General features: G+C 72.0%; 92 protein-coding genes (2 of these 92 only partly in view). 35 read left to right on the top strand and 57 right to left on the bottom strand.

Annotated elements, in window-relative coordinates; genetic code table 11:
• Positions 1-6,833 carry the 5' portion of a beta-ketoacyl synthase N-terminal-like domain-containing protein gene (locus ACLZOT_RS32870; protein WP_416972770.1) on the bottom strand. Its footprint begins 604 nt before the window's first position, so 6,833 of the gene's 7,437 nt are visible here — the first part of the coding sequence; it begins with the start codon at positions 6,831-6,833; its stop codon lies off the left edge, out of view.
• 166 nt (positions 6,834-6,999) lie between these two features.
• On the opposite strand from ACLZOT_RS32870, the gene ACLZOT_RS32865 reads away from it, so the two are divergent.
• Positions 7,000-7,719: a thioesterase II family protein gene (locus ACLZOT_RS32865; protein ID WP_416972769.1), complete on the top strand. Its 720-nt coding sequence runs from the start codon at positions 7,000-7,002 to the stop codon at positions 7,717-7,719.
• 339 nt (positions 7,720-8,058) lie between these two features.
• On the opposite strand, the gene ACLZOT_RS32860 is transcribed toward ACLZOT_RS32865, so the two are convergent.
• Positions 8,059-8,673, bottom strand: a complete 615-nt coding sequence (locus ACLZOT_RS32860; RefSeq protein ID WP_416972768.1) for a TetR/AcrR family transcriptional regulator — start codon at positions 8,671-8,673, stop codon at positions 8,059-8,061.
• Positions 8,651-10,183, bottom strand: coding sequence for a DHA2 family efflux MFS transporter permease subunit (locus ACLZOT_RS32855; protein WP_416972767.1), 1,533 nt, complete (start codon positions 10,181-10,183; stop codon positions 8,651-8,653). Before ACLZOT_RS32855 ends, ACLZOT_RS32860 begins: the two co-directional genes overlap by 23 nt.
• A gap of 174 nt (positions 10,184-10,357) precedes the next feature.
• Here ACLZOT_RS32855 and ACLZOT_RS32850 point away from each other — a divergent pair, with 174 nt between their 5' ends.
• From ACLZOT_RS32850 to ACLZOT_RS32840, 3 genes are all read left to right on the top strand, one after another.
• A complete protein-coding gene (locus ACLZOT_RS32850) occupies positions 10,358-11,227 on the top strand; it encodes an SAM-dependent methyltransferase (RefSeq protein WP_416972766.1) in 870 nt (289 codons plus the stop codon).
• Positions 11,224-12,132: an alpha/beta fold hydrolase gene (locus tag ACLZOT_RS32845; RefSeq protein ID WP_416972765.1), complete on the top strand. Its 909-nt coding sequence runs from the start codon at positions 11,224-11,226 to the stop codon at positions 12,130-12,132. The genes ACLZOT_RS32850 and ACLZOT_RS32845 overlap by 4 nt, the downstream gene beginning before the upstream one ends.
• Before the next feature lie 78 nt (positions 12,133-12,210).
• Positions 12,211-14,352 carry a type I polyketide synthase gene (locus ACLZOT_RS32840; protein ID WP_416972764.1) on the top strand — a complete coding sequence of 714 codons (2,142 nt, stop codon included), beginning with the start codon at positions 12,211-12,213 and terminating at the stop codon, positions 14,350-14,352.
• 152 nt (positions 14,353-14,504) lie between these two features.
• Here ACLZOT_RS32840 and ACLZOT_RS32835 read toward each other — a convergent pair whose 3' ends face one another.
• The 6 genes from ACLZOT_RS32835 to ACLZOT_RS32810 form a co-directional block, all read right to left on the bottom strand.
• Entirely contained in the window at positions 14,505-15,479 is a 975-nt protein-coding gene (locus ACLZOT_RS32835) for an ArsR/SmtB family transcription factor (RefSeq protein ID WP_416972763.1), read from the bottom strand.
• 151 nt (positions 15,480-15,630) lie between these two features.
• On the bottom strand, positions 15,631-17,355 hold the full coding sequence (locus ACLZOT_RS32830; protein ID WP_416972762.1) for an MGH1-like glycoside hydrolase domain-containing protein: 1,725 nt from the start codon (positions 17,353-17,355) through the stop codon (positions 15,631-15,633).
• A gap of 47 nt (positions 17,356-17,402) precedes the next feature.
• Positions 17,403-18,212, bottom strand: coding sequence for a carbohydrate ABC transporter permease (locus ACLZOT_RS32825; protein WP_416972761.1), 810 nt, complete (start codon positions 18,210-18,212; stop codon positions 17,403-17,405).
• The gene (locus ACLZOT_RS32820) at positions 18,209-19,138 is read right to left on the bottom strand and encodes a carbohydrate ABC transporter permease (protein ID WP_416972783.1); all 930 of its coding nucleotides are present in this window, start codon (positions 19,136-19,138) and stop codon (positions 18,209-18,211) included. The genes ACLZOT_RS32825 and ACLZOT_RS32820 overlap by 4 nt, the downstream gene beginning before the upstream one ends.
• 8 nt (positions 19,139-19,146) lie before the next feature.
• On the bottom strand, positions 19,147-20,391 hold the full coding sequence (locus tag ACLZOT_RS32815; protein WP_416972760.1) for a sugar ABC transporter substrate-binding protein: 1,245 nt from the start codon (positions 20,389-20,391) through the stop codon (positions 19,147-19,149).
• 95 nt (positions 20,392-20,486) lie between these two features.
• Positions 20,487-21,536: a LacI family DNA-binding transcriptional regulator gene (locus ACLZOT_RS32810; RefSeq protein WP_416972759.1), complete on the bottom strand. Its 1,050-nt coding sequence runs from the start codon at positions 21,534-21,536 to the stop codon at positions 20,487-20,489.
• A gap of 317 nt (positions 21,537-21,853) precedes the next feature.
• Between ACLZOT_RS32810 and ACLZOT_RS32805 the strand changes: the two genes are divergently transcribed.
• A complete protein-coding gene (locus ACLZOT_RS32805) occupies positions 21,854-25,456 on the top strand; it encodes a LamG-like jellyroll fold domain-containing protein (RefSeq protein ID WP_416972758.1) in 3,603 nt (1,200 codons plus the stop codon).
• A 47-nt stretch (positions 25,457-25,503) separates the two neighbouring features.
• Here ACLZOT_RS32805 and ACLZOT_RS32800 read toward each other — a convergent pair whose 3' ends face one another.
• The 9 genes from ACLZOT_RS32800 to ACLZOT_RS32760 form a co-directional block, all read right to left on the bottom strand.
• Positions 25,504-27,462, bottom strand: coding sequence for a HelD family protein (locus tag ACLZOT_RS32800; RefSeq protein ID WP_416972782.1), 1,959 nt, complete (start codon positions 27,460-27,462; stop codon positions 25,504-25,506).
• Positions 27,463-27,668: 206 nt separating this feature from the next.
• The gene (locus ACLZOT_RS32795) at positions 27,669-28,421 is read right to left on the bottom strand and encodes a hypothetical protein (protein ID WP_416972757.1); all 753 of its coding nucleotides are present in this window, start codon (positions 28,419-28,421) and stop codon (positions 27,669-27,671) included.
• A gap of 75 nt (positions 28,422-28,496) precedes the next feature.
• Positions 28,497-29,174 (bottom strand): 4-carboxy-4-hydroxy-2-oxoadipate aldolase/oxaloacetate decarboxylase, encoded by a 678-nt coding sequence (locus ACLZOT_RS32790; RefSeq protein ID WP_416972756.1) that lies wholly within the window; start codon positions 29,172-29,174, stop codon positions 28,497-28,499.
• Positions 29,171-30,385, bottom strand: a complete 1,215-nt coding sequence (locus ACLZOT_RS32785; RefSeq protein WP_416972755.1) for an aspartate transaminase — start codon at positions 30,383-30,385, stop codon at positions 29,171-29,173. Before ACLZOT_RS32785 ends, ACLZOT_RS32790 begins: the two co-directional genes overlap by 4 nt.
• Positions 30,385-31,128, bottom strand: a complete 744-nt coding sequence (locus ACLZOT_RS32780; protein WP_416972754.1) for an SDR family oxidoreductase — start codon at positions 31,126-31,128, stop codon at positions 30,385-30,387. Before ACLZOT_RS32780 ends, ACLZOT_RS32785 begins: the two co-directional genes overlap by 1 nt.
• A gap of 31 nt (positions 31,129-31,159) precedes the next feature.
• Complete coding sequence (locus tag ACLZOT_RS32775; RefSeq protein WP_416972753.1) at positions 31,160-32,470, bottom strand: MFS transporter; 1,311 nt, start codon at positions 32,468-32,470, stop codon at positions 31,160-31,162.
• On the bottom strand, positions 32,467-33,438 hold the full coding sequence (locus tag ACLZOT_RS32770) for a biotin-dependent carboxyltransferase family protein (protein ID WP_416972752.1): 972 nt from the start codon (positions 33,436-33,438) through the stop codon (positions 32,467-32,469). Before ACLZOT_RS32770 ends, ACLZOT_RS32775 begins: the two co-directional genes overlap by 4 nt.
• Positions 33,431-34,132: a 5-oxoprolinase subunit B family protein gene (locus tag ACLZOT_RS32765; protein ID WP_416972751.1), complete on the bottom strand. Its 702-nt coding sequence runs from the start codon at positions 34,130-34,132 to the stop codon at positions 33,431-33,433. Before ACLZOT_RS32765 ends, ACLZOT_RS32770 begins: the two co-directional genes overlap by 8 nt.
• Positions 34,129-34,893 carry a LamB/YcsF family protein gene (locus ACLZOT_RS32760; protein ID WP_416972750.1) on the bottom strand — a complete coding sequence of 255 codons (765 nt, stop codon included), beginning with the start codon at positions 34,891-34,893 and terminating at the stop codon, positions 34,129-34,131. Before ACLZOT_RS32760 ends, ACLZOT_RS32765 begins: the two co-directional genes overlap by 4 nt.
• A 199-nt stretch (positions 34,894-35,092) precedes the next feature.
• Here ACLZOT_RS32760 and nac point away from each other — a divergent pair, with 199 nt between their 5' ends.
• Both nac and ACLZOT_RS32750 read left to right on the top strand, forming a co-directional pair.
• Positions 35,093-35,989 carry a nitrogen assimilation transcriptional regulator NAC gene (nac, locus tag ACLZOT_RS32755; protein ID WP_416972749.1) on the top strand — a complete coding sequence of 299 codons (897 nt, stop codon included), beginning with the start codon at positions 35,093-35,095 and terminating at the stop codon, positions 35,987-35,989.
• 56 nt (positions 35,990-36,045) lie between these two features.
• Complete coding sequence (locus ACLZOT_RS32750) at positions 36,046-36,990, top strand: 2-hydroxyacid dehydrogenase (RefSeq protein WP_416972748.1); 945 nt, start codon at positions 36,046-36,048, stop codon at positions 36,988-36,990.
• Here the strand turns inward: ACLZOT_RS32750 and ACLZOT_RS32745 are convergent.
• From ACLZOT_RS32745 to ACLZOT_RS32725, 5 genes are read right to left on the bottom strand one after another with little or no spacing between them, the layout of a single operon-like run.
• The gene (locus tag ACLZOT_RS32745) at positions 36,987-37,739 is read right to left on the bottom strand and encodes an alpha/beta fold hydrolase (RefSeq protein WP_416972747.1); all 753 of its coding nucleotides are present in this window, start codon (positions 37,737-37,739) and stop codon (positions 36,987-36,989) included. The two genes, ACLZOT_RS32750 and ACLZOT_RS32745, sit on opposite strands and share 4 nt — an antisense overlap.
• A gap of 3 nt (positions 37,740-37,742) precedes the next feature.
• Positions 37,743-40,634 carry a Tat pathway signal sequence domain protein gene (locus ACLZOT_RS32740; protein WP_416972746.1) on the bottom strand — a complete coding sequence of 964 codons (2,892 nt, stop codon included), beginning with the start codon at positions 40,632-40,634 and terminating at the stop codon, positions 37,743-37,745.
• A 10-nt stretch (positions 40,635-40,644) separates the two neighbouring features.
• On the bottom strand, positions 40,645-41,496 hold the full coding sequence (locus ACLZOT_RS32735; protein ID WP_416972745.1) for a carbohydrate ABC transporter permease: 852 nt from the start codon (positions 41,494-41,496) through the stop codon (positions 40,645-40,647).
• Positions 41,493-42,428, bottom strand: coding sequence for a carbohydrate ABC transporter permease (locus ACLZOT_RS32730; protein ID WP_416972744.1), 936 nt, complete (start codon positions 42,426-42,428; stop codon positions 41,493-41,495). The genes ACLZOT_RS32735 and ACLZOT_RS32730 overlap by 4 nt, the downstream gene beginning before the upstream one ends.
• A gap of 17 nt (positions 42,429-42,445) precedes the next feature.
• Entirely contained in the window at positions 42,446-43,774 is a 1,329-nt protein-coding gene (locus ACLZOT_RS32725; RefSeq protein WP_416972743.1) for an extracellular solute-binding protein, read from the bottom strand.
• A gap of 430 nt (positions 43,775-44,204) precedes the next feature.
• Here ACLZOT_RS32725 and ACLZOT_RS32720 point away from each other — a divergent pair, with 430 nt between their 5' ends.
• Together ACLZOT_RS32720 and ACLZOT_RS32715 are read left to right on the top strand one after the other, a co-directional pair.
• A complete protein-coding gene (locus tag ACLZOT_RS32720) occupies positions 44,205-45,311 on the top strand; it encodes a LacI family DNA-binding transcriptional regulator (protein ID WP_416972742.1) in 1,107 nt (368 codons plus the stop codon).
• A 113-nt stretch (positions 45,312-45,424) separates the two neighbouring features.
• Positions 45,425-46,054: a permease prefix domain 1-containing protein gene (locus ACLZOT_RS32715; RefSeq protein ID WP_416972741.1), complete on the top strand. Its 630-nt coding sequence runs from the start codon at positions 45,425-45,427 to the stop codon at positions 46,052-46,054.
• Between the two features lie 6 nt (positions 46,055-46,060).
• Here the strand turns inward: ACLZOT_RS32715 and ACLZOT_RS32710 are convergent, their stop codons facing one another.
• Positions 46,061-46,387, bottom strand: coding sequence for a PadR family transcriptional regulator (locus tag ACLZOT_RS32710; protein ID WP_416972740.1), 327 nt, complete (start codon positions 46,385-46,387; stop codon positions 46,061-46,063).
• 86 nt (positions 46,388-46,473) lie between these two features.
• Between ACLZOT_RS32710 and ACLZOT_RS32705 the strand changes: the two genes are divergently transcribed.
• The 3 genes from ACLZOT_RS32705 to ACLZOT_RS32695 all read left to right on the top strand — a co-directional run bounded on the left by ACLZOT_RS32705 (position 46,474) and on the right by ACLZOT_RS32695 (position 51,133).
• Positions 46,474-48,603, top strand: coding sequence for an MMPL family transporter (locus tag ACLZOT_RS32705; RefSeq protein ID WP_416972781.1), 2,130 nt, complete (start codon positions 46,474-46,476; stop codon positions 48,601-48,603).
• Positions 48,604-48,678: 75 nt separating this feature from the next.
• Positions 48,679-49,623: an arsenic resistance protein gene (locus ACLZOT_RS32700; RefSeq protein WP_416972780.1), complete on the top strand. Its 945-nt coding sequence runs from the start codon at positions 48,679-48,681 to the stop codon at positions 49,621-49,623.
• An 82-nt stretch (positions 49,624-49,705) separates the two neighbouring features.
• The gene (locus tag ACLZOT_RS32695) at positions 49,706-51,133 is read left to right on the top strand and encodes a serine hydrolase domain-containing protein (RefSeq protein WP_416972739.1); all 1,428 of its coding nucleotides are present in this window, start codon (positions 49,706-49,708) and stop codon (positions 51,131-51,133) included.
• A gap of 8 nt (positions 51,134-51,141) precedes the next feature.
• Here the strand turns inward: ACLZOT_RS32695 and ACLZOT_RS32690 are convergent, their stop codons facing one another.
• Positions 51,142-52,293, bottom strand: a complete 1,152-nt coding sequence (locus ACLZOT_RS32690; RefSeq protein ID WP_416972738.1) for an MFS transporter — start codon at positions 52,291-52,293, stop codon at positions 51,142-51,144.
• 105 nt (positions 52,294-52,398) lie between these two features.
• Here ACLZOT_RS32690 and ACLZOT_RS32685 point away from each other — a divergent pair, with 105 nt between their 5' ends.
• Positions 52,399-52,863, top strand: a complete 465-nt coding sequence (locus tag ACLZOT_RS32685) for a winged helix-turn-helix transcriptional regulator (protein ID WP_416972737.1) — start codon at positions 52,399-52,401, stop codon at positions 52,861-52,863.
• On the opposite strand, the gene ACLZOT_RS32680 is transcribed toward ACLZOT_RS32685, so the two are convergent.
• The 5 genes from ACLZOT_RS32680 to ACLZOT_RS32660 all read right to left on the bottom strand — a co-directional run bounded on the left by ACLZOT_RS32680 (position 52,860) and on the right by ACLZOT_RS32660 (position 59,836).
• Positions 52,860-53,267: a PPOX class F420-dependent oxidoreductase gene (locus tag ACLZOT_RS32680; protein WP_416972736.1), complete on the bottom strand. Its 408-nt coding sequence runs from the start codon at positions 53,265-53,267 to the stop codon at positions 52,860-52,862. The genes ACLZOT_RS32685 and ACLZOT_RS32680 overlap by 4 nt on opposite strands.
• 79 nt (positions 53,268-53,346) lie before the next feature.
• Positions 53,347-56,454: an SAV_2336 N-terminal domain-related protein gene (locus ACLZOT_RS32675; protein ID WP_416972735.1), complete on the bottom strand. Its 3,108-nt coding sequence runs from the start codon at positions 56,452-56,454 to the stop codon at positions 53,347-53,349.
• A gap of 16 nt (positions 56,455-56,470) precedes the next feature.
• Positions 56,471-57,424 (bottom strand): AAA family ATPase, encoded by a 954-nt coding sequence (locus ACLZOT_RS32670; RefSeq protein WP_416972734.1) that lies wholly within the window; start codon positions 57,422-57,424, stop codon positions 56,471-56,473.
• On the bottom strand, positions 57,421-59,520 hold the full coding sequence (locus ACLZOT_RS32665; RefSeq protein WP_416972733.1) for a trypsin-like peptidase domain-containing protein: 2,100 nt from the start codon (positions 59,518-59,520) through the stop codon (positions 57,421-57,423). The genes ACLZOT_RS32670 and ACLZOT_RS32665 overlap by 4 nt, the downstream gene beginning before the upstream one ends.
• A gap of 1 nt (position 59,521) precedes the next feature.
• The gene (locus ACLZOT_RS32660) at positions 59,522-59,836 is read right to left on the bottom strand and encodes a trypco2 family protein (RefSeq protein ID WP_416972732.1); all 315 of its coding nucleotides are present in this window, start codon (positions 59,834-59,836) and stop codon (positions 59,522-59,524) included.
• A gap of 105 nt (positions 59,837-59,941) precedes the next feature.
• Here ACLZOT_RS32660 and ACLZOT_RS32655 point away from each other — a divergent pair, with 105 nt between their 5' ends.
• Complete coding sequence (locus ACLZOT_RS32655; protein ID WP_416972731.1) at positions 59,942-61,426, top strand: N-6 DNA methylase; 1,485 nt, start codon at positions 59,942-59,944, stop codon at positions 61,424-61,426.
• Here the strand turns inward: ACLZOT_RS32655 and ACLZOT_RS32650 are convergent.
• From ACLZOT_RS32650 to ACLZOT_RS32635, 4 genes are all read right to left on the bottom strand, one after another.
• Positions 61,357-62,010: an HAD family hydrolase gene (locus ACLZOT_RS32650; protein WP_416972730.1), complete on the bottom strand. Its 654-nt coding sequence runs from the start codon at positions 62,008-62,010 to the stop codon at positions 61,357-61,359. The genes ACLZOT_RS32655 and ACLZOT_RS32650 overlap by 70 nt on opposite strands.
• 1 nt (position 62,011) lies before the next feature.
• Positions 62,012-62,932 (bottom strand): pseudouridine-5'-phosphate glycosidase, encoded by a 921-nt coding sequence (locus ACLZOT_RS32645; RefSeq protein ID WP_416972729.1) that lies wholly within the window; start codon positions 62,930-62,932, stop codon positions 62,012-62,014.
• 112 nt (positions 62,933-63,044) lie between these two features.
• Positions 63,045-63,329, bottom strand: a complete 285-nt coding sequence (locus tag ACLZOT_RS32640) for a response regulator transcription factor (protein WP_416972728.1) — start codon at positions 63,327-63,329, stop codon at positions 63,045-63,047.
• Complete coding sequence (locus tag ACLZOT_RS32635; RefSeq protein ID WP_416972727.1) at positions 63,326-64,570, bottom strand: multidrug effflux MFS transporter; 1,245 nt, start codon at positions 64,568-64,570, stop codon at positions 63,326-63,328. The genes ACLZOT_RS32640 and ACLZOT_RS32635 overlap by 4 nt, the downstream gene beginning before the upstream one ends.
• Positions 64,571-64,669: 99 nt before the next feature.
• On the opposite strand from ACLZOT_RS32635, the gene ACLZOT_RS32630 reads away from it, so the two are divergent.
• Entirely contained in the window at positions 64,670-65,155 is a 486-nt protein-coding gene (locus tag ACLZOT_RS32630) for a MarR family winged helix-turn-helix transcriptional regulator (RefSeq protein ID WP_416972726.1), read from the top strand.
• Between the two features lie 255 nt (positions 65,156-65,410).
• Here ACLZOT_RS32630 and asnB read toward each other — a convergent pair whose 3' ends face one another.
• Entirely contained in the window at positions 65,411-67,240 is a 1,830-nt protein-coding gene (gene asnB, locus ACLZOT_RS32625) for an asparagine synthase (glutamine-hydrolyzing) (RefSeq protein WP_416972725.1), read from the bottom strand.
• Positions 67,241-67,391: 151 nt separating this feature from the next.
• On the bottom strand, positions 67,392-68,588 hold the full coding sequence (locus ACLZOT_RS32620; protein WP_416972779.1) for a cytochrome P450: 1,197 nt from the start codon (positions 68,586-68,588) through the stop codon (positions 67,392-67,394).
• 297 nt (positions 68,589-68,885) lie between these two features.
• Here ACLZOT_RS32620 and ACLZOT_RS32615 point away from each other — a divergent pair, with 297 nt between their 5' ends.
• The 3 genes from ACLZOT_RS32615 to ACLZOT_RS32605 all read left to right on the top strand — a co-directional run bounded on the left by ACLZOT_RS32615 (position 68,886) and on the right by ACLZOT_RS32605 (position 76,967).
• On the top strand, positions 68,886-73,565 hold the full coding sequence (locus ACLZOT_RS32615; protein WP_416972724.1) for a DNA-binding protein: 4,680 nt from the start codon (positions 68,886-68,888) through the stop codon (positions 73,563-73,565).
• Positions 73,562-74,095 carry a hypothetical protein gene (locus ACLZOT_RS32610; protein ID WP_416972723.1) on the top strand — a complete coding sequence of 178 codons (534 nt, stop codon included), beginning with the start codon at positions 73,562-73,564 and terminating at the stop codon, positions 74,093-74,095. Before ACLZOT_RS32615 ends, ACLZOT_RS32610 begins: the two co-directional genes overlap by 4 nt.
• Before the next feature lie 127 nt (positions 74,096-74,222).
• Positions 74,223-76,967 (top strand): LuxR C-terminal-related transcriptional regulator, encoded by a 2,745-nt coding sequence (locus ACLZOT_RS32605; RefSeq protein ID WP_416972722.1) that lies wholly within the window; start codon positions 74,223-74,225, stop codon positions 76,965-76,967.
• Between the two features lie 320 nt (positions 76,968-77,287).
• Here the strand turns inward: ACLZOT_RS32605 and ACLZOT_RS32600 are convergent, their stop codons facing one another.
• Positions 77,288-78,742: an MFS transporter gene (locus ACLZOT_RS32600; RefSeq protein ID WP_416972721.1), complete on the bottom strand. Its 1,455-nt coding sequence runs from the start codon at positions 78,740-78,742 to the stop codon at positions 77,288-77,290.
• Positions 78,743-78,804: 62 nt separating this feature from the next.
• Positions 78,805-79,200 carry a MerR family transcriptional regulator gene (locus ACLZOT_RS32595; protein ID WP_416972720.1) on the bottom strand — a complete coding sequence of 132 codons (396 nt, stop codon included), beginning with the start codon at positions 79,198-79,200 and terminating at the stop codon, positions 78,805-78,807.
• 327 nt (positions 79,201-79,527) lie between these two features.
• Between ACLZOT_RS32595 and ACLZOT_RS32590 the strand changes: the two genes are divergently transcribed.
• The 8 genes from ACLZOT_RS32590 to thpD all read left to right on the top strand — a co-directional run bounded on the left by ACLZOT_RS32590 (position 79,528) and on the right by thpD (position 85,770).
• Complete coding sequence (locus ACLZOT_RS32590; protein WP_416972719.1) at positions 79,528-80,415, top strand: transporter substrate-binding domain-containing protein; 888 nt, start codon at positions 79,528-79,530, stop codon at positions 80,413-80,415.
• Between the two features lie 15 nt (positions 80,416-80,430).
• Entirely contained in the window at positions 80,431-81,126 is a 696-nt protein-coding gene (gene ehuC / locus ACLZOT_RS32585) for an ectoine/hydroxyectoine ABC transporter permease subunit EhuC (RefSeq protein ID WP_416972718.1), read from the top strand.
• Entirely contained in the window at positions 81,123-81,767 is a 645-nt protein-coding gene (ehuD, locus tag ACLZOT_RS32580; protein ID WP_416972717.1) for an ectoine/hydroxyectoine ABC transporter permease subunit EhuD, read from the top strand. The genes ehuC and ehuD overlap by 4 nt, the downstream gene beginning before the upstream one ends.
• A gap of 52 nt (positions 81,768-81,819) precedes the next feature.
• Complete coding sequence (ehuA, locus tag ACLZOT_RS32575; protein WP_416972778.1) at positions 81,820-82,578, top strand: ectoine/hydroxyectoine ABC transporter ATP-binding protein EhuA; 759 nt, start codon at positions 81,820-81,822, stop codon at positions 82,576-82,578.
• 73 nt (positions 82,579-82,651) lie between these two features.
• Positions 82,652-83,137 (top strand): diaminobutyrate acetyltransferase, encoded by a 486-nt coding sequence (gene ectA / locus ACLZOT_RS32570; protein WP_416972716.1) that lies wholly within the window; start codon positions 82,652-82,654, stop codon positions 83,135-83,137.
• Between the two features lie 33 nt (positions 83,138-83,170).
• Entirely contained in the window at positions 83,171-84,433 is a 1,263-nt protein-coding gene (gene ectB, locus ACLZOT_RS32565) for a diaminobutyrate--2-oxoglutarate transaminase (RefSeq protein WP_416972715.1), read from the top strand.
• A gap of 49 nt (positions 84,434-84,482) precedes the next feature.
• Complete coding sequence (locus ACLZOT_RS32560) at positions 84,483-84,878, top strand: ectoine synthase (protein ID WP_416972714.1); 396 nt, start codon at positions 84,483-84,485, stop codon at positions 84,876-84,878.
• Between the two features lie 4 nt (positions 84,879-84,882).
• Positions 84,883-85,770: an ectoine hydroxylase gene (gene thpD / locus ACLZOT_RS32555; RefSeq protein ID WP_416972713.1), complete on the top strand. Its 888-nt coding sequence runs from the start codon at positions 84,883-84,885 to the stop codon at positions 85,768-85,770.
• Positions 85,771-85,806: 36 nt separating this feature from the next.
• On the opposite strand, the gene ACLZOT_RS32550 is transcribed toward thpD, so the two are convergent.
• Positions 85,807-87,033 carry a cation:proton antiporter gene (locus ACLZOT_RS32550; protein WP_416972712.1) on the bottom strand — a complete coding sequence of 409 codons (1,227 nt, stop codon included), beginning with the start codon at positions 87,031-87,033 and terminating at the stop codon, positions 85,807-85,809.
• A 31-nt stretch (positions 87,034-87,064) separates the two neighbouring features.
• Entirely contained in the window at positions 87,065-87,361 is a 297-nt protein-coding gene (locus ACLZOT_RS32545) for a hypothetical protein (RefSeq protein WP_416972711.1), read from the bottom strand.
• A gap of 48 nt (positions 87,362-87,409) precedes the next feature.
• On the opposite strand from ACLZOT_RS32545, the gene ACLZOT_RS32540 reads away from it, so the two are divergent.
• The 3 genes from ACLZOT_RS32540 to ACLZOT_RS32530 all read left to right on the top strand — a co-directional run bounded on the left by ACLZOT_RS32540 (position 87,410) and on the right by ACLZOT_RS32530 (position 90,421).
• Positions 87,410-88,705: an aminotransferase class I/II-fold pyridoxal phosphate-dependent enzyme gene (locus ACLZOT_RS32540; RefSeq protein ID WP_416972710.1), complete on the top strand. Its 1,296-nt coding sequence runs from the start codon at positions 87,410-87,412 to the stop codon at positions 88,703-88,705.
• Between the two features lie 22 nt (positions 88,706-88,727).
• Positions 88,728-89,606 (top strand): dihydrodipicolinate synthase family protein, encoded by an 879-nt coding sequence (locus tag ACLZOT_RS32535; protein ID WP_416972709.1) that lies wholly within the window; start codon positions 88,728-88,730, stop codon positions 89,604-89,606.
• A gap of 119 nt (positions 89,607-89,725) precedes the next feature.
• The gene (locus ACLZOT_RS32530; RefSeq protein ID WP_416972708.1) at positions 89,726-90,421 is read left to right on the top strand and encodes a B3/4 domain-containing protein; all 696 of its coding nucleotides are present in this window, start codon (positions 89,726-89,728) and stop codon (positions 90,419-90,421) included.
• A 4-nt stretch (positions 90,422-90,425) separates the two neighbouring features.
• On the opposite strand, the gene ACLZOT_RS32525 is transcribed toward ACLZOT_RS32530, so the two are convergent.
• Together ACLZOT_RS32525 and ACLZOT_RS32520 are read right to left on the bottom strand one after the other, a co-directional pair.
• Complete coding sequence (locus ACLZOT_RS32525; protein ID WP_416972707.1) at positions 90,426-91,001, bottom strand: helix-turn-helix domain-containing protein; 576 nt, start codon at positions 90,999-91,001, stop codon at positions 90,426-90,428.
• A 73-nt stretch (positions 91,002-91,074) separates the two neighbouring features.
• Positions 91,075-92,958, bottom strand: coding sequence for a WD40 repeat domain-containing protein (locus ACLZOT_RS32520; protein ID WP_416972706.1), 1,884 nt, complete (start codon positions 92,956-92,958; stop codon positions 91,075-91,077).
• Positions 92,959-93,197: 239 nt separating this feature from the next.
• Here ACLZOT_RS32520 and ACLZOT_RS32515 point away from each other — a divergent pair, with 239 nt between their 5' ends.
• The gene (locus ACLZOT_RS32515) at positions 93,198-93,905 is read left to right on the top strand and encodes a hypothetical protein (protein ID WP_416972705.1); all 708 of its coding nucleotides are present in this window, start codon (positions 93,198-93,200) and stop codon (positions 93,903-93,905) included.
• 15 nt (positions 93,906-93,920) lie between these two features.
• Here the strand turns inward: ACLZOT_RS32515 and eno are convergent, their stop codons facing one another.
• On the bottom strand, positions 93,921-95,204 hold the full coding sequence (gene eno / locus ACLZOT_RS32510; protein WP_416972704.1) for a phosphopyruvate hydratase: 1,284 nt from the start codon (positions 95,202-95,204) through the stop codon (positions 93,921-93,923).
• Positions 95,205-95,307: 103 nt separating this feature from the next.
• On the opposite strand from eno, the gene ACLZOT_RS32505 reads away from it, so the two are divergent.
• Positions 95,308-96,126 (top strand): winged helix-turn-helix transcriptional regulator, encoded by an 819-nt coding sequence (locus tag ACLZOT_RS32505; RefSeq protein ID WP_416972703.1) that lies wholly within the window; start codon positions 95,308-95,310, stop codon positions 96,124-96,126.
• Between the two features lie 125 nt (positions 96,127-96,251).
• Here the strand turns inward: ACLZOT_RS32505 and ACLZOT_RS32500 are convergent, their stop codons facing one another.
• Positions 96,252-97,367 carry a serine hydrolase domain-containing protein gene (locus ACLZOT_RS32500; protein WP_416972702.1) on the bottom strand — a complete coding sequence of 372 codons (1,116 nt, stop codon included), beginning with the start codon at positions 97,365-97,367 and terminating at the stop codon, positions 96,252-96,254.
• Between the two features lie 118 nt (positions 97,368-97,485).
• Here ACLZOT_RS32500 and ACLZOT_RS32495 point away from each other — a divergent pair, with 118 nt between their 5' ends.
• A complete protein-coding gene (locus ACLZOT_RS32495; RefSeq protein ID WP_416972701.1) occupies positions 97,486-98,157 on the top strand; it encodes a TetR/AcrR family transcriptional regulator in 672 nt (223 codons plus the stop codon).
• Here ACLZOT_RS32495 and ACLZOT_RS32490 read toward each other — a convergent pair.
• Positions 98,146-98,712 carry a DUF4291 domain-containing protein gene (locus tag ACLZOT_RS32490; RefSeq protein ID WP_416972700.1) on the bottom strand — a complete coding sequence of 189 codons (567 nt, stop codon included), beginning with the start codon at positions 98,710-98,712 and terminating at the stop codon, positions 98,146-98,148. The two genes, ACLZOT_RS32495 and ACLZOT_RS32490, sit on opposite strands and share 12 nt — an antisense overlap.
• A gap of 70 nt (positions 98,713-98,782) precedes the next feature.
• On the bottom strand, positions 98,783-99,421 hold the full coding sequence (locus ACLZOT_RS32485; protein ID WP_416972699.1) for a TetR/AcrR family transcriptional regulator: 639 nt from the start codon (positions 99,419-99,421) through the stop codon (positions 98,783-98,785).
• A gap of 132 nt (positions 99,422-99,553) precedes the next feature.
• Here ACLZOT_RS32485 and ACLZOT_RS32480 point away from each other — a divergent pair, with 132 nt between their 5' ends.
• On the top strand, positions 99,554-100,732 hold the full coding sequence (locus ACLZOT_RS32480; protein WP_416972698.1) for a family 1 glycosylhydrolase: 1,179 nt from the start codon (positions 99,554-99,556) through the stop codon (positions 100,730-100,732).
• A gap of 26 nt (positions 100,733-100,758) precedes the next feature.
• Here ACLZOT_RS32480 and ACLZOT_RS32475 read toward each other — a convergent pair whose 3' ends face one another.
• The 5 genes from ACLZOT_RS32475 to ACLZOT_RS32455 form a co-directional block, all read right to left on the bottom strand.
• Positions 100,759-101,268, bottom strand: coding sequence for a hypothetical protein (locus tag ACLZOT_RS32475; RefSeq protein WP_416972697.1), 510 nt, complete (start codon positions 101,266-101,268; stop codon positions 100,759-100,761).
• Positions 101,269-101,378: 110 nt separating this feature from the next.
• Complete coding sequence (locus ACLZOT_RS32470) at positions 101,379-102,200, bottom strand: hypothetical protein (RefSeq protein WP_416972777.1); 822 nt, start codon at positions 102,198-102,200, stop codon at positions 101,379-101,381.
• Between the two features lie 483 nt (positions 102,201-102,683).
• Positions 102,684-103,814: a M20/M25/M40 family metallo-hydrolase gene (locus ACLZOT_RS32465; RefSeq protein ID WP_416972696.1), complete on the bottom strand. Its 1,131-nt coding sequence runs from the start codon at positions 103,812-103,814 to the stop codon at positions 102,684-102,686.
• Complete coding sequence (locus ACLZOT_RS32460) at positions 103,807-105,060, bottom strand: Zn-dependent hydrolase (RefSeq protein ID WP_416972695.1); 1,254 nt, start codon at positions 105,058-105,060, stop codon at positions 103,807-103,809. The genes ACLZOT_RS32465 and ACLZOT_RS32460 overlap by 8 nt, the downstream gene beginning before the upstream one ends.
• A complete protein-coding gene (locus ACLZOT_RS32455) occupies positions 105,057-106,058 on the bottom strand; it encodes a pyridoxal-phosphate dependent enzyme (protein ID WP_416972694.1) in 1,002 nt (333 codons plus the stop codon). Before ACLZOT_RS32455 ends, ACLZOT_RS32460 begins: the two co-directional genes overlap by 4 nt.
• Positions 106,059-106,147: 89 nt before the next feature.
• Between ACLZOT_RS32455 and ACLZOT_RS32450 the strand changes: the two genes are divergently transcribed.
• Entirely contained in the window at positions 106,148-107,017 is an 870-nt protein-coding gene (locus tag ACLZOT_RS32450) for a LysR family transcriptional regulator (protein ID WP_416972693.1), read from the top strand.
• Between the two features lie 259 nt (positions 107,018-107,276).
• On the opposite strand, the gene ACLZOT_RS32445 is transcribed toward ACLZOT_RS32450, so the two are convergent.
• The 5 genes from ACLZOT_RS32445 to glyA are packed head-to-tail and all read right to left on the bottom strand — an operon-like array spanning position 107,277 to position 113,446.
• Positions 107,277-107,876, bottom strand: coding sequence for a sarcosine oxidase subunit gamma (locus ACLZOT_RS32445; protein ID WP_416972692.1), 600 nt, complete (start codon positions 107,874-107,876; stop codon positions 107,277-107,279).
• Positions 107,869-110,655, bottom strand: coding sequence for a sarcosine oxidase subunit alpha family protein (locus ACLZOT_RS32440; protein ID WP_416972691.1), 2,787 nt, complete (start codon positions 110,653-110,655; stop codon positions 107,869-107,871). Before ACLZOT_RS32440 ends, ACLZOT_RS32445 begins: the two co-directional genes overlap by 8 nt.
• Complete coding sequence (locus ACLZOT_RS32435; RefSeq protein WP_416972690.1) at positions 110,652-110,933, bottom strand: sarcosine oxidase subunit delta; 282 nt, start codon at positions 110,931-110,933, stop codon at positions 110,652-110,654. Before ACLZOT_RS32435 ends, ACLZOT_RS32440 begins: the two co-directional genes overlap by 4 nt.
• Positions 110,934-110,942: 9 nt before the next feature.
• Positions 110,943-112,163 (bottom strand): sarcosine oxidase subunit beta family protein, encoded by a 1,221-nt coding sequence (locus tag ACLZOT_RS32430; RefSeq protein ID WP_416972689.1) that lies wholly within the window; start codon positions 112,161-112,163, stop codon positions 110,943-110,945.
• 23 nt (positions 112,164-112,186) lie between these two features.
• On the bottom strand, positions 112,187-113,446 hold the full coding sequence (glyA, locus tag ACLZOT_RS32425; protein WP_416972688.1) for a serine hydroxymethyltransferase: 1,260 nt from the start codon (positions 113,444-113,446) through the stop codon (positions 112,187-112,189).
• 95 nt (positions 113,447-113,541) lie between these two features.
• Here glyA and ACLZOT_RS32420 point away from each other — a divergent pair, with 95 nt between their 5' ends.
• Positions 113,542-114,189, top strand: coding sequence for a GntR family transcriptional regulator (locus ACLZOT_RS32420; RefSeq protein WP_416972687.1), 648 nt, complete (start codon positions 113,542-113,544; stop codon positions 114,187-114,189).
• Positions 114,190-114,208: 19 nt separating this feature from the next.
• Here the strand turns inward: ACLZOT_RS32420 and ACLZOT_RS32415 are convergent, their stop codons facing one another.
• Positions 114,209-114,601, bottom strand: partial view of a helix-turn-helix domain-containing protein gene (locus tag ACLZOT_RS32415; protein ID WP_416972686.1) — the final stretch only. It continues 1,302 nt past the right edge of the window; the window shows 393 of its 1,695 coding nt (coding positions 1,303-1,695); its start codon lies off the right edge, out of view; it ends in the stop codon at positions 114,209-114,211.

Here is a 114,601-nt window from a genome sequence, read left to right as displayed (position 1 = left end):
CTGCGGGTCGCCACCAGGAGTGAGCCGCCGTACGCCCGTGCTGTGTCGAGCAGTTGGGGTACTTCGTCGGGTGTGTCGTACGTCAGGACCAGGCCCCGGCGCAGTCCCACCGCCTCGCAGGCCGCGTCGGCTGCCGAGCGTGGGATGCCGTGGCTGTCCTGGTCGGGGCGCAGGACGGCGAACAGGGCGAGGGGGAGGTGTGCGGTCGCGGTGTCCAGGGTCTGGACGGTGTCGGGGTTCGGGTGAGTGCCGGACGCGTAGACGACTGCGGTGAGTTGGAGGGCGTCGAGGGGCGGGACGGCGTTCTCGGGGAGGAGCAGTGTTCGGGCTACCTGTCCGGTGCTGGTGAAGTGGTCGCCGATCGCGGTGAGGAGGTCCGTGTCCGGGCCGGTGAGCAGGAGGGTGCCGTCCGGGTCGAGGGGTGGTGGTTCGGTGGCCGTCGGCGTCCGCCGCAGCGCGTACAGCGCCGCTCGCGGCCTCAACTGCCCTGCGTCCGCCGCGACAAGGACGACGCTCCCGTACGTGAGCACCTCCTCGCCCGCCGGGTCGCTGACCACGACCCGCCAGGTGTTCTCTCCGTCGAGCGGGGTGAGGTGTGCACGTACGGCGCCCGCGCCCGTGGCCCGGAGTCGTACGCTCTCGAAGGTGAACGGCAGCCACACCGCATCGGCACCAGGTGGGTCCGTGGTGAGGGTCGCCGGTTGCAGCGCCGCGTCGAGCAGGGCCGGGTGGATGCCGAAACCGTCGGTGCCGCGTGCCTCCTCGGGGAGCACGGCCTCGGCGAACAGTTCCCCGCCTCGGCGCCATAGGGAGCGCAACCCCCTGAATACAGGCCCGTATTGGATGTCGTCCCGGTCGTAGCACCCGCTCAGCTCGACGGGTTCGGCGCCCGGCGGCGGCCACGTCCCGTCCCCGGGCGCGGTCTCCTCGGCCGCTTCCGGCGCGAGTTGTCCCTCGGCATGGCAGGTCCAGTCGGCAGCGCCGTCGGGGCGGGCGTACACGCGCAACTCGCCCTTGCCGGCCACGATCTGGACCTGGAGTCCTCCGATCTCGGGCAGTGCCAGGGGCGCCGTGAGTGTCAGATCGTCGACGCCCGCGCATCCCGTCTCGTCGGCGGCCCGCAGCGCCCACTCCACGACGACGGAGGCGGGCACGACGGCGTTGCCGAAGAGCGTGTGTCGAGTGAGCCAGGGCTGACCGTCCCGGCTGAGGCGTCCGGTGAGCAACCACCCGTCCCCGTCGGCGAGTTCGACGGCCGTCCCCAGCACCGGGTGCCCGGACGGGTCCGTGGCCCCGCTGGGCGCGTCCAGCCAGTACCGGCGCCGCTGGAAGGGGTACGTGGGCAGCTCCACGCCCGCCGCGCCCCCGGCCGGGAACCACTTCTCCCACCGCACCGCGCACCCGGCGACGAACGCGTGCGCCAGCGACTGTGCCACCCGGTACGCCCCGCCGTCGTGCCGCCGCAGCGTCGGGACGGCGAGGGCGTCGACCTCGGCCTCCTCGAACGACTCCGCCAGCGCCGGGACGAGCACGGGATGGCTGCTGGCCTCGATGAACACCCGGTGCCCGGCGCCCAGAAGAGCGCTCACGGCATCGGCGAACCGCACCGGCCGGCGCAGGTTGGTGACCCAGTACTCGGCGTCGAGGCTCGCGGTGCCGATCCGGGTCCCTGTCACGGCGGAGTAGAACGCGACGGAGGCCGGCGAGGGTTCGACTCCCGCCAGGACCCCGGCGAGTTCGTCCGCGATGGCGTCGACCTGAGGGCTGTGCGAGGCGTAGTCCACGTCGATGAGCCGGGCGCGCAGCCCGCGCGCTTCCGCGTCGGCGACGACGGCCGCGGTCTCGGCGGGCGGTCCCGAAATCACCGTGGAGGAGGGCCCGTTGACGGCGGCGACGCCCACCCCGGCGTAGGCGTCGACCAGTTCGGCCGCCTCCGTCTGCCCCACCCCGAGCGAGGCCATCGCGCCGGAACCGGCGAGCTTGCGCAACGCGGCGCTGCGCAGCGCCACGACCTTGGCGCCGTCCTCCAGCGTGAGCGCTCCGGCGACGCAGGCGGCGGCGATCTCCCCCTGTGAGTGGCCGACCACGGCTGCGGGGCGGACACCGTACTCGGCCCATACTGCGGCGAGCGACACCATCACCGCCCACAGCACCGGCTGGACGACGTCGACGCGATCCAACTCCCCTCCGCCCCGCAGTACTTCGGTGAGGGACCAGTCGACATGGGGCTCAAGGGCCCGCTCGCACTCCCCGATCCGCGCCGCGAACACCGGTGATTCGTCGAGGAGTCGGGCTCCCATGCCGGCCCACTGGGAGCCTTGGCCCGGGAACACCAGCACCGGTCCGGGGCCGAGGTCGGACGCCACGCCGGACACGGTCTCGCGTCCCAGCAGGACGGCCCGGTGCTCGAACACGGCACGGGTCGTGGCGAGGGCGCGTCCCACCTCTGTGGCGGATACGTCGTTCAACTCGCCGAGCCGTCGCACCTGTTCGGCCAGGGCTGCCGGGTCGCGCGCGGACACCACCCAGGGTGCTGCCTCCAACTCCTCGGCGGGGGACGCCTCTTCGGGGGACGGCGCCTCCTCCAGGATCACGTGCGCGTTGGTCCCCGAGATCCCGAACGACGACACCCCCGCCCTGCGCACCCGCGCGCCCCGCGTCCACGGCACGGCCTCGGTGAGCAGCCGTACCGCTCCCGCCGGCCAGTCCACGTGCCGGCTCGGCTCGTCGACGTGCAGGGTGGCGGGGAGGCGTCCGTGCCGCAGCGCCAGCACCGTCTTGATCACTCCGGCGATGCCCGCAGCCGCCTGGGTGTGCCCGATGTTCGACTTCAGCGAGCCGAGCCACAGCGGTACGGTCCGGTCCTGGCCGTACGTCGCGATGAGGGCCTGGGCCTCGATCGGGTCGCCGAGGGTGGTGCCGGTGCCGTGCGCCTCCACGGCGTCGATGTCGCCCGCCGTGAGCCGGGCGTCGGTGAGGGCGGCGCGGATGACGCGTTGCTGCGAGGGGCCGTTGGGGGCGGTGAGTCCGTTGCTGGCGCCGTCCTGGTTGACGGCCGAACCGCGTACGACGGCCAGGACTTGGTGGCCGGCCCGCCTCGCGTCGGAGACGCGTTCCAGGAGGACGAGCCCGACGCCCTCGGCCCATCCCGTGCCGTCGGCCGCCGCCGCGAAGGGTTTGCAGCGGCCGTCGGGGGCCAGGCCGCGCTGGCGGGAGAACTCGGTGAACATGCCCGGTGTGGCGAGGACCGTCGCTCCCCCGGCGAGCGCGAGCCGGCACTCGCCGCGTCGGAGGGCCTGGGCGGCGAGGTGCAGGGTCACCAGGGACGACGAGCAGGCGGTGTCGACGGTCAGCGCGGGGCCTTCGAGGCCGAAGGTGAACGCGAGGCGGCCCGAGGCGACGCTCGGGGTGCTGCCGGTCAGCAGGTAGCCGTCCGTGGCCTGAGCGGGTTCGTGCAGGCGGGGGCCGTAGTCCTGGCCGGTCATGCCGATGAACACGCCGGTGGAACTCCCCTTCAGGGAAAGGGGATTCACCCCCGCCCTCTCGAACGCCTCCCAGGCGCACTCCAGGAGCAGCCGTTGCTGCGGGTCGACGGCGAGCGCCTCGCGGGGGCTGATGTCGAAGAACTCGGCGTCGAAGTCGGCCGCGTCGTACAGGAATCCGCCGTGGCGGGTGTGGCTGGTGCCGGGGCGGTCCGGGTCGGGGTGGAAGAGGTGCTCCAGGTTCCAGCCCCGGTCGGTGGGGAAGTCACCGATCGCGTCGGTGCCGTCGGCGAGCAGCTGCCAGAGGGCTTCGGGGGTGTCGGCGCCGCCCGGGTAGCGGCAGCTCATGGCGACGACGGCGATCGGGTCGTCGTCCGGCCGCGCGGGAGCGGAGGTGACGACGGCTTCCGGGAGCGTGTCCGTGAGCAGGCCGGTCAGGTGGTCGGCGACGGCGTCCGGGGTGGGGTGGTCGAAGGTGAGGGTGGCGGGGAGGTGGAGGCCGGTCGCGGTGCGGAGGCGTTCGCTGAGTTCGGCGGCGGCGGCCGAGTCGAAGCCCAACTGTTTGAAGGTACGGGTGGGTTGGACGGTGGCGGGGGTGGCGCCGAGTACGGCGGCGACGTGCTCGCGGACGAGCGTGGGAACGTCGGCGCCTTGAGGCACCGGCTCCGAGACCAGCGGCTCCGCAGGCACCGCGCCCGACGGCACTGCCTCCAACTGCACCTGCTGCGGGGGCTCTTCAGGCCCCAGCTCCGGCCAGTACCGCTCCCGCTGGAAGGCGTAGGTGGGCAACTCCACACGCACGCGCGACCCTTGAGCCCCCCGCCTCTGAGCGAACTCCACCTCCCCGCCCCGCACATACACCTCCGCCAGCGCCGCCACGAACGTCGCGACCTCCCCCCTCCCCCGCCGCCCCACCGGCACCACCACGGGACGCCGCCGCACCCCCTCGGGAAAACACTCCCGCGCCATGGCCGACAACTGCGCGTCCGGCCCGACTTCGAGGAACGTCGACACCCCCCGCTCGCACATCCCCCGCACCCCGTCCAGGAACCGCACAGGTTCCCGCGCATGCCGGGCCCAGTACTCGGGATCGGCGAGCCCGTCCCCGATCAGCTCACCGGTCACCCCGGAGACGACGGGAACGACCGGCGTCCGGAAGGCCAACCCGGCGGCGACAGCGCGCAGTTCGTCGAGCACGGCGTCCATGTGCGGCGAGTGGAAAGCGTGGCTGACCTTCAGCCGGCTGACCTTCCGCCCCCGCTCCCGCCACCCGGCCGTCAGCGCCTCCACGGTCTCCCGGTCCCCCGACACCACCACGGCCGACGGCCCGTTGACGGCGGCGACGGCGACCCGTCCCTCGTACCCGGCGAGCAGTTCCCCCGCCTCCTCGGCGCTCGCCTGCCACGCGGCCATCGCTCCCGCTGCCGTCACCCCTTGCATGAGCCGTCCCCGCGCGGCCACGAGCGCGCTCGCGTCGTCGAGGGAGAGGGCCCCGGCGACGTGCACGGCGGCGATCTCGCCCACCGAGTGACCCAGCAGACAGTCGGCGCTCAGCCCGAAGGACTCGGCGAGGCGGTAGAGGCTGGTCTCGACGGCGAAGAGGGCGGGTTGGGTGTAGCAGGTGCGATCAAGCAGGTCGTCGCCGAGGACGATGTCCCGTAACGGCCGGTCCAGGTGGACATCGAGGGCCGCGCACGCGGCGTCGAAGGCATCGGCGAAGACGGGGAAGGCGGCGTACAACTCGCGCCCCATACCGGGCCGTTGAGCGCCCTGCCCGCTGAAGAGGTACGCACACTTGCCCTCGGGGTCCACCTCGCCCCGTACGACGGACGCGCTCTCCCCGCCCCTCGCGAGCACGTCGAGGGCGTCGAGGAGTTCCCCGGCGTCCTGCCCGAGGAGGACGGCGCGGTGGGCGAGGGGGGTCCGGGCGGACAGTGCACGGCTCACCTCGACGGCGTCCGGCTCGGCCAAGTGGGCGCGCAGGCGGCCGGCTTGGGCCCGGAGGGCGGGGGCGGTGTGCGCAGAGACCGTCCAAGTCACCGGCTCCACCCAGGCGTTCGGGTCGACGACAGGAGCGACCGGCGCGGCGTCGAGGATCAGGTGAGCGTTGGTGCCCCCCATCCCGAAGGACGACACCCCGGCGATGGGCGGGTGTTCCGGGCGCGGCCACCTGCCGTGTTCCGTACGGACGGTGAGCCCGAGTTCGGCCAACGGCAGCGCGGAGGCGGTGTAGTTGAGGCTCGGGGCGAGTTCCCGATGGTGGATGCTGAGCGCTGTCTTGAGGAGCCCGACGATCCCGGCGGCGGCTTCGAGGTGGCCGACGTTCGTCTTCGCGGAGCCCACGGCCAGCGGCATCGTGCGGGCCTCGTCCTGGCCGAGGGCGGCGCCGAGCGCGGCGGCCTCGATGGGGTCGCCCACGGGGGTGCCGGTGCCGTGGAGTTCGACGTACTGCACCTCGTGCGGCTGCACCCCGGCTGTCCGGCAGGCGAGTTGGATGACGTCCCGCTGGGCCTGTGCGCTGGGGCGGGTGAGGCCGTCGGTGGCGCCGTCGTTGTTGACGGCGGAGCCGCGGATCAGACAGTAGACGGGGTCGCCGGCGTGCTGGGCGGCCGTGAGGGTCTTGAGGACGACGAGGCCGCCGCCCTCGCCGCGGACGAACCCGTCGGCGTCGGCGTCGAAGGGGCGGCAGCGGCCGTGGGCGGAGAGGCCGCCGAAGCGGGCGTCGGCCAGCAGGGTCGTGTGCGGGGAGCAGATGAGGTTGGCGCCGCCCGCGAGGGCCAGGGTGCAGTCGCCGTGCCGCAGGCTCTCGCAGGCGAGGTGGACGGCGACCAGGGAGGAGGACTGGGCGGTGTCGACCGTGAGGCTCGGGCCGGTCAGGTCGTAGGTGTGGGAGAGGCGGTTGGCGAGGGCGCTGCGGTGGACGCCGGTCATGGTGTGCCGGGTGAGGTTCTGGCCGGGGACGCGGGAGTAGTCGTCCCACAGGGCGCTGACGAACACGCCCGTGCGGCTGCCGGCCAGGGTGGGCGGGCGGATCCCGGCGTCCTCCAGGGCCTCCCAGCCGAGTTCGAGGAGCAGGCGTTGCTGGGGGTCCATGGCCGTGGCCTCGGCGGGGCCGAGGTGGAAGAAGCCGGCGTCGAAGGTGTCGACACGGTCCAGGTAGCCGCCGGGGCCCTGGAGGGCGGAGTCGGTGCGGCGCTGCTGCGGGGGTGTGTCGGTGACGGCGTCGCGGCCTTCGCGCAGGAGGGTCCACCAGGAGCCGGGGTCGGGGGCGCCGGGCAGGCGGCAGGCCATGCCGACGACGGCGATCGGTTCGGGGACGGTGGTCCTCGGGTCCAGGCTCCTCGTGTCCATGGCGCTCCCGGTCCGAAATCGGAGATCACTACCGGTTCGCGGCTCATCCTGGGCGGGTGTTCTAAAGGGGACCCAAATCCCGCCTTTGCCGTACGTCCCTTTAGCCGGGCGCTATGAGGCGGGGCCAGGATCGGGCGGTCGCAGACGCGGCAAGGAGGGAGAGTCCATGGGCGGGGTGTGGCTGCGCCGGTATCACGAGGCGGCGCCGGGAGCGGTACGGCTGGTGTGTTTCCCGTTCGCGGGTGGCTCGGCGAACTATTTCCTGGGCCTGTCGCGCCTGCTCGCGCCCCGGGTCCAGGTCCTGGCGGTCCAGTACCCGGGGCGGCAGGACCGCCGGCGCGAGCCGTGTGTGGAGTCGGTGCCGGCGCTGGCGGAGGGCGTCGTCGCCGACCTCCCCGCAGACGGCGCCCCTGTGGCCCTGTTCGGGCACAGCATGGGTGCGCTCGTCGCCTTCGAGACGGCCCTGCGCCGTACGCCGGCCCACCTGTTCGTCTCCGGCGCGGTGGCCCGCCCGTACCGGCCGTCCCGTCCGCGGAGTCCGGTCACCGAGGACGACGTCCTGGCCCACCTGCGGGAGATGGGCGGCACGGACGCCCGCTTCTTCGCGAGCCCGGAACTGCGGCGCCTGGTCCTGCCGGTGCTGCGGGCGGACTATCAGGCGGTGGCCGCGTACGACCCTCCGGGCCCGGTCCGGCTCGCCTGTCCGGTCACGGCGCTGATCGGCGACAGGGATCCGCGGACCACGCCGCAGGAGGCGGCGACCTGGCGGGAGCGTACGGCCGGTGCTTTCGCCCTCCAGGTGCTGCCGGGCGGTCACTTCTATCTGGACGGGTGTCTGGAGCGGGTGGCGGACCTCGTCATGGGGGCTCTCGCGGCCCGGCGCTGAGAAGACCTGCCGAGATCTGGGCCCATCCGACCCCGCGTTCCCTGTGCGCGTACCTGGACCGGCACTCCCCCGACTTCGTCGGCCTGCCCGCCGGACGTTCCGCCTACCGGCGCTGGAGCGCCCCGGGAGCCGCCGGTCCCCAGACCCCGCCGATCCCGACTCCCGACCCCGACTCCCGATCCCGATCCCCGCCCCGACCTCGTCCCGCCGCCCCAAACCCCGACCCAGCCCCACCCAGCCCCTTCCACCCACCCCCAACCCTCTCCACCCACGCAAAGACCCCGCGCGTCCCGCCGGGGGATGTCCGGGGCGCGCGGGGCCGTTCTGGGTGGCCCCGGTTCAGGGGCGCAGATCCTCCAGGCAGTGCAGGGCTTCGTCGAGGGCCGCGGGGAAGTCCATGTCGGGGTCGTTGGCCCACTCCAGGGAGACCTGGAGCACGACCCCGAACACAGCGCCGGCGTAGGCGCGGACCGCGGGTTCACCGGCCTCGCGGCCGGTGCGTTTGGCGACCTCTTCGGCCATGACCTGCATGGACCGGCTGATGCTGCCGAGTCCGGCGCCCCACAGCTCGGGTTCGGAGACGATGAGCATCCATCGCTCGCGCTGGAGGGCGAGTTCCTCGTCGGTGACGTCGTCGAGCATGGTCCTGATCGCCTGGCGTTCCGCCTGGATGAGCGGGAGTTCGGGCGACTGGGCCTGGAACATCATCGCGAAGGGCAGGTCGTAGTCGCGGGTGAAGACAAGGTCCTGCTTGGTCGGGAAGTAGCGGAAGACGGTGCTGGGGGCGACTTCGGCGGCTTCGGCGATCTGCTCGACCGTCGTACCGGAGTAGCCCTGTTCACGGAACAGCCGCACCGCCTCGCGCTGGATCGCGGCCTTGGTCCTGGCTTTCTTGCGTTCCCTGAGGCCGGGCCCGGTCTTCTTGGCCTGGTCAGGTGGCGTCTGCGGCATCATGCTCAGATTCTGCGGCCTTGGCGGTGCTCTGCCCAACATCGCGCGGCAGCCACACGACGGCGACGAGGACGCCGAGGAGTCCGAGGAAGCCGGAGACGACGAGGACGATGTCGAGTGCGCTGACGAACGAGGACCGGACGGAGTCCGCGAACGAGGAGGAGCCGATGGAGCGGGCGACGGCGAGGCCGCCGAAGACGGAGTCCTTGGCGGCTTCCTGCGCGGCCGCCGGTACGCCGCCGAAGTCCAGGTCGCCGCGGTAGTTGCTGTTGAGGATGGAGCCGAGGATGGCCGCGCCGAAGCTGCCGCCGACGGTGCGGATGGACTGGTTGACGGCGGCGCCGACGCCGGCGCTGTCCTCGGAGAGGGCGCCGAGTGCGGCGTCCATGACGGTGGGCAGGGCGAGGCCGAGGCCGAGGCCGTAGGCGGCGGTCCAGGCGGCGGCGAGTCCGGTGCCGCTGCCGACGTCGGTGGTGCCGCCGTAGAAGAGGGCGGCGCCCAGGAGGGCGAAGCCGATGCCGACGGAGGTCTTCGGGCCGAGGGCCTTGGCGACCTTGTTGGCGACGGTGACGCCGACGAGGAGGCCGCCGACCATCGGCAGGAGCCGGAAGCCGCTGCCCATGGCGTCGGTGCCGAGGACGGACTGGTAGTACTGCGGCATCGTGAACAGCACGCCGAACATGGTGAAGTTGATGACGGTGCCGAGCAGGGTGCCGGAGTTGAAGCGGGCGGAGCTGAACAGGGAGAGGTCGACGAGGGGGTCGGGGGTGCGCTTCTCCCACATCACGAAGGCGACGAGGGCGGCGAGTCCGGCGATCATCGGGGCGAGTGTGGTGACGTCGGTCCAGCCCTCGTCGCCGCCCTGGATGACGCCGTAGGTGATGGCGGTGAGGCCGAGGCTGGACAGGAGGAGGCCGCCGACGTCGAAGGGCTTGGCCTTGCTGGCCTTGGACTCGGGGAGCCAGGCGGAGACGGCCAGATAGGCGACGATCACGACGGGGACGTTGATCAGGAAGACGGAGCCCCACCAGAAGTGGTTGAGGAGGTAGCCGCCGAGGATGGGGCCGAGGGGGTAGGCGAGCATCGCGGCGCCCGCGACGGCGCCGATCGCCTTGGGCCGCTCCTCGTCGTCGAACATCACCGGCAGCAGCGCGAGGATCGTCGGCATGATCAGGGCGCCGCCGAGGCCGAGGACGGCCCGCGCGCCGATGAAGACGCCGGAGGACGTGGCGTAGGCGCAGGCCAGTGAGCTGATCCCGAAGATGACGAGGGCGACCAGCAGGACCTTCTTGCGGCCGAAGCGGTCACCGAGCATCCCGGCGGGGATCATGCCGGCCGCGAACACGAGCGTGTACGAGGTGACGAACCACTGGAGCTCGGCGTTGTTCGCGCCCAGGTCCTCGGCCATCGCCGGCAGCGCGAGGCTCAGGATCGTCACGTCGAAGCCGACGGCCATCGACGCGAGGACGAGAGCTGCGACAGCCCACCACCTGCGCGCACCCAGTTCTTTCACGAGAGTCAACCTTCCAATGAGAGTCCAACTTCTAGTCGGAGCCTACTCCCATTTTCTCGTCGTGGGCACCACCGCGGCACCCTTCTTAGGGGTGAGCCTCCGATGGCCCTAGGGGGTCTTGAGGGGCGCCGCTGGGGTTGTCCCCGGCGGCGCCGCGCCGTGACGCTGAGCCACGTGACCAAGAACGCGACGCCCAAGAAGCCGCCGACGGTGAACAGGACCGTCGCCCCGCAGCCCCGCCGCATCGGGGACTACTACGACCACAAGGTCTTCGACCTGATGACCCAGCTCGGGGACGGAAACCTGCACTACGGCTACTGGTACGACGACAGCGACCGGGCCACCTTCGACGAGGCCATGGTCCAGATGACCGACGAGATGATCCGCCGCCTCGACCCGAGCCCCGGTGACCGGGTCCTCGACGTCGGCTGCGGCAACGGCACGCCCGCCCTGCACCTCGCCCGCACCTGCGACGTCCACGTCGTCGGGATCTCCGTCAGCGCCCGCCAGGTGGAGCGCGGCAACCGGCGGGCCCGCGAGGCGGGGCTCGCGGACCGGGTCCGCTTCGAGCAGATCGACGCGATGGACCTGCCCTTCGAGGACGCCTCCTTCGACCGCGCCTGGGCCCTGGAGTCGATGCTGCACATGCCGGACAAGCGGCGGGTCCTCTCCGAGGTGTGCCGGGTGGTGCGCCCCGGCGCGCGCGTCCCCCTCGCCGACATGGTGTACCTCAGGCCCGAGGCCGGCCGGGGCCCCGCCGTCACCGTCAGCGACACCCACATCTACGCCTCGCTGACCGACATCGAGGACTACCCCGGCGTGATCCGCGCGGCCGGCCTCTCCGTCCTCGAACTCACCGACATCACCCACGAGACCGCCCGCACGAACGACGGCTACCTCGACTGGATCCGCGCCCACCGGGACGAGTACGTCGACATCATCGGCGTCGAGGGCTACGAGCTCATCCTGCACAACCAGAAGGCGCTGGGCCGGATGCCGGAGCTGGGCTACATCTTCGCGACCGCGCAACGCCCCCGCCCGTGAGGAAGCTGCGCGTCCCGGTGTCGCCGTCCGTGTCCCTGAACGTCCGGCACCGGGCCCCCGCCGGCCCCGCCTCCCCACGCCGCCCGTTCGTCCTGCTGCACGGCATGCTGTCGAACGCCCGCATGTGGGACGAGGTCGCCGGCCTGCTGGCCGCCGCAGGACACCCGGTGTACGCCGTCGACCAGCGCGGTCACGGCGAGTCGGACGCGCCGCCCGACGGCTACGAGCACGCGGCCGTCGTCGCCGACCTGGCGCGGGCGACCAGCGCCCTCGGCCTGCGGGACGTCCTGATGGCGGGCCACTCCTGGGGCGGCCACCTGGCCCTGCGGCTGACCGCCGAACACCCCGGCCTCGTCCGGGCCCTGGCCCTGGTGGACGGCGGCTGGTACGAGTTCGACGGCCCGGTGATGCGGTCGTTCTGGGAGCGCACCGCCGAGGTCGTCCGGCGCGCGCAGAACGGCACCACCACCGCCGCCGACATGCGCGCCTACCTGGAGACCACGCACCCCGCCTGGTCCCCGGCCGCCGTCGAGGCCCGCCTCGCGGACTACCACGTCGGCCCCGGCGGCCTGCTCACGCCCCGGCTCACCGCCGAGCAGGTCATGTCGATCGTCGCGAGCCTCCAGCGGGAGCGGCCCGCCGACTGGTACCCGAAGGTGACGGTCCCGGTGCTGCTGCTGCCGGTGGTCCCGGCGCTGCCCGGCCTCGCCGGCCAGGTCCGCGAGTGGGTGGCCGCCGCCGAAGCGGCGCTGGAACGGGTGCGGGTGCGCTGGTACCCGGGCACGGACCACGACGTCCACGTCGACGCGCCCGACAAGGTCGCCGCCGACCTCCTGGCGCTGGCCCGCGAGGCGGACCGGCACAAAGGAAGTCGGCAAAGAGGGAGCCGGCAAGGAGGGAGTTAGCACCGCTTAAGCGACCGCGACGACCCTGACGGCGTCGTCTGCCGGGCCCCGTGCCGTACAGGAAGGCTGGCCATTCCCGTGCCGAACGAAGAGCAGCTCGTCGAGTACCTGAAGTGGACGGCCGCCGAGCTGCACCAGACGCGGCAGCGGCTGGCCGACCTCGCGGCGGCCCAGCACGAGCCGATCGCCGTCGTGGCCATGTCCTGCCGGCTGCCCGGCAAGGTCAACTCCCCTGAGGACCTGTGGGAGTTGGTGGCCTCGGGGCGCGACGCCGTCACCGGGTTCCCGGACGACCGGGCGTGGACGTTCCCCGAGGAGCCCCCGTACGCGCGCCTCGGCGGCTTCGTCGACGACGCGGCCGGCTTCGACGCGGGGTTCTTCGGCGTCGGCCCCGAGGAGGCGCTGGCCACCGAACCCCTCCAGCGGATCGTGCTCCAGCTCGCCTGGGAGGCCGTCGAGCGGGCCCGGATCGCCCCGCACACCCTGCGCTCGACGCCCACCGGCGTGTACGTCGGCGCCACCGGCCACGACTACGCGACGAACCTCCGGGCCGTCCCGGACGAGCTGGTGCCGTACCTCGGCGGCGGGACCTCCGCGAGCCTGGTCTCCGGCCGGATCTCCTACGCGCTCGGCCTCGAAGGGCCCGCGATCAGCGTCGACACGGCCTGCTCGTCGTCCCTGGTCGCGATCCATCTCGCCTGCCAGGCGCTGCGCCGGGGTGAGTGCGGGCTCGCGCTCGCCGGGGGCGGCACCGTGATGGCCACCCCGCACACCTTCCACGGCTTCGCCCACCAGCAGTCGCTGGCCCCTGACGGCCGGTGCAAGCCGTTCGCCGCGGCGGCCGACGGCATGGGGCTCGCGGAGGGCGTCGCGCTGGTCCTGCTGGAGCGGCTCGGCGACGCCCGGCGTGCGGGGCGTCCGGTGCTCGCCGTCATCCGGGGCTCGGCACTCAACCAGGACGGCGCCGGATACGGCCTGGCCGCCCCCAACGGCCCCTCCCAGCAAGGGGTGATCCGCGCCGCGCTCGCCGACGCCGGGCTCTCCCCCGACGACGTCGACGCCGTCGAGGCGCACGGCACAGGCACCCCGATCGGGGACGCCATCGAGGCGCAGGCCCTCCTCGCCACGTACGGGGAACGCCGGTCGTCCGAGCGGCCGTTGTGGCTCGGGTCCGTCAAGTCCAACACGGGGCACACGCAGGGGGCGGCCGGTGCCGCCGCGCTGATCAAGATGGTGCAGGCGCTGCGGCACGACACCCTGCCGGCGAGCCTGCACATCGACCGGCCGACGCCGCTGGCGACCTGGAAGAAGGGCGCGGTGCGGCTGCTCACCGAGACGGTGGCGTGGCCGCGCGGCGACACACCCCGGCGGGCCGGTGTCTCCGCGTTCGCGACGTCCGGGACGAACGCCCACCTGATCCTCGAAGAGGCGCCGCCGCCGGACCCGGTGGACGACACCGGCGTACCTCGACAGCCCGTCGCCTGGCCGCTGTCGGCCCGTACCCCTCAGGCGCTGCGGGCGGTGGCGCAGGCGCTGGTGGCGCATCTCGCGGCGGCCGGTCCGGTGCCGTCCCCGGCGCAGGTCGCGTACTCGCTCGCGGCCACCCGAACTCCCTTCGAGCACCGGGCGGTTGTCGTCGGTGACGAGCTGCCGGGGCTGCTGTCCGCCGTGTCCGCGCTGGCCGACGGCGACGAACACCCGTGGCTCATCAGGGACGCCACGCACCCCCCGTGCGCGGACGACGCACGCGCCGTCCTCACCGACCTCGCCCGGCAGTACGTCTCCGGCACCGCCGTCGACTGGTCCCGCACCGTCCGGGCGAGCGCCGTCGATCTGCCCGTCTACCCCTTCCGGACCGCCCGTTACTGGCTGCACGACCCCACCACTCACACAGGAGCGCACATGACCAGCACGCCCGACACCCCCGAGCAGGAGACGACCGCGCTGGAGCGGCAACTCGCCGCGGCCACCGCCGAGGAGCGGGAGCGGCTGCTCGTCGACACGATCCGCACCGAGGCGAGCGCGCTCCTCGACACCACGCTCGCCGACGACAGCAACTTCCTGGAGAACGGCCTCAACTCCCTCATGGCCCTCGAACTCACCAAGACGCTCATGGCGTTGACGGGTCTGGAGATCGCCATGGTCGCGATCGTCGAGAACCCGAGCCCCGCGGAACTCGCCCGCCACCTCGGCCAGGAACTGGCGGAGACCAGCGCGTAGAAGCCCCCTCGACCCGCCGGGGCGCTGAGTGCGCCGGGTCCGGAGCGGCTGCTGTGTTCCCCCGTGTCGCTCCGGTCCCGGCGGCTGTGTCCATGGTCGGGGAGGGTGTGCCGGTCGGCACAGCCGTTTGGACGGTGCTCGAAGCGTGCTGGTCAGCCGTCCGCGAGGTGCGTGCCGAGCGGGGTGGGGAAGTGGTGGGCGTGGGGGCCCTCGCGGCGGGTGGTGATGAGGCCGGCGTCGCGCAGGAGTGTCGTGTGGTGGGTGACGGTGGCCGGGGCGATCTCGGCGCTGCGGGCGAGTTCGGCGCTGGTGACGCCGTGTCCGGAGACGACGGCGCGCAGGACGGCGGCGCGGGTGGGGCCGAGGAGCGCGCCGAGGGCGTGCGGGCCGGGCTGGTGGTCCGGGGTCCACAACTCGCCGGGGGTGACGGGGTAGAACACGACGAGGGGTTCCTCGGGGGCGTACTGGATCGACACGTCCCGCCCGCCGAACAGGGACGGCACCAGGCGCAGGCCGTGGCCCTTGAGGGGGATGTCGAGGTCGTGGCTGGGGGAGGCGATCTCCAGGACCGGGGCCCGCCAGGTGATCGTGGGGTGCAGTCCGTCGAGCAGCGCGTCGAGGCCCTGGCCGAGCAGGGTGCGGGCCAGCGCCGACTGGGTCTCCTCCGCGCGCCCGCGCAGGTGCCGGGTCATCGGCGTGATCGCCGCCTCGTGCCAGTCCCGTACGGCGGTGGCGACCGCGTCGAGGGCGCGCGGGGAGCCGGCGGCCAGGTCGTCGGCCCACGACGGCAGGCGGGCGCCGGTGAGGCGGGCGAAGTCCTCCAGGTCGGCGCGCAGGACACGGCTGGGTGTGTGGAGGAGCGCGTCGAGGCCCTCGTCGAGGCCGAGGCCGGTGGCGGGGGTGAGGAAGTCGGGGATCGCCCGCTTCAGCGTCACCAGGGGGCGCAGCGCGTGGACCGAGCGCGGGACCCGCTGCCGGGCCCAGCGCTGCCACGGCCCGAGCATCGCCCCGGGCCTGCGCTGTTGCAGGACGCGCAGGCTGGTCACGGTCTCGGTGAGCAGCGCGGGACCGTCCGCGAGGGTCACGCGGAGCAGGTCGTCGTGCGTCAAGTGGATCCGGAAGGCCACCGTGTCCCCTCTCAGGCCGTGGCGGGCACCCACCACCTATCCGGAGAGGGGCTCCGGCCGCAAGAGGATCACCGGCCATATGCCGGTGAGAGCCTGTGTCGCATCCCCGGCCAGGCGGCGGGCGCCCGGCCGGGGATGCGGCACAGGCTCTCTAGTTGGCGTCGCGTCCCGCGTGGGCCTGCGCGAGCAGCAGGTACGCGGACGCCGTCCACGTGTACGCCCGGTCCCGCAGGCCGGTTCCGGTCAGTGCGTCGAAGTTCTCCGCGAAGCCGTGGGTCTCGCACAGGGCGCGGAAGCGGGCGCCGATGTCGTCGGCGAGGCGTTCGTGGCCGGCGCGGCGCAGGCCGTCCTCGACGAGAATCGTGGCGGGGGCCCAGATGGGTCCGCGCCAGTAGCCGTCCGCCAAGTAGTGCGGGGAGTCGGTGAGTTCGGTGGCGAGGCCGTACGGGGTGAGGTGGGCCTTGATGCGGTCGGCGAGGGTGCTGCCGACGCCGGCTGGGAGGTGTTCGCCGAGGACGACGGGCATGAGGTCGAGGAGGCTGTCGCTGGTCCAGGCGGCGTCGCCGGTGGCGGATCGGGCGTGGAAGCGGTCGCCGGTCCAGAGCTGGTCCAGCAGGGCCGTCTGGGTGTCGGCGGCCAGCCCGGTCCAGCGGGCCGCGTCCTCGGGTCTGTCCAACTCCTTGGCGAGGTCGGCGAGTTCGTGGAGCTGGAGGATGAGGAACGCGGCGAGGTCGGCGGTGACGATCACCCGCTCGGGGTCGAAGGTCGTCGCGTTGTCCCAGCCGCTGTCGTTGCCGTGTTCGTAGTGCGGCAGGTCGGCGCCGGGGGCGCGGCGGGCGGTGAGCCAGAACCCGGTCCAGCGTTCCAGCCGGTCGTACGCCTCGGCGAGTTCGTCCCGGGTCGGGGGCGTGGGCAGGCGGCGGCGCAGGTGGCCGAACGCCCAGCCGTGGATGGGGGGTTTGACGAAGTTGCGCAGCACCTCGGAGTGCGTGACCGAGTCGGGGAGCGCGCCGCTCGCGTCCTGGTGGTCGAAGGGCAGCGCGAACTGGTCCCATGCCAGGGAAGGGCAACCCGGCGCCAGGGCGAGGGCGTTGAAGCAGTGGTCCCAGCTCCACACCTTGTCCATCCAGTGCTTGGACATGAGGACGCCGGGCCGGGTGACGAGCCCGGTGGGCCGTACGGTCGCCGACCACAGGACGTACGCGGCGAGTTCGGCGGCCGGGGTGTCGGCCGACCGCCAGGGCGCCACAGCGTCGGCGAACGAGGCGAACGCCTCCCGCGCCCCGCGGACCACGTCCTCGAAGGACACCTGGGACGTGTACGCGGGGCGTGCGGTGTCGATCTCCTCGACGGCGATCTCCCACTCCCCCGCGACGGTGACCCCGCGTTCGGCGCCGCCCAGCGCCTGCGCGCCCATGGCGTCGGCGAGGGTCCCGGCGAGGACGGTGACGCGGTAGCGCCGCCCGGTCTCGTACGAGGTGAAGACGTGGGCGCCGGTCGCCGGGTCGGGGAAGAAGTAGGTCCCGCTGAACGGCGTGAGGGTCGGCGCGGCGGCGAGAACGGCGAGGCCGAGGCCGGTTCCGCGCAGCCGCAGGGTGTCCGGTGTCTCGTAGGCGAGGTCGACGCGCCCGTCCGCGCCGGCCCAGGTCAGCAGTCCGGGGGTGGCCTCGACGCGGGTCTCGGCGCGGGCGCCGGTCGCCGGGTCGAGGGGGACGAGGCGCAGGACGCCGTGCATGCCGTTCTGGTGCGAGACGAGGTGGAGGTCGTCGGCGTACGTCTTCTCCGCGACGACGGGCGAGATGTCGAACCAGGAGCCGGAGAAGCTGAACGGGATGTCGTGGACGGAGAAGGCCGGACCGGAGGGGACGGCGGTCATGGGGGGAGACTCGTTTCTGGAGCAGGGGTTGTTCCGGAACAGGGTGTTCAGTCCTTCACCGCACCGGCGGTCACCCCGGCGGCGACGTAGCGCTGAGCGAGGACGAGGATGACGGCGGCGGGGAGCGAGGCGACGACGGCGGTGGCCATGACCGCGTTCCACTCCTGGTTGTTGTTGCCGATGTAGTGGTAGATGCCGAGCGTGATCGGTTCGTGCGCACCGCCGTTGACCAGGGTGCTGGCGAACACGAAGTCGGACCACGACCACAGGAAGGCGAACAGCGACACCGTGACCACGGCATTACGGCTCATGGGGAGGACGACGGACCAGAACGTCCGCAGTGTCCCGGCTCCGTCGGTCTTCGCGGCCTGCAACAGCTCACCCGGGATCCCGGACATGAACGCCGTGAAGATGAGCACCCCGAAGGGCACGGCGAGCGTGGAGTCCGCGACGATCAGCCCGGGAACCGATTGCAGCACCCCGAGCTGGAGGTAGATGGCGTAGAAGCCCATCGCCATGATGATTCCGGGGATCATCTGCGCGGCCAGCAGGACGAAGCTCAGCACGCCCCCGCCCCTGGGCCGCAGTTTGGCGAGCGCGTACCCGGCGGGTGCCGACAGGGCGACGGTGAGCAGGACCGTCCCGAGGCCGATGACGAGGCTCGTGCCGAGGTAGGGCAACTGGTCGTCGAGGACGGTCCGGTAGCCGTCGAGGGTGCCGTGCAGCGGCAGCAGGTCCGGCGGGCTCTTGCGCATGTCCTGGTCCCGGGTGAACGAGACGTTGACCATCCAGTACACGGGGAAGAGCATCACCCCGGTCAGGATCAGCCCGATGCCCGTCTTCCAGCTCTTCCTCATGCCATCGCCTGCTTCCGCTGCACCCTCAGATACACGAACCCGAAGACCAGCGCGGCCACGACGAGGAGGTTCCCGACGGCCGCCCCGGGTCCGAACGCGGGCAGCAGGTTGCCGAATCCGAGCTGGTAGGACCAGGTCGCGAAGGTCGTGGACGAGTCCGCGGGACCGCCCTTGGTCATGATCCAGATGATGTCGAACACCTTGAGCGTGTAGATCAGCCCGAGCAGCAGCGTGATCGCGGACACGGGCCGCAGCAGCGGAAAGGTGATCGACCAGAACCGCTGCCAGGCGTTCGCCCCGTCGAGGGAGGCGGCCTCGTACAGGTTCCCGGGGATGGACTGGAGCCCGCTGTAGAGGACGACGAGGTTGAACGGGACGCCGATCCAGATGTTCGCGACGATCACCGAGACCAGCGACCAGGACGGCGAGGTCAGCCAGTTGACCGGGTCGAGCCCTACGGCGTTCAGCGCGGCGTTGACGATCCCCGAGTCGGAGTTGAGCATCCACGACCAGGTGGACGCGGACACGATGAGCGGCAGCAGCCACGGCACGAGGAACAGGGCGCGCAGGGTCGCGGAGAGCCGGAAGTGCTGGGTGAAGAAGACGGCGAGGGCGAGGCCGATCGCGTACTGGAAGACGAGGCTCACGAACGTGAACAGGACGGTGTGCACGAGCGCGGGCATGAACGTCGGATCGTCGAGAACGGTCCGGTAGTTGTCGAACCCGGTGAAGGGCGCGTCGCCGTTCACGAAGGAGCGGACGGTGTAGTGCCTGAGGCTCAGGTCGAGGTTGCGGTAGAGGGGGTAGGCGTAGAAGAGGACGAGGTAGAGGGTGACCGGGGTGAGGAAGGCCCAGGCCGCCCACTGGGAGGAGCGTGGCCGCCGGGGCGCGGCCACCTTCCTCACGGACACCTGGTCCCGGGTCATCTGCAACGTCACTTGACCGCGCCCTGCGCCGAGGACAGCGCGTCCTTGGGGGACTTGGAGCCGCTCAGCGCGGACTGCACGGCCTTCCACAACTGCTCGGAGATCTTGGGGTACTTGGTGCCGAGGTCGTCGCTGGTGCGGCCCTTGGCGGACTTGACGGCGTCGACCCAGGGCTTCAGCGCCGGGGTCGCGGCGACCTGCTTGGCCTGGACTGCGGCGGTGGGGGCGACGTAGGAGAGCGCGGAGTCCGTGTCGTACAGGCCCTGTTCGCTGGTGAGGCAGGTCGCGAGCTTCTGGGAGGTGGTGTAGCGGGCGGTGTCGTCCTGGACGGGGAGGGTGACGAACTCGCCGCCGGTCGGGGCCGGTGCGGTGGCCGCGGTGGCGCCGGGGATGGGCAGGACGCCGTACTCGAAGCCCGCCTTGTCGGCGTTGGCGAGCTGCCAGGTGCCGTTCTCCGCGAAGGCGTAGTCGCCGGTCGCGAACTCCTGCCAGCTGGTGGTCTGGGTGTTGTTCAGGACGGAGTTGGGGGCGTAGCCGCTCTTCAGCCAGTCCTTCCAGAGGGTGAGGGCGGACTCGGCCTGGGCGGAGTCGAGTCGGGTGAGCTGGGCGCCCGATCCCCAGAACCAGGGCAGGAACTGGAAGCTGCCTTCTTCGGTGCCGATCGCGGAGAAGGTGATGCCCTTCTTGCCGGCCTTCTTGACCTTGTCGAGGGCGGCGGTCAGGGAGGGCCAGTCCTTGATGGTGGCCACGTCGACGCCGGCGGCCTTGAGGACCGTCTTGTTGTAGTAGAGGGCGAGGGTGTTGGCGCCGATGGGGGTGCCGTACGTCTTGCCGCCCGACTGTCCGGCGGCGAGGAGGTTGGGGTCGACCTTCGAGGTGTCGAGCTTGTTGTCGGCGGTCGTGGTGAGGACGCCCGCCTCGGCGAGGGTGGAGACGACCGGGTTGTCGACGACGAGGACGTCCGGGGAGTTGCCCTGCTGGGCCGCGAGGAGCGTCTTGTTGGGGAGGTCGCTGGTGTCGAAGCCGGTGCGCTTGACCTGCACGCCGGCCTCGGTGCCGCACCGGTCGAGGAGCTTCACCCACGCCGAGTCCTTCGTGAACTGCGGGTAGGGGTCCCAGACGGTGTAGGTGCCGCCGCCGTCGGAGCCCTTGCTGTCGGAGCTGCCCGAGCCGGAGGAGCAGGCGGAGAGGGTCAGGGCGAGCACGGCGAGGGTGGCGGCGGTCAGACGGCGCTGTCTGGAGGAGGTGTTCATCGCGGGGGTCCTTAGTGGTCGCGGGCTTGAGGGTGCCGGGGCACGGAGGTACGGAAGGGCGGGGGCGCGGCGAACCGCCTTGCGGGCAAAGCTCTTTACGGCGCCGCCGACGCGCCCGGCCCTGACACCGGCATCGGCCGCGGGCCCGGCCCCGTGCTGGCCCGCAGGGAGATCGGCGGCGTCATGAGGTGGTGCCGGGGCGGCGCACCGGGCTGGTCGAGCCGCTCCACGAGCAGGTCGACGGCACGGCGCCCCATCTCCTCGGCCGGTACGTCCGCCGCCGTGAGCTGCGGGGTCACCGTCTGCGCCCAGGGCGCTGCGACGACCCCGGTGACGGAGAAGTCGCGCGGGACGTGCCGTCCGGCGTGGGCGAGGCCCCGGTAGATCCCGCCGAGGGACGCCTCGTTGAGGGTGACGAGCCCGGTGGTCGCGGGGTCGTCGTACAGGATCCGCTCCACGCACGCCTGCCCCGCCGCCGCGTCGTCCCCGCAGGGGTACGCCCGGACGGTCAGGCCGCGTTCGGCGGCGGCCTTGGTGAAGCCGTCGAGTCCGCGGTGCGCCGACTCGTAGCCGGCGCGCAGGAGTTGTTCGGGCCGGTTGACGAGGGCGATGTGCTGGTGGCCGAGGTCGGCGAGGTGGTGGACGCAGGACGCGGCGAGCGCGGTGTGGTCGAGGCCGACCCACCAGCTCGACTCGGGATGCGCGATCCGGCCGATGGTGACGGCGGGGAAGCCGAGGGCGGCCAGGTGGTCGACCCGGTCGTCCTGGAGGCGGATCTCCATGAGGATGGCGCCGTCGACGCGGCGTTCCCCGAGGAGCCGTTGGAAGGAGCGGTCGCTGTCGACGCCGCTGGGGGAGAGCAGGACGTCGTAGTCGTAGGAGGCGGCGGCCTCGACGACGCTGCCGATGAAGTCGAGCTGCATGCCGGTGTAGTGGTCGCCGGCGGGCGGGAAGACCAGGCCGATGGTGTTGGTGCGGCCGTTGGCCAGCGCGCGGGCGCTCGCGTTGGGGCGGTAGCCCAGTTCGTCGATGACGCGCTGGATCTTGTGGCGGGTGTCGTCGGAGACGGGGCGTTTGCCGCTGAGGGCGTAGGAGACGGTGCTCCGGGAGACACCGGCCCGGCGGGCGATCTCACCGATGTTCACGTGGCTCCTTCGTCGGCAGGGAGAGTCATCGAACCGGTTCGCATCAGGCGTCGCCTTTGTCGAACCGGTTCGCGTGAAGTGAAGGTAGGGAGCACCCGAGCGGGTGTCAACACCTCCGGCAGGAGTTCGCGGATGCCGGAAACAAGGCGTGTCGGGGGGATTGCCGGGCGCTCACGCCGGTGCTAGCTTCCCGAACCGGTTCGATGAACTGATCCTTCCAGCGCCCCCGACACTCCCCTGCCCCCGCATCTCCGGGCCAGTGATGCGAACCGGTTCGACGACCCCAGGCATCCACCCAAGGATTGAGGACGCGATCCATGCCATCCCCTGAGAGATCCGCCCGGCGCCGCGCCCCGGCCGCCGTGGCGCTCGCCCTCGGCGCGGGCCTGCTGGCCTCCCCCGCCGTACCCGCGCAGGCCGCCGACACGCCCGCGCCGGTCGCCCACTACACCTTCGACCAGGACGACACCGCCTCAGGGCAGGTCACCGACGCCTCCGGCAACGGCCTCACGGCGACCCTCGTCAATCCCTCCACCGCCGCCTCCGTGGCGGGCGCCGACGGCGGCAAGGCCCTCGCCCTGCCCGGCGGCGCCCCCACCTCGAACGGCGCGTACGTCCGCCTGCCCCGGGAGGTCCTCGGCGACGCCGCCGACCTGACCGTCTCGGCCCGCGTGAAGTGGGGCACCGACGCCTCGTCCTGGCAGCGGATCTTCGACCTCGGCACCGACACGTCGAAGTACCTGTTCACGACCCCCTCGAACGGCAGCGTCCTGCGCACCGCCGTCACCACGGGCGGCGGTGGCGGCGAGGCGCAGGTCTCCGGCTACGCCCCGCTCCCCGCCGGCCAGTGGCGGACCGTCACCGTCACCCTGGACTCGGCCGCCGGCCGGATCACCACCTACCTCGACGGGGTCGCCGTCTCCTCGGCGCCGACGAGCGTCAAGGCGAGGGATCTGCTGGGGAGTTCGGCGACGACGGCCGGCTACCTCGGCAAGTCCCTCTACCCGGACCCGCTCCTCAAGGGCGACATCGACGACTTCGCGGTCTGGCACACGGCCCTGACCCCCGCGCAGGTCGCAGGCCAGACAGGCACACTCCCCACCATGACGCAGCTCTCGCAGACCGCCTTCACCGTCCGCACGACGACGGGCAAGGCCCCGGCGCTCCCGCCCGCCGCCCGCGCCTCCTTCTCCGACGGCTACGACCGCGACGCCCCGATCATCTGGGACGCCGTCCCCGCCGACAAGTACGCGCGGCCCGGCACCTTCACGGTCGCCGGAACCGCCGCCGGACGTGCCGTCACCGCGAGCGTCACCGTCGTACGCGAGGGCCAGCTCACCGTGGACCTCGCCTCGGACACCGGCGCCTTCCACGGCGGCGCCTCCGGGACGCTGTACGGCGTGTACGGCCCGGACGTCCCGACGAACAACCTCATCGAGGGCATGGGCCTGCGGACGGTCTCGACGAAGGCGCAGGACGGCCCCCAGCACCCGGGCGCCGACGCGCTGGAGGTCGTGAAGCCGCTCGCGGACTCCACGGACGGCGACGTCTACATCTACATGACCGACATCCACCGCGGCTTCCCCTACCAGTGGCCCGGCGACACCCCCGCCCAGAAGCTGAAGCTGTACGAGGAGAAGATCGCCAAGCAGGTCGACCAGGTCCTCCAGCTCCCGGAGAAGTACCGGGACAACATCGTCTTCGTGCCGTTCAACGAGCCCGAGGGCAACATGTTCGGGACCGGCGAGTGGAGCTACGACAAGGTCAGCTGGCTGACCGACCCGGCCGACTACTTCGCCGCCTGGGACTCCGCGTACAAGCTCATCAAGGGCAAGATGCCGAGCGCCCGGATCGCGGGCCCCAACACCAGCGTCCTGTACGACCAGGTGAAGGGCTTCCTCACGCACGCGAAGGCGGCGGGGACCCTGCCCGAGGTCGTCACCTGGCACGAGCTGAGCCACCCGGAGGCGGTGCGGCAGAGCGTCGCCAAGTACCGTGCCTGGGAGAAGGAGTTGGGGGTCGGCCCGCTGCCGATCAACATCAACGAGTACGCCTTCAACTACCACACCTCGGTGCCGGGCCAGATGATCCAGTGGGTGTCGGCGATCGAGGAGTCCAAGGTCGACGCGGACATCGCGTACTGGAACATCGACGGCAACCTCTCCGACTCCGCCGTGCAGTCCAACCGGGGCAACGGGCAGTGGTGGCTGCTGAATTCGTACGCCTCCATGAGCGGGCACACCGTCGCCGTGAACCCGCCCTTCCCGGGCCAGAACTACACGATGCAGGGCGTCGCCACGCTCGACACCGCCAAGAAGCAGGCGCGGCTCCTCTTCGGCGGGTCCAACGGCAAGGGGCACATCACCTTCGCCGGCGTTCCGCGCAAGGTCTTCGGCTCCCAAGTGCACGCCTGGGTACGGGAGATCGAGTGGAGCGGGCAGCTCGGTGACAACTCCGGCCCGAAGCTCCTCAGCGAGCAGAACCTGAAGGTCGGCGCCGACGGCACGGTCTCCGTGGACTTCGCGTCCCTCAAGGAGTCCTCGGCGTACGAGATCGTCCTCACCCCGGCCGGCGAGGCACGGGGCGTCCAGTCGGCGCCGGTGCGCTGGCAGGGGTCGTACGAGGCGGAGGACGCCGCGCACACCGGTTCGGGCTGGACGAAGAACGGGCCCGAGGGGTCGACGAGCGACGTCTCGAAGTTCTACACGTCCGGCGGGTACGACGTGGGCGGTCTGCGCACCGGTTCGGACGTCACCCTCGGCTTCACCGTCGACGTCCCCGAGGACGGCTCCTACGACCTGAGCGTCTTCGCCAACTCCCTCAACACGTACGACAAGGTCCAGGAACAGGGCCCCACGAACGTCTTCCTGCGCGTGGACGGCGCCGCCGAACAGGAGCTGTACCTCCCCCTCGGCTACAAGTGGGTCGTCTGGGACCACACGGACACCAAGGTCCACCTCACCAAGGGCCGCCACACCCTGACCCTCGCCGCGAAGAGCCTAGACGGCAAGCGCGCGACGAAGGGCGACGCGATCGTCGACCGCCTGACGCTGTCCCTGCCGTCGGCTTCCGCCGGCACCCAGGTGTACGAGGGTGAGTTGGCCTGGCTGAGCGGTGGAGCCCGGCCGGTGTACGGGCCCGCGAGGACCGGGTCCGGCGGCGCGCTCGTCGGGCGCGGCCAGACGGCCACGTTCTGGGTCTACTCCCCCGCCGACCGCGAGGCCACGCTCACCCTCGACGCCCTCGGCGGTGCCGGTGGACGCCTCTCCGTCAACGGCAACGACGTCCTGCGCCTCACCCCGGGCAAGCGGTCCGTCGCGGTCTCCCTCTCCGGGGGCGTCAACAAGGTGACGGTGACCGGCAGTTCGGTCCCGACGCTGGTCGACCGCCTGACGGTGACACCCACCGAAGGCAAGCTGCCGGCCCGTACGTACGAGGCGCAGGACGCCGTTCTCGCGGGCTCCGCGAGCCTGGTGTCGCTGCCTCTCGCGAGCGGCGGGACCGCGATCACCGGCGTCGGGGGTGATCCGGGGAACGGCAACACGGCGACGTTCCGCGTCAGCGCGGACAAGGCCGGGCTGTACGCGCTGCGGATCCGCTACTCCAACCCCGAGCAGTCCCCGGCGACCCACTACAACCCCGACCCGCTGGCCCGGCACGCGGACCTCACCGTCAACGGCGGGGAGACGCGCCGCGTGACCTTCCCGCACAGCTTCCACCAGGACAACTTCTGGGAGCTGACCGTGCCGGTGCAGCTCAAGAAGGGCGTGAACACGCTGTCGTTCCGGTCCCAGGAGCTGCCCAACTTCGACGGGACGACGTACGCGTCGGACACGTTCCCCGGGGTGCTGCTCCGGTCCCGGTACGCGCCGCTGATCGACCGGCTCGTGGTGGCGCCGTACGCGAGGGAGGTGCGCTGATCTGACACCGTCCTGACCCGCTCCCGGGCGGGTCAGGACGGCTGCGTCTACCGCACGGCGATCGTGCACAGCCGTTTCGTCGCCCGCGTCAGACCCACGTACAGATCCCGCTCCCCGCTGATCCGCGCCGCCTCGATCCCGTCGGGGTCCAGGACCACCACCCCGTCGAACTCCAGGCCGCGCGCCTGGGACGCCGGGATCAGGTGGGCCCACTGGAGCACTCCGGCGGCGCGGAGTTCCTCGGTGCGGGTGTCGGCGCAGATCACGCCGAGCAACTCGCCGGGGTGGCGGGCGTGTTGCTGCTGGAGTTCCGTCGTCAGGGTCGCCGTCAGGTCGTCCGGGGCGGCCGTCAGGGTGCGGGGCTCCTCGCCGCTGCGGATCGCGCTGCTGGGTTTCTGGCCGGGGGCGATGCGGGTGAGGAGGCCGTGGGTGGTCGCCAGGATCTCGACCGTCGTGCGGTAGCTGACCGTGAGAGTGTGCAGCTCGAAGCGCGGGCCGACGTGCGGAGCCAGCGCCTCGTCCCAGCCCCGTGCCGTCGTCGCCGGTCCCGCCTGCGCGAAGTCGCCGACCAGCGTCATCGACCGGGCCGGGCAGCGCCGTACGACCATCCGCCACTGCATCGCGGTGAGTTCCTGCGCCTCGTCGACGACGACATGGCCGTACGTCCGTGCGGGCGGACCGTCGACGAGGCTCGCGGCTTCGTCGAGCAGTGGGATGTCCGCGTCCGACCATGGTGCACCGGACGCCAGTTGGGGCACCCCCGACGCGAACAGCGCCCGTACGACGCCCTCGGCCGTGAGCGTCGGCCACAACTCCTCCACCACCCGCTCGACTTGGGGATCGTCGAGCAGTCCCTCCCGTACCGCGTCCGCGTCGAACTCGTCGGCGGCGCTGCTGTCGGCCTCGTCGTCGTACCCGAGTTTGCGCAGGTCCGCCGCAGCGGCCCGGTCGAGGTCGAGCCCCGTCGCCTCGGCCACCTCCGCGTCGATGCGTTCCAGCGTCTCCAGGGCGTCCCGCTCCAGCGCGTCGGTCGCCGCGTCGACGAGGAACTCCTTGAACACCTGCCGGGCGCGGTTGTGCCCAAGTCCCGTACCCACGGCGGCTTTCCGGGCACGCGCGACCTCCCGCTCCCCCAGCCGGACCCCGGCCACGGCGAACTCGCCGCGCACCGCCTGCCGTTCGCGGACGACCTCGGCGAGCGCGTCCGCGAGTTCCGAACTCCCCTTGATCCGCGCCGACTCGGGCGGTTCCGTCGCCGTGGGGACGATCCCGGCGAGTTCCTCGCACGTCGCGAGGACCACGTCGTTCTCACCGAGGGAGGGCAGCACCTGGGAGACGTAGTCGAGGAAGCGGGCGTTGGGCCCGATGACCAGCACACCGCGTTCGGCGGCGCGCGGGAACGCGTACAGCGCGTACGCCGCCCGGTGCAGGGCGACGACCGTCTTGCCGGTGCCGGGGCCGCCCTGGACGACGGTGACGCCCCGGTGGGGCGAGCGGACGATGGCGTGCTGTTCGGCCTGGAGCGTGGCGACAGCCGTGCCCATGCGGCCGGTCCGGCGGGCCTGGAGGACCTCGGTGAGGGGGTTGTCGCCCACGACGTCGTCGGGGGTGGCGTCGGAGCCGTCGAGGAGTTCGTCGTTGACGGCGCTGACCTTGCGGCCGTCCAGTCGGAGGTGGCGTCGGCGGCGCAGGCCCATCGGGTCGACGGCGGTGGCCTCGTAGAAGGGGCGGGCCGCTTCCGCGCGCCAGTCGACGAGGAGGGGGAGGTCGTGGTCGTCGGGGTGCAGGCCGAGGCGTCCGATGTGCAGGGCGGTGCCGTCGGCGGCGTCGGTCCGGCCGAAGACCATGCCGGTCTCGGCGGACTCCAGGCGGCGGATCTCCCCGGCGAGGCGGGCGGCGGCCAGGTCGCGTTCGTAGACCTCGCGTCCGCCGTCGGCCGGTGCTCTGAGAACGGCCTTGAGCTGTGCCCGGGTCACGGCCACGCGCTCGTCGAACAGGCCGTACATGGTGGACACGTGAGCCTGCTGCTGACGTGCGGGACCGTCGCTGATCTGCGACAACGGGAGCCTCCTCGGGGTGCGGCTCACCACTATGAGGGTGGGCGGGCCCAAAGGTAAGTCTTGATTTACCTCTCCTCCGGATGCCCTCCGTCCTGGCGGAGTACGGCCGCGAGCAAGTCCCCTCCCAGGGCGGCCAGTCGGGGAGGACCCGGTCAGCCCTCCGTCAGGTCCGGCGCCCGCAGCAGCCGCAGGAACGCCTTCACCCCCGCGATGATCTCCTTGTTGTCGGTGAGCCGGTTGACCGTCGCCTCGAACTCCCGGCCCAGCGCGGTGATCCGGCGGTCGGTCTCCTCGGCGCGTTCGTACGTCACCATCGTCAACGCGTCGACGGTGCGCCGGAGTTCGGCGAGGGAGCGGTACTGTTCCTCCGCCTTCTCCTCCAGCACCTTGTGCGCGGCCTCGCTGCGGGCGAGCCGGGCGCGCAGGTCGACGACATCGTCGCGGGGGTGGGTGACCTCCCTCAGGAGGGTCCGCAGCCGCCGCCGGAGCTGCCCGAAGTAGGCTCCGGCGGGCCGGAAAAGGGTGCTGAGCAGGAAGAACCCGGCGAACCAGTACCCCGTGAACCCACCGGTCGCCCAGGTGACCGCGAGGACGACCCCCGCCGTCAGCAGATGCCCGGCGACGGCCGCCCGCAGCATCAGCCGGGCGATCCGCGCGGCCTCGGCGTCGCGCGCCGGGGACACCTCGATGCCCTTCTCCCGGCTGACGGCGATCTCCGCGAGGACGGTGTGCGCGCGGAAGTACAGGTTCCACGGCAGGGTGAGCAGGATCGTCAGCCACAGCAGGCTCAGCACGCCCGCCCCGACCGCGAACACCACCGCACTCGGCGCCCCCGCCGCATAGGCGAAGACCAGCGCCGCCACCGCCGCGGCGACCGCCGCCACCGCTCCCAGGAATCTGCCCATGCCCGTACTCCCCCGCTCACGCCGTCTTTCGTTCATCGTCCCCGGCGTGGGACGGGTCGGCATGAGTAGCGGTACTCACTCTCCGTCGATCACCAACCCCTTGGCGACCAGCAGGGATTCGAGCCCGCAGATCTCCGCGACGCTCTTCCCGGCCCGGTACGCGGCGATGTACCCGGCCTCGGCGTCGACCCGTTCCCGCGAGGCGACGGCCACCGCGCCCGCGTCCTCGCGCCGCACGACGACGACCCCGTCGGCGTCGCCCCGGATCACATCCCCGGGCCGCACCAACTGCCCCCCGATGCTGACCGGTTGGCACATCGGACCGACGGTCTCCTTGACCGTGCCCTTGATGCAGACGCTGTACGAGAAGACGGGGAACCCGAGGGCCCGCAGATCCTCCGTGTCCCGCACGCCCGTGTCGGTGACCAGTCCCCCAAGTCCCTTGGCCCGGCAGGCGTTCGCCAGGACGTCCCCGAAGGACCCGGCCTCGCTGTACTCCCCGGCGGACACGACGATGACGTCACCGGGCCGGGCGTACTCGATCGCCGTCTGGAGCATCAGGTTGTCGCGCGGCGCGCACTGCACCGTGAACGCCGGTCCGCACAGCGACATCCGGCGGTCGACGGGCTTGATCGACGAGTCCAGCGCGCCCAGCCTGCCCTGGGCCTCGTGGATCGTCGCCGAGGAGTACCCGGCGAGGCGTTCCACGAACGCGGTGTCGGGGCGGTCGAACTTCGTGCTGACGCGGATCATGAGGGCCTTTCGGGCAAGAGGGCCTCGCAGGCTTTCGCGATGCGTGCGCACGCTTCGGTGAGGGCCTGCGTGGAGGTGGCGAAGGAGATCCGGAAGTAGCCGGGGGCGCCGTACGCGGAGCCGTGGATGACGGCGACCTGCTGGTGCTCCAGGAGGTGGCGGGCGAATTCCTCGTCGGTGTCGACGCGTCGGCCGTCGGGGGTGTGATGCCCCAGGTGTGCCTGGCAGTTGACCAGGAGGTAGAAGCCTCCGCTGGGGGTCGTGCAGGTCAAGCCCGGGATCTGGCCGAGGAGTTCGAGGGTCGTGTCACGCCGGGTGCGGTAGGTCTCGACGGTGGCGTGGACGAAGTCCTGCGGTCCGTCGAGGGCGGCTGCCGCGGCTGCTTGGCTGATCGAGGACGGGCACGACGAGGTCTGCGACTGGAGGGTGTTGATCGCCGCGACGAGGTCGGCGGGGCCCGCGCCGTAGCCGATGCGCCAGCCGGTCATGGCGTACGTCTTGGAGACGCCGTTGGTGACGAACACCCGGTCGGCGAGGCGGGGTTCGGCCGCCGCGAGGGAGGGGTGCGCGCCGGGGTCGTACCAGATCTCGTCGTAGATCTCGTCGGTGAGGACGCAGACGCGGGGGTGGTCGAGCAGCACCTCGGCGAGGGCGCGGAGTTCGGCGAGGGTGTAGGCCGAACCGGTCGGGTTTCCCGGGGTGTTGAGGATCAGCCAGCGGGTGTGCGGGGTGAGGGCGGCGCGCAGGCGGGCCGGGGTGAGCTTGAAGGCGTCGGTCTCGGGGCAGTCGACGATGACGGGGGTGCCGTCGTTGGCGCGGACCATGTCGGGGTACGAGACCCAGTACGGGGCGGGGACGATCACCTCGTCGCCCTCGTCCAGCGTGGCGGTGAGGGCCAGGTAGATGACCTGTTTCGCGCCGCCGCCGACGGTGATCTGGGCGTCGGTGTACTCCAGGCCGTGGCGTCGGCGCAGGCGGTCGCGGATCGCCTTGCGCAGGGCCGGAGTTCCGTTGACGGGCGTGTACTTGGTGTCGCCGGACTCGATGGCGCGGATCGCGGCGGCCTTGACGTGGTCGGGGGTGTCGAAGTCCGGTTCGCCGACGGTCAGGTCGCTGATGGCGATGCCCTGGCCCTTCAGCTCCCGTACCCGTTGGGCCGCCGCCGTGCTCGGCGAGGGCTTGATGCGGCGGACGCGTGCCGCGGTGTCCATCAGCCCTCCCGGCGTTCGAAGTTGAGGCCGCCGGGGACCTGGAAGGTGGGCAGGATCTCGATGTGCCCGATGTTGACGTGCCGGGGCGAGTCGACGGCGAACTCGATGGCGTCGGCGATGTCCTCGGGCTTCAGGGACTCGTACCCGTCGTAGTACGTCCGCTGGGCCTCCTCCATGTCGCCGAGGAGCCGGCCGAAGATCTCGGTCTCGACGCGGCCGGGGCAGATCTCCGTGACGCGGATCCGCTTGCCGTAGCCGTCGACGCGGAGTTGGCGGGAGAGGGTGTGCACGGCCGCCTTGGTGGCGTGGTAGATCGTGTTGCCGCCGAAGTTGTAGACCGCGGCGATGGAGCTGATGTTGACGATGTGCCCGAGGTCACGCTCGACCATGCCGGGCATCAGGAGCCGTACCAGGTGCAGTACGGCCCGGATGTTGACGGCGACCTGCTCGTCGACCCCGAACTCGTCGGCGGTGAGGATGTTGCCGGTGCGCGAGACTCCGGCGTTGTTGACGAGGACGTCGATCTCCAGGCCGGCCAGGGTCTCGGTGAGCGCCTCGGTGTCGGTGACGTCGACGGCGTGCGGGGTGCAGCCGGTGGCCTCGGCGAGGGCGTCGAGGCGTTCGGCGCCTCGGGCAAGGGCGTGGACGTGCAGGCCGCTCTTGGCGAGCCGCTCGACGACCACTGCTCCGATGCCGGTGGACGCCCCGGTGACGAGCGCGGTGCGGTAGTCGGAGATGGGCATGCGGGTGTGCTCCTAACTCGGAAGTGAGTGATCAGGCGTCGCGCAGCGGCAGATGGGCCCGGTCCTTCACCCGGGACACCGCGACGAGCGTGCCGAGTGCCGTCAACACGGCGTAGAAAGCAGGCATGTTGACATTGCCGGTCCGGTCGATCAGGTACGTCATCAGCAGCGGCGCCGTCCCCCCGAACAGCGCGGCGGAGACGTTGTAGCCGAGCCCGTACGCGGAGTACCGCACCCGCGTCGGGAACAGCTCGACCAGCAGAATGTGGATCACCCCGGTGTGCCCGGCGAAGACCACCGCCATCAGACAGGCGCCGACGACGGCGAGGGCCACGTTCCCGGTGCCGATCAGCAGATAACAGGGAATCCCCACGACGGCCATGGCGACCGCCGCCCCCGCGATGACCTTCTTCCGTCCGACCCGGTCCGACAGCCGTCCCATGTACGGGATGGCGAGACAGATCGCGACCAGGCTCGACGCGGTGACCAGCAGCCCCTGCACCTTGCTGAAGTCCAGTTCGCTGCTCATGAACGTCGGCATGTAGCTGAACAGGACGTAGTACCCGGACCCGTTCATCAGCGGGATGAACAGCGCGAGCAGCATCGCGCGCCGGTGCTCGGCGGACGAGAACGCCTCCTTGAGCGGGTTCTTCGACAGCCCGCCCTCCTCGCGCAGCCGCGTGAAGTTGGGTGTGTCGCTGATCCGCTTGCGGATGTAGATGCCGGTGATGCCGAGCGGTACGGCGAGCAGGAACGGGATCCGCCAGCCCCACGACTCCATGCGCTCGGAGCCGAGTCCGCTGGTCATCGCGGCGGCGATGAGCGTGCCGGTGAGCAGCGACAGGAACGACGCGATCTGCGCGTAGCTCGTGTACAGGCCCCGCTTGCCCTCCGGCGCGTGCTCGGCGAGGAAGCTCATCGCGCCGGACGCCTCGCCGCCGACGGAGAAGCCCTGCGCGACCCGCAGGAGGATCAGCAGGACCGGCGCGGCGACGCCGATCGCGGCGTACGTGGGCAGCAGTCCGATCGCGGCGGTCGCGACGCTGATCAGCATGATGACGAAGACCAGCATCCGCTGGCGTCCGATGCGGTCGCCGAGGTGGCCGCAGATGATCCCGCCGAGCGGGCGGAAGAAGAACGAGACGGCGTATCCGAGGAAGACGAGCTGGACGGCGTTCTCGGAGCCGGGGAAGAAGACGACGGCGAGCGTGCCGGCCATGAAGCCGAAGATGCCGTTGTCGTACAGCTCGGCGAAGATCCCGACGCAGCCGGCGAGGGTGATCTTCCGGGCGGTTCTCGGGTCGACGGTGTTGGGGACGGGTTGGGCGGCCACGGTGCTCATGGCGTCTCCAAGGGGATCCTGAGGGCTTGGAAGGCGGTGCGGACGCGGGTTCTGAGGGCCTCGATCGCGGCTCGTCGCGCGCGGTGTTCCACGACGGCCTGTTCGAGGGTGCGGTGCCGGAAGCGGAGGCTCTGGCCTGGGCGGACCTGCCCGAGGACGGCGAGCCCGGCGGCGGTGACGACGGCGAGGACGGGGTATCCGGCCGTGACGCCGCGCCCCCGGTGCAGCACGAGGAGTTCGTCCCCGGCAGGCACCTCGACCGCGCCGACGGGCACCCCTCGGGAGAGGACTTCGCCGGTGGCGGTACGACGGGGCAGGGGGCCTGTGCCGCGCAGGCGCAGGCCGATGTGGTTGCTCTGCGGGCTCACGGTGAACCGCTGCCCGAAGAGGCGGGGCACGGTGGCCCCGAACTCGGCCCGGTCGGGGCCGTCGGTGACATCGACAGTGGAAGTGGCGGGAAAAACAGGGGCGTTGAGCCGGAAGAAGGGGACGTGGGCGAGGGAAGGGCACGTCCTGCGCAGGGTGAGCTGATCCCCCTTGCCCAGCGCCCGGCCGAAGCCGAGGACGGTGTCGGGTGCGCAACTCCCTTGCAGATACTCGGCGTCGAACGCCCCGAGCACGGCGAGGTACACCCGCAGCCCGACCCGGATTCCGCTGATCCTCACCACCGACCCGGCCGGCACCGGCACCGGCTCCCACTGCGGCCGGGCCGTCCCGTCGACAGTCACCTCGGCGGGCGCCCCGGTGACGGCGACCAGCACATCGACGGACGGGACGCAGGCGAAGTCGAGGGCCGTGATCTCCAGCAGCGGCGCCCGCTCGTCGTTCCCGCACAGCACGTTGGCGACGCGCGCCGAGTGCTGGTCGAGGGCGCCGTTGGCGGGCAAGCCGTAGCGGGAGCGGCCGGGGCGGCCGAGATCCTGGACGGTGGTCACGCCGGGGACCGTGACGGTGAGGGTGTCAGCCATGGCAGTCCGCCAGGGTCCGCTTCGTATGACGATCCCACTCGGACTCGGGGATCGGCGTGAACCGGAAGACGTCCCCGGGCCGGTACGCCATGAACGGATCGGCCCGCAGATCGAGCACGCCGACCGGCGTCCTCCCCAACAACGGCCACCCGCCCGGCGACGGCATCGGACAGATCACCGCCTGCCGCCCCGCGACAGCCACCGCACCGGGCTCGACCCGCGTACGCGGCGAGGCCAGCCGGGGCACCGGCTCCGGAAACGGCGGCCCGTCCATCATCGGCGCCCCCGCAGGCGCCCCGAGACACCGCACGGTGAGATCGGACCCGGAGTGCAGTGAGACCAACTCGCCCTCGCTGACGCCCACTTGACGGGCCACCTCCGCCAGGTCGGGCCCGAACTCCCCGCCGTACACGACGGGTACGACGAACCGGCGCGGTTCCCGCCGGGCCTCGCCCCCGATCCGGCCCGCCTCCCGCCGCAGGACCCGGCGTACGGTCGCGTGGTCGATGTCGGCGCAGTCGAACTCCACGAGCAGCGCGTCGTACGTCGGCACCAGCCCCTGTACGCCGGGGAGTCGGACGGCGTCGAGCGCGTCGGCGAGGGCGTGGACGAGGTGCCAGGCGTCCTCGGGTTCGAGGTCGACGGCCTTGGCGACGAGGGCGGAGTCACCGCAGTCGGTGAGGGTGAGGGTCACCCGGCGCTCAAGGCGGTGATCTCGACGCCGGCCGCGAGGAGTTGCTCGCGCACAAGGCGGGCCAGGGTGATCGCGCCGGGGGTGTCGCCGTGCAGGAGGACGGTGTCGCAGGCGACGGGTATGTCCTTGCCGGACGCACTCTCGATGACCCCGTCGGTCACCATCCGCAGGGTGCGGCGCGCGATCTCGTCGGGGTCGTGGAGGACGGCCCCCGGCTCGGAGCGCGGGACGAGCGTCCCGTCGTCCCGGTAGGCGCGGTCCGCGATCCCGACGACGGCCACCCGCAGCCCGTGCTTCCGTGCCGCGTCGGCGAGTTCACCGTCCTGGGCGAGGACGGTCAGCGAGTCGTCCAGCGAGGCCACGGCCTCCACGACCGCTTGCGCGTAGTCGGCGCGTACGGCGACGAGGTTCCCGAGGCGCCCGTGCGGGGCCACATGCCGGACCCGGGTCCCGTGCGCCACGGCGAACGCCTGGAGCGCGCCCACCTGGTAGAGCACGTCCGTGCGGACCTCGTCCGGCGTCAGGTCCATCGCGCGGCGCCCGAACCCGACGAGGTCGGGAAAGCTCGGGTGGGCGCCGACGGCGACGCCCTTCTCCACACACGAACGGACCGTCGCGTCCATGATGCGCGGATCACCGGCATGGAATCCGCACGCGATGTTCGCGGACGTCAGCAATTCGAGGAGGGATTCGTCGTCGCCCATCGTGTAGGCGCCGAATCCCTCGCCGAGATCGGCCACGAGATCGACCGTACGCGTCATGGAAATCCCTCCGGCAGAAGGAATAGAAGGAACAGAAGGAAAGGAAAAGGGAAGGGCGGGAGCGGGTTTCCCACAACGTAGTGCGCCGCTCGCCCGGCGACCAATACGCGTTCACTCTGCCGTTATCGCGGACCGTTATGACGCGGCTCACAGCGGTCGCTCCCTACGATGAGGCTCCGCTCATCGGGAGGGCCCGCGCATGGACACCAGACGTCTCTACTCCTTCATCAAGATCGTCGATGCGGGGAGCATCACGCGCGCGGCCGACATCCTGCATATCGCGCAGCCCGCGCTGAGCCAGCAACTCTCCGCGCTGGAGGCCCAGTTCGGGCAGCAGCTGCTGATCCGCAGCAAGCGCGGAGTGGCGCCCACGGAGGCGGGGCGCGCGCTGTACCGGCACGCCCAGCTGATCCTGCGCCAAGTGGACCTCGCGCATGCCGCCGTGGAGGTGTCGGGGCGGGCGCCCGCCGGCAGTGTGTCCGTGGGGCTCGCGCCGTACAGCATGGGAGCCGCGCTCGCGCTGCCGCTGCTGAAGGCGGTGCGCGAGCGCTACCCGGACATCCTGCTGCACATCAACGAGAACTTCGGCGGTGTCATCAGCGAGGCCATCATGACCGGGCGGATGGACATGGCGTTCATCTACGGCGCCGGGCCGCTGCGGGGCGTGCAGTTCGAGCCGGTGCGCACGGAGGACCTGTACCTGATCGGGTCGCCCGGCACGGAGGGGGACGTCGCGCTGGAGGATCTCGCGGGGGTGCCGCTGCTGCTGCCGAGCCGGATCCACACGATCCGCCAGGTCGTCGAATCCGCCTTCCAGCAGGCGGCGTTGCGTCCGCACGTGGTCGGCGAGGTCGAGTCGGCGCTGACCCTGGTGAACGCGGTGGACGCCGGGCTCGGCGCGACCGTCCTGCCCTGGTCGGCGGCGCGGGCGATCCTCGACATGCGCTCGGTCGCCGTACGCCGGATCGTGAGCCCGGTGATTCAGGTGAAACTCTCCTTGGTGACGTCGGACGGGCAGCCCCTTTCGGAACCGGCGCTCGCGGTGCACGACCTCTTCCTGGAACTCGTCACGGCTTTCGATAAGGACCCGCGATAGCGTCAGTCGCATTTCCTATTTGTTGCGGGAACCCGCTCCCGGTTACCGTCCCTCCCATGAGAACGCGCGTGCTGACGACCCGTGAATCCTTCCCCGGCACCGCCTTGCCCCGTCTCGCGCAGGCGGCGGACGTCGTGTCCTGGCCCGGCACGGACAAACCGGCCCCCGCCGACCTCGCGGCCCTCGCCCCGGGCGTCACCGCGATCCTGGCCCTCGGCAACGACACCGTGGACGCGGCCCTGATGGACGCCGCCGGCCCCTCCCTGCGCGTGATCGCGCTGGCGAGCATGGGGTACGACAACGTCGACCGCGTCGCCGCCGCCGAGCGCGGCATCACCGTCACCCACACCCCGGGCACGCTCGCCGAGACGACGGCCGACCTCGCCTTCGCCCTGATCCTCGCCGCCCGGCGCCGCCTCGGAGCCGCCAACGCGAGCCTCATGTCAGGGGGTTGGGACACCTTCCGGATGCACGAGTACCTGGGCCTGGACGTCCACGGCGCCACCCTCGGCCTGATCGGCTACGGCCAGATCGCCCGCGCGGTGGCCCGCCGTGCCCGGGGTTTCGACATGCGCGTCCTGCACCACAGCCGCACGTCTCCCGACTCGGTGCCCCTGGCCACCCTCCTGGCCGAGTCCGACATCGTCTCCCTGCACGTCCCCCTGACACCGGAGACCCATCACCTCATCGGCGCCCGGGAGTTGGCCGCGATGAAGCCGACGGCGACCCTCGTCAACACCGCGCGCGGCGGAGTCGTCGACGAGGAGGCCCTCCTGGACGCCGTCCGCGCGGGCCGCATCCACTCGGCGGGGCTGGACGTCTTCGCCCGCGAACCGATGGGCGCGGACCTGTCCCCTCTGGTGAAGGAGCCGAACATCGTCACGACACCGCACATCGGGTCGGCGACGGAGTCCACCCGGGCGGCGATGGCGGACCTGGCGGCGGACAACATCCTGGACGTCCTCGCCGGCCGCCCGGCCCGGACACCGATCCCGGGCTAGCGGTCCACCCACTCGGTGATCAGCCGCACCGTCCGCTCCGGCTGCTCCTCGTGCACGTAATGCCCGACCCCGGCCCAGTGCTCGACCCGCGAGCGCCGGGTTCCCTCTTCCCAGGTCGCCGCCTCAGCCGACGTCCAGACGGTCAACGCCGGTTGCGTGCGCAGCCGGAGGAATTTTTCGGTCAGCGGGCGCACGCCGATCGCGTCGGGGCCGACGTACATCCCGGCGTACGCCTGGGAGATGACGTGGTCCGGCGTCCCGAGGACCGTGCGGAGGTGGGCGGTGCGCAGACCGGGCGGGGCCTGTGGGGAGAAGGCGCCCGCGACGAACTCGGCTGCTGCGCGGGCGCCTTGGGCTTCGTAGAGCGCCAGCCTCGCCGGGATGCCGTCGGCTTCGGCGCCCGTCGCGCCGTGTGCCGGGTCGAGGGCGACGACCGAGTGGACGAGGTGGGGGTGGTGGACGGCGAGGAGGCTGACGACCTGGACGCCCATGGAGTGGCCGACGGCAATCACCGGGCCGTCGAGGAGGGTTGCGAGGTCGTCCGCCATCTCCCGGGGGGTGTTGCCCGTGTCCGGTACGTCGGAGCGGCCGTGGCCGCGCAGGTCAGGGACGATCACCCGGTACCTCTGCGCCAACTCCTCGGCGTGGTACGACCATTCGCGTCCGTCGCCGCCCCAGCCGTGCACGAGGAGCACGGTGGGGGCACTGGCTGGGCCGAGGGTGGCGGAGAAGAGCCGGGTGGTCGTCATGAGTCAGCTCCGGTGGAGGACGAGGGTGCTGCGGGGGCCGATCCTGGGACAGTGTCCGGCACCGACCGTCCTGCCGGTGGCCAAGTCCCGGGCGGGGCCGAAGTCGTGGCGGGCGGGGAGCGTGAACACCTTGTCGGTGCTGGTGTTCATGGCGATCAAGTAGTCGCCGTACACGCAGAGATAGAACGGCGCCCGCCCGACGAGCATGGTCTCGACGCCGTCGAAGTGCACGCCGAGTGCGGGGTCGGGGACGTCGGCGGGGATCGGCGCGAGGTGGTAGACGTCCCCTTCCAGGGCCTGGTGGAGGGTGTCGCCGGGAGGCGGGAACCCGCCCGGCGGGAGGTGAGCGGCGCCGGGGTCGTTGATGGCGTAGTCCCACAGGATCCAGTCGCGCGCGGTGAACGTGTCGCCGGTCGTGCCCGCCGAGCGTTCCCGGACAGTCGCCGAGCGCTGGTCGACCGGGGTGACGTGGTGGACGCGGGCGTAGTTGTTGACGCCCTGCCGGGAGCGGAAGTACAGGGAGACGAAGAGGAGTTGACGCCCGTTCTTCAGGGCGACGCAGCCGTTGTCCTCGTCGGTGACGAGGAAGTCGGGGCGGTCCCAGCCGGTCGGGATCCGGGACGGGCGCGCGGCGAGGGACTGGAACTCGGGCCAGTCGCGGGAGAGGAACCGCAGGGCGTTGAGGCCGACGCGGGTCCAGGTGTGGGTGGCCTGGAGGTGGAGTTGGGGGTAGAGCTGGCCGTCGGCGACCATCTCCTGGGTCCAGCCGGTGATGTCGGGGTCCTTGAACGCGGCGGCGGACATGACGGGGTTGGAGTCCCAGGCGGTGCGGGAGGCGTACGCGGTCTCGCCGGGGAAGACCTCGTTGCGCCAGCCGATGACGGTCTCGATGCGGGAGACGCGGTGGTGGTCCTTGTCGACGTCGATGACCCGGAAGTTGCCGCGCGCCTTCGTCATCTTGACCATGTGGTCGCGGAGTTCGGGCGCGGCCTGTCCGCCGTAGCCGCGTGTCACGGACTCGTACATCATGACGAGCCAGTCGATGACCTCGCCGTAGCCGCCGACGTACCCGAGTTCGCGGGTCAGTCCGGCGCGGCTGACCTGGTAGTAGCCGGCGCCGAGGGGTTTCGTCGGGTTGCCGTCGGCGTCCTCGGGGCCGAGGTAGGGGACGAGGCCGATCGACTGGTACAGGTAGTCGCGGGCCTTGTCCTCGGGGAGCGCCTGGCCGGGGTCGAGGAGCCCGAGGCCACGGTTGGTCTGGTAGAGGCCGATCGCGCAGATCTGGGCCTGGTTGCTGTAGTGCGGGAAGTGCTGACGCCAGTAGTCGCGGCTGGACTTGAGCATGTCGGCGTACGCGGTGCGGCGGACCGGCGGTACGGGGGTCGCCGAGCCGGCGGGCGGGGTCAGGGTGACGTCGTCGAACCAGGCGGTGCCGGGGCCGGACAGCCGTAGGTGCAGCTGCATCTGGGTCACGCCGGCCGGGGTGTCGAAGACGAACTCGACGTACTCCCAGTCGTGGGTGCCCTGCGCGGCGTACACCTTGTGGTCGTTGCCGACGCGGTTGCCGTTCGCGTCGTAGAAGAGGGGGTCGATGTGGGCGCCGAGGCCCGTGACGCCGTCCGTCTTGATCCAGGCGCCGTAGCGGTAGGTGCCGGTGCCGATCTTCACCTTGCCGTAGGAGTTGACGTAGCTGTAGCCGGTGTCCGTGCCGACCTGGAGTTTCAGGGAGGCGGCGCCGGTGCGGGCGACGGTGGTGTCGCGGGTCCAGGTGCCGCCACCGGCGTTCGCCCAACCGGGCATCTCCCAGCCGCCGTTCGCTTCGAAGCCGGGGTTGGCGATGGCGTACGGGGAGCCCGTGACCTGGGTGTCGAGGCGGTCGCCGAGGTGTTCCCAGAGGAGCGCGAGGACCAGGCCGACGCGTCCGAAGCCCTGCCACTGCTGGTCGGATCCGGTCATGACGGCGGCGTCGGCCTTCCAGGCCAGGTAGCGGCCGTCGATCGCCTGGAGGACCCGGTCCAAGGCCTCGGGTCTGCCGTACGCCGGGCTGCCGGACCAGAGGTAGCCCTCGGCCAGCGACTGCATCGCCCAGCCGTCGAAGGTCGCCGGGTTTCCGCTGGTCAGCAGGTTCTGCTGGTCCTTCTGGACGCGTGCCCTGATCGCGTCGAGGACCTCTTCGCCGCCGGGTCGCGGGGTGGGCGTGGGGGCGGCGCCCTGGACCTCGCCCTTGGGCGGGACGAAGTACGGGTCGGTGTGGGTGTAGAGGCGGTAGATGCCGCGCGAGGGCGTGGTCATCGTGCGGAAGAGCTGGGCGGCGTTCTGCCCGTAGGGCCAGATGCGGCCCGACGACCGTATCTCCAGGGTGATTCGGGTCTTCCCGGCGGTCATCTTCTCCGGGAGGGGGAGGGTGTGGAAGAAGAAGCGGCCGGGGGTGCGCGGGGCGGTGTCGAGGATGTCGAGGCCGTCGACAGCGCCCTGGTCCTGGTAGCCGACCTGCTTGCCCTCGCAGAAGAGCTGGAGGCGGTACATGTTCGTCCCGGCGCCGGCTTCCTCGGAGGTGTCGTCGTGGTCGTCGCCCCACAGGCGGACGGTGACGTACGTGGTGCCGGTCGGGCGGACGGCGACGTCGAACTTGAGGGTGCCGCCCCAATAGGACGCCGGCTCCGTCGGGTTGAGGACGCGGGCGCTCTGGCCGAGGCCGCCGGTGACCGTGTCGGAGAGGGTGGCGGTGAGGTGGTGCGCGGCCTCGGAGCCGGCGTCGCCGAAGACGAGTACGTCCAACAGGGCACGGCCCGGGGCTGCTTCGGCGGTGGTCGCCGGGAGGCCGAGGGCGGTCACGGCGACGCCGGTCGCTCCGGCGTACTTGAGCACGTCACGTCGGCGGGGTGCGTGGGGCACGGCTGTTCCTTTACTTGAGGCTTCCCATGAGGATTCCGCTGCGCCAGTAGCGCTGGAGGGCGAACATGAAGACCGCCAGCGGGATGATCGACAGCAGGGACCCGGTGAGGACGAGGGTGTTCATGTCGCGGGAGGTCTGCGCCTGCTGGACCCAGGAGAAGAGGCCCAGGGTGACGGGGAAGGAGCGCTCGCCGTTCAGCATGAACAGGGGGAGGAAGAAGTTGTTCCAGATGGTGACGAAGTCGAGCATGAAGATGGTGATGCCGCCGGTCCGCATGAGCCGTAGGGCGATGGAGAAGAAGACGCGCGTCTCGCTCGCCCCGTCGATGCGGGCGGCCTCCAGGAGTTCGGCGGGGACCGAGGTGTCGGCGTAGACCTTGCCGAGGTACACGCCGAACGGGTTGATGAAGTACGGGATCAGCACCGCCCACACGGTGTTGGTGAGCCCGATCTCCGCGAAGACCAGGTAGAGGGGGAACGCGAGCAGGGTGCTCGGCAGCAGGGAGGCGCCGACGATGACCCCGAACAGTGCGCCCCGGCCCCGGAACTCGTACTTCGCGAGGCCGTACCCGGCGGCCAGGGAGATCAGCGTGGAACCGGCCGCCCCGACCGTGGAGTAGAGGACGGAGTTGAACAGCCACCGCCCGAACACGCCGTCGTGGTACTCCCACACGGCCCGCATGTTGTCGGCGAGGTGGTTGCCGGAGAACCAGAACCCGAACGTCGAGTACAGGTCGGTCTGGTCCTTCGTCGAGGCGACCAGCAGGAACCAGGTCGGGGCGAGGGAGTACAGCAGGAAGACGATCAGCAGGCCGGTGGTCAGGGCTGTCGCCCGGCGGCTGGGGCGGACACCGGCGTTCATGACACCTTCCTGTTCGTGACGCGGTAGAAGACGAAGGCGAGGACGCCCGTGACGACGGCCAGGACGAGGGACTCGGCGGCCGCGTACTGGTAGTCGCCCGTCTTGAACGCCCGGTCGAAGATCTCCAGCATCGGCGTGAAGTCCGTACTGATCGACTCGGGCGCGACGTACCGCAGGAACAGCGGCTCGGTGAACAGCTGGAGCCGTCCGATGAGGGAGAACATGCCGGTCAGGACGAGGATCCCGGTGATGTTCGGGACCTTGATGGACCAGGCGATCCGCCACTCCTTCGCGCCGTCCAGCCGCGCCGCCTCGTACAGTTCGCGCGGCAGCGCCTGGAGCGAGGCGGAGATCAGGATCATGTTGAAGCCGATGCCCTGCCAGGTCAGCAGGTTCCCCAGCGACAGGTAGGTGTTGATCCCGCCGAAGAAGGAGACGTCCGAGCCGACGAGGTCGGAGATCGGGCTCGCGGTCGGGCTGTAGAGGAACAGCCAGATCAGGGTGGAGACGACGCCGGGGATGACGTACGGGATGAGCAGCCCGGCGCGGAAGAACCGCACGGCGCGGGCGGCGACCCCGTCGAGCAGCAGCGCCAGGAGCAGCGAGACGCCGAGCATGACGGCGATCTGCGCGGCGCCGAAGAGCAGGGTGCGGGCCATCGCCGTCCAGAAGTTGCCGTCGGCGAGGATCGCGGAGAAGTGGGCGAACCCGGCGAAGACGACGCGGGTGGGGCCGAAGCCGATGCCGCTGGACTTCTTCTCCTGGAGGCTCTGGCCGAAGGCGTAGCCGATGGGGACGACGTAGGTGAGGACGAAGCCGAGGAGGAAGGGCAGCATGAACAGCAGGCCCTTGGCGCCGCCGCGCTTCCTCACGCGTCTGACCGGGGCGGGGGTCACTGGGGCGGCCTTCGCCGGTCGTATCAGGGTGGACAACGATGTCTCCAGGTCTTTCAGCCGGCCGCGACCGCGTTGACGCCCTTGTCCTTCAGGTCGGCCAGCACCCAGTCCTGAAGGTGCGTGAGCATGTCCTTCACGGTGAGCTGCTTCTTCATGACCTTCCCCCACTGCTTCTGCATCTCGGAGTACATGGCCGCGTAGTCGGGCCCGTACTGCCACTGCGCGCCGACCCGGTCCGCCGCGTCGGTGACGATCCGCGCGCTGTCGGCCTTGCCGTTGAACATGTCCGGGGGGACGAGCTTGCCGATGTACGGGGACACGTCCTTCACCGCCGGGAACAGCCCCGACTTCGACGCGGGGTCGGTGAGCGCGGTCAGGGACTCCTTGCTGCTGGACAGCCAGGACGCGAACTCGGCCGCGCGGTCGGGGTACTTGCAGCCCTTCAGGACCGCCGTCACGTCGAAGTTGCTGGACGTCCGGGGCGTGGCCGGGTCGAAGAGCGGGGCGTCGGCGAGCTGCCACTTCCCCTTGGACTTGGGGAAGTTGGTGTCGTAGATCGGCAACTGCCAGGTGGACGTGGTCATCAGGACCGTGCGGCCGAGGTCCCAGGTCCTGAAGACGCCGGGGTCGGAGTAGGAGGCGTTGGAGGCGAGGTCGTCGTCGACCAGCTGCTGGACGATGTCGGCGGCCTGGAGCGCGGCCGGGGAGGTGAAGCCGATCTCCCAGTGGTCCCCGGCGATCTTGTACCACTCCGCGCCCGCCTGCCAGGACAGGTCGACGAGGGTGCTCGGGTCCTCCCCGGCCATGTTGAAGATCTTGACGCCCTTGTCCTTCGCCTGCACCGCCTTGCCGGCGGTGATCACGTCGGCCCAGGTCGTCGGCGCCTTCACCCCGTACTTCTGGAGGAGGTCGGCGCGGTAGGCGGTGAACAGCGGGGCGGAGCCCATCGGGATGCCGTAGGTGGCGCCCCCGGGGCTGACCGCGTTCCAGGCGGGGACGGCGTAGGCGGCTTTGTAGGGGGCGGCGAGCTTGCTGATGTCGGTGAGGAGTCCGTCGGCGGCGAAGTTCGCCAGGTTCATGCCGTCCATCTTGGAGAGGCAGGGGGCGTTTCCCGAGGTGACGGCGGCGCGGAGCTTCTGGTAGACGGTGTCCCCGGCGGCGTTGACGTACTTCACCTGGGTCTCGGGGTGGGCCTTGTTCCAGACGTCCACCTGCTGCTGGATGCCTTCCGTCCAGCTCCAGAACTCGAAGCCGACGTCGCCCTTGCTGGTCTTCCCCGCCGTGTCGCCGCCGTCGCCGCCGCCTCCGCAGGCGCTCAGGGCGAGGGCGAGGCAGAGAGCGGTTCCGGTCAGGGTTCTCGTTCTCGTACGGGTCGTGCTCATCGGACCTCCGGGAGAGGGAGAAGCAGTTGCGTAGTAAACGTTTGCCGTGACCGTAGGCCCCGAGCAGCCGCCTCACAAGGGGTGGGACGGCGTTTGTTTCGTCGGGCTTTCCCGACGATTACCAAGTAAGCGTGTCTGACCTGGCACTTCGCTGGATGACCTCGGCGGCGAGTCCGCGCGCCCCCTGTTGACCGGCGGCCTCAACCGGCTTTAGCGTAGAATACGTTTACTATCTCTTCCGCACGATCTCGATGAGCCCTGACCCCGCAGGCCAGAAGCGCCGCCAAGCCAACCCTGCGGATACCGAAGGAGTGCAGCTTTTACTGTCGGGCCCGCACATAAGGCCTCGCCCCCTGGTTACAGAAACCGTTCTCTGTCCCCGCCGCCCCTGTCCCGTCGCCCCCACGACCCGATGCAGTAACGTCGCCCCGTGACCGACTCCGGGAAGCGTGCCCGTAAACCCTCCGCACAGGCCAAGCCCCGCACGAGACCGGCGGGTCCGGAGGGGCCGAGCACGATCCGGGACGTCGCGGCCGAGGCGGGGGTCTCCGTAGCAACCGTTTCCCGTACGCTCGCCGGGAACTATCCGGTGGCGGCGGAGACGCGGGCGCGGGTGATGGCCGCCGTCGAATCGCTGCACTACGTCGTGAACGTCCACGCGAAGGCGCTCTCCGGCCGGGTCGCCGGTCCCGTGGCCCTCGTCCTGAAGGACATCACCGGCCCTTCCCTCGCCCATGTCGCCGCGGGCGTCGAGCGGGAGGCCACCGCGCGCGGCCGGCTCAGCCTGGTCTGCTCCACGCACGGCGACACGGGCCGGGAGGACGATCTGGTCCAGCTGATGCGCGAGCAGCACGCGGCGGCCGTCGTCCTGGTCGGCGGGGTGGTCCCCGGCGAGGCGTACCGGCGCCGGATGACCGAGTACGCGCGGGCACTGGACGCGGCCGGTTCCCGGCTGGTGCTGGTGGGGCGCCCGGCGCTGCCGCCCGGGGTGCCGGCGACGGTCGTCGAGTACGACAACCGGGGCGGCGCGTTCCAGGCGACCTCCCATCTCGTGGCCGCCGGTCACCGCCGCATCCTCTGTCTGGGCGGCGAGGAGGGCCTGAGCAGCGCGGACGAGCGCCGGGAGGGCCATCGGGCCGCGCTGCGGGCGCACGCGATCGACGACGACCCGGCGCTGTACGTCCCCGGCAGCTACACCCGCGCCTCCGGTCACCGCCGCGTCCGGGACGCCCTGGCCGCCGGTGTCGCCTTCACCGCGGTCCTCGGCGGCACCGACGCGATCGCCGTCGGCGCGCTGGCCGCGCTGCGGGAGGCGGGGCTGCGGGTCCCGCGTGACGTGTCGGTGGTCGGCTTCGACGACGTGCACTACGCGGCGGACCTGTCGCCGTCCCTGACGACGGTCCGGGTGCCGTACGAGGAGCTGGGGCGGACCGCGGTACGTCTCGCGCTGGACCGGGAGGAGCTGATGGGGGGCGACGATCACGTGGTGCTGAGCACGCAGCTGGTGATCAGGGAGTCGGTGCGGGCGCCGAGGTGAGGCGGGTGCCCGGGGGCCGTGGGATCAGGGTTGTGTCAGGGTCTTCCCCGATCTTCCGCGGGGGCGGGCGTCCCTAAGCTGGTGCGCAAGGGCATGCGGCAGGGAGTATCCGGGTGATCGAGCAGTACGTCGCCGAGTTGGACAGGGCGTTGCGCGGTCCGCGCGCGGTCAAGGCGGACATGCTCGCGGAGGCGCGGGACGGGTTGGCGGACGCGGCCGAGGCGTACGAGGCCGACGGTCTCGACCGGGTGGGCGCGGAGGCGTGCGCGGTGGCCGACTTCGGGTCGGTGGAGCGGGTCGCGCCGGAGTTCCAGGCGGAGTTGGCGCTCGCTCAGGGGCGGCGTACGGGGCTGCTGATCTGTGGGGTGCTGCTGGTTCAGCCGGTGGGGTGGTGGTTGCTGAGTCTGGCGGGGCAGAACTCCAGGGACGACGCCGGTGCGGTGTACAGCCTGGTGGACTCGGCGGTGAGCTGGGCCGGGAGCGCCGCCATCGCGTTGGCGCTGGTGATCGTGGTCGCCGCCGGGGCGCGTGGGGTGAGCGGGCCGCGGCTGGTGCGGGCAACCGGTTTCTTCTCGTTCGCCGTCTGCGGTGTCTTCGCCCTGCTGGGGTTGCTGCTGACGGTGTACAACCCGGCCACGCACTCGCTGCTGGGGGTGGCCGGGCTGCCGACGACGGTGCTGCTGCTCGGGTTGCCGCTGGGTGCCGTAGCCGTGGCGGGCCGGCGTTGTCTGCGGGCCGTCTGACCGCGGTCAGGCCGTCCCGGGCCGCAGGATGCCTTCGACCATCGTCGAGAAGTCCCGCCAGTCCGTGCGCTCCTTGGCCAGGGCGCGTTTGCCCGTCGCCGTGAGCTGGTAGGTCCGCCTGCGCCGGCCGCCGACGGTGCTCCACTCGCTCTCCACGAGCCCGGCGCGCTCCAGTCTGCGCAGGGCGGGGTAGAGGGAGCCGGTCGGCAGGTCCAGGGCACCCGCGCTGCTCACCTGGAGGGCCTCCATCACGGCGTATCCGTGGAGGGGTTCCTTCTCCAGGACCGCGAGGATCAGCGCGTCCAGATGACCTCGTAGCGCTTCTGACATCACGTAGACAATCTACATGACATGCTAGCGTTGGCTCTCTACATGTAGATGTTCTATCTATTGGCATGAGTGCAGGGGAGGTCGGGCTGATGGCAGCGCCCGAGCAGAGTCGTACCGGGACGGGGGACACCGTGAGTGTCTTCGAGCGTCTCGCGCAGGTGTCGTACCGGCGGCGGTGGTGGGCCCTGGTGGGGTGGGTCGTCGTGCTGGTGGCGGTGAGTCTCGGGTCGCAGGCGGTCGGGGACGCGTACCGCAACGACTTCAGCCTGCCCGGCACGGAGTCGCAGCAGGCGCTGGACCTGCTGGAGGAGCGGGCGCCGGACCGGGCCGGGACGACGGTGACGGTCGTCGTGGAGGCGAAGGACGGCATCGCCGGGGCCCGCGCGCGGGTCGAGTCGATGCTCGCCGAGGTCGCGAAGGAGCCGCACGTCGTCGGGGTCGTCGGCCCCTTCGACGACGCCGGGGCGGTCTCCGAGGACGGCACGATCGGGTACGCGACGGTCGCGCTGGACCGGCAGGCCGAGGACGTCCCGGTCGACGACACCCGCGCGATCATCGACACCGCGCAGAAGGCCGACGGCGACGGGCTGCGCGTGGAGCTCTCCGGCGACGCGGTGCGCACTGCGCAGGAGGAGGCCGGCGGGGCCGCCGAGGGCATCGGGATCATGGCCGCGCTGGTGATCCTCGTACTGCTCTTCGGGTCGTTCTTCGCGGCCGTCCTGCCGGTGGTGATCGCCCTGTTCGCGGTGGGGACGACGCTCGGGCTGATCATCCTCGCCTCGCACCTCGCGAACGTCGCCGACTTCACCGCGCCGCTGATGATGCTCGTCGGCCTCGGGGTCGGGATCGACTACGCGCTCCTGGTGTTCTCGCGTTTCCGGGGCGAACTGGACGCCGGGCAGGGCCGCGAGGCGGCGACCGTCAAGGCGATCGACACCGCCGGGCGCACCGTCTTCTTCGCCGGGTGCACGGTCATCGTGGCGCTCGGCGGCCTCGTCGTCCTCGGCCTCGGCTCCCTCCGGGGCGTGGCCATGGCCCTCGCGCTGACCGTCCTGCTCACGATGGCCGCCTCGCTGACCCTGCTCCCGGCGCTCCTCGCCGTGTTCGGGTCCCGCATCGAGAAGCAGGTCCAGCGGCGTACGGCCCGCCGGGCCCCCGGCGACCGCTGGAACCGCTGGACCGGTGCCGTGCAGCGGCGTGCCTGGGCGGCCGCGCTCGTGCCGACCGCGCTCCTCGCGGCCCTCTCGCTGCCCGCGCTCGACATGCGGCTCGGCTTCGCGGACGCGGGCACCGACGGCGCCGCCACGACCACCCGCCAGGCGTACGACCTGCTCGGCAAGGGTTTCGGCCCCGGGTTCAACGGGCCGCTGATCGTGGTCGCCGACGGCGACGCGACGGCCGCCGGGCGGGCCCGTACGGTGCTCGACCGGACCGAGGGCGTGGCCGCCGCGCTGCCGCCGCAGTCCTCGGGCGACGGCCTGTCCACGATCGTCGTGTTCCCCGACTCCGCGCCGCAGGCCGCCGCCACCAGCGACCTCGTCGACCGGCTGCGCGACGACGTCCTGCCGTCCCTCGCGCGGGACACCGACGCGCGGTTCCTGGTCGGCGGCAGCACCGCCGCGACCGAGGACTTCGCCGCCGCCGTCGCCGACCGGCTGCCCGCGTTCGTCGCGCTCGTCGTGGGCCTGTCGATGCTCCTGCTGCTCCTGGTGTTCCGCTCCCTGCTCATCCCCCTCAAGGCCGCCGTCCTCAACCTCCTCAGCGTCGGCGTCGCCATGGGCGTGATGACCCTGGTCTTCCAGAACGGCGCCCTCGGCGCGGAGAAGGGGCCCGTCGAGGCGTACGTCCCCGTCATGATCTTCGCGATCGTCTTCGGGCTCTCCATGGACTACGAGGTGTTCCTCCTGTCCCGGATGCACGAGGAGTGGGAGCGCGGGAAGGATGCCGCGCAGGCGGTCCGGCACGGCCTCGCCACCACCGGTCAGGTCGTCACGGCCGCCGCCGCCATCATGATCGTCGTGTTCGGGGCGTTCATGTTCAGCGGGAACCGGATGCTGACCCAGTTCGGCTTCGGGCTGGCCGTCGCGGTGTTCGTCGACGCGGTGGTCATCCGGTGCCTGATCCTCCCGGCGGTCATGCAGTTGCTGGGCCGGCGGGCCTGGTGGCTGCCGGAGCGGCTCGCGCGGGCGCTGCCTCGGGTGGCGATCGAACACACCTGACGGGTTACGGTCGGTGTGTCCGCCCACCCTCAGGAGCGCTCCCCGTTGCCTTCCCCTTCCGCCCTGGTCACCGGCATGGAACGCCACCAAGTCCCGTTGTACGTCGGTGCGCTGGCCGTCGGCGCCGTCGTCGGCCGGTTGGCGCCCGGCGCGGGGCCCGGCCTGGAGCACGCGATCAACCCCGCGCTGGCCGCGCTGCTGTACGTGACGTTCCTCCAGGTACCCGCCGCCGAACTGGTCCGCTCGCTGCGGGCGGGCCGGTTCCTGGGGGCGGCGCTGACGGTGAACTTCCTCGTCGTGCCCCTCGTCGTCGCCGCGCTGTTCCCCTTCCTCCCCGGCGATCAGGCCGTCCGGCTCGGTGTCCTGCTCGTCCTGCTCGCCCCGTGCGTCGACTACGTCATCGTCTTCAGCGGGCTCGCGGGTGGCAGCGCCGAACGGCTCCTCGCGGCGACTCCGTTGCTGCTCCTCGCGCAGATGGTGCTTCTGCCGGGTTATCTGTTCCTCTTCCTGGGGTCGGACCTCTCCGGCGTCGTCGACGCCGGGCCCTTCCTCGAAGCGTTCGCCGTGCTGATCGTCGTACCGCTGGCGGCGGCCTGGCTCACGCAGGCGTGGGGTGCGCGGCACGCGGCCGGCCGGCGGTTCGCGGAGGGGGCCGGGGCGGCGATGGTGCCGTTGATGGTCGCCGTCCTGTTCACCGTCGTCGCCTCGCAGGTGCCCGAACTGGACGACGGGTCGGGGCGGTTGGGGGACGTCGTACGGGTCGTGCCGTTCTACGTCGCCTTCCTGGTCGTGATGCCGGTCGCGGCGCTGGGGGTCGTGCGGGTGTTCCGGCTGGGTACGCGGGACGCGCGGGCGATCGTGTTCACGGGGGCGACCCGCAACTCGCTGGTCGTGCTGCCGCTGGCGTTGGCCCTGCCGGACGGGCTGGCCGTGGCGGGGGTGGTCGTGGTGGCGCAGACGCTGGTGGAGGTGGTGGGGATGGTGGTGTACGTGCGGGTGGTGCCGAGGCTGCTGCCCTGAGGGTGACCGCGATCCCTCACGGCCGTGCGAGCTTCCGGAAACCCGGTCGAATGCCGGCCTTCAGGTCCGCTAGAAAGTCAGGATGTCCTCTCAGCGCCCCCTCCTCCCCCGTTCGGCACCGGCAGCCTCCGGGGTGTCCTCCCGTGCCGTCTCCCTGCTGCTGGACCGGCTCGAAGCGGTGTCCGCCGAGTGCCACTCGATCATGGTCGTGCACCGTGGGCATGTCGTCGCCGAGGGCTGGTGGGCGCCGTACTCGGCCGACCGTCCGCACCTTCTCTACTCGCTGACCAAGTCGTTCACGTCGGTCGCCGTGGGGCTCACGATCGGCGACGGGCTGCTCGGGCCGGCGGACCGGGTCGTGGATGTGCTGCCGGACCACGTCCCGGCCGACGTCTCGGCGCAGGGGCGCCGGCTCACCGTCCACCACCTGCTGTCCATGACCGTCGGCCGTCCCGAGGACAGCCTCGCCGAGGCGTGGGAGCTGGAGCCCGGTGACCTGGTGAAGGGGTTCCTGCGGCTGCCGTTCAGCACTGCGGAGGGGACGCGGCACACCTACGACAACGCGACCACCTTCGTCCTGGCCCGGATGGTCGAACGCGTCACGGGGCGCGGCCTCCCCGAGTTCCTCGACGAACGCCTCTTCAAGCCCATGGGCATCGACCACGCCGAGTGGGACCGGGTCGCGAGCGGTGCCGCCTTCGGGTTCCACGGCCTCCACCTCACGACCGAGGCCGTCGCCGCCTTCGGCGAACTCCTCCTGCGCGGCGGCCTGTGGGGCGGCGAACGGCTCGTCCCCCGGGAGTGGGTGGACCTCGCGACCAGCCACCACATCGACTGCGCCCTGTCCGGAGACGGCTCCGACAACGCCGACTTCACCCGCGGCTACGGCTACCAGTTCTGGATGTCACGCCACGGCTACCACGGCCACGGCGCCTTCGGCCAGCAGTGCGTCGTCGTCCCGTCGCACGACCTCGTGATCGCCGTGACCGCCCAGGGCGAGACGCAGGACGTGTTCGACGCCCTCTGGGAGTGCCTGCTGCCCGGCCTGCACGACGAGGACAGCCCCCAGGACGACGAAACCCTCGCCGACCGCCTACGTCACCTCGCGCTCCCCCGAATCCCGGGCACACCCGACCCGACACGCTCGGCCACGGCGACCCTCGACGCCACCCCCGAGGGCTCGGCGCTCCCCGACGGCACGACGGTGACCGTCGATCCCACCGACACGGGTTGGCTCGTACGGTTCGCGTCCCTGTCGGACATCGAGGTGGGCCACACCACCTGGCGCGAAAGCTCCCCCCTCGGCCGCCCGATCGTCGCCACCGGGGCCTGGCAGGGCCCCCTGTTCGTCGCGGACCTGTACGTCATCACCACCCCGCACCGCGTCCGCCTGACCCTCGACACCACCACACAAACCGCCACGGCCGTATGGACGACGGTCCCCCTCACCGGCCCCAGCCTGGAACTGCACGTACGGTCACCCCTGATGACACGCCCTGATGTCGCGTAGCCGAAGCACTATCGCTCGAACGCCCACAGCGCGAGCCCGAGACCGCTGAACACCGCGCCCAGCACGCACACCGCGCCCCACCCTCCAGCCGCGTACAGGGACGTCGCGGCGAGGGCGCCGACGCCGCTGCCGATCGAGTAGAAGACCATGTATCCGCCGATCACGCGGCTGCCCGCGGCCGGGTGCGCCGCGTAGATCAGCGTCTGGTTGGTGACATGCACCGCCTGCACGGCCAGATCGAGAAGCACCACCCCGACGGCCAGCGCCCACAGGGAACTTCGGGTGAGGGCCAGGGGCCACCACGAGACGACGAGCAGCGCCAGCGCGATGCCCGTGGTCCACCGCGACAGTCCCCGGTCGTTCAACCGCCCCGCCACTCCGGCCGCGAGCGCGCCCACGATCCCGACCAGCCCCAACGCCCCGACCGCGCTGTGGGGCAGGGAGTCGAGCGGGAGCGCGACGCTGCTCCACAGGGTGCTGAAGGCGGCGAAGATCAGCAGCCCGTACAACGCCCGGACCCGCAGCAGCCGTTCCCGTGCGAACAGGGACACCGTGGAGCGCAGGAGCTGCCCGTACCGCAGGGCCGGGGCATCGCCGCCGCCCGGCAGGACCCGGTGCAGCGCCAGGGCGAGTACAGCGGCGCACCCCGCCGAGACTGCGTAGACGGACCGCCATCCCGCGAGGTCGGCCAGGACGCCGGACACGGTGCGGGCGAGCAGGATCCCGACGACGACCCCGCTGGTGACCAGTCCGACGACCCGGCCGCGTCCGTCGGCGGGCGCCAGTGACGCCGCGAAGGCCACCAGCGTCTGCGTCACGACAGCGAGCAGCCCTGTCGCGGCCATGCCGATGAGCAGGACCGCCGCCGTACGCGCGGTGGCCACCACTCCCAACGCCAGGACGAGCAGCGCCAGTTGCCCCACGACGAGCCGCCGCCGGTCGGCGAGGTCGCCCAGCGGCACCAGGAAGAAGAGGCCGAGCGCGTACCCGACGTGCGTGAGGGTCACGACGCTCCCGATCAGCCCCGGACTCATGTCGAGGTCGTGGCCGATCGTCACCAGCAGCGGCTGCGAGAAGTAGACGTTGGCGACCGAGACCCCGCAGGCGACGGCGAACAGCAGGACGAGGCGGCGGGACAGCACGAAGGCGCGGTCGTCCATGACCTCTGGCATCCGACCCCCAAGATTCGGTTTCAACTTGCAACCGATGGGGACGATAACCGCCACTGGTAGCATGTTGCAACCAGACGGAGGGTGAGGCAGGACATGGTCAACAGAACCCGGTTCGACGACAGCGACTGCCCCGTAGCCCGTTCCGTCGACGCGATCGGCGACTGGTGGTCCCTGCTGATCGTCCGTGACGCCTTCGACGGCAGCCGGCGGTTCGGGGATTTTCAGCGCAGTCTCGGAGTCGCGAAGAACATCCTCACCGCCCGCCTGCGAGGTCTCGTCACCGGCGGAGTTCTCGAAACCGTCCCGGCGTCGGACGGGAGCGCTTATCGGGAGTACGTCCTGACACCCAAGGGCAGAGCCCTGTTTCCCGTGATCGTGGCACTGCGGCAGTGGGGCGAGGAACACTTCTTCGAACCCGGCGAGCCCCATTCGGAGTTGCTGGACCGGCGGCACGAACAGCCCTTGCGGCCACTGGAAGTCCGCTCGGCCGACGGACGGCGGCTGAACCCCGAGGACACCGCCGTCCGCAAGCTCACCAAGCCGGCGGGATCACCCTAAAGGCGGCCGGTGATCTTCGTCGGGGTCACCCGGACGATGACCCGGTCCGCGTCCTGCTTCGAGGCCGGGTTGAAAGTGGCGTAGTCCTGGCCGGTGTATTTCAGGGAGAGTTCGTTGGGGAGGTCGTTGTCCGGGTCGGGGGTGATCGTCGCGGTGCCGCGGATCTCGGCGTAGGTGTAGGGGTTCTCCGGAGGGGTGATCATGATGGTGATGCGGGGGTCGCGGGCCAGGTTCTTGCCCTGGGCTCGGTCGACGGTCGTGGAGAAGACGAGGTCGTCGCCGTCGCGTTTGATCCAGACGACGGTGAGGTGGGGGTGGCCGGAGGCCGTGAGGGTGGCGACGGTCGCGAAGACCTTGGTGTCGTCGAGGTGCTTCTTCAGGGCATCGGAGAGTTCCGCTGTCATGGTTCGGAGTCCTTTGCTCGGGTCTGGCGTGTATTAAAGAACGCTCGGTCTATTGATGTAACGCGTCAGAGCGGTCAAATCATCCGGCGAGCCAGGTCCGGATCTGTTCGGAACGGTCGCGGATCTGCGGGAGGGCGTTCGCCGGGTCGCCTTCGAGGCTCGCTTGGACGCGGAGGCTCTCGTCGAGGGTGCGGAGGGCTTCGCCGCGGCGGCCGAGGGTGCCGTAGAGGACGGCGAGGTTGTTGAGGGTGACGGCGTGGTCGGTCGAGGGGTGCCCGGCGTGGATGCGTACGGCTGACAAGAAGGCGTCCAGTGCCTCTTCCCTGCGGCCCAGTTCGCTCAGTCGGTTGCCGAGGGTCGTGGACGCCCTGGCCAGGTCCTCGTAACTCCCCACGGCAACAGCTTCTTCGGCCGCCGCGAGGGCTTCCACGCTCCGGCCCACTGCCGCAAGGCGGTTGGACAGGTTGTTCAGGATCATCGCGTAGCCGGGAGGGGTGCCCCATGCCTCATACGTCTCCCTCGCCTCGAAGACAGCGGCGACACTTTCCTCGACGAGGCCCAACTCCCCCAGCCGTACGGACAGGTTGCTGAGGGCGGCTCCCAGGCCGGTGGCGTACTCCTGCGGAGCTTGCGCGGCCAACTCGCGGCACACGCGCACAGCGTCCTGGGCACAGGCGAGTGATTCGTCGTGCTGCCCCTGGGAGGCCAGGTCGTTGGAGAAGGTGATCAGGCGGCCGGCGAGTGTCGGTCCGTAGGTCGTCAGCGCGTGGGGGGCCAAGGGCCGCGCTCGCCGGATGTCGTCGAGCAGGCGCTCCTCCTGCCCCCTCCTGCCAAGCCCTCTCAGTTCGTTCAGCGCGTCGGCGAACGCTTCGACCAGTTCCCTGGCGGACGGCCTTCTGACAGGCTGCGCCTCCCCGCAACGCCGCAGTGCCATGCGAAGCGCCGGATCGATTCGAGCGTCCCGGTCGATTCCGGGGTCCCACGACGGCCCGGCGAGACAGGCCCGGAGCACAGCTCCGGCGGCGTACACGTCCCCCTCGGGAGAGATACCCCCCGCTGCCAGGGAGGTGTCAACGGGAGGGAGGAAGTCACGGTGTGGGCTGTCGGTCCCGTCCACGGTCGCGGTCATCCAGCCGACCAAGTAGGCGTCTTCGCCGGCCACAAGAATCGCCCTCGAAGTGAGGGACCCGTGCACGAGGCCACGTTCGTGAGCGTGGGCGAGGGCGCTGCAAAGACTCCAGCCGATCGTGAAGAAGCGCTCCTCGGACATCAGGCCCGCACGGCCTTCGACGACGTCTTTCAGGTTGGGCGCCGGAGCGGTCTCGTCCCCGATCAACTGCACGGCGATCCAGGGAAGTACCCCATTGGTGTCGGCCTGCACATCCACCAAGGCAGGCGCACAGACGCCCTCCATCCTGCGCAGGCACTCCGCCTCCGTCCGGACGAGCTCGACCGCAGCCGTCGGCTCACCGGCGTACAAGGACATCGGCGCCCCGACCATGACGAGGTTGCCGTCCGGGCCCTGCGCCAGGTACATCGCGTTGCGCCGCCAGCTCCGGTCGCTGCGCCCCAACAGCCTGAACCGGCCGAGCCGTTGCGGGTCGTGCGGCAGCAGATCACTCCACCCCTCCGGCGCGGAATCCGTCGCCCCGCCCCCACCCGAAATCCCGAGCCGCACCAGGAGTTGCTCCCGCAGCCACCCGAACGACCGCCCCGTGTCCACGACGACAGCCGTCCCGCCCGGATGCCCCACCCACGCCGGAAACACCGGCTCCCGCCCCACCGCGTCCTCGATGTCCCGCGTCACCGCGTCGGCCGTACGCAGCAACTCCCCCGCCGACACGGCACTGAGGAGCGCCCGTCGCCCCTCCACCGTGAAGTCGAACCGCCGGTGCTGCGGGAGCCGTTCCAGAATGTCGGCGTCGACTTCGTGCATGAGCCCGCCGAGGAACACCTCCATGAGGTGCCCGGCATCCGTGGGCTCCCCCAGCGCCTGCTGCACCAGCCGCATCACCGGCGGCGTCACCGGAGCCACCGCCGCGACATGCGCGGCAAGCCGGTACGCCTCGACGGACACGGCCTCCCGGAAACGCAGGACGGCGTCGCCGCCGGGCATCTCGACCGCCGTACGGGGAACGGACGTTCGCCCCTCCCACAGCGGAAGCGTCCCGGTCCCGCCCGGCGCTGCCAGGAGCCGGGCCCACTCGCCCACGGCCCGGGAGGTCGGCATGAGGACGGGCACGGGGACGGAGTCGAACCGGACGAGGTCCGGCGTCAGGTCTGGGTCGGTGACGTGCCACGCGTGCGTGGGCCCGCCGCGCCGGTGCGTGGTGACCTGCCAGCGCCGTACGTCGATCCCGGTCCCCGCCCACAGCCGCCCAGGCAGGACGTGGACGATCGCGACGGGCCCGCAGCGCCCCCATCGGTCGGTCACCTCGCGCATCCCGCCGTCGCGCCACGCGGACCCGACCCCGTCGCTGACGACGAGGACGAGCGTGTTCCCGTTCGGATCGCAGAGGGTCTTCGGCGTCAGCGCGCGCCCGCGCCGCCCGTAGGGGCTGGTGCGGAGAGTGGGAACGGCCCTGCGCGTGTCGAGCCCGTACACGCGTACGTCGCGGAAGGCGCCCGCGCGTTCCATCAGCTTGCGAACGTCGGCGGCGAGCCGCTGCCACAGCACCATGGACACGCCGTCGTCGATGACGAGGGCGAGGGAGAGCCAGCGGGCGCGGGCGGGACGCGTCACGGTCTCGGGAATGCCGGTGTCGGCGACGGCGGCGACCGTGCGGACGACGTCGAGTTCGTGGCGGCGGCGGTCGGGGAAGCGCTGGCGCAGAGGGCGCAGGGACTTGCCGAGGTGGAGTTGACCGGTGCCGGTGGCGGGGCGGGACTCGGGAGTGCGGACCGGGAGCGCGGGGGACGGCGTCGTAGCGGTGGGCGCCTTCGGGGTGTCGTCCGTCGCGGTGACGGGGCGTGCGGGTCGCTCGGGTGGCGGTGCTGTCGGGGTGGGGCGTGGGGTCGGTGCGGGTTCGGGTGCCTGGGGTTCCCCGGGGTCCCGGACCGGGGGCGTCTCGGGTACGCCCGCGGCGCGGGCCAACGGCGTGGCGCCCAGGCGCGTGGCGAGCCACAGGGCGTCGAGCAGTTCCTCCTGGGACAGCTCGGCCCCGCTGTCGGCGAGGAGTTTCGTCACGCGGGAGAGCACGGCGTCACACGGCTCCGCCGAGGCGGTGCAGTACGGCGTCGAGGAGGGCGCCCGCGTCGAGGTTCACGCCGCCTTTGCGCAGGAAGACGGCGTTGAGGAGCTGGTCGGTGGCGAGTTCGCCGGTGGCGCGGCGGTCGAGGAACCGGCGCAGGAGGTCGTCCACGTCGTCGAGGGCGTCAGGGCCGAGGTGGGCGGCGACGATGTCCCGCAGGCGTCGTTCGTCGGGATCGGGCAGGTCGAGGCGTACGCAGCGGCGCAGGAAGGCGGGCGGGAAGTCGCGTTCGCCGTTGCTGGTGATGACGACGACGGGGAACTCGGCGCAGCGGACGCGGCCCTTGGTGACGGGGGCGGTCTCGTCGGGGTCGTCGGTCAGGACGTGGACGGGGGTGTTGTCGTCGCGCAGGCGGGTGAGTTCGGGGATCGTGAACTCGCCTTCCTCGAAGACGGTGAGGAGGTCGTTGGGGAGGTCGACGTCGCCCTTGTCGAGTTCGTCGATGAGCAGGACGCGGGGGCGGGTGCGGGGGACGAGGGCGCTGCCGAGGGGGCCGAGGCGCAGGTACTGGCCGATGTCGGGCTCGGTGCCGTCGGTGTCGCGGCGCAGGGTCGCCTCGCGCAGGCGGCCGACGGCGTCGTACCGGTAGAGGGCGTCCTGAAGGGTGGAGCGGCTGTTGACCGGCCATTGCAGGACGCGGCCGAGGCCGAGTTCGTGGGCGACGGCGTGGGCGAGCGAGGACTTGCCGGTGCCGGGCTGGCCGGTGACGAGGAGGGGGCGGCGCAGGTGGAGGGCGGCGTTGACGACGTCGGCGGCATCGGCGTCGATGAGGTAGGGGCGGGGGGCTTCGGTGCCGGGTTCGGGGCGGTCGAAGCGGCGCCAGGGCGGGGCCGCGGGGAAGGGGGTGTCGTCGCGGGGTACGCCGTCCCCGTGGAACAGTCTCCAGTCGCCGTCCGCGGTGGTCATGACGCGTTCGTTCCTCTCACGGGGTCCGCGAACCGCAGCGGTTCGATCCTCGGGTGCCGCTCCTCGGGCTCCCAGACGAGGGAGGGCCGGGCCCGCCGCCCGCCCGGCCCGGCGACGGTGTCGCTCCTGAAGTGCCGGACCCGCTCGGGAAGTCCGTCCAGATCCCCGGCGGGCCCGAGCCCGGCCATCCGTACGGCGTCCTCGTGGCCACCCGCGTCGCGGTCCCACAGCACGACGGGGGCGCCGAGGGCGAGGGTGGCGAGGAGCCAGGGTCTGTGCTGGTCGGCGGGGCCGTGGAGGATGACGCGGGCGGTGTCGCGGTGGTCGGTGCGCAGGAGGTGGACGAGGCGCTGCACGCTGTCGCACGCGGGGTCGACGACGAGGGTCATCTGCCGCCCGTTGCGCCAGCGGCGTTCGCGGTCGTCCGCGCTGCGCTGCCGGAACTCGGGGCAGCTCAGGGAGACCCGGTAGTCGGCGCCGATCGGCCGGGCGGGCAGGACGTCGTCGTCCGCGCCGGGCACCCATTCGTCGACGGCCCGCTGGAGCCCGTCCCGGTCGACCTCGACCGTCACCCACGGCACGGTGTCGCCCTGCCCGGGTTCGTCGCGTACGGCGAGGACCGCCTCGCTGAGACAACTCGCCAGCTCCTGCGGGGACTTGGACGCCGACTCCGCCTCCTTCAGCACCCGGTGCGTCCCGTCGTCCCGGACGAGCAGGATCCGGCACCGGTACCGCTCCTCACCGGCCTCCTCGTCCCACTCCAGGCTCATCACGACCCGCGACACCGGGGACACGGGCCGCTTCGCCCAGCGCTCGGCGTCCGCACGGCGCTCGGCCAGCGCGTCCTGGTGGATGCCGAGGCGGTCGGCGACCCCTTTCGACCAGGCACGGAGGTCGTCACGCTGTCCGGTGGCCGCCGCCAGGTACTCGACGACCTTCAGCAGCGCGGGCGCACCCCGGTCGGACAGCCCCTCCAACTCCGTGATCACATCGGCCAGTTGGTGTCCGTCCAGGCGTGGCTGGTTGAGGGCCTCGGGGAGTACGGCGTAGCGCAGTGCCTCGCGGGCGGCGCGGGGGATCAGCGTCGGGTCGTCGTCCCGGCCGCCCCGGAGGAGGGCGAGCAGTTCGCCGTGCTCGGTCGGGGAGAGGAGTGCGCCGCAGCCGAGGGCTCTGGCCGTGGTCAGGAGGGTGGTGAGGGCGGTGCGGGTCGTGTCGCGCGCGGGCAGGAGTTCGCTGAGGGTCGCCAGTGCGCGGGGGTGGGTGGTGGCGAGGGCCACGAGGTCCGCCGTGCCGGGTTCGTATCCGGTGGTGTCGTAGCCGAGTTGGTGCGCCAGCTCCCTGCCGTACTCGACGCGGGTCGCCGCGTCCGGGAAGAGGGAGCGGAGGAGTCTCTCCAACTCCCTTTCCATGGAGGTCCGTTCGACGCCGGGCTCCGCTTTCGGCAACGGGGCGCCGACCGGGGTCAGTCGAGGGCAGCCGCCGATGTGCGCCGTGAAGGTGTCGTCGGTCGCGAAGGAGGAGACGGGTACGGCGATCAACCGGCGTGCCCCGTACGCCGGGTCCTCCTGGGTGACGACGCCCACGAGGTGGCCGCCGCAGAAGATCGCCGCCCCCGAGGCGCCGCCCCACGCGTTGCCGCCGGCGCGGGGTGCCGGGGCCGGGGTCTGGTCCAGGATGTAGCGGTCCCTGCCGCCGGACAGCACGGGGAGGAAGCCACGGAGGTGTTCGGGTGCGCGGAGTTCGCCGTTCCTGGACGCCCAGGGGTAGCCCAGCCCCTCGTAGGGCAGCGGGGCGAGGCCCTCCGGGCGGCCCCAACTCACCGTGTCCGGCAGGTCGATGGGCTCGGTGAGGAGCAGGAGGGCGACGTCGAGGCCGGAGGGGTGTTCCCAGAGGAGCTCCGCCGAACTCTTGACCTGCTCGCCGTCGCGCTCATGACCGACGTACACCTTGATCCTCGGCCAGAACCCGGCAGTCACCCGGTCGATGAGGACATGACGTGCCGTCAACACCAGGCGCGGGGCGATGAGATACCCGGAACCGACCGTGATACGCCCCGCGTCCCCACTGCGGATCAGCGCCAGTCTGCGCGGCTCCATCTCAATCCTCGTCCAGCGTCCCGGCCTCTTCGTCCCCGACCTCGGGGGCGGTGCCGCCCGCGGCTCGGTCCTTGACGGAGAGTTTCAGGGTCAACTTGTGCGTACGGACGCTGGCTTGCTCACCGCCGCCGCCGACGGCGACCACCCCGAAACTGAGCTTGCCGTCACCCTTGGCGGACTTCCGCAGCTCCAACTGGAGCTCCAACTGCGCCTCTTCGACCCCGAAGGCGAACTGCTGGCCGACACCGAGGCGTTGCGCCTCGTACAGCTCCTGACGCAGCTCCTCTATGGCTGCGGCCAGCCCGATCGTCGACATGCGGTGCGCCCCCCGGTCAAGAACAGTGCGTTGTCGGTACGTTACCGCGCTGGCGGGAGGGGGTGGGGGCGGTCGTGGAACAATCCGGGTGGGGGTGATCGCCGCATGGACCAAGAGGCGTCTGCCGAGGAGTTCGGGGATCTGCTATGGCGGGCCGTCGAGAGGCTGCGGGGGTATGTCGATGTCCCTCAGTACAAGGAGTTGGTGCTAGGGCTGGTCTTTCTGAGGCACGCTTCCGCCGCCTTCGACGAACGTCGGAGAGAACTCACCGAGACGCTGTTCAGGACCGGTGTCCCCGAAGAACGAGCGGCTGAGCAGCTGGAAGACCCCGCGCAGTACCTGGTCTGGGTCCCACAGACCGCCACCTGGTCTTGGATCGAGGCCAACGCCAGGGGAGACAACACGGGCAGAGTCCTAGACGCGGCAATGGACGCGATCATGCAGGCCAATCCCTCCTTGGCCGGTGTCCTCCCGAAGGTCTTCGACCGCCCCGGTACCGTCCCACGCCAGCTGGCAAGCCTGCTCGGCCTCTTCCACCACACCTCCTACGATGTGGCGCGGGGAGGCAAGCTCTACGACGACCTTCTCGGCGCCTTCGCACGCGCAGAAGGCAAACGAAGCAGCGAATTCCATACCCCACGGTCTCTGACCCGGCTCATCGTAGACATGCTGGAGCCATACCAGGGGCGGGTGTACGACCCGGTATGCGGCACCGCTGGCATGCTCGTCCAGGCAGCCACATCCCACGGGTACCGCCAGCTTTCTGTATACGGCCAGGACATCCACATACGCACCTGGCGCCTGGCCAGGATGAACCTCCTCATCCACGGCATCGACGCCAACCTCTCCGACCGCTGGGCCGACACCCTCGCCGCCGACCAACACCCCCACCTCCAGGCCGACTTCGTACTGGCCCACCCCCCGTTCAACGTCAAGGACTGGCCACGGGACGTGTCCGACCCCCGCTGGGTGTACGGGGTCCCCCCTGCCGGTAATGCAAACTACGCCTGGCTCCAGCACGCGATCTCGAAACTCACCCCGACAGGAACCGCCGCCGTCATCCTGGCCACCGGCTCCCTGAACTCACGCAACGCCGAAGCCGGAATCCGCCGATCCCTGCTGGAAGCCGACCTCGTCTCCTGCATCGTCGTGCTCCCACCCCACCTCTTCCCCTCGACGACCATCCCGGCCTGCCTCTGGATCATCGACAAGGACAAGCAATCCAGGCGCAACCAGTTCCTGTTCATCGACGCGCAGAAATCGGGCGAGATGGTCCGCAAGGCCGAGCGCGTACTGACGGACGCCGACCTCGCGAACATCGCCGGGACCTACCACGCCTGGCGCGGATCAGGGCAGCCGTACGAGAACCGGCCCGAGTTCTGCCAGTCGGCCGACCTCGAAGCCGTACGCGCCAACGACTACGCCCTGACCCCCGCCCTCTACGTCAAGCCCCCACCACCCCTGATGCAGGACCTGTACGCGATCTTCGACGGCTACGGCTTCCCGCCGCGAAGCGCGGCTCAGAGCACCGCCGACACCACCCCGTCGAACGAGTCGGCGATCACCAGCGCCCCCGACTCCAGCAGTTGATCAGCGGTGGCCACCCCGTAGGAGACCCCGACAGAGGCCATCCCCGCGGCGGAAGCCATCTCGATGTCCCCGACGGCGTCACCGATGACCACGCACCGCTCGGCGGGAAGCGCGAGCTTCTCCGCGACGTACAGCGCCATGTCGGGCGCGGGCTTGCCTCGCCCCACCGAGTCGTGCCCGGCGACAACAGCGAACTGGTCGAGGATCCCCGTGGCCCGCAGTGTGCGCACCGCGGCCTCATGCGTCTTGGACGTGGCGATGGCCAGCACATGCCCAAGATCGCGCAGCTTGGTGAGCCCCTCGGCGACCCCGGGGTACAGCATCCGCTCCCGCTGCTCCTCAAGATGCTCCCCGAACCCGGCCCGATAGGCGGCCATGGCCTCCGCCACCTGGGGGTGGTCCACGGGCAGCCCGAGGAGCCCGGCGAAGTTCTGGTCGAGCGGCTTGCCCACGGTGGCCCGCACGGCGGCGTCGTCGACGTCCCGCCCGAGGTCTCGCAGCACCTTCACGGTGATGGACACGATCGCCCCGGGCGTGTCCGCGAGAGTCCCGTCGAGGTCGAAGACGATTCCCTGGTAGCGCACGTCAGCGCTCCTCTCGGGTGGCGGCGAGCGCGACGGCGAACTCGCCGGCGACCCGGGCGGTGGACAGCAGGACGGCCCGGGTGGCGGCGGCGCTGCGCCCGGCGGTGACTTCGGTGAGGGCCCGCATCAGGAAGGGGCTGATGGCGTTGCCGCGTACGCCTGCCGCGTCGGCCTCGGCGAGGGCCGCCGAGATCGCGTCCTCGATCTCGTCGCCGTCGAGGGCGTCCTGCTCGTCGATGGGCGCGGTGAGGAGCACGGACCGGTCCCCGTTGACCTCCCAGTGCAGCCAGGTGGCGCGGGCGGCGACGGCGAGGTCGTCGACGCGGCTGACGGGGACGTGGGACTCGCGGACGTAGAACGCGGGCAGGGTGCTCGTCTGGTAGCCGAGGACGGGCACGCCCGCGGTCTCCAGGTACTCGGCGGTCAGCCCGAGGTCGAGGATGGACTTCGACCCGGCGCACACGACGGCGACGCGGCTGCGCGTGAACTGCTGGAGGTCGGCGGAGACGTCGAAGGTCTCCTGGGCCCGCCGGTGCACCCCGCCGATGCCGGCGGTGGAGAACACGCCGATCCCGGCGCGCGCGGCGGGAACGACCGTACCGGCGACGGTGGTTGCTCCCAGCCCGCCGCCCGCGAGGACGGGTCCGAGGTCGCGCGCGCTGACCTTCGGGACGCCCTTGCTGGAGGCGAACCGCTCGATGAGGTCGGCGTCCATGCCGACGACGAACCGCCCGTCGACGATGCCGATGGTCGCGGGGACGGCGCCCCGGTCGCGGACCGCCTTCTCGATCTCCAGGCCGAGTTCCGTGTTGGCGGGGTAGGCCGGCCCGTTGACGATGAGCGACGACTCCAGCGCGACGACGGGACGGTGTTCGTCGAGGGCGGTACGGACCTCGTCGCTGATGTCGAGGAGCGGATCCATGGGTAACGGCCTTTCCGTGGGGGTCGATACGCCGCACACATTGCCGTCCGGCACCGGCGGACGCATCACGTCTTCACGTGATGTTCCGGGGGTGCGCGGCTGCGACGATGGCTCAGTCACCGGAGTCGAACTGGAGGGCGTGGCGCACGAGTTGGACGCGGCTGCGGATGGCGAGCTTGGCGTAGACGTGCCGCAGGTGGGTGTCGACGGTGTGCGGCGAGACGACGAGGTGTTCGGCGACGGCACGGTTGCTGAGGCCGGTGGCGACGAGCCGGGCGACTCGCAGTTCCGCGCGGGTGAGGCTGTGCCAGCCGGTGACAGGACGGGGTCGGCGGGTTTCGGTCGGTGACGTCGGTGACATGCGGGCGAGCCTCACGCAGCCCGTGTCGGCGGTCAACGCCGCTCTCCAGAGATCGTCAGGTGCCCGGGGAGTGTGTCAGGTCGCGGCTTGTCGGCGTCGCGCGTGAGCAGCAGCGCGAGCAGGGCGACGAGGCAGCAGCCGGTCATGGCGGTGAAGAGGGGTACGGCGGTGTCGTCGCCGCCGAGGCCGATGAGCGGGGCGGCGACCGCGCCGAGGACGCCTTGGAGGGTGCCGAGGACGGCGGAGCCGGTGCCGGCGGCGTACGGGACGCGTTCGATCGCGAGGGCGGTCGCGGTGCCGAAGACCTGGCCGAGGCCGAGGAAGGTGACGGCGATCAACCCGAGGGCGAGGACACGGTCGAGGTGGCCGGTGAGGGTGACGAGGAGGGCTGCGGCGCTGCTGGCGAACATGGTGAACAGGCCGATTCTCAGGAGCAGTCGGGGCGGGTAGTGGCCGACGAGTTTCGTGTTGGCGGTGCTGGAGAGGGTGGCGGTGAGGGCGCCGAGGGAGAAGGCGATCGACGCCTGGCCGACGGTGAGGCCCAGGACGTTCTGGAGGAGGAACGCCGAGCCCGAGATGTACGAGAAGAGGGCGCCGCAGGCGAAGACGAAGGCCAGCGTGTAGCCGACGTACACGCGGTCGGCGAGGACGGTGCGGGCGGTCTGGAGGGTGGCCGCGATCCCTCCGGCGCGGCGGCGGTCGGCGGGCAGGCTCTCGGGGATGAAGAACAGGGCGGCGAGCAGCATCAGGAGGGTGATCGCGGCGAGTGCCCAGAAGACGCCGCGCCAGCCTCCGGCGTGGGTGACGACGGCGCCTCCGGCGAGGGGCGCGACGATGGGGGCGATACCGCCGAGGGCGATGAGCACGCCGAACAGCCGTGCGGCGACGGCGCCGGTCGCGACGTCGGAGACGACCGCGCGGCCCACGACGAGTCCGGCGGCTCCGCTGAAGCCGGTCACGAAGCGCAGGGCGATGAGGGCGGCGAGGTTGGGGGCGAGGGCGCACAGGGCGGTGGCGAGCGTGCACACCGCCGCGCCGATGAGGATGGGGCGGCGGCGGCCGTGCCGGTCGGAGAGGGGGCCGAAGACGAGCTGGCCGAGGGCCTGGCCCAACAGGAAGGCGGTGAGGGTGAGTTGGACGCCGGAGGCGTCGGTGCCGAGGTCGTCGGCCATCTCGGGGAAGGCCGGGAGGTACATGTCCGTGGCGAGCGGCATGCCGAAGGAGAGCAGGGCGAGGGTCGCGGTGAGGAGGGCGGCGGGCCGGGGTGGGGAGGACATCTCGGACTCCTGGCAGGGGGGTTGGTGGCTGCGGCGTCGCCCATGGCTCTGCGGCGTCGTCAATAGCTATAGATATATAAGCATTGCTAGGCTGCCCGCATGGACGCGAAAGGCGACACCGACGCCGAACTGCTGCGCGAGGCGCGGGACTTGGCCCCCGTGCTGCACACGCTGGGCCGCGTCCTGCGCCTGCGCGGCACGACCGAGGCCGGGCTCCCCACGCTGCCTCCGGCCGAACTGGATGTGCTGCGGCAGGTGTTGGACTCCCCCGGCACCGGAGTCGGCGTGCTCGCCCAGGCGTTGGGGATGCACGCCAGCAACGTCAGTACGACCGTGCGCGGGCTGGTCGCCCAGGGGCTGGTGCGCCGGGAACCGGACCCGGCGGACCGGCGTGCCGTACGGCTCTTCCCGACGATGGCGGCCGTCCAGGGGATGGCGTTGATCGAAGGACAGTGGGCGCGGCTCTTCGCGGACGGGCTGGCGGCGCTGTCCCCGGCGGAGCGTGCGGCGTTGTCGGGGGCGGCCCCGGCGCTGCGGTCGCTCGCCGGGGAGCTGAGGGCCGGTGCCCCCTCCCGGGCCGGATAGCGCACGTCGTCTGGTGCTCCCCCAGAGGGGGGACCCCCAGATCGCAAGGCGCCGGAGCGTCCGCGATGGGGGTGCCCCCTGGTCGAGCGAAGCCGAGAGCTTGGGGGAGGAGCCACGTGGGCGGTTCGGCAACGCCGCTGGGGGTCCCCCCCTGCTCGCAGAGCTTGGGGGAGTGCGTGCCAGGCGGCGGGCGCCCGGCCCGGGAGGGGGCACCGGCCCTCCGGGCCCGCCGCGTGGACGACGGGCCCCGGCCGGTCACAGGTCGACGCGGACCCCGTACGTCCTGACCCAGCGGTCGAACTCGACGAGCCGTTCCAGGACCGCGCGGGCGCTCCAGGGGCCGCCCATGGCGTAGCTGCCCTCGGGGACGTCGAGGAGGCGGCGGATCTCCTCGCGGGAGGCGAGGCGCAGGACGGGCGCGTCGTCGGCGGCGATCACGGTCTCCAGGCGTTCGCGCACGGCCCGTTCGTAGCCCTTGTCCTGCGTGGACGGGTAGGGCGTCTTCTTGCGGTCGAGGACGGACTCCGGGAGGACGCCGCGCATCGCGGAACGCAGGAGGCTCTTCTCCCGGCCGTCGTGGTTCTTCATCGCCCAGGGGACGTTGTAGACGTACTCGACGAGGCGGTGGTCGGTGAAGGGGACGCGCACCTCCAGGGCCGTCGCCATCGAGATGCGGTCCTTGCGGTCGAGGAGGAAGTTCTCCCAGCGGGTGAGGTTGAGGTAGGTCAACTCCCGCATGCGGGCCTCGTGTCCGCTCTCCCCGGGGAGCCGGGGCACCTCCTCCAGGGCCTCGGTGTAGCGCTGTTTGACGTACCCGGTCATCCCGAGCCGGCTCCACAGGCCGAGGGTGCGCAGCGCCCCCATGCCGCCCGCCTTCTCGAAGGGGTGGTGCCAGGGGAAGGTGTCCGCCTCGATCGCGGCCGGGTCGTGGAACCAGGTGTAGCCGCCGAAGAGTTCGTCCGCCGCCTCCCCGGACAGGGCGACGGTCATGCGCTCCTTCAGCGCCCGGCACAGCAGCAGGAGCGAGTACTCCATGTCGCCCGTCGAGACCGGCAGGTCCTGGGCGCGCAGCACCTGGTCGCGTACGTCGTCGTCGAGGACGTCCGCGTTGTCCAGCTCGACGATGACGTGCTCGGCGCCGACGTGCCGGGCGACCTCGACGGCGAACGGCGTGTCGGGGTCGGCCCATTGGACGTTCGCCTGGAAGTTCTCGCCGAGGTCCTTGTAGTCGACGGAGAACGCGAGCACCGGCTTGTCGCTGGAGCGGGACGCGAGCGCGGTGACCGCGCTGGAGTCGAGGCCGCCGGACAGCAGGGTGCCGACGGGGACGTCGGCGACGAGCTGACTCGCGACGATCTCCTCAAGGAGCGTACGGACGTGGGCAATTGTGGTGTCGAGGTCGTCGGTGTGCTCGCGTGCGGCGAGCCGCCAGTAGCGGGTCTCCTCGGCCCCGGAGCGCGTGAAGCGCAGCACCGTGCCCGGCAGGACCTCCCGCATGCCCTTGAACACGGCGTGGCCCGGCGTCTTCACGATGCCGAACACCTCGCGCAGGCCCTCGGCGTCCACGACCGCCTCGGTCTCGGGGTGCGCGAGGATCGCCTTGGGCTCGGACCCGAAGATGACGCCGTCGGCGGTGGGCCAGTAGTAGAGGGGTTTGACGCCCATCCGGTCGCGTACCAGGAGGAGTTCCTCGGTACGGGGGTCCCACAGGGCCAGGGCGTAGATCCCGGTCAGCCGCTCGGCGAACCCGGTGCCCCACTCCTCGTACGCCCGCAGCACCACCTCCGTGTCGGAGTCGGTACGGAAGTTGTGCCCGAGGGCCCTCAACTCCTCGCGCAGTTCCCGGTAGTTGTACGTCTCCCCGGTGTACGTGAGCACCGGTCCCGCCTCTGCCTCCATCGGCTGCTTGCCGCCGGCGAGGTCGATCACGGCCAGTCTCCGGTGCGCCAGCAGCGCGTGGGGCGACACCCACACGCCGTGCGAGTCCGGCCCCCGGCACTCCAGGGTGTCGTTCATGACAGCGGCGACGGAAGTGTCCGCGCTCAGATCACGTTCGTAGCCGATCCATCCGGCAAGCCCGCACATCGCCGGTCCCCTCTCCTCGTTCGGACATCCGCCCGAGCCTGCCGACCCCGGTGCGGGGCGGGCAACGCGTCGGCCCGGACTCCGTCAGGTGGGGTCGGGGTCTCCGCTTCCCGGCGGTCAGGGGGCCGGCGCGTGTGCGGCCTGCCGGGGTTCACCAGGTCACGGGCAGCCGTTCCACCCCGTGCACCGCGCGCCCGGCGAACGCGAACTCCTCCGGTTCCTTCGCCAGGTTCAGCGCCGGCAGTCGCTCGAACAGCATCGGCAGCGCGATCTGGAGCTCCGCGCGGGCCAGCGACTGGCCGAGGCAGTGGTGCAGGCCGTGCCCGAAGGCGAGGTGCCGGTCGGAGTCGCGCCTCACGTCGAAGGTGTCCGGGTCCTCGAAGGTCGCGGGGTCGCGGTTGGCGGCCTGGAGGGCCACGACGACGCCCTCACCCGCGCGGATGGTGACCCCGCCGACCTCGACGTCCTCGGTGGCGATCCGCCGCATCCCGATGTGGACGATGGTCAGGTAGCGCAGGAGTTCCTCGATCGCGCCGGGTACGAGACTGTCGTCGGCCCGCAGCGCGGCGAGCTGGTCGAGGTGGCGCAGGAGGGCGATCGTCCCCAGCGACAGCATGCTGGCCGTCGTCTCGTGCCCGGCGATGAGGAGCTGGACCAGGAGACCCGCGGCCTCGGCGGCGGTGGCCTCGCCGGTGGCGACGCGCTCGGTGGCGAGGCGGCTCATCAGGTCGTCGGAGGGGTCGCCGGCCTTGGCCGCGAGGAGTTCCTGAAGGTAGCCGAAGAGGGCGCCCCAGCCGGCCCGCATCGCCTCGGGGCCCGCCGAGACGGTGGCGAACGCGGCGGCCTGCCGGTGGATGAACTCCCGGTCGGAGTACGGCACTCCGAGGAGTTCGCAGATGACGAGGAGCGGCAGCGGGAGAGTGAAGTGCTCGACGAGGTCCGCCGAACGCCCTTGCGCCTCCAGGCCGTCGATGAGTTCGGCGGTGAGCCGGGAGATCGCCGGGCGCAGTTGCTCGACCCGGCGGAAGGTGAATTCGGGTATCAGCATGCGGCGCAGCCGGGTGTGGTCCGGCGGGTCCATCGCGAACAGCTGGCCGGGCGTGCGCGGGGGTGTCGTCGGCTGGAGTCCGGGGAAGCCGGGCCGGAAGTTCTCGGAGCTGAACCGGGGGTCGCTGAGGACGGCCCGCGCGTCGTCGTAGCGGGTGACGAGCCAGGGATGCAGGTCTCCCCAGAGGGTGATGCGGTCCAGGGGGCGTTCGGTGGTCCAGCTCCGGTACTCGGCGGCGGGGTCGAGGAGGGGGCGGGCGGTGGGCAGCGGGGGCGGGGTGGAGAGCGGGGCGGAGGTCATGTGGGGGGTCTTTCCTTCCGGGTCGCGGTGGTCGGGATCGCGGACGGACGGGATCATGGGGTCGAGCTGCTGCAACTTTCACATAGTCGTCGGCTCGCGTCTGGAAGTGCGGCGGATCCGATGTACGTAGGCCGGTACGTGGTTATCCGGATGCGTCCCGTCGGCAGCGCGGATTGACTCGGGGCGGCGGGAAGAACCGCAGGTCAGAGCGATTGTCAGTGGGGGCCTCTAGAGTTTCAGCATCGTCACTCAGCGTGACGGACCGCTGATGGGAGGGGGCTGACGGAAGGTGGGGCGATGGAGCGGCAGGACGTGGTGACGGAGGTGGAGCGGATCAGGCTGCTCGCGCGGAGCGACGGGCAGGCCGCTGTGGACGCCTGCCGGGGCGCCGCCCGGCGGCTGGCCGCCGCCGCCCTGCCGGAGTTCCACGAAGAGGCCGCGCGGATCTTCCTGTCGGAGGGGCATCCCGGGTACGCGGCGCGGATGTTCGAGCGAGCGCGTCAGGCGGAGGCCGACCACGCCCTGGAGGTCGACGAGGAGCGGCTCGACGCCGCGTATCTGGAGTTCGCGCTCGCCGGGGCGGTCGGGACGAAGGCGCTGGTGGCGTATGCGCGGGAGTTGGTCGCGCGCAGGCCCGCCGGCGAGGCGTTCGAGCGGTTCGCCCGGCTGTGCGTGCGGCGGACCGCGGGCGGGCTGGTGCCGTCGGTCCGGCTGGGGGTCGAGGTGCGGAGGCTGGCGCGCGCCGCCGGGGGCCGGTCCACGGGTGACGTCCTCGCCGAGCTGCTGGCGCTGCCCGCCACGGCGCGGGCGGCGGGCGGGTGGTGGAAGGCACAGCGCGGGGCGCTGGTCGAGCTGGCGCGGGAACGGGCCGTGGTGCGGGGGGTGTTGCTCGACCTGATGCCCGACTCCGAGGACGAGGAGGTGCTGATCCTGTGGCTGGAGGTCCTGGAGGAGTCCGGGGCGCTCGCTGGGCTCCGGGGGGAGGGGGTGGGGCCCCGGGACGGTACGGCGGGGTGGTTCGTGAGGTTCCTGGAGTTCCACCGGCGGGCGCTGCACTGGGCGACACCGGCGCGGCTTCCGGTGCTGTACCGGCTGGTGGAGGACGCCGCCGACCGGCTGCGTGCCGAACTCGCCGAGTCGGGGCGGGAGTTGGAGGTCGTCCGGGACGTCGACCTGCTGGATCTGCTGCTCGCGCTGGAGGTGCCGGTCGCGCCGTACCCGGAGAACTGGTGGCTGCCGCTGGGCCAGTGGGCGGCCTTCGAGGACCGCCGCGACCTGCTGGCGCTCGCGGCCGACGGACGGTTCGGTGAGGCGTTCCGGCGCAGCGCCGACGGGTTCGGCGGCGGCCCGGACGACCTGCGCACGGTCGAGGCCCTCGCCGCGGTCCCGGGCGGCCGGCTGCTCCTCGCGGACTGGCTGCGCGCGGCCGTACGGCGCCTGGCCGCCGCCGGGCTCCCCGCGCTCCCCGAGGCGACGGCCCCGCTGACGTGGCTGCCCGCCGAGGTGCTGAGGCTCGCCGAGGCCGAGATCCGTGCGGTGACCGGCGCCGACCTCGCGCCGCTGTTGGCCCGCACCCTGCGGGCCGGTCTCCTCGACGAACTCGGCTGGCCGGCCTGGGACGAGGCGGTCCGTGCCGTGGGCGACGCCGACTTCCTGCGGTTCTTCGACGCCTGGCCGCAGCTGGTCGTCGCCGGTCCCGCCGAGGCCCGGGTGATCGGCGCCGAGGGCACGGTCCTGGTCCACGCCCTGCGCCTCCCGGCCGAGGCGGGCTTCCACGGCCCGCCCGGCTTCCACTACGTGGACGGCGAACTGCTGGTCCACTGGGCGACGTGGGAGGGCGGCACCGCCGGGTACTGGCACCGCTCCCCCGACCGGATCATCGCCCTGGAGGGCGGGCGCGGTGCCCCGGCGGGGCTCGACTGGTACCGCGAGGAGATCGGCGCGGCGACCCTCCCGCTGCCCGGCGGCGGGCGGGCCACGGGGTTCGGTGTCCTCCGGCGCGGCGGCACCGCCCTTCCCCCGGGCGGGTTCCTGCTCGGCGACGGCACCTCGTACTGGACGTGGGGCGGGGACGCGTGGCTCGCGTACGACCCGGTGCGCGCGGTGGTCGGCGGGGAGAGCGTGCCCGCGTTCCTGGACGTCCCCGAGGTCGAGTACGGCACGCTCCTGCCCCTCCCCCAGGCCGAACCCGGTGCTGCCGTGGTGCCGGTGGGCGGGCTGGTGGGCTGGCGTGTCGTGCGGCTGCCCGACGGTTCGCGGCGCGGTGAGGATCTCGCCGGGCGGCGGGTGACCGTGCCGGGCGAGGCGGGGTTGCCGTGCGCGGCGGTGCTGTTCCCGGGGGCCGGGCAGCCCGTCGCCGCGAGCCGGGAGACCGGCTGGGCCCTGCATCTCGTCGACGGCGACGGTGTCGTCCTGGCCACCGCGCGGGTCGACGGCCCGCCCGGCGCGTTCGCCCGGGGCACGCCGGTCCTGCCACCGCCGTCGTACTGGCACTGCCTGCGGCCCCGGGACGTGCCGGGCTCCCTGGCGCTGCGGCAGGTCGACGAGGACACCGCGCGCGGGCTGCTGCGGGCGGCCGATCCGGCAGGCGCCGTGCGGGAGTTGCTGCCGCAGGTCACCGACGGGGCGGTGGTGGCGGGGATCGCCGGGGTGGTGGGGTACGCGGCCGGGCAGCAGGCGGTGCTGGACGCGGTGACGCTGCGGCTGGACGAGGTGCTCGGGGAGGAGGAGGCTGCGGGGCCGTCCGACGGGATGCTGTGCGAGGCGCTGGAGGGGCTCACCGACTGCGACGGGGGGCATCGGCACGACGGTCACGGGAGTGACGGGCGTCTGGGCGGAGGCATCGAGGAAGGCGGTCGCGAGGCGGGCGAACGCGGGGCGGCTGAGCACGGGGCGGACGAGCACAGGGACGGCCAGCACGGGACGGCTGAGCACGGGGCGGACGAGCACAGGCACCGCCAGCACGGGACAGCCGAACACGAGGCGGGCGAACACAGACACGGCCAGCACAGCGCGGGTCGGCGGCAGGAAAGCGGCCCCGGGACGCAGGCCCGCGGGCAAGGTCCTCGCCAGGGCGACGCCCTCCGTCGGCTGCGGACCATCGGCCGGGCCTTGCGCACCGCTCCGCGCACCCCCGCCGCACGCCTCCACCTCGACGGCCTCCCCCTCCCACCCGCCGATGACCGCGACCCGCTGCCGTACACGACCGCGACCCCCGCGACGGCGTTCCGGGCGGCCGCGCCGACCACCCCGTCCGAGCACCGCCGGTCCCTGGAGGCGCTGCTCACGGAGGTCGACGCGCTGGGGCTGGCCTCGGGCGGCGCCTGGCGCCGGGTTCATCTCCGGCTGGACGCGGGGGAATTGTTCGGGTCGGACGGAGAGTGGCGCGAGGGCGCCTGGGCGGGTGCGCTGCCCCTGGACGGCGGCCGAGTCCTCGCGCTGACCTCGGTCACCCAGCGCTGTCCGGTCGCCGCACCGCCCGCGTGTCTCTTCACGGGGCTGCTGCACGACCCGTCGGGCCGGTTCGAGGTCCCCGCGCCGTACGCCGTAGAGGGCCTCCACCCGGTCGGCGAGGAGCGTGAGGAGCGGGACGTCGGCTGGCTGGGGGCGTTCCTGGGCGAGCTGGCGGTGAGGGGCCCGGCGCCCTGGTTCCCGGCGGCGGCCGAGGAGTTCGCCCGCCTCACGGGGGTCACCGGGGCGACGGCCCGGCTGGTGGTGGCGGGGCTGCCGGAGGTGGGCCGGGCGTCGGTGCGGACGGCGCTGGGGATCCGCGCGAAGGACACCGCGACGGTGGCGTACGAGCTGGGCGCCCTGCCCGTCGGCACCCGTCAGGCGGTCGTCGCCGCGCTGCTGCCCGGGGTCCCGGCCCGCCTGTGGACGGACGGCCCGGACGCGTCCGCCGCGGCGCGGGTCTGGAACGCCAGGGTCGGCAGGCGGACCCCGGTCCCCGAGGAGCTGCTCGGGGAGGTGCTGCGCGCGGTGCGGCCCGCGTTCTGGGACGCCGGACAGGCGCTGCGCGCGTTCCTCGACCCCGACGCCGAGCCGCGGCTCAGCCGGGACCTGGAGTGGGAGGTCGGCGGCAGCCGTGTCCTGCCCGTCGGGCCGGACGCGGGCGGGTTCACCGCCGGCACGCTCGTCGGCACCGTCGCCCTCGCGGCCTGGCTCGCGCACCGGCTGCCGGTGGGCGACCCGGTCCGGGCCGCGCTGCCCGCCGTGCTCGACAAGGTCCGGGAACGCCTGGCGCATCCGGGGCTGCTCCTGGACCTCGGCCGGGGTGTGCATCTGCCGGGGTTCGGCACGCCGAGTGAGGTGGGCGCCGGGTTCGAGCGGTACGGCGGGGTCGTGATACCGACGTTCGACGCGTTGCCGACGCCCGCGCTGAGCGTGGCGCACCTCGACGGCGGCGGCGAGGACCCGTACGTGTCGGCGCTGCGGGACGTCGCGGGGCCGTTCCCCGTGGAGGTGGCCCTGCGTGTGGCCCGGGACCCGGGCTTCGCGGCGCTCCTGGACCCGCCCGGCGCCGGCGTCCGGTGGCCGCAGCACCCCGCCCACTGTGTCCCGGACCTGGTCGCCGAGGCCGCCCGCGTCCACGACCTCGGCGAGGACGCCGCCGCCCTCTACCTGATGCTGCTCGCGATGCCCGACCCCACCGACCGCGACACGGCCCGCTGGACCGCCTGGCCGGCGCCCCGCCTCCGTGCCGCCCGCGCGCAGCTCGCCGCGGCCGGCCCGGTCGTCCAGGACACCCGCCGCCGGGCCGGCCGCACCCTGTTCCTGCCGGGCGACTGGCTGGACCCCGGCCTCCCGCACCGCCCGCTGGAGCGGTGGAAGGCACCTCTGTACGGCGGCCTCCTCGACGGCCGCACCCCACCCCTCGGTGTCCTCGTCCCGCTCGAACCCGCCGCCGGCCTCTACCGCAGGGCGTGGCAGCGGATCCGGCACGGCGACACCCCGACAGAAAGCCAGGACCCGCGATGACCACCCCCTACTCCCCCGTCCCGGAACTCAACCTCCTCAAGGAGTTCCAGGACGAGTTCGGCTACGAGGACTTCGCCGACGGTTTCGGCCTGACGCAGTACGGCGACCTGTCCGGCCTCGTCGCGGGCTGGTCGGACGACCCGGCGTTCACCGGCAGGCTGGTGCCCTTCGCCCAGGCCACCGCCGGCGGCTCCTTCTACGCGCTGTGGCGCCTCGACGACCGCACCGACCCGGCGACCCTGCCGGTGGTGGTCTTCGGCGACGAGGGCGGCCAGCACGTCGTGGCCCGCGATCTGCGGGAACTGTTCCAGCTCCTCGGCTTCGACACGGAGATCTCCGTCGACTGGGACGACGCGTACTTCTACCGCCCCGAGGACCAGCCCGACTCGGCGCACCACGACGAGTACGCCACCTGGCTGGACCGGCACTTCGGGCTGGCGGTGACCGAGGAGCCGGACGCCGTGCTCGCGGCGGCGCGCAAGGAGCTGGGGCAGCGGTTCGCGGACTGGGCCGAGCCGTATCTGTCATGAGTGAGCGGTGCCGCGTCCACGTTCCGGACGGCGACTTTTACTTCTGTATGGTTGCCCGAAAAGGCGCCCTGTGGCCGACATGAGTCACCGCCGGGTGCCTGTCCGGACGCGGAGGGGAACAGCGCTCATGACCACAGTGCCCGTACCGGCACCGGGCGAGCCCCCTGTCGCGCGGGAGGCCGAGCTCGCCCGGTTCGCGGGGATCGTGGACGCGCTGGCGGTCGGCCGGGGCACGGTCGTGGAGATCACCGGCGAGCCCGGCATCGGCAAGACGCGCCTCGCGCTGGCCCTCATGCGCGGGGCCGCCCGGCGCGGACTGGCGGCCACCCGCGTCCAGGTCGTCCGGGGAGAAGCGCTCCCCGAGGCCAAGCGGTCCGGGGTCCTCGTCCTGGACGACGTCCACCGCTGCGACCCCGCCGCGACGGCGGCGCTCGTCAGGCAGGTCAGGGCGGGGACGCCGGGCCCCTTCGTCCTGGCCCTGGTCCACCGCCCCCGGCAGACGCCTCCCGAACTGCTCCAGGCCCTCGACGACGGGGTCCGCGCCGGGACGGTGACGCGGATCGAGCCCGCTCCCCTGGGCCACGAGGCCGTCGCCGGCCTGCTCGCCGCGTGGCGGCTGGACGCCGGGTCCGCGCGGGAGCTGTGCGCCGAGTCCGGGGGGAACCCGCGTCATCTGCGGCTGCTGGTCGCCTCGGACTGGCGGCCCGGGCGGCCCGGTACGGACCCGGACGGTCTGCTGCGCGAGGCCAGGCCGCTGCTCGCCGAGGTGGACGCGGTGACGGCGGACGCCGGGACGGCGCTGACGGCGGCGGCCGTGCTCGGCTCCCCGTTCCGGCCCCGGGACGTCGCCCGGGTGTCCGGGCTGAGCCTCGACACGACCCTGGACGTGCTCGGCGAACTGGAGCGCGCGGACCTGATCCGCCCGGACGGCGGGGGCCTGCGCTTCCGGCATCCGGTGCTCGGTCACGTCGTGCACGCGCGGGCGGGGCTGTCGTTCCGGCTGCGGGCGCACCGGCGTGCGCTGGACATCGCCGGGAGCGCCGTGGAGCGCGCCCGCCACGCCGAGCACCTGATCGGGACGGACGCCGCCGTCGCCGTGGACGCCCTCGCCGAGGGGGCCGCCGAGATCGTCGTACGGGAACCGGCGACCGCGGCGCGCTGGCTGCGGCTGGCGCTGGACGCGCTGCCCGAGGAGCCTCAGGCGCCCACAGTGCCGGAGCCGCACCCGGCGCAGGGGGCGCCCCGCGTGCCGGAGCCGTCCGGCACCGCCGGTCCCCCCGCCACGCCCGCGCCGTCCGGCCCGGTCTCGCGTACCGCCCTCCGGCTGGCCTGCTGCCGGGCCCTGATCGCCTCCGAGCAGCCGGAGGAGGCCCGTACCCGCGCCCACGCGCTCCTCGCGGATCCCCGCGCGGGCCTCTCCGCGCGGGAGACCCTCCAGGCGTACACCGTGTGCGCCGACGCGGAGCGGCAGCTCGGGCACTACCAGGAGGCCATGGCCGTCGTCGGCACCGCGCTCGGGCTGCTGCCGCGCCCGTTGCCCGATCCGCTGCCGCCCGAGGCGGTGCGCCTCGCGATCGAGTTCGGGCTCGTCCACGCGGTGCGCGGTACGCACGACGAGGCGCGGGGGCTGCTGAAGGAGGCGGCGCGGGCGGCGGGCGAGGCGGACGCCGCGGACCGTGCGGCGCTGCGGGTGCTGGCGGCGCTGTGCGCGACGCACGCCGGGGACGTCGCGGAGGCCGTGGGTGAAGTCGCCCACTGCGCACGGCTGTTGGACGCCATGCCGGACCCGGTCGCGGGCCGGACCCCGGAGACGCTGGCGCTGCTCGGGTGCGCGGAGCTGTACCTGGAGCGGTTCACGGACGCGATCCGGCATCTCGGCCGGGAGGCGGAGACCCGGATACCGGTCCTGATGCACCGGATGCTCGCGCTCACGATGGCCGAGCAGTGGACCGGCCGCCTCGACGCCTCCGCGCGGCGGGCCCGGGAGGCGGAGGAGCTGGGGCGCTCCCTCGGCGCCGGGGACGCGGTGACGCTGGCGCGGGCGATGCGGGCGACGGCCCTCGTCTGGTCGCGGGGGCGGCGCGACTCCGCCGAGGCGGTCGCGCTGGTCGCGGAGACGACGGCGGCGATCCGGCCCGGGCAGAGCTGGTGGACGACGTCGGCGACGGGGCTGCTGGCCCAGGCGCAGTTCCTGACGGGCGACGCGGCCGGCTGCCGGCGCACGCTGCTGGACGGCGTGGGCGGTGACCTGCTGCCGCTGGTCCGGCCGTTCTCCCGCCCCTTCCTGCTGGCCCTGCTCGCGACCGCCACCCTGGAGTGCGGTGACCGCGGCGAGGCTCACCGTCTCATCCGCCACGCCGGGTCCGTGTCGGACCGTCTCGGCCTGCCGGTCCAGGAGGCGTACGTGCAGGAGGCCCGCGCCCGTCTGCACGCCGCCGACGGGGAGTTCGAGGCGGCGGCCAAGCTCTTCGACCTCGCCGCGCACGCCTTCCGGTGCGCCGACATGCCGGTGCAGTACGCCTGGACGCTCACGGCGGCGGCCGGCCCCCTCGCCGAGACCGAGGGTCTCCCGGCGGCCGTACGGCATCTGGAACTCGCGGAGGGCATCGCCCGGGTGCACGGCGCCCGGCTGGTCCACGAGGAGGTGGCCCGGCTGCGCGCCGCCCTCCCCACGAGCGACCCCCTGGCCGAACTCACCGACCGTGAACGCGAGGTGGCCGAGCTGGCCGCGTCGGGCCTGCGCACCCGCGACGTCGCCGAGCGCCTCTTCCTCAGCCCCCGCACGGTCGAGACCCACCTCTCCAACGTCTACCGGAAACTCGACGTCACCTCCCGGCTGGCCCTGTCCGCCGTACTGCGGCGGGCCCGCTGAGCGCTGCTCGACGCCGAAACCCGCGGTCAGGGACAGCAGGCGCAGGTGGTCACGGAGCCGCTCGTCCCACCGGGGCTCGACCTCGGCGCCCGTCTCGAACGCTACGAGACCCTCCGGCCCGCATCACGTCGAACAGCGTGCCGTCCGTGCCGATCCGCAGGAGCAGCGCCGTACCGACCACCTGACCGAAAGCCCCGATCGCCCCCTCCTCGAACAGCCGCACCGACCGCCCTGAACTCCGCGAGCGGCCTGCCAGGCAGCGCCCCCACGCATCTCAGGCCCGCACGGTCTGCACCACGGACGTCCCCGGCCCCGGCCAGTCACTTCCTCAGTGCCGACAGTGGCCTCGCGATGTCCTCCAGGGACCGGCGTTCGGCGGCGACCGCCAGGACGACGGCCACCAGGCCCGCCGCGCACATCAGGGTCGCGCCGATCGAGAAGGCGAGGACCGTGTCGGCGACGCGGCCCGTCTCCGTGAGGTCCGCGAAGAGGAGGGGGCCGCTGATGCCGCCGGCCGCTGTGCCGAGGGCGTAGAAGAAGGCGATCGACATCGCGCGGGTCTCCATCGGGAAGATCTCGGAGACCGTGAGGTAGGCGCTGGAGGCTCCGGCGGAGGCGAAGAAGAGGACGGCGCACCAGCAGGCGGTCAACGTGCCCGCGTCCAGGGCGCCTTGGCCGAACAGCCAGGCCGTCGCGAAGAGGAGGACGCCCGAGAGGAGGTAGGTGCCGGAGATCATCACGCGGCGGCCGACGGTGTCGAAGAGCTTGCCCAGGAGCAGGGGGCCGCAGAAGTTGCCGGCCGCGATGACGGCGAAGTAGTAGCCGGTGCGGTCGGCGGGGATGTCGTAGAACGTCGTGAGGATGGCGCCGAAGCCGAAGGTGATGGCGTTGTACAGGAACGCCTGGCCGATGAAGAGGGCGAAGCCGAGGACGGCCCGCCTGCGGTAGCGGCCGAAGACGGTGCGGGCGATCTCCAGGAACGTCACGGGGCCGCGCTGGTGGATCTCCAGCTCGCCCTGCGGCGGCGGCAGTTCCTTCCCGGTCTCGGCCTCGATGCGCCGCTCGATCCCGGCGACGATCTCCTCGGCCTCCGCCCGCCTGCCGTGGATGAGCAGCCACCTGGGGCTCTCGGGGACGTGCCGCCGTACGAGCAGGATGACCAGGGCGAGGACGGCGCCGAGCGCGAACGACAGCCGCCAGCCGACGTCCTGCGGCAGGATCCCGGTGTCCAGGGCGACGACGGACAGCAGCGAGCCCCCGACCGCGCCGAGCCAGAAGCTGCCGTTGATGAAGAGGTCGACGCGGCCCCGGTGTTCGGCGGGGATCAGCTCGTCGATCGCGGAGTTGATGGCCGCGTACTCACCGCCGATGCCGAACCCGGTGAGGAACCGGCACAGGAAGAACCACCACGCTTCCCAGGAGACCGCCGTGAGCGCGGTGGCCGCGAGGTACACCGCCAGGGTGATCATGAAGAGCCTGCGCCGCCCGAACCGGTCCGTCAGCCGTCCCCAGAACAGGGCGCCGACGCAGGCCCCGGCGACGTACAGCGCGGCGGCGAGCCCGGTGATCTGCCCGGACGTGATCGCGAGCCCGCTGCCGTCCTCGGCCAGCCGCCCCGCGACGTTCCCGACGACCGTGACCTCAAGCCCGTCCAGCACCCACACGGTCCCGAGCCCGATCACGACCGTCCAGTGCCACCGCGACCAGGGCAGCCGGTCCAGCCGTGCCGGAATGTCCGTGACGACCACGGGCCCGCTCTCCTCGACCACACGCATGGCAGCCTCCCGGCCACCCGAGTGCCCCGATCCTCACAACTCACGCGACCGGAGAGCGGGCGTCACCTGCGGGCGAGCCGCCCCGCCAGCGTGTCCGCGAGTTCCTGGGCCCGGTTCAGCTGGGTGCGCAGGTCCTCGACGCGGTGCTGCGCCGCCTGTTCGAAGCCCCGGATGCGGTCGAGGAGGCGGGCGCGTTCACGGGGCAGGAGGTGGACGCCGGAGTCGAGGCGGTCCATGGCGTCCAAGAGGGCGCGGGTCTCGTCCAGGGTGAAGCCGAGGGGCTGGAGGCGGCGGATGACCATGAGGCGGGCGACATCGGACTCGGTGTAGAGGCGGAAGCCGCCCTGGGAGCGGGCGGAGGGGGTGACGAGCCCGGCGTCCTCGTAGTGGCGGATCGTGCGCAGCGACAGTTCGGTGCGGGCGGCGACTTCGCCGATCTGCATGGTCTCGCTGCTCACGCGGGCTGGGTCCTTGTCTGGTGTCGTGGCGTCCGGCGCTCTTTCCTAGCGCATCCGCCGCGCTGCCCGCTCATTTCCCGCCACCGCGCGCACCGGCCGCCGTCCGCATTCCCGGTTGGCCGAAAGGTTCACCTCATCTCCCCTGTTCGACCTGCCGGTTCACACATGGGCCGGTTGTCGGCGGCCTAAACCCGACCCTGGCTAAGGATGTCGAAACAGTCGGGACACGAGCCCATAACACTGACAGGTCCGTGGACATAGACCTCTGAGTCCGGGCAGGCGCCCCCGCACGACGAAAGCGTTTACTCGACCAGGGGACTCGACTTGATGCCCAGCCAGACCGTCCTGACCCGCCGCCGCCTCCTCGGCCTCGCCTCGGCAGGCGCCCTCGCGGGGGTCGCCGCGTGCAGCAAGACCGAGAGCGGGGGCGCGAGCGACGCGGATCTGCTCGCGAGCCTCAGGAAGCGGGGGTACGTCAAGGTCGCGTACGCGAACGAGGCGCCGTACGGGTTCGAGGAGGGCGGCACGCTCAAGGGCGAGGCGCCCGCGCTGCACGCCGAGGTGTTCGAGGCGCTCGGGGTGCCTGAGCTGCGGCCGGTGTTCTCGGAGTGGGACGGGCTGATCCCGGGGCTGCTGGCGGGCAAGTACGAGGTGATCAGTGCCGGCATGGCGATCCTCCCGGACCGCTGCGAGAAGGCCGCGTTCTCGGAGCCGGAGTTCATCTCGCCGACCGCGATGATGGTCCCGGCGGGGAACCCGGAGAAGCTCACCGACCTGGAGTCGGCGAAGCGGGCCGGGGTCACCCTGGGCGTGATGTCGGGGGCCGCCGAGAAGGGGTACGTGGAGGCGGCCGGGATCGCGTCGGGCAAGGTCAAGACGCTCACGAAGCCCCAGGACGGCGCCGATGCCGTGAAGAACGGGCGGATCGACGCCTTCGTCCTCACCGGTATCTCCCTGCGCTGGCTGGCGAAGACGAACAAGGGCCTCCAGGTCACCGAGCCGTTCGTGCCGATGATCGGCGGCGTGAAGCAGTACAGCCCGGGCGGCGCGGTCTTCCGCAAGAGCGCGAGCGAGCTGCGGGACGCCTTCAACACCGAGCTGAAGAAGGTCACTTCGGACCGCGCACGCTATGTGAAACTCCTCGGCGCGTACGGTTTCACCGCCGCCGAGCTGCCGCCCGCGAACCTGACGACCGCCCAGTTGTGCGCGGCCTGACGCGGGGGCACGGCCATGGGTGACTTCCTGTCCGCGTTCTTCTCCGAACTCCCCACCGTGGGCTCGGGGTTGTGGGTGACCGTCGAGGCGACCGTGCTGGGCGCGCTGCTCGCCGTCGTCGTCGCGTTCGGGTGCGGCCTGGCCGCGCGCTCCCACGCCCGCGTCCCGCGCTGGACGTCACGGATCGTCGTCGAGTTCTTCCGGGGCACCTCGCTCTACATCCAGCTGTTCTGGCTGTACTACGCGTTCCCGCTGCTGACGGGGTACGAGTTCGGCCCGCTGGTCTGCGGGGTCCTCGCGTTCGGCCTGAACTACGGGGCGTACGGCTCCGAGGTCGTCCGGGGCGCGCTCGCCGCCGTTCCCGCGCCGCAGCGGGAGGCGGCCGTCGCGCTCAACTTCACGCCGCTGCAACGGCTTTACCGGGTCGTGCTGCCGCAGGCGTGGCCGCAGATGATCCCGCCGTTCACGAACCTGCTGATCCAGATGCTGAAGGCGACGCCGCTGCTGTGGCTGATCTCGGTGGCGGATCTGACGACGGTGGTGCAGACGCTGCGTGACCGCACGGGCGAGACGGTGCCCGCCTATCTGACGCTGCTGGTCCTGTACTTCGTGCTGGCGTGGCTGCTGACGGCGGGGATGCGGGTCCTGGAGCGGCACGCCGCCGCGCGTCTCGGGCGAACCTCGATGGTCACGACCGGAGGCCGCGCGTGAACTACCAATGGGACTGGGAGGCCGCCCGCGAGGCGCTGCCCCTGCTGCTCGAAGGGTTCAAGACCACTGTCCTGGCAACGGTGTTGGGGACTCTCGTCGCCGCCGTCCTGGGCCTCGCGCTCGCGATCGGCGCACGCGCGCCCAGCCGCCTGGTGACCTTCCCCCTCAAGGCGGCCCTGGAGTTCGTGCGCTCCACCCCGCTGCTGGTCCAACTCGTGGGCGCGTACGCGGTGTTCACCACCGTCTCGCCGCTGACGATCGGCGTCGTGGTGCTCGGCATCCACTACTCCGCCTACCTCGCCGAGGTGTACCGCGCCGGCATCGACGCCGTGCCGAAGGGCCAGTGGGAGGCCGCGCGCGCCCTGTCGCTGTCGCCGGCGCTGACCTGGCGGGACGTCGTCCTGCCGCAGGCGGTGCGGACGGTGCTGCCGGCGCTCGGCAACTACGCGATCGCCATGTTCAAGGAGACCCCGTTCCTCGCCGTGATCACGGTCTCGGAGATGGTCGCGCAGGCCCGCGAGTACGGCGCCGACCACTTCGCCTACCCCGAAGCCTTCACCCTCGCCGGACTGGTGTTCCTGCTGGCGAGCTACCCCACCTCGCTCGCCCTGCGGAAACTGGAGCAACGCCTTGGCCACTGACATCGAACCCCAACCCCATGACGATCAGGACAGTTCCGTGACCAAGCCACCGATGATCCGCTTCGACCGGGTCGTCAAGCGCTACGGCGAGCACACCGTCCTCGACGAACTCGACTTCTCCGTCGAACGCGGCCGCCACATCACGCTGATCGGCCCGTCCGGCTCCGGCAAGACCACCATCCTGCGGCTGCTGATGACGCTGGAGCGGGTGTCGGACGGCGTGATCTGGGTGGACGGGGAACCCCTGTCGCACCGGCGCGCGGACGACGGCTCCCTGAAACCCGCCGACGAGAAGCATCTACGGCCGATCCGGCGGCGGATCGGCATGGTGTTCCAGCACTTCAACCTGTTCCCGCACATGAACGTCCTGCGCAACATCACGGAGGCGCCCGTACGGACCCTGGGGCAGCCCAAGGAGAAGGCGGAGGCGCGGGCGCGGGAACTCCTCGACATGGTCGGGCTCGCGGACAAGGCCCTTGAGCATCCGACGCGCCTGTCCGGCGGGCAGCAGCAACGCGTCGCCATCGCAAGGGCGTTGGCGATGGAGCCGGAGATCCTGCTGCTCGACGAGGTGACGTCGGCGCTGGACCCCGAACTCGTCTCCGGTGTCCTGGACCTGCTGCGGGAGATCGCGTCCACGACCGACATCACGCTGCTGTGCGTCACCCACGAGATGGGGTTCGCGCGGGACGTCTCCGACGAGGTCCTGATGTTCGACGCGGGCCGGGTCGTGGAGGCGGGCAGCCCCGAGCAGATCTTCAACGCGCCGACTCATCGCCGTACGCGGGAATTCCTGAGCGCCGTGCTGTGAACTCCCGTACCAGCGCGCGTGGTCCGCCCTCCCCGGCCCTCGCACGTACCCCCGTTCCCGACCCTAGGGACCCATGCCCTTCCAGCCTGCCCTGACCATCGACCGACCGACCGTGGACGACGGTGCCGCGCTGTGGCGCATCGCCCGTGACTCCCGGGTTCTCGACCTCAACTCCCCCTACAGTTACCTCCTTTGGTGCCGTGACTTCGCGGACACCTCGGCCGTCGCTCGGCACGAGGGCGAGCCGGTCGCCTTCGTCACCGGCTATCTGCGGCCCGAGAGGCCCGGCACCCTCTTCGTCTGGCAGATCGCCGTGGAAGACGCCCATCAGGGGCGCGGTCTCGCCGGGGCGCTGCTCGACGCGCTGACTGTGCGGGTCGCCGCGTCCTCCATGGAGACGACCATCACGCCGGACAACGCGGCCTCGCGCGCGCTGTTCGCGTCGTACGCGGCGCGGCACGGGGCCGGTGTCGAGGAGACCGTCCTCTTCGACGACGAGCTCTTCCCCGGCGACGGGCACGCGCCCGAGGTGCTGCACCGCATCGGCCCCCTTCGCTGAAACCCCCCACCCCCTTGTGTCTGGAGTACCCGCATGACCACCATCGAGACGCCCCTGAGCACGTTCGAACTGCTGGAGTCCGAGGTCCGCAGCTACTGCCGCGGCTGGCCCGTCGTCTTCGACCAGGCGCGGGGCAGTCACCTGTGGTCCGAGGACGGCCGCCGCTACCTGGACTTCTTCGCCGGGGCCGGTTCCCTCAACTACGGCCACAACAACCCCGTACTGAAACGCGCGTTGCTCGACTACCTGGAGAACGACGGCATCACGCACGGCCTGGACATGGCGACCACCGCCAAGCGGGCCTTCCTCGAAAACTTCCACGACCTCGTCCTCAAGCCGCGCGACCTGCCGTACAAGGTGATGTTCCCGGGGCCGACGGGGACCAACGCGGTGGAGTCGGCGCTGAAGCTGGCCCGCAAGGTGAAGGGGCGGGAGTCGGTCGTCTCGTTCACGAACGCGTTCCACGGGATGACACTGGGGTCGCTCGCGGTCACCGGGAACGCGTTCAAGCGGGCCGGGGCGGGGATTCCGCTGGTCCATGGCACGCCAATGCCGTTCGACGACTACCTCGACGGGCAGGTCCCGGACTTCCTGTGGTTCGAGCGGCTCCTCGCGGACACCGGGTCCGGGCTGAACCATCCGGCGGCGGTCATCGTCGAGACCGTGCAGGGCGAGGGCGGCATCAACGTCGCCCGGCCCGAGTGGCTGCGCGGGCTGGCGGCGCTGTGCGAGCGGCACGACATGCTGCTGATCGTCGACGACATCCAGATGGGGTGCGGGCGTACGGGCTCGTTCTTCTCCTTCGAGGAGGCGGGGATCACGCCGGACATCGTCACCGTGTCGAAGTCCATCAGCGGGTACGGGCTGCCGATGGCGCTCACGCTGTTCAAGCCGGAGCTGGACCTGTGGGAGCCGGGCGAGCACAACGGGACGTTCCGGGGCAACAACCCGGCGTTCGTGACAGCGACGGCCGCGCTGCACGCGTACTGGGCCGACAAGGAGACGGAGTTGCGTACGGCGCGGCTCGGTGAACACGTCGAGCAGCGGCTGCTCGCGCTGTGCGCGGAGCACACCGGGGCGTCCTGCCGGGGGCGGGGGCTGGTGTGGGGGGTCGAGTTCGAGGATCCGGCGCGGGCGTCGGAGGTGTGCGCGCGGGCCTTCGAGCGGGGGCTGCTGCTGGAGACGTCCGGGCCGCAGGGGGAGGTCGTGAAGCTGCTGCCGGCGCTGACGGTGAGCGAGGCCGAACTGGACGAGGGGCTGGACATTCTGGACCGGGCGGTGCGGGCGTCGGGCTGAGAGGCGACTTCCGCAGGCAAGCAAGGCGTACAGAAAGATTGGCGTAAAAATGATCATCAGATCTATCGCGGACGTCGAGAACACCGACCGGCACATCCGCTCCAGGTCCGGCACCTGGGAGAGCAAACGCCTCGTCCTCGCCCGGGAGAAGGTCGGGTTCTCGCTGCACGAGACGATCCTGTACGCCGGGACCGAGACCAGCATGTGGTACGCGAACCACGTCGAGGCGGTCCTGTGCGTCGAGGGCGAGGCCGACCTCACCGACGAGGAGACCGGCCTCACCCACCTGATCGCCCCCGGCACGATGTACCTCCTCGACGGTCACGAGCGGCACACCCTGCGGCCGAGGACCGACTTCCGGTGCGTGTGCGTGTTCAACCCGCCCGTCACCGGCCGCGAGGACCACGACGAGAACGGCGTCTATCCCCTGCTCCTGGAGGACTGATCCCATGACCACGCTCACCGACCTCTACCCGAGCCGTGGCCCCCGCGAGGTCACGACCCCCCGCCGGGACCCGGCCGTCTGGTCGCCGCCCGGCACCCCCGGCCCCCTGACCCCGGCCGATCTCGCCGACTTCGACACGGACGGCTTCCTCGCGGTCGACCGGCTCGTCGAACCGTCCGAAGTGACCCGCTACCGCGCCGAGTTGGACCGGCTGCTGCACGACCCGGGCGTCCGCGCCGACGAGCGCGCGATCGTCGAACCCCGCTCCGGCGAGGTCCGTTCGGTCTTCGAGGTCCACAGGATCAGCGAGGTGTTCGCCGCCCTCGTCCGTGACGAGCGGGTCGCGGGCCGGGCCCGGCAGATCCTGGGCTCCGACGTGTACGTCCACCAGTCCCGCATCAACGTCAAGCCCGGTTTCGGCGCGTCCGGTTTCTACTGGCACTCCGACTTCGAGACGTGGCACGCGGAGGACGGTCTCCCCCGGATGCGCGCGGTCTCGGTGTCGATCGCCCTGACCCCGAACCTGGACACCAACGGCGGCCTCATGATCATGCCGGGCTCGCACCGGACGTTCCTGGGCTGCGCGGGCGAGACCCCCCGCGACAACTACAAGCGCTCCCTCCAGATGCAGGACGCGGGCACCCCCTCCCCCGAGGCCCTGACCCGCCTCGCCGACGCCCACGGCATCCGCCTGTTCACCGGCCCGGCCGGCTCGGCGGTCTGGTTCGACTGCAACGCGATGCACGGCTCCGGCGACAACATCACGCCCTACCCGCGCTCCAACCTCTTCGTCGTCTTCAACAGCGTCGACAACGAGGCCGTCGAACCCTTCGCCGCACCCGTCCGGCGCCCCGAGTTCATCGGGGCCCGGGACTTCACGCCGGTGCGGTAGCCGCGTCGCCGGTGACGCGGGGCCCTGGGCACCCCGTCACCGGCCCGCCGTCCGTCTGATCAACGCCTCCGAGCACATGCCGTGCAGCAGCACGCTCCCCAGCACGGACAGCACCGTCGTCTGGAGCACGGCGTCGGCGCGGTCCCCGTCGGGAAGGCTGTTGTAGGCGATCAGCCCGAACACGATCGTCGTCGTCCCGCGCGGCCCGAGGAGCCCGAGGAGCAGCCGGTCCTTGCGCCCGAGGGGCGATCCGGTGAGCGCGAGGAGGACCGGGACGATGCGTACGACGGTGAGGGCGGCGAGGCAGAAGAGGACCGCCTGCCAGGTCACGCCGAGTTCGACGGTGACGACGGCCGCGAGGCCCACGACGAACCACATGGTCATCGTCATCAGCGTGGTGACGTCCTCCAGGAGGACGACCTCGTGGGAGCCGATGGCGGAACGGTGGGCCCGGCGGCGGGCGACGAGGACGCGGTGGACGTACCGGAAGGCGATCCCGCAGACGAAGGAGGTGACGAAGCCGTTGCCGCCGATCTCGACGCCGGCCGTGTAGGCGATCAGCGGGGTGAGCAGGACGGCGATCCGGCGTGACTGGCCGGTCGTCCAGCCGGCGCGGTCGGCCCGGTGCAGGAGCCAGGCGACGAGGCTGCCGATGACGAGCCCGGCGAGGACGGCCTTCACGGCCTGCCCGGCGGCGCTCGTCAGTGCCTCGGCCGGCGTGTGGAGGGTGGTGCTCCCGCCGGCCAGCAGCAGCGCGAACAGGAACAGCGGCGAGACGATGCCGTCGTTGTAGCCGCTCTCGACGTTCAGGACGCTCCGTACGCGCGACGCCAGCCGCCCGTCCCGGACGACGCCCTCGCTGGGCGCGAAGTCGATGGGGACGACGACGCAGGCGATGACCAGCATCAGCGCCCAGGACAGGCCGGGGAACGCCAGTTTGCCGAGCAGCATGGCCGCGCCGAGGCTCAGCGGGAGCGCGATCAGCAGGACCCGGGCGACCAGGCGGGGCGAGTTGCCCCAGAGGCGGCCGCCGCGGATCTCGGTGGCGTCGACGAACAGCAGGAACGCCAGGATGATCTCGGCGACGTGCTGGGCGACCTCCGTGTTCAGCGCGGCGGCGACCGAGTCCTCGACGCTGAGCCCGACCAGGATGCCCGCCAGCACCATCGTCGCGGGGGCGCCGAGGTGCCAGCGTTGGAGGCGCAGCGCGGCGAGGGAGCGGATCAGGGCCATCAGCGCGGCGGCCAGGACGGTGGGGATCACGGGGGTGCGGGCTTCCGGGGAGGGGTGGGGGTCAGTGGGCCAGTGCGGTGACGGTCGTCGCGAATCCCTCGATCAGGCCGCCGTACAGGTCCGGCCGGATCACCGCCAGCACCGCGAAGCCGGCCGCGAGGCTCAGGAGGATGCCTTCCCAGCCGCCCGCGAGCGAGCGGCGCTTCTTCTGCTGTTCCTGTCGTTGCATGCCTCCAGCTTCGGTGCCGGGCGGCCGGGCGGCCATCCGGCAGCTGTCCGGTCCACCCCCGCCGGTCGGCGGGGTGGCCTCCGCCGGGAGGAGGAGGGCGGGCGCCGTGTCCCGGGTGACGGACAGCATCTTTTGGCATAGGACAAAGGTGTTAGGGTCGGCGGCGGAGGTGGTCGGGTGCCCATCACGGGGACGACGGCGGCGGAGATCGCCGGGAGCGTACGGGACCAGGTCGCGTCGGGGGCGCTGCCGCCGGGCACCCCGCTGCCGCCGGTACGGGCGCTCGGCGCGGAGCTGGGCGTCAACCGGAACACGGTGGCGCTCGCCTACCGGCGGCTCGTCGAGGCCGGGGTCGCCCAGACGAGGGGGCGGGGCGGGACGGTCGTCTCCGCCGTACCGCAGCTCGCCCGCGAGGGCGTCGGCGTCGGCGGGGCGGCCGTGGATCTGGCCAGCGGGAACCCGGATCCGGAGCTGCTGCCGGACATCCTGACGGCGGCCCGCCGGGGGCGGTACCTGTACGGGGTGCCCGCCGTCGACCCGGCGCTCGCGGCCTGGGCGGACGCCGACTTCGCCGAGGACGTCGACCGGCCGTTCCGGACGCTGGTCACGCACGGCGCGGTCGACGCGACCGAGCGGCTGCTCAACGCGCACCTCACGCGCGGCGACCTGGTGGCGGTCGAGGACCCCTGTTTCCTCGCGAGCATCGGCACCCTGCGCCTCAACGGCTACCGCGGCGCCCCGGTCCCGGTCGACGACGCCGGGATGCGCCCCGACGCGCTGCGGGCCGCCCTCGACAGCGGGGCGCGCGCGGTGGTCGCCACGCCCCGCGCGCACAACCCGACCGGCGCGAGCCTCACTTCGGAGCGTGCCGCCGAGCTGCGCGCGGTCCTCGCCGGCCACCCGCAGGTGCTGGTGATCGAGGACGACCACTTCTCGGCGGTGTCGGCCCGCTCGTACCACCGGATCACCCCGGCGAGTACGGCGCGTTGGGCGCTCGTGCGGTCCGTGTCGAAGTTCCTCGGTCCGGACCTGCGGGTCGCCCTCGTCGCCGCCGACACGCAGAGCGCGGCGCGGCTGGAGGCGCGGCTCAGCGCGGGGACGACGTGGGTGAGCCGGCTCCTCCAGGACACGGTCCGCGACCTGCTGCTCGACCCGGCCGTCCACGACCTCCACGAACGGGCCCGCGAGAGCTACGCCGCCCGCGCCGACCTGCTCGTACGGCACCTGGGCGCGCACGGCATCGAGGTCCCGCGGCGGACCGACGGCCTCAACGTGTGGATCGAACTCGGCGTGGACGACCGCCCGGTGGTCGACGCCCTCGCGCGGCGCGGCTGGGCCGTGCGCCCCGGTCACCTCTTCCTCCACGACCCGTCCCGGCGCCCCGCGATCCGGGTGACCACCTCCACGCTCACCGCACCGCAGGCCGAGGCGTTCGCCGCCGAACTGGCCGCCGTGGTCGCGGAGTCGAGCTGACCTGTCCCGCAAGGAGCCCCCCATGTTCCACGGCCTCAGCGCCTTCCCCCTCACCCCCACCGACGAGCGCGGCGTCGACACCGCCGCGTACACCGCGCTGGTCGCCCGGCTCGCCGCCGCCGGGGTCGACTCCATCGGCGCTCTCGGCTCGACCGGCGGCTACGCCTACCTGACCCGCGAACAGCGCGCCCACGCCGCCAAGTCGGCCGTGGACGCGGCGGACGGCGTCCCCGTCATGGTCGGCATCGGCGCTCTGCGCACCGCGCACGTCCTGGAGCTGGCCGAGGACGCGCAGAAAGCGGGCGCCTCGGCGGTCCTGCTGGCGCCGATGACGTACCAGCCCCTCACCGACGACGAGGTGTTCGGGCTGTACGAGGACGTCACCCGCGAACTGTCCGTGCCGCTGTGCGTGTACGACAACCCGGCGACCACGCACGTCCGGTTCACCGACGAACTCCACGCCCGCATCGGGCAGTTGCCGAACATCAGGTCGGTGAAGATCCCCGGCGAGGGCGCCTCTGCACGGCTCCCCGTGCTGCGGGCGCTGCTGCCCGCGTCGGTGACCGTCGGGGTCAGCGGGGACTGGACGGCCGTGCGGGGCCTGAACTCCGGTGCGGACGTGTGGTATTCGGTGCTCGGCGGGCTCTTCCCGCGCACCGCGCTCGCCCTCACCCGGGCCGCGCAGGACGGTCACGCGGGCCCGGCGAGTGACCTGTCGGACCAACTGGAGCCGCTGTGGGCGCTGTTCAGGCGGCACGGGAGCCTGCGGGTGATGTCGGCAGCCGCGTCCCACCTCGGGCTCGCCGGTGAGCCCAACCTCCCGCGTCCGCTGCGGGAGTTGGGCGCCGACGACCGGCGCGAGGTCGTCACCGTGCTGGACGCCCTCGGGCTCGACGGCTGACGCCGGCGCCGGGATGGTGGCGGTGGAGGTGATTGGCCCGCGCCGGTCGGTTCGCTGTACAATTCAGTCGTTCCATTGACCATCGAGGCTGGCCCCAGCCCACCGGATCGGACCCGCGCATGACTGCCCTCAGCATCAGCCCCGCCGTCGCCGAGGCGTTCCCCGGCACACTCGTCGCCGTCGTCACCGCCACCGGACTGCGCGGGCACGAGGAGTGGCCCGACACCGCCGCCGCCCTCGCGGAGCTGGAGCGGCGGCTCGCCGACGGGACCTGGGCGCCGGCCGACGAGACCGACCCCCGGATCGAGGCGTGGCACACGGCGTACCGCGCCTTCGGCACGAACCCGCGCCGCGTCCGGCCCAGCGTCGACGCGCTCGGCCGGCGCATGGCGAAGAAGGGGACACTCCCCCGCATCAACCCGGCGGTCGACTCCTACAACGCCGTGTCGGTACGGCACGGGCTGCCCGCCGGGGCCTTCGACCTCGACCGGGTCACCGGGGACATCGAGATCCGGTACGCGGACGGCACCGAGACGTTCACGCCGCTCGGGGAGCCGGACGTCGCCGAGACACCCAAGGCCGGCGAGGTGATCTACGTCGACACCACCGACGTCCTCACCCGGCACTGGAACCACCGGGACGCCCACCGCACGCGGGTCACCGAGGACTCGACGCGGGTGGCGTTCGTGCTGGAGACACTGCGCGCGGAGCGGGACGGGCATCTCGTGAAGCTGGCGGCGGAGGAGTTGCAGGGGCTGCTGGCGGGGCATGCGGAGCGGACGGGCGTGGAGTACCTGAGCGTGGGAGTCGGCTGACGCCTCAGGCGGGCGTGGGCGGCAGGTGCACCGTCATGATCAGGCGGCACGTCTCCGTCCCCGCCCCCCGGTAGGCGTGCGGCAGGTCGCCGTCGAACGTGGCCGTCCGCCCCGCTGCGAGGTCGTACTCCGTGCCGTCGACGACGAGCGTCATCCGGCCCGACAGCACGCTGACCGTCTCCACGACCCCCGCCTGGTGCGGGCTGCTCGGGTAGTCCTCGCCGGGTTCCAGCCGCCACCGCCACACCTCGACCGGCGCGGACCCGCCCGTGGTCAGCACGAGCCGCGCCTCACCGCCCCGCTCCCCCTCCCACAGCGGGGTGACGTCGGCGGCGTCGACGATCCGTACGCGCCCCTCGGCGGGCCCCTGCATCAGCGCGGAGACGGAGATGCCGAGCGCGTCGGCGAGCCGGACCAGCGTCGCGAGGTTGGGATTGCCCTGCGCCTTCTCCAGCGCCACCAGAGCGCCCTTGCTGACCTGCGCCCGCCGGCTCAACTCGTCCAGCGACAGCCCCGCCCGCGACCGGGCGGCCCGCACGTTCCCCGCGACCGCCCGCAACGCCGTGACCGCCTCACTCATCCGGCCACACTCCTACGGTCGTTCCGTTACCCGCTCCGGTCGTTCGGCCCGATTGTAGGCGAACCGGCCCGTCTCACCCGCGCGAGCACACCTCCCCGGAGTACTTCGCCCGCTCCTCCGCGCTGAAGCCCCGCCCCACACTCCGGCACACCTTGCCGACCGCCGCGTCCCCACCGGGCGCGTCGACGCCCCACAGTCGTACGGTCCCGTCGGCGCCCGCCGTGGCGACCGTACGCCCGTCCCGGCTCGACGCGATCGCGGTGAGCGGGCCGGTGTGCCCGGTGAGCGTGGTGCGCAGCCGCCCGGTCGCGACGTCCCACAGCCGCGCGGCACGGTCGTCGCTCGCGGTGAGAAGAGTGCGCCCGTCGGGACTGAAGCCGAGCGCGGTGACGTTCCCCTCCTGCCCGGCGATGGTCCCGAGCCCGTCGTTACGGCTCAACTGCTTCTCCCCGGTGTCCGTGTCCCACATCCACACGACCCCTCCGTCGTTCACGGCGAGCGTGCGGCTGTCGGGACTGAACACCAGATGCGCGTCATCGGGCAGCATCATCATCGTGACCAGCTCGTACGTCCGCCCACCACTCGGCAGCCGCACCATCCCGTCCTTCACGACAGCCCGAGCCCGCCCGTCCGGACTGACCACCACCCCCGTCCGCCCCACGACCCTGGTCCCGCCGAGCCGCTTCCCGCTCACGACATCCCAGTTCCGTACGATCCCGTCGTCACCGGTCGTCGCGACCACCCGCCCGTCGGCGGCGAACTCCAGCGCGGTGACCGGCACTTGCCCGACCCTGACAACCCGCCCGACCGGCACGTCCCACAGCCGTACGGCGCAGTCGTCACTCCCACTCGCGAGGCTCCGCCCGTCGGGACCGAACACCAGCGCGGTAAGCGGCCCCGCGTGTCCGGGGTACACGGCCCTCGGGGCCCGGCTCGCGACGTCCCACAGCCGTACGGCGCCACTCTGGCCGCCGCTCGCGAGGGTGCGGCCGTCCGGGCTGAACGCCACGGCGTCGGCCTCCTCGCCGGTGAGGGTGGCGCGCGAGCGTCCGGTGGCGGTGTCCCACAGGCCGATGCTCCTCAACTGGCCGCCGACGGCGAGGGTGCGGCCGTCGGGGCTGAACGCCGTGGTCGTGGCGGCGTCTTCGGCCGCGGTGAGGGTCAGGCGGAGGCGGCCGTCGCGCCACAGGCGTACGGTGCGCCTGTCGTTGCTCGTGGTGGCGAGGGTGCGGCCGTCGGGGCTGAAGCGGAGCTCCTGGACCAGGTCGTCGGTCGGGTAGTCAAACGCCGTACGCAGACGGCCCGTTGACGTGTCCCAGAGGCGGACGGTCCTGTCCTCGCCCGCGGCTGCGTAGGTGCGCGCGTCGGGGCTGAAGGCGGCGGCGGTGGGGCGGGGGACGCGGAAGGTCAGGGTCGTGCGGGGGCGGCCGGTCGCGGTGTCCCACAGGCGCAGGGTTCCGTCGGCATAGCCGATCGCCAGGGTGCGGCCGTCGGGGGTGAACTGGAGGGCCCGTACGAGGGTTTCGGGGTGGTACGGCAGGTTCCTGCGCAGGCGTCCGGTCCGGGTGTCCCACACCTTCACCGCACGCGTGTCGTCCGCCGAACCCCCGGCGCTCGCCAGGGAGTTGCCGTCCGCACTGAACGCCAGGGACAGCACCGCGTCATGATGCCCCGCCAGCCGGCGCCGGAGCGGGAGAGCCGCCGCGTCGCGCAGGGCGGTGTCCGCCTCGCCGGTGGCACTGACCTGGTACGCCCGCACGGCGAGGAGAGCGGCCAGGTCGGGGTCCGTGTCCATGAGGTCGGTGGACTCGGCGGCGAGCAGGCGGGAGACGCTCCGCTTCTGGGACGCCAATTCATCGCGCGTCTCCGCGAATTCCCTCTCGCGCTGCCAGACGACGAGTCCGCCCGCGATCAGAACACCGATCAGGAAGACAATCCCCCACCGAGCAGGCTTCATCAAGCGAATGTACTGCGAGTATTTTGAGCGGGGAACGGCCTGCGCGACGCCGCATTGAGCGACAGGAGTCTCTAGTGTCAGACAGCCCCTCTCCCTCATCAGGTTGGCGGCGTTATCTCAGAGACGGGAATTTCGTCGCGACGGCGATCATCGCGCCGATCGCCGTCTCACTGATCGGGCTCGGAATGACCGGTGGTTTCTCGTGGATCGGGGATCAATTCAAGGAAGACAAACCCCCCTTGTACGTTTCCGGCTCCCGTTCCCCGAGGGTCGCCGAGTCCCCCAGGGCAGCGGACCAGCCGGAGGCGGAGGCGCAGGGCATCCAGTACCTGTCGAGCGCGTACCTGTGCCCGTGGCAGGCATGGGTGGTGACCAGGCCGCCCGGTGACTTCGGCGCCGTACCCGTGCTCGGGGACGGCAGTCCCGACCCGGCGTTCATCAGCGAGGACACCGCCGGGGACCCGTCCTCCACCCATGTCGTCATCGATGTCCAGCCCGTCGACGACCGGCCGCTCCAGATCAAGGAGTTGAGGATCAAGGTGCTGAGCCGGAACCCGGCTCCGGCGCCCGGGCAGGCTACTCTGGTCGGCCTGAAGGGCCAGGGATGCGGGGACGGGCCGATACCTCTGGTCGCCCGCGCCGATCTCGACGGCGGTGCCGATTTCGCGACGGTCACGCTCACGGGATCCGTCAAACTCCCTCAGGAACTCTTCGACGGAAGGGCTCTGTCGATCGACCTCGCGGTGGGGACGCGCACCTGTGACTGTGTGTGGGTTCCCGAGATCGTGTGGTCGAAGGACGGGAAAACGCGGACGACGGAATTCCGTATCAACGGGAAGGATTTCCGGACGATCCCGGCCGAGGGGCTGGAGCGGCGCGCGTGGGCGTTGGACGGTGATACGCGGGAATGGTCCGAGACGGAATTCGACGAGTCGATCCTCGATTGACGCCGTCCACTTTCGTCAGCCGCGCAGCCCCAGCGCCGCCGCCCCCGCATACCGCGCCTGCGCTCCCAACTCCTCCTCGATCCGCACGAGTTGGTTGTACTTGGCGGTCCGGTCGGCCCGGGACAGGGAGCCGGTCTTGATCTGGCCGCAGCCCGTCGCGACGGCGAGGTCCGCGATCGTGGTGTCCTCGGTCTCGCCGGAGCGGTGGGACATGACGACGGTGTAGCCGGCGCGGTGGGCGGTGGAGACGGTGGCGAGCGTCTCGGTGAGGGTGCCGATCTGGTTGACCTTCACGAGGATGGAGTTGGCGATGCCGTCGCGGATCCCGGCGTTCAGGAGGCTCTCGTTGGTGCAGAACACGTCGTCGCCGGTGAGCTGGCAGCGTTCCCCGAGGCGCGCGGTCAGGTCGCGCCAGCCCTCGTGGTCGTCCTCGCCCATCGGGTCCTCGATGGAGGCGACGGGGTAGCGCTCGACGAGCCCGGCGAGGTACTCGGCGTGTTCGACGGGCGTCCGGCGCACGCCTTCCCCGGCGTAGTCGTACACCCCGTCCCGGTAGAACTCCGAGGCGGCCGGGTCCATGACGAGGGTGATGTCGGTGCCGGGCTTGTAGCCGCTGCGCTCGATGGCCCGCACGACGAAGTCGAGCGCCTCGTCGGCGGTGCGCAGATCGGGCGCGAAGCCGCCCTCGTCCCCGACGTTGACGCTGTGCCCGGCGGCGAGGAGGCTCGCGCGCAGGGTGTGGAAGACCTCGGAGCCCATGCGGACGGCCTCGGCGAAGGTGGCCGCGCCGATGGGAGCGATCATGAACTCCTGGAAGTCGAGCGGATTGTCGGCGTGGGCGCCGCCGTTGACGATGTTCATCATCGGCACGGGCAGCAGGCGCGCGTCGACGCCGCCGACGTAGCGGTAGAGCGGCAGCCGGTGGGCGGCGGCCGCGGCCTTGGCGGTGGCGAGCGAGACGCCGAGCAGGGCGTTGGCGCCGAGGCGGGCCTTGGTGGGGGTGCCGTCGAGTTCGGTCATCGTCGCGTCGACGGTCGCCTGGTCCTCGGCGTCGAGGCCGACGACAGCGTCCGCGATGCTCTCGTTCACGGCGTCGACCGCGCGCCGGACGCCCTTGCCGTGGAAGCGGTTCGGGTCGCCGTCCCGCAGTTCCACCGCCTCGCGGGCGCCGGTCGAGGCGCCCGAGGGGACGGCGGCGCGGCCGAGGGAGCCGTCCTTGAGCTCCACGTCCACCTCGACGGTGGGGTTGCCCCGGCTGTCGATGATCTCCCGGGCGACGACCCTGCTGATCGCGGTCACGGCATGTCTCCTCACGCTGGGCCCGCGCGGCGGCGGGCGACTGCGGGCAGTAAGTTCCGACTGGAAACAAAGTGAGTCCCGAAAAGGAACCTACTATGAGGGCATGAGAATGCACAACGCCGACGAGACCTGCGGGATCGCCGGGGCCGCACTCGTCCTGGGCGACTGGTGGAACGTCCTGGTGCTGCGCGAAGTCGCCCGCGGCCACGTCCGGTTCGACGCGCTCGCGGCGGAGATCGGCCTGTCCCGCAAGGTCCTCACGGAACGCCTCGGACGGCTCGTCGCCCAGGGGGTCCTGCGGCGGAGCCTGTACCAGCGGCGGCCCGTGCGGTACGAGTACGTGCTCACCGACGCCGGTACAGCCCTGCTGCCGCTGCTGGTGGCGATGCAGGACTGGGGGGACCGGTGGGTGCTGGGCGACGGGGCGCTGACCGCGTCCGCCGGGGAGGACGGCGCCGAACACGCCCGCGTACGGGGGCTGGTGGGGACGCGGCTGCCCGACGCCCTGGTGTCGCCGGGCGCCGCGGCGAGCGTGGTGTTCACCTACCCCGGTACGGGTGTCGACTGGGGGTCGCCGCCGATCCCGGGGGCCTCGGGGTGCGCGCTGGAGCATCGGCTCTTCGTCCAGGCGTGGCCGTCGTTCCTGCGCTCGGGGGTGGCGCTGCGCGGGGTCAGTACGCAACTCCCCGAGGAACAGGCCGAGTTCGCGCGGGCCGAGGGGATTCCGTACCCCCTGGTGTCCGACGCCGGGCATGAGGTGGCCGCCGCGCTGCGGCTTCCGACGTTCCGGGGAGCGGGGCGGCTGCGGCACAAGCGGCTGATCCTCGTCGCCGACGGCGAGGGGACCGTACGGCACACCTTGTTCCCCGTGGTGGACATTCCGCAGGCGGTGGAGGAGAGCTTGCGGCTGGCCACGGCGTGAGGGGGCGGGTGGGCCCGCTGAGGGTGTGGGGCGGGGCGCCAAGGGTGTCGGGTAGCCCGCTGGGGGTCCGGGTAGGGCGCTGAGGGTGCCGGGGAGGGGGTTGAAGGTGCCGCGTCCCCGTGTCCTCAGCCCCGCATCGCCACCCGGAACAGCGTCGCCAACGCGCCGTCGATCGCGTGTGGTTGCGGTCTGCCGGAGGTGTCCAGCCGGTTCCACCGCTGGAGGTTGACCGCGACCGCCAGCTGCCGTCCGCCGTCGGCGCGGGTCATGGCGAGTGTTCCGCCGCCCCAGACCGTACCGCCGTGTCCCCACCAGGTGGCTCCGGGGACCTCCGTCGGGTGCAGGCCGAGACCGTACTCGATCACCTTGCCCTCCTGGGAGACGATCGGGACCGTGCGCCGCATCTCGGCCAGGGACCCGGGGCCGACGATCCGTCCGGCGAGGAGCTTGCCGTAGAAGCGGTTGAGGTCCGCGACGGTCGAGATCAGCGAGGCCGAGGGGCCGACCCAGGACATGTCGAAGTCGCTGTAGTCGCGGGGCGGGTCGATCATGCCGAACCAGGACTCGTAGAGCCGTGAGTACGGGCCTTCGATGTGCGGCCCCACAGGGAACTCAGTGTCGTCGAGGCCCGCGCGTTCGATGACCTCGCGGGTGATGTACCGCTCGGCGGTGGTGCCGGTGGTGTGCTCCAACAGCTGGGCCAGCAGCAGGTAGTTGGTGTTGGAGTACACGCCCGGTGAGCCGCCCGGGGCGCAGACGGCGGGTGCGGTGACGCCCAGTTCGATCAGGTCGAGGGGGTCGAAACGGGTCAGCCGGTGGGCGTCCAGGCTCTCGGGACCGGTGCGGGCGAGGTCGGGGTACGCCCGCAGGGAGGGGTAGGCGTACGGCAGGTACTCGGCGAGGCCGCTGGTGTGGTTGAGCAGCATCCGGACGGTGATCGCGTCGCCGCGCTCCCCGGGGACGAGCTTCGGGAGGTAGTGGCCGATCGGGGCGTCCAGCGCGATCTCGCCGCGCTCCACCTGCCGGAGCACCGCCGCCGCGGTGAAGGTCTTGGTGGTGCTGCCGACGCGGTGGCACAGGCCAGGGGTGACGGGGCGTCCGGTGGCGAGGTCGGCGACCCCGGCGGCGCCGCGCCAGACCTGGTCACCGTCGCGCACCTCGGCGAAGAGGCCGGGTACGCCGGCGCGGTGGACGGAGTCGAGGGCCGCGTCCAACTCCCGTGGATCCAGGGGGTTCTGCATGTCAAGCGTCCTTCCGTGGGCCGTGGACAAGCTCGCGTCCTCATTATGCACGCAGTGCGTGCAACACCAAGTGCATGAGTTAGGGTGAGGCCGGTCGAGAGGCGGCGAGAGGGGCACGATGACAGGGCGACGGCGTTGGTCGACCGACGAGATCCTGGACGCGGCGGCCGAGTTGCTGCGTACCGGCGACGCGGAGTCGTTCAGCGTGCGCAAGCTGGCCTCGGCCCTCGGGACCGACTCCTCCAGCCTCTACCGGCACTTCCGCAGCAAGACGGAACTGCTGCGCGCGGTCGCCGACCGCGTCCTGCTCGCCGCGATGGACGGCCACCAAGCCGAGGGCGACTGGAAGCAGCGCATCACGGCGCTGGCCCTGCGGCTGCGGGACGCCTTCGGCGGTCAGCCCCAACTCGCCGCGGTCTGGGGGCGGTACGCGTCGAGCGGCACCGGTTCACGGCTGGTCATGGAGGAGGTGCTCCAGGCGCTGCGCGCGTCGGGTCTGCCCGACGAGGAGATCCCGGTGCGCTACCACCGGCTCGCCGTCCTCATCGCCTCGCTGATCGCCCACGAGGCGGGGGCGGGCTCGATCACGCCGCAGGAGCAGGAACAGGGCATGGAGCTGTTCCGCGTCGCGGTCCTGGGCGCGGATCCCGCGCGCTTCCCGGCCCTGGCCCACTTCGCCCGCGACGTCCGTCCCCTCGGCGCGGACCGCCGGGCGGCCTTCGAGGAACTCCTCGCGGCGCAGCTCGCCCGGATCGAGGCCGAGGTGGCCCCGCGGCGGTCACCCGCCTGAGGCGAGGCGGTCCTCCAGGGGCGCGGGCAGCGGGTAGACGCGCTCCGCGGGGAACATCCGCTGGGCCTTCGCGGCCTGCCCGGCCTGGATCAGGGCGGCCGCCTTACGGACCTGCGGGGTGAGGTCGGTGAGGCCGGTGATCCAGTCGTCGGTGAAGGTGCGGATCAGGTGGCGGCCGATGCCGACCTGGATGCTGTAGTGGTTGAGTGCCGCCCCGCGCGCCGAACGCTCCGGGTCCCACTGGACGTGGACGGCGGCCTGGGCCACGGCCGCCGGGTCCGCGGTCGTGAGCACGGCCCGGGACAGGGCCTCCTCCCAGCCCTCACGCGTCATCCGCACCGCGAGAATGCGCTCCTGGCCGGACTTGCGGGCCCAGTTGCTGCGGTGCATCAGCCACGTGAACGACGGCTTGATCCACGTCATGCGGTGGAAGGAGAACGGCGCGACGAAGCGGCCCGCCCGCAGTGCCGCGTCCGCGATGGCGGGCGAGTACGCCTGGTAGACCACGATCGTGCGGGCGTCGTAGTCGGCGCGGATCTGATACTGCGGTGCCATGCGCGGAACCCTGTCATCCGCACCGCCGGCCCCGCGAGCCGTTTTCGCCTGCCCCCGCACGCCGGCGGGGTCAGGATTCCCCGTCGACCGGTGTGATGACCGTCCGCATGAAGACCTCCAGGAGGCGCAGGGGGTCGGCCGACGGGTCCAGGAGGGCCTGGATGCGCAGGCCGTCGAGCATGGCGAGGACGAGGACGGCCTTCTCCTCGGTGGAGAGTTCCGGGCCGTCGTGGGCCGTGCGGAGGGCTCCGGTGCGCAGGCGGTCGCGGAGGCGTTCGCCGCGGTGGGTGAAGTAGGCGTGGGCCGGGTGCGCGGGGCTGGTCGCGGCGACGGCGAGGGCGAGCCAGTTGCGCAGGTGGTCGGGGTCGGCGAACTCGTCGGCGAGGAGTTCCCCGAGGACGGCGGCGCCGTCGGTGCCGGAGGCGAGGATACGGTCGGCCTGCTCCTCGTCGTACGCGTCACGCTGGGCCAGCGCCGCGACGAGGAGGTCCTCCTTGCCGGTGAAGTGGTGCAGGAGGGCGGCGTGGGTGACGCCCGCGCGGGCGGCGATGTCGCGCAGGGAGGCCCGCTCGAAGCCGTGCTCGGCGAAGCTCGCGAGGGCGGCGCGGACGATCTGTGTCCGGCGGGCCGGGGTGGTGGCGTACGGCCCTCGGGGGCCGGTCTTCTCGCGCAACGCGCTTCCCTCCGTGCTTCCTCTGTGCTGCCTCATGTGCTCCCTCGGCACTTGCTCCGCGCTTCCTCAGGGCTTCCTCCGTGCGAACGCTTGCCTCGCGCCCCGGCCGGGAGTTTAATCACCTCCAAATCTAACCACCTTGGTTAGTTTCTGTCATCGGGAGCGCCCATGCCGGACAGCACGCCGTTCCTGTGGGGAGCCGCCAGTTCCCCGCACCAGACCGAGGGCAACAACGTCAACAGCGACTGGTGGGTCCGGGAGGGGCAGATCCCCGGCCTGGAGCGCAGTGGCGACGCGACCGACAGCTACCACCGCTACGACGAGGACATGCGCCTCCTCGCGGACGCCGGTCTCACCGCGTACCGCTTCGGCGTCGAGTGGGCACGCGTCGAGCCCGTCCCCGGGCACTTCTCCCGGGCCGAACTCGCCCACTACCGGCGGATGATCGACACCGCGCTCTCCCTCGGCCTGACCCCTGTCCTCACCCTCCACCACTTCTCCAGCCCGCGCTGGTTCACGGAGGAGGGCGGCTGGCTGGGCGCACGGGCGGTGGAGCGGTTCACTCGGTACGTCGAGGCCGTCACCGCGATCCTGGACGGCGTCCCCTGGGTCGCCACCCTCAACGAGCCCAACATGCTCGCCATGATGATGACCGTCGAACGGCAGCACCTCACCGCCCAGGGCCTCGCCGGCGCCGACACCACCCGGCCCCGCCTCCCCGCCCCCGACCCGGAGATCGGCGCCGCCCTGATCGAGGCCCACCACGCGGCCCGGGAGGTGCTGCGCGCCCGCACCGACGCGGGCGTCGGCTGGACCGTCGCCAACCGCGCCTTCATCGCCCGCCCCGGCGCCGAGGCGAAGCTCCGCGAGGTCGAACACGTCTGGGAGGACCTCTACCTCGAAGCCTCCCGTGGCGACGACTTCGTGGGCGTCCAGTCCTACTCCAGCGAGTGGGTCTCCCGCGACGGCCTCGAACCCCACATCCCCCACCCCGACGACACCATGTCCGGCAAGTCCTACCGCCCCGACGCCCTCGCCCTGGCCGTCCGCCACACCTGGGACGTCACCGGCGGCATCCCCATCCTCGTCACGGAGAACGGCATCGCCACCCCCGACGACACCCGCCGCATCGCCTACACCCGAGCGGCCCTGGACGGTCTCTTCGCCGCGATCGACGACGGCATCGACGTCCGCGGCTACCTCCACTGGAGCGCCCTCGACAACTACCGCTGGGGCGACTGGAAACCCACCCTCGGCCTCATCGCCGTGGACCGCGAGACCTTCGCCCGGCATACCAAGCCGAGCCTGGCGTGGCTGGGCGAGGTGGCACGCCGGGGGCGTCCCTGAGCCGTCGCCCCGCGCCCGGGTCCCGTTCATGCCGGCTGGTGGAGTGTGCGGTGGCGGATCGTCAGGCCCCGTGCCCAGACGACTCCGGTGCGGGCCAGGACCTCGGCGAAGGCCATGAGGACGACGGCCGGGGCCCAGGCGGTGAGGTCGATGTGGTGGTCCAGGGAGAAGCGGGCGATCGTCGGGCCGCCGCCGTGGGTGGAGTAGAGCTGGAAGGCCATGCGGAAGCCGACGCCGAGGACCCAGAGGACGGCCGCTATGAGGGTCGCTCTGGCGAAGACGTCGCCGTCCTTGTCCCGGTAGACCTTCGTCGTGGCGCCCGCGCCGGTGCCGAGCGCGAGTCCTATGGCCACCGCCGGGACGATCAGCATCAGGTCGTGACTTGTCGTCGGGACGTCCTTCAGGTATTTCACCCCGGCCCAGCAGACCAGGCCGACGGGGAGCAGCAGTGTCCGCGCGGTGAGTCTGCGTCCGCGCAGTTGCAGCAGCACCAGTCCGATGAGAGCGAGGTCGATCGCCCAGTCCGTGAAGTCCATACGCCGAGCATCGCCCGCCGCCCCCTCACCGCGCCTCGGCCCACGGGTGGGCCCCGGGTGGATTTCCCTCTCCACCCGGGGGTGGAGACGGCTGCCTGGAACAGGCCGGCCTAGGACGCGTCCAGGAAGCCCCGCAGCGACTCCGCCATGCTGTCCACGAACGCGTCCCGCCCTTCGACCAGGTCCAGCGACAGGTACGGGTTGAGGTCCTCCAGCTCGACCAGCAGCAGGTCCCCGTCCCGCGTACGGCACGCGTCCACCCGCTGGATGCCGTGGTCGAGGGTGTTCCAGTCGACGAACCGCCGGGCGAACGCCAGGTCCGCGTCACTCGCCGCGTACGGTTCGAGGGCCCAGCGCCGGGCGGGGTCGGGGGCGTACAGGGCGTACTGGAAGGCGTCGTCGACGTAGTAGAACGACGCCTCGTACCGGAAGTCGATCCGGGGCTGCACCAGGATGTCGCCGTACGCGAGCCCCGCCAGCTCCTGCGGCGGGACGAAGCGCAGGCCGATGGAGTCCGCGCCCGTCTTCGGCTTCACCGCGTACAGGTCGCGGTCCGGGAGCGACGGCAGGTCCTCGGCGCGGTCCACGGTCGGTATGACCGGCAGGCCCTCGGCGGTGAGGTCCAGGAGATACCCCTTGCCGGCCATGTCGCCGCGCCCCGTCAGCGGGTTGTACACGCGCGCCCCGCTCGCCGACGCCCGCGCGCGGAACGCGTCGTACGCGTCCTGGTAGTGCAGCACGGGCCCGCTGTTGCGGACCACGACGGCGTCATACGCGTCCATCAGCGCGGCGGCGTCCAGGGGATGACACAGGGCGATGTCGAAGGCGGTCCGGAGCCGGGAGGTCAGGTAGATGTCCTCGTCGCAGTAGCGTCGGCCCCGGGCCGGGTAGGCGAGGTCGGTGACGTACAGGATGCTGCGGCGGTCGGGCATCGGTGGGCTCCTGGTGGCTGGACTGCGGTGACGGAACTCTCGCACGCCCCCTTCATGTACTGGTCCTGCGGGCCGCTTCCCGCCAGGCGTCCGGGGCGCGGTGATGTACGCCGGCTCCTTCACCCGCCACAGCGCCGGGCCCGAGCAGCTCAGCACCCGGGCCGCGCGCCGGAGCAGCGGGGCGGTCGGGTGCCTCACGATATGGCCGATGTCGCTGCCGAGCATCTCCGCGAAGGCGGTCCAGACGGTCACCCAGTGGTCGTCGAGGAGCCCGAAGGCCAGCCGCTCCCGGTCGGCCGGGGCCAAGGTGTCGTCGGTGAAGACGCCGTCCGCCCAGGAGTGGGCGATCTCGTTGGCGGTGCACGGCCGTTCGGGCTCGTCGAGGTCGCTCCACCCGCCCTCGCTCTGGACGACACCGCGCGCGGCGAGCCACTGCCGGGCTTCCTCGACAGGTTCCATCCGCGCAGTATGCGGGGCCGGGGATCAGGAGCAGAACTCGATGATCGTGCCGGTCAGGATGTCGGTGAGGCGGTCGAGGGACGCCAGGTCGACGTACTCCGTGTCCGCGTGCGCCCCCTCGCCGTCAACTCCGAAGAGGACACTGGGGATCCCGGCCCGGTCCAGGAGTGCGCAGTCCGTCCAGAAGGGCTCGGCGCGGATCGACGGCGGGTACCCGAGGGCGAGTTCGGCATGCCGGGCGAGAGTCCGGACGATCGGCGCCTCGGCGTCGGCCTCGAAGGGGTCACGGTGGACACCGCGCGTCAGCTCGTACGTGAAGTCGGGGATGTTTACGGCGAGTTGGTCGAGTACGGCGGCGAGTTCGCGTTCCGCGTCGGTGACGCTCTCCCCGGGGACCGTGCGCCGCTCCACGGTGATCCGGCAGGACGCGGGGTAGGTGGACGGCTCCTCTCCGCCCTGGATGACGGAGGCGTGCACGGTCCCCGTGCCGAGCAGCCGGTGTCCGGGTCCCTGGGCGAGGCGTCGCCCCAACTCTTCGAGAGCGACCAGGAAATGGCCCGCTCTGGCGATGGCGTCGATACCGAGGTCGGGGCGTGAGCCGTGGGCGGCGCGGCCGAGGACCTGTACGTCGAACCAGGCGAACCCCTTGTGGGCGAGGGTGAGTTGGAGGTGGCTGGGTTCGGTGACGATCGCGGCGTCGGCGGTGAAGGAGTCGAGGACTTCCTCGGTACCGGCGCTGGCGTACTCCTCGTCGGCGACGAGCGCGAGGACGACGTCACCGCGCAGCGGACCGCGGGCGGTTGCGCGGGCGGCGGCGGTCATCATGGCCGCGATGCCGCCCTTCATGTCGAAGGTGCCCCGGCCGTACATGCGGCCGTCGGCGATCCGGGGCCGCAGGGTGTGCCCGGCGAGGCTGACGGTGTCGAGGTGGCCGTTGAGCATGAGGGAGCGCCCGCCGCCGGTGCCGTGGGCGACGGCGGCCAACGAGGGGCGTCCTGGGCGGCGTTCGAGGCGGTGGACCTCGAACCCGCGCCCGCGCAGCCACGCGCCGCAGAAGTCGGCGATGGCCGCCTCTCCCGCGCCGCCCGCGACGAGGTCGGGGTTGACGGAGTCGATGGAGACGAGTTCGGCGAGAAGCCCCGTCGGCTCATGCATGAACGGCCCCCGCCAGCCGAAGCAGCGTCGTCGCCAGCACGTCCACGCCCTGCGCGCACGCCTCCGGCGTCGAGTACTCGCGCGGGTTGTGGCTGATCCCGTCGTACTCGCCCCGTACGAAGATCATGGCCGTCGGGCAGAGCGCGGCGATCTCCTGGGCGTCGTGTCCGGCGCCGGAGAGCAGGGAGATGTGGGCGAGGCCGTGCTCGTCGGCGGCCTGGGCGATGACCTTCTGGACGCCCTCGTCGAAGGGAACGTGAGCGGTCTTGGCCATCCGCCGGGCACTGAACGTCAACCCCGGCCGACTGCCCTCCAGTTCACGCAGGTAGCCCGCCAACGCCGCCTCCGCGCGAGCCATGTGCTCATCGTCCGGATTGCGCAGGTCCACGGTCATCTCCGCCCGCGCCGGGACGATGTTCGTCAGATCCGGGTGGACGACGAGATGCCCGACGGTCGCACGCAACTCCCCGTACTCGCCGGAATCGACCAACTCCCGCAGATACACGATCACTTGGGCAGCGGCGAGCCCGGCGTCGGCGCGGAGGTGCGTCGGAGTGGTCCCGGCGTGGGCGGCGCGGCCATGGATCGTGATCTCCTGCCAGGAGATGCCCTGGACGCCGGTGACGACGCCTACGGGAACGCCGTGTTCAGCGAGGACGGGGCCCTGTTCGATGTGGCACTCGACGTAGGCGTACGGCGGATCGAGGCGGACGTCGGCGGGCCCGTCGAAGCCGGTGCGGGCGAGTTCCGCGCCGAGGGTGCGGCCCTCGCGGTCGGTCAGGGCATGGGCGTACTCCAGGCCGATCCGTCCCGCGGCGACGGCGCTGCCGAGCATGTCGGTGCCGAAGCGGACGCCCTCCTCCTCGGTGAACACGGCGACCTCGATGGGCCGTTGGGTGCGAATACCGCGTTCGTCGAGAGCGCGCACGACCTCGATGCCGCCGAGCACTCCGAGGCAGCCGTCGAAGGCGCCCGCGGTGGCGACGCTGTCGATGTGGGAGCCGGTGAGGACGGGCGCCGCGGTGGGGTCGGCGCCCTCGCGACGGCCGTAGATGTTGCCCATCTCGTCGATACGGACAGCGAGTTGGGCTTCCTCCATCCAGGCGATGACCTGTCGGCGGCCCGCCGCGTCGGCGTCGGTGAGGGCGAGGCGGTTCACGCCGCGCAGGCCGGTGCGGTCGTCGTCGTAGGCGCCGATCTCGGCGAGGTCCATGAGGGACCGCCAGAGGCGGTCGGCGTCGATCATCGGGGCGCTCCTTCGGTGTTGAGCAGGACGGTCACGGAGTCGGGGCCGAGGTCCGGCAGCAGGTGCCGGGCCGCGCGCAGGCCGGCGAGCGTGGCCGCGCCGCAGGGGCCCGAGTCGACGCCCAGGGCGCCGAGTTCGGCGGCCGCGCGGGCGCTGTCCGTGTCGGTGACGGCGATCGCGGCATCCAGTCCGGCGTGCAGGAACGGCCACGCGAGGCTCGACGGGGTGCCGCAGTTCAGCCCCGCCATCGCCGTCCGGCCCGTGGGCACGGTGACGGGCTCGCCGCGCGTCAGGCTCTCCAGCACGCAGGCCGCGTTCTCCGGTTCCACCGACATCAGCGCCGGGGCCCGGCCTGCCGGGCGGCTGCGGTAGTGGGTGACCACGGCCTGCGCGAGCGAACCGACACCGACGGGTACGACGATCAAGTCCGGTTCGGCGGGGAGCTGTTCGTCGATCTCCGCGCACAGGGTGTCGTAGCCCTCGACGATCCACGCCGGGATCCGCTCGTAGCCCGGCCAGGCGGTGTCCTGGACCAGGAGGGCGTCCGGCGTCTCGGCCGCGCGGCGTACGGCGGTGTCGTAGTCGCCGTCGACCTCGGTGACCTCGGCGCCTTCCGCGGCGATCGGGGCGGGGTCGACGCCCTTGGGGACGAACACGTGGGCCCGCTTGCCGAGTTGGCGTGCGGTGCGGGCGACCGCGCGGCCGTGGTTGCCGTCGGTGGCGGTGACGAGGGTCGTGGTGTCCGGGGCTTCGGCGAGGGCCCGGTGGATGGCCCAGGTGGCGCCGAGCGCCTTGAACGCGGGGAGGCCGAGGCGGGACGACTCGTCCTTGACGAAGACCCGGCCCAGGTTCAATTCCCGGGCCAGGGCGGGGAGTTCGGTGAGAGGGGTGGGGGTGTGGCCGGGGAGGGCGCGGTGGAAGTCGCGGACGGCGGTGGGCGGTGGCGGGCAGCGCCAGGTGCGGGCGGCGGGGCGGGAGAGCCAGGGGGTGTCGGTCACGTCCTCAGGGTCCACCGGGGTGACATCATCGGTCCAGCGAATGTTTCCGACCTGTAGTCGTCGGAAAAACCGACGGGAAAGGTGGGACGGTGTTCGACCTGCACCGACTGCGTCTGCTGCGCGAGCTGAAACACCGGGGGACCCTGGCGGCCGTCGCCGCCGCCCTCTCCTACGCGCCCTCCTCCGTCTCCCAGCAGCTCTCCCAACTGGAGGCCGAGGTCGGCGTCCCGCTCCTGGAGCCGGTCGGGCGGCGCGTACGGCTCACCGAGCAGGCCGAGATCCTCGTCGCCCACACCGAGGCGGTCCTCGAACGCCTGGAGCGCGCCGAGGCCGACATCGCGAGGTCCCTCACGGACCTGACGGGTACGGTGCGCATCGCGTCGTTCCAGACGGCGGCGCTGGCGCTGATCCCGGCCGCGCTGGGCCTGTTGCGCGAACGGCACCCTGGACTCCGGGTCCATCTCACCCAGTTGGAGCCGGAACGCTCACTCCCGGCCCTCCAGTCCAGGGACTTCGACCTGGTCCTGGCGGAGGAGTACCCCGGGGTGCCCGACGCCCGCTCCCCCGACCTGGAGCAGGAAGACCTGCTGGAGGACCCCCTCCACCTGGCCACCCCCACCCCGGCAACGGCCCTGGCCGCCCTCGCCGATCACCCCTGGGTCATGGAACCCGCCGACACGCCCGCCCGCCACTGGGCCCTCACCCGCTGCCGCGAAGCCGGTTTCGAGCCGGACGTCCGCTTCGAGACCACCGACCTGCTCCTGCACCTCCGTCTGGTCGAGGAGGGCCACGCGGCGGCCTTCCTCCCGGCCCTGGTCTGGCGCGGCGACACCCCCACCGTCCCGCTCCGCCAACTCCCCGATGCGAGGCGGGTGTTCACGGTCGTCCGGAAGGGCCGCAACACCCACCCGGCGATCGTGGCGTGCCGGGACGCGCTGCGGGCGGCGGTGACGGGCTGAGCACCACGGCCGGGGCGCACCTCGCACGAGCCGCAGAGCGGCACCCCGGCCCCGCACCGACCCCGCCCTCGCACGACCCCGGCCTCGAACCGCGCCCGGCGCGAGACCGGACTCCGCCCCGAACCAAGCCCGCCGCGAGACCGGACTCCGCCCCGAACCAAGCCCGGCGCGCGGCCGGACCTCGCCCCGATCCAAGCCCGGCGCTGACCGGCCCCGCCCCGATCCAAGCCCGGCCCGGAACCAGGCCCGTCCAGCCCGCTCAAGCCACCTCCGGCCCCCCGAACTCCCCCATCGCGTCGATCAGCCACCGCCCCAGATAGTCCGCGAACGACGCACGCGGGAACAGCCGGTACGTCGGCGCGTCGTCGGTCTGCCACAGCAGGACCGGCACCGGCCCGACCGTCGTGGACACCGCCCGGCCGGAGCCGAAGGCACGAGGGTGGAGGTCGACAGGACACCCCTTCTCCAGCACGGCCCGAGCGCTGGGGCCGGTGAGTTCGAGGGTGGTCCGGTTGGCGGAGAGGTCGACGACCGAGCCGGCGTCGGCACCGAGGGACGCCTTCAACTCGGCGGTGAGGTCGGCCGGTTCGGCGCTGGAGACGACGAGCCACTCGTCGGGCCCGGACCACGTGACCGTATGGGCGCCGGAGGCCGTGGTCCGGCCGCACTCCTGGGGCAGGGCCGCGCCGAGCGTCTTCTCGATGCGCGCCGCCGCCTCCGAGGCCGGGTGCACGCGGACGTTCACCATGGTGAGGAACGGGAGTTCGGTCAGCGAGACGCCTCGCGGTCCGGTCACCGTCGCGGCGGACAGGGCGTCCTTGAGGTGGGCCAGGGGGCTCACCGCGAGTCGTTCAGCCATCTCGGCGGGTCCCTTCGGGGTCGTAGAGGACGAAGTCGGTGACCTCGACGGGGATCAGCTCCTCGCCGACGGGGGCGAGGAGGGTCTCGCCGTGCCGGTCCCGGCCGCCGGCCACCAGCGCGAGGGCGAAGGGGCGGCCGAGTGCCTGGCTGTGGTAGCTGGAGGTGACGTGGCCGAGCATGGGGACGGGGATCGTGTCCAAGTCGGTGTCGGGGGCGACGAGTTGGGTGCCTTCGGGGAGCCGGGTCGTCCGGTCCGCCGGGAGCAGTCCGACGAGGTGCTTGCGGTCGGCGCGGACCGTGTCGGGCCGGGAGTAGGAGCGCTTCCCGACGAAGTCCTTCTGCTTGGACACCACCCACGCCATCCCCGCGTCCTGCGGGGTGACCGTCCCGTCGGTGTCCTGCCCGACGATGATGTACCCCTTCTCGGCGCGCAGGACGTGCATGGTCTCGGTGCCGTAGGGGGTGATCCCGTACGGCTGCCCGGCGGCGTGGACCTGCTCCCAGACCGAACGGCCGTACCACGCCGAGACGCTGATCTCGTAGGCGAGTTCACCGGAGAAGGAGATACGGCAGATCCTGGCCGGGATCCCGGAGGCGAGGGTGGTCTCGCGGAACGCCATGAAGGGGAACGCCTCGGCGGACAGGTCGACGTCCGGCGCCAACTGACCGACGACGTCACGGGACTTGGGGCCGACGACGGCGATGGTCGCCCACTGTTCGGTCACCGACGTGCAGTACACGTCGAGTTCGGGCCACTCCGTCTGGAGCCAGTCCTCCAGCCAGTCGAGGACTCCGGCGGCGCCCCCGGTCGTGGTGGTCATGAAGTACCGCTCGTCGTCGAGGCGCAGGGTCACCCCGTCGTCGAAGATCATGCCGTCCGGCTTGCACATCACGCCGTAACGGGCGTTGCCGGGCTTCAGTTTCTTGAACGCGTTGGTGTAGATCCGGTTGAGGAACTCCCCCGCGTCGGCGCCCCGGATCTCGATCTTCCCGAGGGTCGAGGCGTCCATGAACCCGACACCCTCGCGGGCGGCCCGGCACTCGCGGGCGACGGCGGCGTCCATGTCCTCCCCGTCCAGCGGGTAGTACCGGGGCCGCTTCCACTGCCCGACGTCCTCGAACACGGCCCCGTGCTCGACATGCCAGTGGTGCACGGACGTCATCCGCTCGGGGTCGAACAATTCCCCCCGCTCACGCCCCGCGAGAGCCGCGAAGGCGACCGGCGTGTACGGCGCCCGGTAGGCGGTCGTCCCGATCTCCCCCGGCTCACCGCCGAGCACCGACGCGATCACCCCGATCGCGTTGACCCCGGACGTCTTGCCCTGGTCGCCCGCGGTCCCGAGCGAGGTGTACCGCTTGACGTGTTCAACTCCCCGCATCCCGGCGCCCGTTGACCGCAGCACATCGGCGACGGACACGTCCCGCTGGAGGTCGACGAAGTGGTCGTCGTAGGACTCGGCGGGCACGGTCCACAACGCCCTTACAGGAGCAACTGATTGACGGGACGTCACCGATGGCACCGGCACCGCGAACCCCGCCTCGACAGCGGCCACCGCCCCGGCCCGCGCCCCCTCCGCGACACAGTCGTCCGTGTCGTACGTCCCCCGGGCCGCCCCCACGATCTGCTGCCCCCGCACCACCCCGTCCGGCACGAACGCGGCCAACTCCTCGTCCCAGCGCACCTTTCCCTGCCGCTGGCTGTGCAGATGGACAACGGGACTCCAGCCCCCGGAGACGGCGAGCAGATCACACCCCAGCTCGGTGAACGACGACCCGTCGAGTTCCTGGACGGTGACCCCGGTCAACCGCCTGTCCCCGGACGCTGATACGACCGCGCTCCCGGTCAACACCCCGACCCCGTCCACCGATCGCGCCGACACCTCCGCCCGCGCGTCCACGACCGCCACGACCTCGACCCCCGCGGCCCGCAACGCGTCCACGGTGTCGTACGCACTGTCGTTGGTCGTGCTCACCACGGCCCGCGAACCCGGCGTCACCGCATACCGGTCGACGTACGTCCGCACAGCCCCGGCGAGCATCACGCCGGGCCGGTCGTTCCCGGCGAACACCAGCGGACGTTCGTGCGCGCCGGTCGCCAGCACGACCTGCCGGGCCCGTATGTGCCACAGGCGTTGCCGTGAGACGCCCTTCAACGAGAGGTTCTCGGTGCGCCGTTGGAGCGCGAGGACGTAGTTGTCGTCGTAGGCCCCGAAGGCGGTCGTCCGCTGGAGTACGAGGGTCTCGGGCGCGGCGTCGAGGCGCGCGCGCAACTCCGTGACCCACTCGGAGCGGTCGAGGAGGGAGCCGCCCAACTCCGGCTGGTCGTCGATGAGAAGGACACGGGCGCCGGATTCGCCGGCCGCGACCGCTGCGGCGAGCCCGGCCGGACCCCCGCCGACGACCAGGACGTCCGTGTGGACGTACTTCTTGTCGTAGGCGGCCGGGTCGACACCAAGGTCGAGGCGGCCTTTGCCGGAGAGGGTGCGGGCGGAGAGACCGTCGTACAGCTCGATCGTGGTGGCCGGGAGCATGCCCTCCGAGTACGAACCGTCCAGCTGTACCAGGGCGTTGGGTTCTTCGACGCCTGCCGAGACGATGCCTCGGGGGCGGCCCCGGTAGAGGGAGGGGGCGACCTCGATGACGCCGTTCGCGAGCATCGCGGAGGCGAGGGTGTCGCCGGGGTGGCCGGTCAGCTCCCGTCCGTCGAGGGTGAAGTGGAGGACGGTGTCGCGGTCGACGCGGCCGCCGTTCGGGAGCCGGAAGGGCTGGTCGGTCATCGGGTTCCTTCCGGGCGGGGCTCGTCGAGGCGGTAGACGGCGAGGACCTGGTGGCTGGCGGTGTCGCGCAGGACGTTGAACCAGCGGCGGCAGCCGGTGCTGTGCACCCAGCGCTCGGCGAAGGGGCCCTTGGGGTTGTCGCGGTAGAAGACGTACTCGGCCCACTGCTCGTCGGTCAGGTCGCCGGGGCTGTCCGGGTAGGGGACGTGGGCCTGGCCGCCGTAGTGGTACTCGGTCTCGTCGCGCGGGCCGCAGTAGGGGCAGTCGATCAGCAGCACGGTGCCTCCTCAGTGGGCCACGGCGGCGGCGCCGTGTTCGTCGATCAGGGCGCCCGTGGTGAACCGGTCGAGCGCGAACGGGGCGTTGAGGGCGTGGGGTTCGCCGGTGGCGATGGTGTGGGCGAAGGTCCAGCCGGCCGCCGGGGTGGCCTTGAAACCGCCGGTTCCCCAGCCGCAGTTGACGTACAGGTTCTCGACCGGGGTGGTGCCGAGGATCGGGGAGGCGTCCGGGGTGACGTCGACGATGCCGCCCCAGGTGCGCAGGACGTGCGCGCGGGCGAAGACGGGGAACAGCTCGACGGCGGCGGCCATTTGGTGCTCGATGACGTGGAACGAGCCGCGCTGCCCGTACCCGTTGTAGGAGTCGACGCCCGCGCCCATCACCAGCTCGCCCTTGTGGGCCTGCGACACGTACACGTGGACGTGGTTCGACATGACCACCGTCGGGTGGACCTCCTCGTGCAGCTCGGAGACGAGCGCCTGGAGGGGGTGGGACTGAACCGGCAGGCGGACACCGGCGAGTTCCGCGAGGACGCTGCTGTGCCCGGCCGCCGCGAGCCCGACGCGTCCGGCGAGGATGCGGCCCCGGTTCGTCTCGACGCCCACCACGCGGTCGCCGTCCTTGACGAAGCCGGTGACCTCGCAGCCCTGGATCAGGTCGACGCCGTGCTCGTCGGCGCTGCGGGCCAACGCCCAGGCCACGTGGTCGTGTTTGGCGATCCCGGCGCGGGGCTGGAAGGTCGCGCCGAGCACCGGATAGCGGGTGTTCGAGGAGACGTTGACGATCGGGCAGACCTCGGCGACCTCGTCCGGCTCCAGCCATTCGGCGTCAACTCCGTTGAGCCGGTTGGCGTTCACCCGCCGGACGCCCTCGCGGACGTCCTGGAGGGTGTGCGCGAGGTTGAGGACGCCGCGCTGGCTGAACAGGAAGTCGTAGTCCAGCTCCTCGGGGAGGCGCTCCCACAGTTTGAGGGCGTGCTCGTAGATCGCCGCGCTCTCGTCCCACAGGTAGTTGGAGCGGATGATCGTCGTGTTGCGGGCCATGTTGCCGCCCGCGAGCCAGCCCTTCTCCAGGACGGCGACGTTCGTGATGCCGTGGTTGACGGCGAGGTAGTGAGCGGTGGCCAGACCGTGCCCGCCGCCGCCGACGATGACGACGTCGTACGAGCGTTTCGGATCGGGGTTGCGCCAGAGGAAGTCGGGGTGCTCGGGGAGGGGGGCTTCGGTCATGCCGGTTTCTCCGTACAGGTCGGTCAGGCGAGGTCGGCGTACAGGGGGAAGGCGTTCGCCAACTTCGTTACCCGGTCCCGGAGTTCGCCTTCGGGAACCTCGCCCTTGAGCGTCTCGGCGACGATGTCGGCGACCTCCCGGAACTCCGGCCGCCCGAACCCGCGCGTGGCCAGCGCCGGCGTCCCGATCCGCAGCCCGGACGACACCATCGGCGGACGCGGGTCGAAGGGAACGGCGTTGCGGTTGACGGTGATCCCGACCCGGTGGAGCCGGTCCTCGGCCTGCTTGCCGTCCAGCTGCGAGTTCCGCAGGTCGACCAGGACGAGGTGGACCTCGGTCCCCCCGGTCAGGACGGTGATCCCGGCCTCGGCGACGTCGTCGGACAGCAGCCGCCCGGCGAGCACCCGCGCCCCCTCCAGCGTCCGGCGCTGCCGGTCCTTGAAGTCCTCGCTCGCGGCCACCTTGAACGCAACCGCCTTCGCCGCGATGACGTGTTCGAGCGGACCGCCCTGCTGGCCGGGGAAGACCGCCGAGTCGATCTTCTTCGCGAGAGCGGCCCGCGTGAGGATCACCCCGCCGCGCGGCCCGCCGAGGGTCTTGTGCGTGGTCGTCGTGACGACGTCCGCGTACGGCACGGGATTCGGGTGCAGCCCCGCCGCGACGAGCCCCGCGAAGTGCGCCATGTCGACCAGCAGATACGCGTCGACCGCGTCCGCGATCCGCCGGAACTCCGCGAAGTCGAGCTGGCGCGGATACGCCGACCAGCCCGCGACGATCAGCTTCGGCCGGTGCTCCAGGGCGAGCCGCTCGACCTCCTCCATGTCGATCCTGAGGTCGGACTCGCGGACGTGGTAGGGGACGACGTCGTACAGCTTGCCCGAGTAGTTGAGGCGCATGCCGTGCGTGAGGTGGCCGCCGTGCGCGAGGTCGAGGCCGAGGATCGTGTCGCCGGGCTTGAGCAGGGCGAACATCGCCGCCGCGTTGGCCTGGGCGCCCGAGTGGGGCTGGACGTTGGCGTGTTCGGCGCCGAACAGGTCCTTGACCCGGTCGATCGCCAACTGCTCTATGACGTCGGTGTGTTCGCAGCCGCCGTAGTAGCGGCGGCCGGGGTAGCCCTCGGCGTACTTGTTGGTGAGCACCGAGCCCTGGGCCTCCAGGACGGCGGCGGGGGCGAAGTTCTCGGAGGCGATCATCTCCAGCGTCGACTGCTGGCGGTGCAGTTCGGCCGCGACGGCCGCGGACACGTCCGGGTCGAGTGCGGCGAGCGGGAGGGACAGGGTCATCTGTTCACCATCCTGGGAACCGGCTGATACGCGACTGATATATCAAGCTGTGCGGTAACGTATGGGAGCTCACCGCACGCGTCAAGGGGGCGTCCATGCAGCAGACCGAGGAGCTGTCCCTCGCCGAACAGGCGTACCGCGCCGTACGCGACCAGCTCGTCCTGCTCGCGATCCGGCCCGGCGCACCCATCAACGAGGAGCAGGTCGCGCAGTCCCTCGGCGTCGGGCGGACCCCGCTGCGTGAGGCGCTCAAGCGGCTCCAGTACGAGCGGCTCATCACGACCTACCCCCGGCGCGGGACGTTCGCCACCGACGTCAACATCACCGACCTCGCGCATGTCTCCGAGGTCCGCCAGGAGCTGGAGCCGCTGGCCGCCGCCCAGGCCGCACGCCGGGCCACCGCCGCCGACCGGGCCGCCCTCACCGACCTGCGGGGCGAGCTGGAGAACGCGGACATCCGCCGCCAGGGGGCGACCGAGCTGCTCCGCCTCGACCTGCGGGTGCACCGCGCCGTCTACGCCGCCACGGGCAACCCGTACCTGGAGGACACCCTCGTCCGGTACGACAACCTCGCGACCCGCATCTGGTGCCTGTTCATCGACCGGCTCCCGGACATGGCGGGCCACGTCGGGGAGCACGGCCCGCTGATCGAGGCGATCGTCGCCGGGGAGCCGGGCCGCGCGCAGGAGCTGGCGCGTCGGCATGTGGAGGGGTTCGAGAAGGCGGTCCGGGCGGTGATCTGAGCCGGACACGTACGCGCGCTCACGCACCCCCCGGCCGCATCCGCGGCCTCCCCGCCAGCGTCGTCCACAAATACGGCGCCACGTCGTCCTCCGGCAGTTCCGCGATCATGTACCGCACACAGCGCTCGATCTTCACCCGCCACAGCCGCGCCGCCTCGTTCCCGTCGGCCGCGTGCAGGGCCTCGTGGACGGCGGTGTCCTCGCTCGCGATCGTGTCGCACGCCTGCCCGTAGTTCATGTCGAGGATCGTGACGAAGACCCGCAGCCGGGCGGTGAGGCGCTCGAAGGTGCCGGCCGCCTGCGGCAGGTCGGCGGTCCGGGCCAGGGCGTCCTGGTAGCGGAGGTCGACCTCGCGGATGCGCAGGTGATCGTTGTCGCGAGCCGCCGCGCGGACCTCCGCGAGCACGGCGGC

It is taken from the genome of Streptomyces sp. 4F14 (genome assembly GCF_048159485.1).
GTDB lineage: Bacteria > Actinomycetota > Actinomycetes > Streptomycetales > Streptomycetaceae > Streptomyces.
The sequence above is the reverse complement of the archived record's forward strand: the minus strand, read 5'-3'. Positions and strand labels throughout refer to the sequence as shown.

What these genes read in the sequence shown, in the direction of transcription:
- ACLZOT_RS32865 (WP_416972769.1), top strand. Translation starts at nt 7,000, where the DNA reads ATGGGCGGGGTGTGGCTGCGCCGGTATCACGAGGCGGCGCCGGGAGCG.
- ACLZOT_RS32860 (WP_416972768.1), bottom strand. Translation starts at nt 8,673, where the DNA reads ATGATGCCGCAGACGCCACCTGACCAGGCCAAGAAGACCGGGCCCGGC.
- ACLZOT_RS32830 (WP_416972762.1), bottom strand. Translation starts at nt 17,355, where the DNA reads ATGACCGCCGTCCCCTCCGGTCCGGCCTTCTCCGTCCACGACATCCCG.
- ACLZOT_RS32825 (WP_416972761.1), bottom strand. Translation starts at nt 18,212, where the DNA reads ATGAGGAAGAGCTGGAAGACGGGCATCGGGCTGATCCTGACCGGGGTG.
- ACLZOT_RS32820 (WP_416972783.1), bottom strand. Translation starts at nt 19,138, where the DNA reads ATGACCCGGGACCAGGTGTCCGTGAGGAAGGTGGCCGCGCCCCGGCGG.
- ACLZOT_RS32815 (WP_416972760.1), bottom strand. Translation starts at nt 20,391, where the DNA reads ATGAACACCTCCTCCAGACAGCGCCGTCTGACCGCCGCCACCCTCGCC.
- ACLZOT_RS32805 (WP_416972758.1), top strand. Translation starts at nt 21,854, where the DNA reads ATGCCATCCCCTGAGAGATCCGCCCGGCGCCGCGCCCCGGCCGCCGTG.
- ACLZOT_RS32800 (WP_416972782.1), bottom strand. Translation starts at nt 27,462, where the DNA reads ATGTACGGCCTGTTCGACGAGCGCGTGGCCGTGACCCGGGCACAGCTC.
- ACLZOT_RS32795 (WP_416972757.1), bottom strand. Translation starts at nt 28,421, where the DNA reads ATGGGCAGATTCCTGGGAGCGGTGGCGGCGGTCGCCGCGGCGGTGGCG.
- ACLZOT_RS32790 (WP_416972756.1), bottom strand. Translation starts at nt 29,174, where the DNA reads ATGATCCGCGTCAGCACGAAGTTCGACCGCCCCGACACCGCGTTCGTG.
- ACLZOT_RS32785 (WP_416972755.1), bottom strand. Translation starts at nt 30,385, where the DNA reads ATGGACACCGCGGCACGCGTCCGCCGCATCAAGCCCTCGCCGAGCACG.
- ACLZOT_RS32780 (WP_416972754.1), bottom strand. Translation starts at nt 31,128, where the DNA reads ATGCCCATCTCCGACTACCGCACCGCGCTCGTCACCGGGGCGTCCACC.
- ACLZOT_RS32775 (WP_416972753.1), bottom strand. Translation starts at nt 32,470, where the DNA reads ATGAGCACCGTGGCCGCCCAACCCGTCCCCAACACCGTCGACCCGAGA.
- ACLZOT_RS32770 (WP_416972752.1), bottom strand. Translation starts at nt 33,438, where the DNA reads ATGGCTGACACCCTCACCGTCACGGTCCCCGGCGTGACCACCGTCCAG.
- ACLZOT_RS32760 (WP_416972750.1), bottom strand. Translation starts at nt 34,893, where the DNA reads ATGACGCGTACGGTCGATCTCGTGGCCGATCTCGGCGAGGGATTCGGC.
- nac (WP_416972749.1), top strand. Translation starts at nt 35,093, where the DNA reads ATGGACACCAGACGTCTCTACTCCTTCATCAAGATCGTCGATGCGGGG.
- ACLZOT_RS32750 (WP_416972748.1), top strand. Translation starts at nt 36,046, where the DNA reads ATGAGAACGCGCGTGCTGACGACCCGTGAATCCTTCCCCGGCACCGCC.
- ACLZOT_RS32745 (WP_416972747.1), bottom strand. Translation starts at nt 37,739, where the DNA reads ATGACGACCACCCGGCTCTTCTCCGCCACCCTCGGCCCAGCCAGTGCC.
- ACLZOT_RS32735 (WP_416972745.1), bottom strand. Translation starts at nt 41,496, where the DNA reads ATGAACGCCGGTGTCCGCCCCAGCCGCCGGGCGACAGCCCTGACCACC.
- ACLZOT_RS32725 (WP_416972743.1), bottom strand. Translation starts at nt 43,774, where the DNA reads ATGAGCACGACCCGTACGAGAACGAGAACCCTGACCGGAACCGCTCTC.
- ACLZOT_RS32705 (WP_416972781.1), top strand. Translation starts at nt 46,474, where the DNA reads ATGGCAGCGCCCGAGCAGAGTCGTACCGGGACGGGGGACACCGTGAGT.
- ACLZOT_RS32700 (WP_416972780.1), top strand. Translation starts at nt 48,679, where the DNA reads ATGGAACGCCACCAAGTCCCGTTGTACGTCGGTGCGCTGGCCGTCGGC.
- ACLZOT_RS32695 (WP_416972739.1), top strand. Translation starts at nt 49,706, where the DNA reads ATGTCCTCTCAGCGCCCCCTCCTCCCCCGTTCGGCACCGGCAGCCTCC.
- ACLZOT_RS32690 (WP_416972738.1), bottom strand. Translation starts at nt 52,293, where the DNA reads ATGGACGACCGCGCCTTCGTGCTGTCCCGCCGCCTCGTCCTGCTGTTC.
- ACLZOT_RS32685 (WP_416972737.1), top strand. Translation starts at nt 52,399, where the DNA reads ATGGTCAACAGAACCCGGTTCGACGACAGCGACTGCCCCGTAGCCCGT.
- ACLZOT_RS32680 (WP_416972736.1), bottom strand. Translation starts at nt 53,267, where the DNA reads ATGACAGCGGAACTCTCCGATGCCCTGAAGAAGCACCTCGACGACACC.
- ACLZOT_RS32670 (WP_416972734.1), bottom strand. Translation starts at nt 57,424, where the DNA reads ATGACCACCGCGGACGGCGACTGGAGACTGTTCCACGGGGACGGCGTA.
- ACLZOT_RS32665 (WP_416972733.1), bottom strand. Translation starts at nt 59,520, where the DNA reads ATGGAGCCGCGCAGACTGGCGCTGATCCGCAGTGGGGACGCGGGGCGT.
- ACLZOT_RS32660 (WP_416972732.1), bottom strand. Translation starts at nt 59,836, where the DNA reads ATGTCGACGATCGGGCTGGCCGCAGCCATAGAGGAGCTGCGTCAGGAG.
- ACLZOT_RS32655 (WP_416972731.1), top strand. Translation starts at nt 59,942, where the DNA reads ATGGACCAAGAGGCGTCTGCCGAGGAGTTCGGGGATCTGCTATGGCGG.
- ACLZOT_RS32645 (WP_416972729.1), bottom strand. Translation starts at nt 62,932, where the DNA reads ATGGATCCGCTCCTCGACATCAGCGACGAGGTCCGTACCGCCCTCGAC.
- ACLZOT_RS32635 (WP_416972727.1), bottom strand. Translation starts at nt 64,570, where the DNA reads ATGTCCTCCCCACCCCGGCCCGCCGCCCTCCTCACCGCGACCCTCGCC.
- ACLZOT_RS32630 (WP_416972726.1), top strand. Translation starts at nt 64,670, where the DNA reads ATGGACGCGAAAGGCGACACCGACGCCGAACTGCTGCGCGAGGCGCGG.
- asnB (WP_416972725.1), bottom strand. Translation starts at nt 67,240, where the DNA reads ATGTGCGGGCTTGCCGGATGGATCGGCTACGAACGTGATCTGAGCGCG.
- ACLZOT_RS32620 (WP_416972779.1), bottom strand. Translation starts at nt 68,588, where the DNA reads ATGACCTCCGCCCCGCTCTCCACCCCGCCCCCGCTGCCCACCGCCCGC.
- ACLZOT_RS32615 (WP_416972724.1), top strand. Translation starts at nt 68,886, where the DNA reads ATGGAGCGGCAGGACGTGGTGACGGAGGTGGAGCGGATCAGGCTGCTC.
- ACLZOT_RS32610 (WP_416972723.1), top strand. Translation starts at nt 73,562, where the DNA reads ATGACCACCCCCTACTCCCCCGTCCCGGAACTCAACCTCCTCAAGGAG.
- ACLZOT_RS32605 (WP_416972722.1), top strand. Translation starts at nt 74,223, where the DNA reads ATGACCACAGTGCCCGTACCGGCACCGGGCGAGCCCCCTGTCGCGCGG.
- ACLZOT_RS32600 (WP_416972721.1), bottom strand. Translation starts at nt 78,742, where the DNA reads ATGCGTGTGGTCGAGGAGAGCGGGCCCGTGGTCGTCACGGACATTCCG.
- ACLZOT_RS32590 (WP_416972719.1), top strand. Translation starts at nt 79,528, where the DNA reads ATGCCCAGCCAGACCGTCCTGACCCGCCGCCGCCTCCTCGGCCTCGCC.
- ehuC (WP_416972718.1), top strand. Translation starts at nt 80,431, where the DNA reads ATGGGTGACTTCCTGTCCGCGTTCTTCTCCGAACTCCCCACCGTGGGC.
- ehuA (WP_416972778.1), top strand. Translation starts at nt 81,820, where the DNA reads ATGATCCGCTTCGACCGGGTCGTCAAGCGCTACGGCGAGCACACCGTC.
- ectA (WP_416972716.1), top strand. Translation starts at nt 82,652, where the DNA reads ATGCCCTTCCAGCCTGCCCTGACCATCGACCGACCGACCGTGGACGAC.
- ectB (WP_416972715.1), top strand. Translation starts at nt 83,171, where the DNA reads ATGACCACCATCGAGACGCCCCTGAGCACGTTCGAACTGCTGGAGTCC.
- ACLZOT_RS32560 (WP_416972714.1), top strand. Translation starts at nt 84,483, where the DNA reads ATGATCATCAGATCTATCGCGGACGTCGAGAACACCGACCGGCACATC.
- thpD (WP_416972713.1), top strand. Translation starts at nt 84,883, where the DNA reads ATGACCACGCTCACCGACCTCTACCCGAGCCGTGGCCCCCGCGAGGTC.
- ACLZOT_RS32545 (WP_416972711.1), bottom strand. Translation starts at nt 87,361, where the DNA reads ATGCTGTCCGTCACCCGGGACACGGCGCCCGCCCTCCTCCTCCCGGCG.
- ACLZOT_RS32535 (WP_416972709.1), top strand. Translation starts at nt 88,728, where the DNA reads ATGTTCCACGGCCTCAGCGCCTTCCCCCTCACCCCCACCGACGAGCGC.
- ACLZOT_RS32530 (WP_416972708.1), top strand. Translation starts at nt 89,726, where the DNA reads ATGACTGCCCTCAGCATCAGCCCCGCCGTCGCCGAGGCGTTCCCCGGC.
- ACLZOT_RS32525 (WP_416972707.1), bottom strand. Translation starts at nt 91,001, where the DNA reads ATGAGTGAGGCGGTCACGGCGTTGCGGGCGGTCGCGGGGAACGTGCGG.
- ACLZOT_RS32520 (WP_416972706.1), bottom strand. Translation starts at nt 92,958, where the DNA reads ATGAAGCCTGCTCGGTGGGGGATTGTCTTCCTGATCGGTGTTCTGATC.
- ACLZOT_RS32505 (WP_416972703.1), top strand. Translation starts at nt 95,308, where the DNA reads ATGAGAATGCACAACGCCGACGAGACCTGCGGGATCGCCGGGGCCGCA.
- ACLZOT_RS32500 (WP_416972702.1), bottom strand. Translation starts at nt 97,367, where the DNA reads ATGCAGAACCCCCTGGATCCACGGGAGTTGGACGCGGCCCTCGACTCC.
- ACLZOT_RS32495 (WP_416972701.1), top strand. Translation starts at nt 97,486, where the DNA reads ATGACAGGGCGACGGCGTTGGTCGACCGACGAGATCCTGGACGCGGCG.
- ACLZOT_RS32490 (WP_416972700.1), bottom strand. Translation starts at nt 98,712, where the DNA reads ATGGCACCGCAGTATCAGATCCGCGCCGACTACGACGCCCGCACGATC.
- ACLZOT_RS32485 (WP_416972699.1), bottom strand. Translation starts at nt 99,421, where the DNA reads ATGAGGCAGCACAGAGGAAGCACGGAGGGAAGCGCGTTGCGCGAGAAG.
- ACLZOT_RS32480 (WP_416972698.1), top strand. Translation starts at nt 99,554, where the DNA reads ATGCCGGACAGCACGCCGTTCCTGTGGGGAGCCGCCAGTTCCCCGCAC.
- ACLZOT_RS32475 (WP_416972697.1), bottom strand. Translation starts at nt 101,268, where the DNA reads ATGGACTTCACGGACTGGGCGATCGACCTCGCTCTCATCGGACTGGTG.
- ACLZOT_RS32470 (WP_416972777.1), bottom strand. Translation starts at nt 102,200, where the DNA reads ATGCCCGACCGCCGCAGCATCCTGTACGTCACCGACCTCGCCTACCCG.
- ACLZOT_RS32465 (WP_416972696.1), bottom strand. Translation starts at nt 103,814, where the DNA reads ATGCATGAGCCGACGGGGCTTCTCGCCGAACTCGTCTCCATCGACTCC.
- ACLZOT_RS32460 (WP_416972695.1), bottom strand. Translation starts at nt 105,060, where the DNA reads ATGATCGACGCCGACCGCCTCTGGCGGTCCCTCATGGACCTCGCCGAG.
- ACLZOT_RS32445 (WP_416972692.1), bottom strand. Translation starts at nt 107,876, where the DNA reads ATGGCTGAACGACTCGCGGTGAGCCCCCTGGCCCACCTCAAGGACGCC.
- ACLZOT_RS32440 (WP_416972691.1), bottom strand. Translation starts at nt 110,655, where the DNA reads ATGACCGACCAGCCCTTCCGGCTCCCGAACGGCGGCCGCGTCGACCGC.
- ACLZOT_RS32430 (WP_416972689.1), bottom strand. Translation starts at nt 112,163, where the DNA reads ATGACCGAAGCCCCCCTCCCCGAGCACCCCGACTTCCTCTGGCGCAAC.
- glyA (WP_416972688.1), bottom strand. Translation starts at nt 113,446, where the DNA reads ATGACCCTGTCCCTCCCGCTCGCCGCACTCGACCCGGACGTGTCCGCG.
- ACLZOT_RS32420 (WP_416972687.1), top strand. Translation starts at nt 113,542, where the DNA reads ATGCAGCAGACCGAGGAGCTGTCCCTCGCCGAACAGGCGTACCGCGCC.